Annotated in this window: 106 protein-coding genes, 2 tRNA genes, 1 pseudogene and 1 riboswitch (1 of these 110 running past the window's edge); of the genes and pseudogenes, 33 read left to right on the forward strand and 76 right to left on the reverse strand. The window is 64.0% G+C overall.

Features of this window, described 5'->3' with window-relative positions; genetic code table 11:
• The 30 genes and pseudogenes from M8997_RS14120 to M8997_RS14265 all read right to left on the reverse strand — a co-directional run.
• Window positions 1-1072 (reverse strand): annotated as a pseudogene (locus tag M8997_RS14120) (hypothetical protein); the annotation flags it as partial.
• A 194-nt stretch (window positions 1073-1266) separates the two neighbouring features.
• On the reverse strand, window positions 1267-3561 hold the full coding sequence (locus M8997_RS14125) for a hypothetical protein (protein ID WP_252597206.1): 2295 nt from the start codon (window positions 3559-3561) through the stop codon (window positions 1267-1269).
• Window positions 3562-4072: 511 nt separating this feature from the next.
• Complete coding sequence (locus tag M8997_RS14130) at window positions 4073-4582, reverse strand: cytochrome c-type biogenesis protein (RefSeq protein WP_250014606.1); 510 nt, start codon at window positions 4580-4582, stop codon at window positions 4073-4075.
• Between the two features lie 40 nt (window positions 4583-4622).
• Complete coding sequence (locus M8997_RS14135; RefSeq protein ID WP_250014608.1) at window positions 4623-6689, reverse strand: heme lyase CcmF/NrfE family subunit; 2067 nt, start codon at window positions 6687-6689, stop codon at window positions 4623-4625.
• Window positions 6686-7129, reverse strand: a complete 444-nt coding sequence (gene ccmE, locus M8997_RS14140; RefSeq protein WP_250014610.1) for a cytochrome c maturation protein CcmE — start codon at window positions 7127-7129, stop codon at window positions 6686-6688. Before ccmE ends, M8997_RS14135 begins: the two co-directional genes overlap by 4 nt.
• A 2-nt stretch (window positions 7130-7131) precedes the next feature.
• Entirely contained in the window at window positions 7132-8289 is a 1158-nt protein-coding gene (gene ccmI, locus M8997_RS14145; protein ID WP_250014612.1) for a c-type cytochrome biogenesis protein CcmI, read from the reverse strand.
• A gap of 117 nt (window positions 8290-8406) precedes the next feature.
• Entirely contained in the window at window positions 8407-8835 is a 429-nt protein-coding gene (locus tag M8997_RS14150) for a hypothetical protein (protein WP_250014615.1), read from the reverse strand.
• Window positions 8836-8924: 89 nt separating this feature from the next.
• On the reverse strand, window positions 8925-10226 hold the full coding sequence (locus M8997_RS14155) for a sensor histidine kinase (protein ID WP_250015412.1): 1302 nt from the start codon (window positions 10224-10226) through the stop codon (window positions 8925-8927).
• 124 nt (window positions 10227-10350) lie between these two features.
• Complete coding sequence (locus M8997_RS14160; protein WP_250014617.1) at window positions 10351-11022, reverse strand: response regulator transcription factor; 672 nt, start codon at window positions 11020-11022, stop codon at window positions 10351-10353.
• Between the two features lie 12 nt (window positions 11023-11034).
• Complete coding sequence (locus M8997_RS14165; protein ID WP_250014619.1) at window positions 11035-11286, reverse strand: hypothetical protein; 252 nt, start codon at window positions 11284-11286, stop codon at window positions 11035-11037.
• An 89-nt stretch (window positions 11287-11375) separates the two neighbouring features.
• On the reverse strand, window positions 11376-11594 hold the full coding sequence (locus M8997_RS14170) for a hypothetical protein (RefSeq protein WP_250014621.1): 219 nt from the start codon (window positions 11592-11594) through the stop codon (window positions 11376-11378).
• 15 nt (window positions 11595-11609) lie between these two features.
• Window positions 11610-15458 (reverse strand): glycoside hydrolase/phage tail family protein, encoded by a 3849-nt coding sequence (locus M8997_RS14175; protein ID WP_250014623.1) that lies wholly within the window; start codon window positions 15456-15458, stop codon window positions 11610-11612.
• A gap of 60 nt (window positions 15459-15518) precedes the next feature.
• Window positions 15519-15956, reverse strand: coding sequence for an NlpC/P60 family protein (locus tag M8997_RS14180; RefSeq protein WP_250015414.1), 438 nt, complete (start codon window positions 15954-15956; stop codon window positions 15519-15521).
• A 32-nt stretch (window positions 15957-15988) separates the two neighbouring features.
• A complete protein-coding gene (locus tag M8997_RS14185) occupies window positions 15989-16888 on the reverse strand; it encodes a DUF2163 domain-containing protein (protein ID WP_250014625.1) in 900 nt (299 codons plus the stop codon).
• The gene (locus M8997_RS14190; RefSeq protein ID WP_250014627.1) at window positions 16885-17514 is read right to left on the reverse strand and encodes a DUF2460 domain-containing protein; all 630 of its coding nucleotides are present in this window, start codon (window positions 17512-17514) and stop codon (window positions 16885-16887) included. Before M8997_RS14190 ends, M8997_RS14185 begins: the two co-directional genes overlap by 4 nt.
• A 35-nt stretch (window positions 17515-17549) precedes the next feature.
• The gene (locus M8997_RS14195; protein ID WP_250014630.1) at window positions 17550-18086 is read right to left on the reverse strand and encodes a phage tail tape measure protein; all 537 of its coding nucleotides are present in this window, start codon (window positions 18084-18086) and stop codon (window positions 17550-17552) included.
• Complete coding sequence (locus M8997_RS14200; protein ID WP_256473317.1) at window positions 18071-18304, reverse strand: rcc01693 family protein; 234 nt, start codon at window positions 18302-18304, stop codon at window positions 18071-18073. Before M8997_RS14200 ends, M8997_RS14195 begins: the two co-directional genes overlap by 16 nt.
• Window positions 18301-18642: a gene transfer agent family protein gene (locus M8997_RS14205; protein WP_250014632.1), complete on the reverse strand. Its 342-nt coding sequence runs from the start codon at window positions 18640-18642 to the stop codon at window positions 18301-18303. Before M8997_RS14205 ends, M8997_RS14200 begins: the two co-directional genes overlap by 4 nt.
• On the reverse strand, window positions 18639-19052 hold the full coding sequence (locus M8997_RS14210; protein ID WP_250014634.1) for a phage major tail protein, TP901-1 family: 414 nt from the start codon (window positions 19050-19052) through the stop codon (window positions 18639-18641). The genes M8997_RS14205 and M8997_RS14210 overlap by 4 nt, the downstream gene beginning before the upstream one ends.
• A 58-nt stretch (window positions 19053-19110) precedes the next feature.
• Complete coding sequence (locus M8997_RS14215; protein WP_250014637.1) at window positions 19111-19515, reverse strand: DUF3168 domain-containing protein; 405 nt, start codon at window positions 19513-19515, stop codon at window positions 19111-19113.
• Window positions 19512-19658 (reverse strand): hypothetical protein, encoded by a 147-nt coding sequence (locus tag M8997_RS14220; RefSeq protein WP_250014639.1) that lies wholly within the window; start codon window positions 19656-19658, stop codon window positions 19512-19514. Before M8997_RS14220 ends, M8997_RS14215 begins: the two co-directional genes overlap by 4 nt.
• The gene (locus tag M8997_RS14225; RefSeq protein ID WP_250014640.1) at window positions 19655-19990 is read right to left on the reverse strand and encodes a phage head closure protein; all 336 of its coding nucleotides are present in this window, start codon (window positions 19988-19990) and stop codon (window positions 19655-19657) included. The genes M8997_RS14220 and M8997_RS14225 overlap by 4 nt, the downstream gene beginning before the upstream one ends.
• Window positions 19990-20568 (reverse strand): phage head-tail connector protein, encoded by a 579-nt coding sequence (locus M8997_RS14230; RefSeq protein ID WP_250014641.1) that lies wholly within the window; start codon window positions 20566-20568, stop codon window positions 19990-19992. Before M8997_RS14230 ends, M8997_RS14225 begins: the two co-directional genes overlap by 1 nt.
• Window positions 20569-20839: 271 nt before the next feature.
• Window positions 20840-22081, reverse strand: coding sequence for a phage major capsid protein (locus M8997_RS14235; protein WP_250014642.1), 1242 nt, complete (start codon window positions 22079-22081; stop codon window positions 20840-20842).
• Entirely contained in the window at window positions 22081-22665 is a 585-nt protein-coding gene (locus M8997_RS14240) for an HK97 family phage prohead protease (RefSeq protein WP_250014643.1), read from the reverse strand. The genes M8997_RS14235 and M8997_RS14240 overlap by 1 nt, the downstream gene beginning before the upstream one ends.
• Window positions 22655-23023, reverse strand: a complete 369-nt coding sequence (locus M8997_RS14245) for a DUF6107 family protein (RefSeq protein WP_250014644.1) — start codon at window positions 23021-23023, stop codon at window positions 22655-22657. The genes M8997_RS14240 and M8997_RS14245 overlap by 11 nt, the downstream gene beginning before the upstream one ends.
• Window positions 23023-24204 (reverse strand): phage portal protein, encoded by a 1182-nt coding sequence (locus M8997_RS14250; RefSeq protein ID WP_250014645.1) that lies wholly within the window; start codon window positions 24202-24204, stop codon window positions 23023-23025. Before M8997_RS14250 ends, M8997_RS14245 begins: the two co-directional genes overlap by 1 nt.
• 45 nt (window positions 24205-24249) lie before the next feature.
• The gene (locus M8997_RS14255; RefSeq protein ID WP_256473335.1) at window positions 24250-25491 is read right to left on the reverse strand and encodes a DNA-packaging protein; all 1242 of its coding nucleotides are present in this window, start codon (window positions 25489-25491) and stop codon (window positions 24250-24252) included.
• Complete coding sequence (locus M8997_RS14260) at window positions 25421-25951, reverse strand: hypothetical protein (protein ID WP_250014646.1); 531 nt, start codon at window positions 25949-25951, stop codon at window positions 25421-25423. The genes M8997_RS14255 and M8997_RS14260 overlap by 71 nt, the downstream gene beginning before the upstream one ends.
• A gap of 240 nt (window positions 25952-26191) precedes the next feature.
• Window positions 26192-26821: a LysE family translocator gene (locus M8997_RS14265; protein ID WP_250014648.1), complete on the reverse strand. Its 630-nt coding sequence runs from the start codon at window positions 26819-26821 to the stop codon at window positions 26192-26194.
• Window positions 26822-27047: 226 nt separating this feature from the next.
• On the opposite strand from M8997_RS14265, the gene M8997_RS14270 reads away from it, so the two are divergent.
• The 3 genes from M8997_RS14270 to M8997_RS14280 are packed head-to-tail and all read left to right on the forward strand — an operon-like array spanning window position 27048 to window position 30368.
• The gene (locus M8997_RS14270; protein WP_371929585.1) at window positions 27048-29225 is read left to right on the forward strand and encodes a transglycosylase domain-containing protein; all 2178 of its coding nucleotides are present in this window, start codon (window positions 27048-27050) and stop codon (window positions 29223-29225) included.
• Window positions 29226-29245: 20 nt separating this feature from the next.
• Window positions 29246-29830, forward strand: a complete 585-nt coding sequence (locus tag M8997_RS14275) for a DUF1214 domain-containing protein (protein ID WP_250014651.1) — start codon at window positions 29246-29248, stop codon at window positions 29828-29830.
• The gene (locus M8997_RS14280) at window positions 29823-30368 is read left to right on the forward strand and encodes a DUF1254 domain-containing protein (RefSeq protein ID WP_250014652.1); all 546 of its coding nucleotides are present in this window, start codon (window positions 29823-29825) and stop codon (window positions 30366-30368) included. Before M8997_RS14275 ends, M8997_RS14280 begins: the two co-directional genes overlap by 8 nt.
• A gap of 20 nt (window positions 30369-30388) precedes the next feature.
• Here M8997_RS14280 and M8997_RS14285 read toward each other — a convergent pair whose 3' ends face one another.
• Complete coding sequence (locus tag M8997_RS14285; protein WP_250014653.1) at window positions 30389-31339, reverse strand: cyclase family protein; 951 nt, start codon at window positions 31337-31339, stop codon at window positions 30389-30391.
• A gap of 136 nt (window positions 31340-31475) precedes the next feature.
• On the opposite strand from M8997_RS14285, the gene M8997_RS14290 reads away from it, so the two are divergent.
• From M8997_RS14290 to M8997_RS14300, 3 genes are all read left to right on the forward strand, one after another.
• The gene (locus tag M8997_RS14290) at window positions 31476-32522 is read left to right on the forward strand and encodes an ABC transporter ATP-binding protein (protein WP_250014654.1); all 1047 of its coding nucleotides are present in this window, start codon (window positions 31476-31478) and stop codon (window positions 32520-32522) included.
• Between the two features lie 112 nt (window positions 32523-32634).
• A complete protein-coding gene (locus tag M8997_RS14295; RefSeq protein WP_250014655.1) occupies window positions 32635-33657 on the forward strand; it encodes a Fe(3+) ABC transporter substrate-binding protein in 1023 nt (340 codons plus the stop codon).
• A 28-nt stretch (window positions 33658-33685) separates the two neighbouring features.
• Complete coding sequence (locus tag M8997_RS14300) at window positions 33686-35392, forward strand: ABC transporter permease (protein WP_371929586.1); 1707 nt, start codon at window positions 33686-33688, stop codon at window positions 35390-35392.
• 34 nt (window positions 35393-35426) lie between these two features.
• Here M8997_RS14300 and M8997_RS14305 read toward each other — a convergent pair whose 3' ends face one another.
• On the reverse strand, window positions 35427-36110 hold the full coding sequence (locus M8997_RS14305; RefSeq protein ID WP_250014656.1) for a helix-turn-helix domain-containing protein: 684 nt from the start codon (window positions 36108-36110) through the stop codon (window positions 35427-35429).
• A 135-nt stretch (window positions 36111-36245) separates the two neighbouring features.
• Here M8997_RS14305 and M8997_RS14310 point away from each other — a divergent pair, with 135 nt between their 5' ends.
• Window positions 36246-36866 carry a glutathione S-transferase family protein gene (locus M8997_RS14310; protein ID WP_250014657.1) on the forward strand — a complete coding sequence of 207 codons (621 nt, stop codon included), beginning with the start codon at window positions 36246-36248 and terminating at the stop codon, window positions 36864-36866.
• Window positions 36867-36946: 80 nt separating this feature from the next.
• Here the strand turns inward: M8997_RS14310 and M8997_RS14315 are convergent, their stop codons facing one another.
• Window positions 36947-37105, reverse strand: coding sequence for a hypothetical protein (locus M8997_RS14315; RefSeq protein WP_250014658.1), 159 nt, complete (start codon window positions 37103-37105; stop codon window positions 36947-36949).
• A gap of 214 nt (window positions 37106-37319) precedes the next feature.
• Between M8997_RS14315 and M8997_RS14320 the strand changes: the two genes are divergently transcribed.
• Entirely contained in the window at window positions 37320-38258 is a 939-nt protein-coding gene (locus M8997_RS14320; protein WP_250014659.1) for a DUF2336 domain-containing protein, read from the forward strand.
• On the opposite strand, the gene M8997_RS14325 is transcribed toward M8997_RS14320, so the two are convergent.
• The 3 genes from M8997_RS14325 to M8997_RS14335 are packed head-to-tail and all read right to left on the reverse strand — an operon-like array spanning window position 38259 to window position 41368.
• Window positions 38259-38612 carry a DUF1491 family protein gene (locus M8997_RS14325; protein WP_250014660.1) on the reverse strand — a complete coding sequence of 118 codons (354 nt, stop codon included), beginning with the start codon at window positions 38610-38612 and terminating at the stop codon, window positions 38259-38261.
• 13 nt (window positions 38613-38625) lie between these two features.
• On the reverse strand, window positions 38626-39516 hold the full coding sequence (locus M8997_RS14330) for a peptidoglycan-binding protein (protein ID WP_250014661.1): 891 nt from the start codon (window positions 39514-39516) through the stop codon (window positions 38626-38628).
• On the reverse strand, window positions 39491-41368 hold the full coding sequence (locus tag M8997_RS14335; RefSeq protein WP_250014662.1) for an ATP-binding protein: 1878 nt from the start codon (window positions 41366-41368) through the stop codon (window positions 39491-39493). The genes M8997_RS14330 and M8997_RS14335 overlap by 26 nt, the downstream gene beginning before the upstream one ends.
• A 371-nt stretch (window positions 41369-41739) precedes the next feature.
• Between M8997_RS14335 and M8997_RS14340 the strand changes: the two genes are divergently transcribed.
• The gene (locus M8997_RS14340) at window positions 41740-42246 is read left to right on the forward strand and encodes a DUF5330 domain-containing protein (protein WP_250014663.1); all 507 of its coding nucleotides are present in this window, start codon (window positions 41740-41742) and stop codon (window positions 42244-42246) included.
• Between the two features lie 71 nt (window positions 42247-42317).
• The gene (locus M8997_RS14345) at window positions 42318-42761 is read left to right on the forward strand and encodes a SufE family protein (RefSeq protein ID WP_250014664.1); all 444 of its coding nucleotides are present in this window, start codon (window positions 42318-42320) and stop codon (window positions 42759-42761) included.
• 7 nt (window positions 42762-42768) lie between these two features.
• On the opposite strand, the gene M8997_RS14350 is transcribed toward M8997_RS14345, so the two are convergent.
• Together M8997_RS14350 and M8997_RS14355 are read right to left on the reverse strand one after the other, a co-directional pair.
• Window positions 42769-43572, reverse strand: a complete 804-nt coding sequence (locus M8997_RS14350; protein ID WP_250014665.1) for a DUF6456 domain-containing protein — start codon at window positions 43570-43572, stop codon at window positions 42769-42771.
• Complete coding sequence (locus tag M8997_RS14355) at window positions 43572-44021, reverse strand: helix-turn-helix domain-containing protein (protein WP_250014667.1); 450 nt, start codon at window positions 44019-44021, stop codon at window positions 43572-43574. The genes M8997_RS14350 and M8997_RS14355 overlap by 1 nt, the downstream gene beginning before the upstream one ends.
• A gap of 195 nt (window positions 44022-44216) precedes the next feature.
• Here M8997_RS14355 and M8997_RS14360 point away from each other — a divergent pair, with 195 nt between their 5' ends.
• Window positions 44217-44507: a cytoplasmic protein gene (locus M8997_RS14360; protein ID WP_250014669.1), complete on the forward strand. Its 291-nt coding sequence runs from the start codon at window positions 44217-44219 to the stop codon at window positions 44505-44507.
• A 72-nt stretch (window positions 44508-44579) separates the two neighbouring features.
• Here the strand turns inward: M8997_RS14360 and M8997_RS14365 are convergent, their stop codons facing one another.
• Entirely contained in the window at window positions 44580-45017 is a 438-nt protein-coding gene (locus M8997_RS14365) for a MucR family transcriptional regulator (RefSeq protein WP_250014671.1), read from the reverse strand.
• A 393-nt stretch (window positions 45018-45410) separates the two neighbouring features.
• Between M8997_RS14365 and msrB the strand changes: the two genes are divergently transcribed.
• The 3 genes from msrB to M8997_RS14380 all read left to right on the forward strand — a co-directional run bounded on the left by msrB (window position 45411) and on the right by M8997_RS14380 (window position 48521).
• Window positions 45411-45815, forward strand: a complete 405-nt coding sequence (gene msrB / locus M8997_RS14370; protein ID WP_250014673.1) for a peptide-methionine (R)-S-oxide reductase MsrB — start codon at window positions 45411-45413, stop codon at window positions 45813-45815.
• A gap of 176 nt (window positions 45816-45991) precedes the next feature.
• The gene (locus M8997_RS14375; protein WP_250014675.1) at window positions 45992-48094 is read left to right on the forward strand and encodes a S9 family peptidase; all 2103 of its coding nucleotides are present in this window, start codon (window positions 45992-45994) and stop codon (window positions 48092-48094) included.
• Between the two features lie 88 nt (window positions 48095-48182).
• Window positions 48183-48521, forward strand: a complete 339-nt coding sequence (locus M8997_RS14380; RefSeq protein WP_250014677.1) for a metallophosphoesterase — start codon at window positions 48183-48185, stop codon at window positions 48519-48521.
• Window positions 48522-48531: 10 nt separating this feature from the next.
• On the opposite strand, the gene M8997_RS14385 is transcribed toward M8997_RS14380, so the two are convergent.
• The 5 genes from M8997_RS14385 to M8997_RS14405 all read right to left on the reverse strand — a co-directional run bounded on the left by M8997_RS14385 (window position 48532) and on the right by M8997_RS14405 (window position 52336).
• Window positions 48532-49455 (reverse strand): cytochrome c, encoded by a 924-nt coding sequence (locus M8997_RS14385; protein WP_250014680.1) that lies wholly within the window; start codon window positions 49453-49455, stop codon window positions 48532-48534.
• Between the two features lie 11 nt (window positions 49456-49466).
• Window positions 49467-49919 carry a cytochrome c gene (locus M8997_RS14390; RefSeq protein ID WP_250014682.1) on the reverse strand — a complete coding sequence of 151 codons (453 nt, stop codon included), beginning with the start codon at window positions 49917-49919 and terminating at the stop codon, window positions 49467-49469.
• A gap of 196 nt (window positions 49920-50115) precedes the next feature.
• A complete protein-coding gene (locus M8997_RS14395; protein ID WP_250014684.1) occupies window positions 50116-50478 on the reverse strand; it encodes a hypothetical protein in 363 nt (120 codons plus the stop codon).
• 226 nt (window positions 50479-50704) lie between these two features.
• On the reverse strand, window positions 50705-51304 hold the full coding sequence (locus M8997_RS14400; protein WP_250014687.1) for a superoxide dismutase: 600 nt from the start codon (window positions 51302-51304) through the stop codon (window positions 50705-50707).
• A 153-nt stretch (window positions 51305-51457) separates the two neighbouring features.
• Entirely contained in the window at window positions 51458-52336 is an 879-nt protein-coding gene (locus tag M8997_RS14405; RefSeq protein ID WP_250014689.1) for a branched-chain amino acid aminotransferase, read from the reverse strand.
• Between the two features lie 330 nt (window positions 52337-52666).
• Between M8997_RS14405 and M8997_RS14410 the strand changes: the two genes are divergently transcribed.
• Entirely contained in the window at window positions 52667-53377 is a 711-nt protein-coding gene (locus tag M8997_RS14410) for a L,D-transpeptidase (RefSeq protein WP_250014691.1), read from the forward strand.
• 34 nt (window positions 53378-53411) lie between these two features.
• Here the strand turns inward: M8997_RS14410 and rfbD are convergent, their stop codons facing one another.
• From rfbD to rfbA, 4 genes are read right to left on the reverse strand one after another with little or no spacing between them, the layout of a single operon-like run.
• A complete protein-coding gene (gene rfbD / locus M8997_RS14415; RefSeq protein ID WP_250014693.1) occupies window positions 53412-54311 on the reverse strand; it encodes a dTDP-4-dehydrorhamnose reductase in 900 nt (299 codons plus the stop codon).
• Window positions 54308-55390, reverse strand: coding sequence for a dTDP-glucose 4,6-dehydratase (rfbB, locus tag M8997_RS14420; protein WP_250014696.1), 1083 nt, complete (start codon window positions 55388-55390; stop codon window positions 54308-54310). Before rfbB ends, rfbD begins: the two co-directional genes overlap by 4 nt.
• 10 nt (window positions 55391-55400) lie before the next feature.
• A complete protein-coding gene (rfbC, locus tag M8997_RS14425) occupies window positions 55401-55952 on the reverse strand; it encodes a dTDP-4-dehydrorhamnose 3,5-epimerase (protein ID WP_250014698.1) in 552 nt (183 codons plus the stop codon).
• 2 nt (window positions 55953-55954) lie between these two features.
• Entirely contained in the window at window positions 55955-56833 is an 879-nt protein-coding gene (rfbA, locus tag M8997_RS14430; protein ID WP_250014701.1) for a glucose-1-phosphate thymidylyltransferase RfbA, read from the reverse strand.
• Between the two features lie 178 nt (window positions 56834-57011).
• Here rfbA and M8997_RS14435 point away from each other — a divergent pair, with 178 nt between their 5' ends.
• On the forward strand, window positions 57012-57836 hold the full coding sequence (locus tag M8997_RS14435) for a glycosyltransferase family 2 protein (protein ID WP_250014703.1): 825 nt from the start codon (window positions 57012-57014) through the stop codon (window positions 57834-57836).
• Between the two features lie 12 nt (window positions 57837-57848).
• Here M8997_RS14435 and M8997_RS14440 read toward each other — a convergent pair whose 3' ends face one another.
• From M8997_RS14440 to M8997_RS14455, 4 genes are all read right to left on the reverse strand, one after another.
• Entirely contained in the window at window positions 57849-59528 is a 1680-nt protein-coding gene (locus M8997_RS14440; protein ID WP_250014705.1) for a methyltransferase type 11, read from the reverse strand.
• A gap of 12 nt (window positions 59529-59540) precedes the next feature.
• Window positions 59541-60281: an ABC transporter ATP-binding protein gene (locus tag M8997_RS14445; RefSeq protein WP_250014707.1), complete on the reverse strand. Its 741-nt coding sequence runs from the start codon at window positions 60279-60281 to the stop codon at window positions 59541-59543.
• A 1-nt stretch (window position 60282) separates the two neighbouring features.
• Window positions 60283-61134 (reverse strand): ABC transporter permease, encoded by an 852-nt coding sequence (locus M8997_RS14450; protein WP_250014709.1) that lies wholly within the window; start codon window positions 61132-61134, stop codon window positions 60283-60285.
• Window positions 61135-61326: 192 nt separating this feature from the next.
• Window positions 61327-62844 (reverse strand): helicase HerA-like C-terminal domain-containing protein, encoded by a 1518-nt coding sequence (locus M8997_RS14455; protein WP_250014710.1) that lies wholly within the window; start codon window positions 62842-62844, stop codon window positions 61327-61329.
• A 333-nt stretch (window positions 62845-63177) separates the two neighbouring features.
• Between M8997_RS14455 and M8997_RS14460 the strand changes: the two genes are divergently transcribed.
• Window positions 63178-63543, forward strand: a complete 366-nt coding sequence (locus tag M8997_RS14460) for a DUF2267 domain-containing protein (protein WP_250014711.1) — start codon at window positions 63178-63180, stop codon at window positions 63541-63543.
• A gap of 70 nt (window positions 63544-63613) precedes the next feature.
• Here M8997_RS14460 and M8997_RS14465 read toward each other — a convergent pair whose 3' ends face one another.
• Window positions 63614-64378 (reverse strand): SDR family oxidoreductase, encoded by a 765-nt coding sequence (locus M8997_RS14465; RefSeq protein WP_250014712.1) that lies wholly within the window; start codon window positions 64376-64378, stop codon window positions 63614-63616.
• 204 nt (window positions 64379-64582) lie between these two features.
• On the opposite strand from M8997_RS14465, the gene M8997_RS14470 reads away from it, so the two are divergent.
• The 3 genes from M8997_RS14470 to M8997_RS14480 are packed head-to-tail and all read left to right on the forward strand — an operon-like array spanning window position 64583 to window position 69147.
• On the forward strand, window positions 64583-66022 hold the full coding sequence (locus M8997_RS14470; RefSeq protein WP_250014713.1) for a methylmalonyl-CoA mutase subunit beta: 1440 nt from the start codon (window positions 64583-64585) through the stop codon (window positions 66020-66022).
• Window positions 66022-68154, forward strand: a complete 2133-nt coding sequence (gene scpA, locus M8997_RS14475) for a methylmalonyl-CoA mutase (RefSeq protein ID WP_250014714.1) — start codon at window positions 66022-66024, stop codon at window positions 68152-68154. The genes M8997_RS14470 and scpA overlap by 1 nt, the downstream gene beginning before the upstream one ends.
• Complete coding sequence (locus M8997_RS14480; protein ID WP_250014715.1) at window positions 68155-69147, forward strand: magnesium transporter CorA family protein; 993 nt, start codon at window positions 68155-68157, stop codon at window positions 69145-69147.
• Between the two features lie 15 nt (window positions 69148-69162).
• Here M8997_RS14480 and M8997_RS14485 read toward each other — a convergent pair whose 3' ends face one another.
• From M8997_RS14485 to M8997_RS14500, 4 genes are all read right to left on the reverse strand, one after another.
• Complete coding sequence (locus tag M8997_RS14485; RefSeq protein ID WP_250014717.1) at window positions 69163-69633, reverse strand: GreA/GreB family elongation factor; 471 nt, start codon at window positions 69631-69633, stop codon at window positions 69163-69165.
• Between the two features lie 62 nt (window positions 69634-69695).
• A complete protein-coding gene (locus tag M8997_RS14490) occupies window positions 69696-70718 on the reverse strand; it encodes an asparaginase (protein ID WP_250015422.1) in 1023 nt (340 codons plus the stop codon).
• Window positions 70719-70821: 103 nt separating this feature from the next.
• Window positions 70822-71538, reverse strand: coding sequence for a class I SAM-dependent methyltransferase (locus M8997_RS14495; protein ID WP_250014719.1), 717 nt, complete (start codon window positions 71536-71538; stop codon window positions 70822-70824).
• Window positions 71539-71541: 3 nt separating this feature from the next.
• Window positions 71542-72708 (reverse strand): acetyl-CoA acetyltransferase, encoded by a 1167-nt coding sequence (locus tag M8997_RS14500; protein ID WP_250014721.1) that lies wholly within the window; start codon window positions 72706-72708, stop codon window positions 71542-71544.
• 150 nt (window positions 72709-72858) lie between these two features.
• Between M8997_RS14500 and betI the strand changes: the two genes are divergently transcribed.
• The 4 genes from betI (at window position 72859) to betB (ending at window position 78149) form a co-directional block, all read left to right on the forward strand.
• Window positions 72859-73449, forward strand: a complete 591-nt coding sequence (betI, locus tag M8997_RS14505) for a transcriptional regulator BetI (protein WP_250014723.1) — start codon at window positions 72859-72861, stop codon at window positions 73447-73449.
• On the forward strand, window positions 73446-74966 hold the full coding sequence (gene betC / locus M8997_RS14510; RefSeq protein WP_250014725.1) for a choline-sulfatase: 1521 nt from the start codon (window positions 73446-73448) through the stop codon (window positions 74964-74966). The genes betI and betC overlap by 4 nt, the downstream gene beginning before the upstream one ends.
• A gap of 7 nt (window positions 74967-74973) precedes the next feature.
• On the forward strand, window positions 74974-76623 hold the full coding sequence (gene betA / locus M8997_RS14515) for a choline dehydrogenase (RefSeq protein ID WP_250014727.1): 1650 nt from the start codon (window positions 74974-74976) through the stop codon (window positions 76621-76623).
• 62 nt (window positions 76624-76685) lie between these two features.
• The gene (betB, locus tag M8997_RS14520; RefSeq protein ID WP_250014729.1) at window positions 76686-78149 is read left to right on the forward strand and encodes a betaine-aldehyde dehydrogenase; all 1464 of its coding nucleotides are present in this window, start codon (window positions 76686-76688) and stop codon (window positions 78147-78149) included.
• Window positions 78150-78166: 17 nt separating this feature from the next.
• Here the strand turns inward: betB and M8997_RS14525 are convergent, their stop codons facing one another.
• Complete coding sequence (locus M8997_RS14525; RefSeq protein ID WP_250014731.1) at window positions 78167-80407, reverse strand: AGE family epimerase/isomerase; 2241 nt, start codon at window positions 80405-80407, stop codon at window positions 78167-78169.
• A 190-nt stretch (window positions 80408-80597) separates the two neighbouring features.
• On the opposite strand from M8997_RS14525, the gene M8997_RS14530 reads away from it, so the two are divergent.
• The 3 genes from M8997_RS14530 (at window position 80598) to M8997_RS14540 (ending at window position 82981) form a co-directional block, all read left to right on the forward strand.
• A tRNA-Pro gene (locus M8997_RS14530) sits at window positions 80598-80674 on the forward strand.
• A gap of 810 nt (window positions 80675-81484) precedes the next feature.
• Complete coding sequence (locus tag M8997_RS14535; protein WP_250014733.1) at window positions 81485-82558, forward strand: HPP family protein; 1074 nt, start codon at window positions 81485-81487, stop codon at window positions 82556-82558.
• A 54-nt stretch (window positions 82559-82612) separates the two neighbouring features.
• Window positions 82613-82981, forward strand: coding sequence for a DUF427 domain-containing protein (locus tag M8997_RS14540; protein ID WP_250014735.1), 369 nt, complete (start codon window positions 82613-82615; stop codon window positions 82979-82981).
• Here M8997_RS14540 and M8997_RS14545 read toward each other — a convergent pair.
• From M8997_RS14545 to M8997_RS14585, 9 genes are all read right to left on the reverse strand, one after another.
• The gene (locus tag M8997_RS14545; RefSeq protein ID WP_250014737.1) at window positions 82978-83763 is read right to left on the reverse strand and encodes an ABC transporter ATP-binding protein; all 786 of its coding nucleotides are present in this window, start codon (window positions 83761-83763) and stop codon (window positions 82978-82980) included. The two genes, M8997_RS14540 and M8997_RS14545, sit on opposite strands and share 4 nt — an antisense overlap.
• The gene (locus M8997_RS14550; protein ID WP_250014740.1) at window positions 83760-84563 is read right to left on the reverse strand and encodes an ABC transporter ATP-binding protein; all 804 of its coding nucleotides are present in this window, start codon (window positions 84561-84563) and stop codon (window positions 83760-83762) included. The genes M8997_RS14545 and M8997_RS14550 overlap by 4 nt, the downstream gene beginning before the upstream one ends.
• Complete coding sequence (locus tag M8997_RS14555; protein ID WP_250014742.1) at window positions 84560-85393, reverse strand: ABC transporter permease; 834 nt, start codon at window positions 85391-85393, stop codon at window positions 84560-84562. The genes M8997_RS14550 and M8997_RS14555 overlap by 4 nt, the downstream gene beginning before the upstream one ends.
• The gene (locus M8997_RS14560; protein WP_250014744.1) at window positions 85390-86370 is read right to left on the reverse strand and encodes an ABC transporter permease; all 981 of its coding nucleotides are present in this window, start codon (window positions 86368-86370) and stop codon (window positions 85390-85392) included. The genes M8997_RS14555 and M8997_RS14560 overlap by 4 nt, the downstream gene beginning before the upstream one ends.
• A 66-nt stretch (window positions 86371-86436) precedes the next feature.
• Window positions 86437-88080, reverse strand: coding sequence for an ABC transporter substrate-binding protein (locus M8997_RS14565; protein WP_250014746.1), 1644 nt, complete (start codon window positions 88078-88080; stop codon window positions 86437-86439).
• A gap of 2 nt (window positions 88081-88082) precedes the next feature.
• Window positions 88083-89171: an alanine--glyoxylate aminotransferase family protein gene (locus M8997_RS14570; protein ID WP_250014748.1), complete on the reverse strand. Its 1089-nt coding sequence runs from the start codon at window positions 89169-89171 to the stop codon at window positions 88083-88085.
• A gap of 155 nt (window positions 89172-89326) precedes the next feature.
• Window positions 89327-90214 carry a transglutaminase family protein gene (locus tag M8997_RS14575; protein WP_250014750.1) on the reverse strand — a complete coding sequence of 296 codons (888 nt, stop codon included), beginning with the start codon at window positions 90212-90214 and terminating at the stop codon, window positions 89327-89329.
• A 10-nt stretch (window positions 90215-90224) separates the two neighbouring features.
• The gene (locus M8997_RS14580; RefSeq protein ID WP_371929587.1) at window positions 90225-92624 is read right to left on the reverse strand and encodes a circularly permuted type 2 ATP-grasp protein; all 2400 of its coding nucleotides are present in this window, start codon (window positions 92622-92624) and stop codon (window positions 90225-90227) included.
• Window positions 92625-92693: 69 nt separating this feature from the next.
• Window positions 92694-96062 (reverse strand): DUF2126 domain-containing protein, encoded by a 3369-nt coding sequence (locus M8997_RS14585; protein WP_250014752.1) that lies wholly within the window; start codon window positions 96060-96062, stop codon window positions 92694-92696.
• A gap of 167 nt (window positions 96063-96229) precedes the next feature.
• Window positions 96230-96439: riboswitch (cobalamin riboswitch) on the forward strand.
• 295 nt (window positions 96440-96734) lie between these two features.
• On the opposite strand from M8997_RS14585, the gene M8997_RS14590 reads away from it, so the two are divergent.
• The 4 genes from M8997_RS14590 (at window position 96735) to M8997_RS22270 (ending at window position 100638) form a co-directional block, all read left to right on the forward strand.
• A complete protein-coding gene (locus tag M8997_RS14590; protein ID WP_250014754.1) occupies window positions 96735-97544 on the forward strand; it encodes an ABC transporter ATP-binding protein in 810 nt (269 codons plus the stop codon).
• Window positions 97541-98497, forward strand: a complete 957-nt coding sequence (locus tag M8997_RS14595; protein ID WP_250014755.1) for an ABC transporter substrate-binding protein — start codon at window positions 97541-97543, stop codon at window positions 98495-98497. Before M8997_RS14590 ends, M8997_RS14595 begins: the two co-directional genes overlap by 4 nt.
• Window positions 98498-99520 carry an iron chelate uptake ABC transporter family permease subunit gene (locus tag M8997_RS14600; protein ID WP_250014756.1) on the forward strand — a complete coding sequence of 341 codons (1023 nt, stop codon included), beginning with the start codon at window positions 98498-98500 and terminating at the stop codon, window positions 99518-99520.
• A 149-nt stretch (window positions 99521-99669) separates the two neighbouring features.
• Window positions 99670-100638, forward strand: coding sequence for a glycosyl transferase family 90 (locus tag M8997_RS22270; RefSeq protein WP_250014757.1), 969 nt, complete (start codon window positions 99670-99672; stop codon window positions 100636-100638).
• Here the strand turns inward: M8997_RS22270 and cysQ are convergent.
• From cysQ to M8997_RS14625, 4 genes are all read right to left on the reverse strand, one after another.
• On the reverse strand, window positions 100635-101450 hold the full coding sequence (gene cysQ / locus M8997_RS14610; protein WP_250014758.1) for a 3'(2'),5'-bisphosphate nucleotidase CysQ: 816 nt from the start codon (window positions 101448-101450) through the stop codon (window positions 100635-100637). The two genes, M8997_RS22270 and cysQ, sit on opposite strands and share 4 nt — an antisense overlap.
• An 89-nt stretch (window positions 101451-101539) precedes the next feature.
• Window positions 101540-103492 carry a sulfate adenylyltransferase subunit CysN gene (cysN, locus tag M8997_RS14615; RefSeq protein WP_250014759.1) on the reverse strand — a complete coding sequence of 651 codons (1953 nt, stop codon included), beginning with the start codon at window positions 103490-103492 and terminating at the stop codon, window positions 101540-101542.
• Entirely contained in the window at window positions 103492-104397 is a 906-nt protein-coding gene (gene cysD / locus M8997_RS14620) for a sulfate adenylyltransferase subunit CysD (RefSeq protein ID WP_250014760.1), read from the reverse strand. The genes cysN and cysD overlap by 1 nt, the downstream gene beginning before the upstream one ends.
• Window positions 104398-104715: 318 nt before the next feature.
• Window positions 104716-104790: transfer RNA gene (locus tag M8997_RS14625), tRNA-Gln, on the reverse strand.
• A gap of 154 nt (window positions 104791-104944) precedes the next feature.
• On the opposite strand from M8997_RS14625, the gene M8997_RS14630 reads away from it, so the two are divergent.
• A complete protein-coding gene (locus M8997_RS14630; RefSeq protein ID WP_250014762.1) occupies window positions 104945-105949 on the forward strand; it encodes a glycoside hydrolase in 1005 nt (334 codons plus the stop codon).
• Here the strand turns inward: M8997_RS14630 and M8997_RS14635 are convergent.
• Entirely contained in the window at window positions 105946-107781 is a 1836-nt protein-coding gene (locus tag M8997_RS14635; protein WP_250015427.1) for a nucleoside-diphosphate sugar epimerase/dehydratase, read from the reverse strand. The two genes, M8997_RS14630 and M8997_RS14635, sit on opposite strands and share 4 nt — an antisense overlap.
• Before the next feature lie 194 nt (window positions 107782-107975).
• On the opposite strand from M8997_RS14635, the gene M8997_RS14640 reads away from it, so the two are divergent.
• Window positions 107976-109136, forward strand: coding sequence for a DUF2793 domain-containing protein (locus M8997_RS14640; RefSeq protein WP_250014764.1), 1161 nt, complete (start codon window positions 107976-107978; stop codon window positions 109134-109136).
• A gap of 8 nt (window positions 109137-109144) precedes the next feature.
• Here the strand turns inward: M8997_RS14640 and uraH are convergent, their stop codons facing one another.
• The 4 genes in view from uraH to xdhA are tightly spaced (each overlapping or abutting the next) and all read right to left on the reverse strand, a layout consistent with a single transcriptional unit that may run on beyond the window.
• Complete coding sequence (gene uraH, locus M8997_RS14645; protein WP_250014766.1) at window positions 109145-109501, reverse strand: hydroxyisourate hydrolase; 357 nt, start codon at window positions 109499-109501, stop codon at window positions 109145-109147.
• Window positions 109501-110013: a 2-oxo-4-hydroxy-4-carboxy-5-ureidoimidazoline decarboxylase gene (gene uraD / locus M8997_RS14650; RefSeq protein ID WP_250014769.1), complete on the reverse strand. Its 513-nt coding sequence runs from the start codon at window positions 110011-110013 to the stop codon at window positions 109501-109503. The genes uraH and uraD overlap by 1 nt, the downstream gene beginning before the upstream one ends.
• Window positions 110010-112343, reverse strand: a complete 2334-nt coding sequence (gene xdhB / locus M8997_RS14655; RefSeq protein WP_250014771.1) for a xanthine dehydrogenase molybdopterin binding subunit — start codon at window positions 112341-112343, stop codon at window positions 110010-110012. The genes uraD and xdhB overlap by 4 nt, the downstream gene beginning before the upstream one ends.
• A protein-coding gene (gene xdhA / locus M8997_RS14660; RefSeq protein ID WP_250014773.1) for a xanthine dehydrogenase small subunit crosses the window boundary here: on the reverse strand, window positions 112340-112955 show its final stretch. The gene runs 797 nt beyond the window's last position; the window shows 616 of its 1413 coding nt (coding positions 798-1413); its start codon lies off the right edge, out of view — the gene reads right to left on this strand; it ends in the stop codon at window positions 112340-112342. Before xdhA ends, xdhB begins: the two co-directional genes overlap by 4 nt.

Genomic DNA, 112955 nt, shown 5'->3' on the forward strand with positions numbered 1-112955 from the left:
CTATCGTCGCCTGCACCGTGGCCCCGCTGAGATCCACCAGCTTGCCATTGGCCTCACTGGCCTTCGTATCCACCGCGTCCAACTGCTTCATATTGACGGCATCGGTGTCGGCCTTGCCCGCGGCGACCTTCGAGATGACGGTATCCTTCAGCACCAGCTTTGCGCCGTGCTTGTCCGTCTCGTCTATCTTGCCGTCGTTGTTGGTGTCCGTCGGCGTGTATTGCACGGAGGTCCTGCCGAGGTCGTTTATGCCCTCATAAGCCGCATGGAGCTGATCGCCATTGACGGCATCCGTGCTGCCTGCCTTCACCCGGCCCGGCGCGAGATTGACGATCTGGCGGGTCTCGGCAGGGGAAATTATCTTTACCACCTCGCCCTTTTCGTTCGACCTGTTGGTTTCCGAATACGTCCTGCCTATACTGACCACGCCAACCGGCGCAGGATTGCTCAGCGTATAGTCCTTGCCGTTCAGCGGGAACGTCGCCGGGGGCGATATCGCAGCTTCCGTGGTGGCGTTGGAACCAAGCGCCACGCTGTACGCGTTCGCGGCCTTCGCGTTCCAGCCGATGGCGATTGCGGCATCACGCTCTGCAGTTGCCTTATAACCGATAGCCTGGCTCACTGTAGCCTTCGCATTTGCATCCCTACCAAGTGCTACAGCACTAACGCCATCGGCCTGTGCATCCACACCAATGGCGTTCGCGCCCTCACCTGTTGCCTTCGCATCCCAGCCAATGGCGATTGCGGAGACACCGCTTGCAGTTGCCTGAAAGCCGAGAGCCTGGCTGGCGTAAGCCTTCGCCTTTGCTTCCCAACCAAGTGCTACAGCACTAACGCCATCGGTCTGTGCTCTCCCACCAAGTGCTACAGCACCAACGCCATCGGCCTTTGCTTCCCAACCAAGTGCTACAGCGCCACCGCCAATAGCCTGTGCATCTTTACCAATAGCGCTCGAGTACTGACCTGTTGCCTTCGCATTCCAGCCGATGGCGGTTGCTGCTTCATTCCAGGCGTTCGCCTGCCTGCCGATAGCGACCGCCCCTTTGACGGTAGCATTGGCTTCAAAGCCCATGGCAACGCCGTCATCGATCGCCTTTGTTCCCTCGCCGATCGCGATGGCCGCGCGGTGGATTATCTCCGTCGCGCTTGCGCCCTCACCTGTTGCCTTCGCTTCATTCAGCGCCTTCGCTCCCTCGCCGATCGCGATGGCCGCGGGGGGGGGTGTCACCGTCGCGCTTGCGCCCTCACCTGTTGCCTTCGCTTCATTCAGCGCCTTCGCTCCCTCGCCGATCGCGATGGCCGCGGGGGGGGTGTCGCCGTCGCGCTTGCGCCCTCACCTGTTGCCTTCGCTTCATTCAGCGCCTTCGCTCCCTCGCCGATCGCGATGGCCGCGGGGGGGGGTGTCGCCGTCGCGCTTGCGCCCTCACCTGTTGCCTTCGCTTCATTCAGCGCCTTCGCTCCCTCGCCGATCGCGATGGCCGCGGGGGGGGGTGTCGCCGTCGCGCTTGCGCCCGAGCCAATCGCTATTCCGTTTTCTGCGCTGGCTTCCGCTCCCGCTCGAATCAATGTTTCTCCGGCCACACTCACTGTCGTAGCACCGCCGATCGCGACGGCACCGCGAACAGAGGCCTTTGCCTCGCTGCCGACAGCAGTCGCCGCGTCACCGCTGGCCTGTGCATTCTCACCAAGGCCGATTGCCTTCGCACCTCCGGCGGCGGAACCCAGCCCCAGAGCCAAGCTCGCCCCCCCAGTAACCTCATCGAGCCTGGTCTTCACACCATCCGCCGTGGTCTTCACAGTATTGAGCTGGCTGAGATTGACCGCATCACTATCCGCAGTGCCGGCGGCAAGGTTGCTGATGCGCTTCGACTTGGCATCATAGACCGTCCCGTTGAAAAGCAGCGCATTGTTGTTCAGATTTTCAAGCACGCGATCCAATGCCTGGATGCCGCCGAGAAAGGTCGTCGGCTGAACGACATTCTTGTCAAGCCCATCCTTGCCGAGACTGGTCAGGCCGAATGCCGGGACGTCAAACTTGCCATTGGTGAAGCCGACGCCAAGCGCGGCGCCGAGCGTCTGCGACGCCGTGCCGAGGTCCTTTATGCCCTCATAAGCCGCATTGAGCTGATCGCCATTGACGGCATCCGTGCTGCCGGCCTTCACCCGGCCCGGCGCGAGGTAGATCATCTGGCGGGTCTCCGCTGGTCGTTCCTCCATTTGCGGATTTCCGCTTGCGTCCAGTATCCGCTCGCCTTTAGTGCCCAATTTCGGCGCTTTATATGCTGCCGTACCAAGGGAGACTACGCCGACCGTTTTTGGATATTGAAGCGTATAGTCCTTGCCGTTCAGCGGGACGGTTGCTGCAGGCTCGGCTACGGGCTCGGTGGCAGCGAAGGAACCAAGCGCCACGCTGTACGCGTTCGCGGCCTTTGCGTTCCAGCCCACAGCGGTCGCGGCCTCACCGCCTGCCTTGGCAAATCGACCGACAGCGGTCGCGTTCATGGCGGCGGCAGCTTCATAGCCCATGGCAACGCCGGAATCGATCGCCGTCGCTCCCTCGCCGATCGCGATGGCCGCGCGTTCGATTATCCCCTTCGCGCTTGCGCCCGAGCCAATTGTTATTGCGCCTTGTGTAGCGGCGTCCGCTCCCGCTCGAGTCACTGTTTTTCCGGCCACACTGACTGTCGTAGCACCGCCGATGGCGATGGCTCCGCCAGCAGAGGCCTTTGCGTCCTTGCCCATGGCGGTCGCAGCTTCGCCGCTTGCATTGGCAGAGTCACCGACAGCAGTTGCAGTCTTGGCAGAGGCCTTTGCGTTCCAGCCCACAGCGGTCGCGGCCACACCGCTTGCATTGGCAGACTCACCTACAGCAGTTGCAGTCTTGGCAGCAGCAGAGTCAGCGCCCATGGCAACGCCGGAATCGATCGCCTTTGCTCCCTCGCCGATCGCGATGGCCGCGCGCTCGGTTGTCGTCGCCGCGCTTGCGCCCGAGCCAATTGCTATTGCGTTTTGTGCGCTGGCTTCCGCTCCCGCTCGAGTCACTGTTTTTCCGTCCACACTGACTGTCGTAGCACCGCCGATGGCGATGGCACCGCCAGCAGAGGCCTTTGCGTCCTTGCCCATGGCGGTCGCAGCCGCTTCGCTTGCCTTTGCACCTGCGCCGAGAGCCAGGCTGTTTTCTGCCACCGCATTTGCTTCCCAACCAAGTGCCGTAGTCCTGGCCCCCCTGGCCACTGTAGTCCGGCCGATTGCGATAGAATCTTCACCATCAGACTCTGTTCTCTGGTACTCAACCGGAGTACACGCGCCTATCGCGATTGAATGAATTTGCTTGGCTATGGGGGAACGGTCATGGGAAGCACATTTGCCAGATCCGATGGAGAGCCGATCCCACAGATTCGGCGTTGCTGAAGTAATTTCCGCGTCACCGACAGTATGATCTGCCCTTGCTCCACCCGTTGCGATGGCGATGCCCCCCAGCGCCAGGCCGACAATCGCCAGCATGCCGAGGCCTTTTGCGCGCTTCGGGCCGAGGCTGCGGCAGGCAAGGCGCAGCAGCACATTGAGCCGGCGGCGGGCCGAGCGGCTGTCGGCCGCGGCGGCCAGCCAGTTGCCGGCGCGGCGCACCGCGCGCAGGGTCGAACGGGAAACGCAGGCAGGGCTCAGGCTAGCAAACATGAAACAACTTTCGTACTGAAAAGATCGACTAACAATAAAAACAGCGAATGGTATTACTTATATGGTATTACTTATATGGTATTTCTTATGCGATATTACTTGAAATGCCCGGTCTTCACTGTTCGGCGCGCCTGCCACCTGAGACAGGGGCAAGCAACACAGCTTCCGGGAAAAAACCGGGGAAATAATTCGTTGCCGCCGCGCGAGCATCCGATGCGTGTGCGGCTTTGCACCCGCGAATCATGATAGGCCCACCTTAACAGAGTTGCTCTTAAGAGCAGGTCTTGCGAAAGACAACCGGCAATATTGCAACTTGCGTTTAGAATCGCACAAAACTGTAATATTACAATTATACTTTAGTATGAATACTTTGACGAAAGGCCGATGCCGTCGGTCACGACCGGGGGATATCGCCATCATACGGGCGATCTGCTGCGGGCGGCGTCGCATCGCGCAGCAAATGGTCTATCCGCCGCAGTTCATCCTTCGTCAGCGCCGGCACGGGGCTGCTCCTGCGGCGGCGCAGGGCGACGATCATGGCGGCGATGCCGGCAAGCAGCGCGGCGATGGGGAAGCCCCAGAGCAGCACGGTCCTCGCCGACAGGCGCGGCTTCAGCAAGACGAACTCGCCATAGCGCGCAACGAGGAACTCGATCACCTCGCCATCCGTATCGCCTGCAGCCAGCCTTTCGCGCACCAGCCGGCGCAGGTCGCGCGCGAGATCGGCATTGGAATCGTCGATCGACTCGTTCTGGCAGACGAGGCAGCGTATCTGCGCCGATATCACCCGCGCCCGCTGCTCCAGCGCCGGATCCCGCAGCATCTCATCCGGCGAAAGCGCCGCCGCCGCACCGGACAGGACCAGCGCCAGCACGAGAACGATTCCCCGCAGCATCCGTATCATGGGCGGCCCTTCGGCACGCGCGGGACGAGGAAGGCGGACGTCATGACTGCACCGAGCGGGATGCCTGGGCGGTCTTTGCAGCGCCGGTCTTTGCAACAGCGGTCTTTGCCGGCAAGCTGCCGGAGGAAAGGGAACGCCGCGCCGGGGCGCCCACGCGCAGCCGCCGGTCGAGCAGCGAGCAGATGCCGCCGAGCATCATCGCCACCGCGCCGAGCCAGATCAGCGTCACCAGCGGCTTGTACCAGATGCGCACGACGACGCCCGCATCGGGTGCGCCGTCCGGAGCCGGCGTATCGCCAAGGGCCACATAGACCTGGCTGAACAGGAAAGTGGTGATGCCCGCCTCCGTCGTCTGCATCTCGCGCACGGGGAAATAGCGCTTGGCGGCGATGAAGCGCGAGCGCGGCGCGCCCGCGTCGTCCAGCAGGGTGAAATGCCCCTGCTCCTCGGTGAAGTTCGGTCCCTTGACCGGCTCGATCTTCTCGAAGCGCAGCGTGTGCCCGCCTGCCCTGATGCTCTCGCCGGGGCGCATGACGAGCACGCTCTCGGTCGAAAAGGCGGTGGTGGCGACAATGCCGAGCAGCGTGATGCCGAGGCCGAAATGCGCCAGCGCGGTGCCGAACACCGAGCGCGGCAGGCCGGCAAGACGCTGCAGCATCACGCCCGCCCCGGTCTTTCCCCGGCCGATCCCGGCTTTCAGAGCGAGATCGGTGAGCGCGCCGAGCATGAGCCAGGCCGCGAGGCCGATGCCGAGGGCGGCAAGGACGGCGCTGGCGGACGTCTGGTAGAGCACGGCCCCGGTCACCAGCAATGCGATGAGGAAGGCGGTCATCAGGCGCTGGCCGACGGCGAGAAGATCGCCGCGCTTCCAGGCCAGCAGCGGGCCGAAGGGCACGGCGGCCAGCAGCGGCAGCATCAGCGGGCCGAAGGTCAGGTTGAAGAAGGGCGCGCCGACGGAAATCTTCTCGCCGGTCAGGGCTTCGAGCAGCAGCGGATAGAGCGTGCCGACGAGAACGGTGGCCGTCGCCGTCGTCAGGAACAGGTTGTTCAACACCAGCGCGCCCTCGCGGGAGATCGGCTGGAACAGGCCGCCGGGCGCCAGCGTGCCGGCGCGCCAGGCAAAGAGCGCCAGCGAACCGCCGATGAAGATGACGAGGATCGCCAGGATGAAGAGGCCGCGGCCGGGATCGGTGGCGAAGGTGTGGACCGATGTGAGCACGCCCGAACGCACGAGAAACGTGCCGAGCAGCGACAGCGAGAAGGTGAGCAGCGCCAGAAGCACGGTCCAGATTTTCAGCGCCGAGCGCTTTTCCATGACCAGGGCGGAATGCAGCAGCGCCGTGCCGGCCAGCCAGGGCATGAAGGAGGCGTTCTCGACGGGATCCCAGAACCACCAGCCGCCCCAGCCGAGTTCGTAATAGGCCCAATAGGAACCCATGGCGATGCCGCCGGTGAGGAATATCCAGGCCGTCAGCGTCCATGGCCGCACCCAGCGCGCCCAGGCGGCATCGATGCGCCCGTCGACCAGCGCGGCAATGGCAAAGGAGAAGCAGACGGAAAAGCCGACATAGCCGAGATAGAGCAGCGGCGGATGGATGGCGAGGCCGATATCCTGCAGGATCGGGTTGAGGTCCCTGCCCTCGATCGGCGCCGGCTCGAGCCGGGCAAAGGGGTTGGAGGTCGCAACGATGAAGAGGAGAAAGGCAGTGCCGATCCACGCCTGGACGCCAAGCACATTGGCCTTCAGCGTTTGCGGCAGATTATTGCCGAACAGGCCGACCAGCGCGGTGAAGAAGCTGAGGATCAGCACCCATAGCAGCATCGAGCCCTCATGATTGCCCCAGACGCCGGTGAACTTGTAGAGCAGCGGCTTCTGCGAATGGGAGTTCTCGAACACGGTCTTCACCGAGAAATCGGAAAGCACATTGGCCATGGTCAAGGCGGCGAAGGCCAGCGCCACCAGCGCGAGGACGGTCAGCGCGGCAGGCGTGCCGACAGCCATCAGCCGCTCGTCGTTGCGGCGCGCGCCCAGCATCGGCAGCACCGACTGGGCCAGCGACAGCACGAGAGCGAGGATCAGCGCGAAATGCCCGAGTTCAACCATCATGGCTTCGGTTCCTCCCGCCAGACGCCCTTGGCCTTCAGGCCATCGGCCACGTCCTTCGGCATGTAGTTTTCGTCGTGCTTGGCAAGGACGCTGTCGGCGACGAAGGCCCCGCCCTCGGCAAAGCTGCCTTCCACCACCACACCCTGCTCCTCGCGGAAGAGATCGGGCAGAATGCCGTCATAGGTCACGGCGATGCTCTTTGCCGTATCGGTCACCGCGAAGCTGATGCGGCTGCCCGGCCCGCGGCTCACGGACCCCTTCTCGACCAGCCCGCCAAGGCGGAAGCGCGAGCCGGAGCTGACATCCGCCGCCTGGATATCGGACGGCATGCGGAAGAAGGCGATCCTTTGCTGGAGCGCGAACAGCACCAGCCCGGCGGCAATAGCCAGCACGAAAAGCCCGCCGCCGATCACCGTCAGCCGTTTCTGCTTGCGCGTCATCCTCATTCCTCCGGTGCATCGACGAGGCCAAGTTCGGCCGCGACCGAATCCAGCCTCGCCGCGTCTTCGGCAGCAAGCGCCTGCTTCGCCCGGCCCAGCGCCGCCAGGGCGTCGTTCGGGCGGTTCAGCACCACATAGGAACGGACGAGCCGCTCCCAGCCTTCGACGTCGTCGGGAGACTTTTCCAGTTTTTGTGCCAGGCTGACAACCATGCCTTCGATCATTTCCGCGCGATCCTGGCCGCTCATGCCGGCTGCCGCCTCGATCTCGGCGCTGCTCGGCCCCGTCCGCTCCACGTCGCTGACATCGGGCGCGTCGCCGTCGATCTGGTCGTCGAGCCGCGTCAGCGCAGCCTGCGCCTGCTCGCGCCAGGGCACGTCGGCCGGCGCCTTGGCGAGAAGCTCGCGGATCATGTCGCGCGCCTCGGTCAGGCGGCCCTGCTGCATCCAGCCGTCGATGATGAAGAATTGCGGCCGCATGTCCTGCGGGTCGAGCTCCAGAGCCCGCCGGAACACCGCTTCGGCCTCCGGCGTCACCTTGCCGCCCGCCGCCTGCGTCATCGCCTGGCCAAGGCCGAGCTGCCGCGCCGCGCTGTCGCCCCGGATGCGGATGGTGTTGCGATAGGCGGTGACGGCATCGGCCGGGCGCCCCATGCGCAGATAGATCGGCGCCAGCACTTCCCAGCCCTCGCCATCATCCGGATTGAGCTTGAGATGCGCCTCGGCCCGCGCCACGAGCTCGGCCGGCGTCGCCTGGTCCGCCGGCTTGGACAGGCGTTCCGCCAGCGGCTGCGCCGGAAGCTCCGGCGAACCGAGATTGGTATAAAGCGCCCAGGACAGCGCCGGGATGGCGATCACCGTGACCAGCGTCACCCATTCGCGCGTCGCGCTCTTCACCGGGCGCACCACCGCTTCCTCGGCCGCGGCCATGCGCGCAGCCTCGATCAGCCGCCGGCCGATCTCGGCGCGCGCCTGCTCGGCACTCGTCGCATCGATCAGGCCGCGCCTCTCGTCGGCATTCACTTCCACGAGCTGGTCGCGATAGACTTCGACGTCATGCTGGCTGTCCACCGCCGGCGGGGCGATGCGGCGAGTCAATGGAAGCAACACCATCAGCGTTGCGCCGACAGTCAGCAGGGCAGCGACAATCCAGAAAATCATGAAGGAGACATAGCCCCAACTAAAGCCGTAAGCCAAACGGATTTGAACGATAGGGCAATTCGCCGCAAAGCCCGGCGGGTCGCCAGCGTGGCGGAATCGAACGCCAGATTCGGGTCGTCAGGTCAGGGGTGTCCAGCTGCCGTCTTCATTGCGGCAGGCGGTGCCTCTTGCCGATTGCGGCGCACCGTCGATCCGCACCGTATGGGTGTATTGGCGGCAGTTCTGCGAGCCGACCTGATAGGGCTGGGCGGCCACGACCTCGCCGACGCGATTGCCGCTCTTGTTCTTCCATTCGATGCTCTTGCCGGCAGCCGAATATTCGAGCGCCCTGTATTCCGCCTGCAGCGCCAGTTCGCGATCGTCGGCCGAAAGCGCGACCTTGCTGCCGATCAGGCCATTGCCGAGCGCGGCAACGACGCTCGTATCGGAGCGACCGCTGCCGGTGAGCCTGCTCAAGGGCCCGCCGCCCGATTTGCCCGCGGAAGTCGTCGAGCATCCACTCACGCCGGCAACGGCAAGCAAGGCGACAGCAATCTTCAATTTCATAATTCGTCCGTCCAATCATTCGTCATTGCTTTATGGCGCGAGGCGCGAGGCCTTGCAAGCTGCTATTCGGCGGCTGGCCAGCGTCTTGATCAACCGGCCGCCGCCGGCAGCACCAGCCGCGCCCTGAGGCCGCCCAGCGCCTCGCTTCGCTCCAGCTGCAGCCTGCCGCCATATTCCCGCACCGTATCGTTGACGATGGCAAGGCCGAGGCCGGTGCCGGGCTTGCTCTCGTCCAGCCGCTTGCCGCGCGCCAGCGCATCCTGGATCTGGCCCGGCTCCAGCCCCGGACCGTCATCCTCGACGCTGATCTCGAAGCCATGTTCATTGTCGGCGAGCGTGAGGCGGATGACCTGATTGCCCCATTTGCCCGAATTTTCGAGGAGATTGCCGACGATCTCCTCCAGATCCTCGCGCTCGCCGGCGAATATGGCGTGATCCATGTAATTGTTGAACTGCACGTCCTTGTCGGGATTGAGCTTGGCCGTCACGCGCACCAGCCGCTCCAGTATCGGCGTCACCGGCGCGCGGAAGACGACGCTGTCGCGCTGGGCGGCGACGCGGGCCCGCTGCAGGTAGTGCTGCACCTGCATCTGCATGGCGGCGCTCTGTTCGGCGATCAGCTTGCCCTCGGCGCCGCCAATGGCGCGGCTCTCGTTGACGAGCACCGAAAGCGGCGTTTTCAGCGAATGGGCGAGATTGCCGACCTGGGTGCGCGAACGGTCCATGATGCGGCGATTATTGTCGATGAGCGCGTTCATCTCGCGCGCCAGCGGCGCGATCTCGTCCGGAAGGTTCTCGTCGAGCCGCGACACCTTGCCCTCGCGTATGTCGCCGAGCGTGCGGCGGACCCGGTCGAGCGGGCGCAGGCCGAAGAGGATGACGGCGGCATTGATGAGCGTGCCGCCAAGGCCGAATATGCCGAGATAGAAATAGAGCGTATGGCGGAAATCGGCGATCTCGCCCTCGATCTCGCCAAGATTGCCCATGACGCGAAACCGCGCGACGCGATTTTCCGCATCGAGCACGACTTCGGTCTCGACGACGGAAAGCTGCTGGCCGTTCGGCCCGGTCTCGATATAGCGGCGCTGGAAGGAGGTGTCGAAGGGAACGTTCAGGGTCGACGGGGAATCGATGTTCCTTTCGCCGAGCGATACGGAACGGAGCGAGCCCTTGAGATTGTCGGCCGCCGGCTCGACCGACCAGTACCAGCCGGAGAGCGGGCTGGAATAGCGCACTTCGCCGGGGTCGGGGCGTCCCGCCAGGTTGCCGTCATTGACGCTGACCGAGGCGATGACGCTGAAGAGATGGGCCGACAGCAGTTCCTCGAAGCTCTTCAGCCGGGCCTCGCCATAGAGCGCCGAGATGATCGTGGCGATGGCGACGAAGGAGATGATCGTCCACAGCGTAGAGAGCGTGATGACCCGCAGCGACAGCGATCGAATACTGGGAAGATAGTTGGTCAACCGGATTGCCACGCGTTGCCCCGCTTTGCACGACCGGTGCCCTCAGCCGGGCTCAGGCCTTGCCGCCCTGTGATTTCATTCGATAGCCCATGCCGCGGATGGTCTCGATCATATCCAGGCCCATCTTCTTGCGAAGACGGCCGACAAATACCTCGATCGTATTGGAATCCCTGTCGAAATCCTGATCGTAGAGATGTTCCACCAGCTCGGTGCGCGAAACGACCTCATCCATGTGGTGCATGAGATAGGAGAGCAGCCGGAACTCGTGCGAGGTCAGCTTGAGCGCGGTGCCATTGACGGTCGCCTTCGAGGTCTTGGTGTCGAGCCGCAGCGGCCCGCAGGAGATTTCCGCCGAGGCATGGCCGGCGGCGCGGCGGATCAGGGCCCGCAGGCGCGCCAGCACCTCCTCGATGTGGAAGGGCTTGGCGACATAATCATCGGCGCCGGCATCGATGCCGGCAACCTTGTCGCTCCACCGATCGCGCGCGGTCAGCAGGAGGACCGGCATTGCGCGGCCTTCGCGGCGCCATTTCTCGAGCACGGTCAGCCCGTCCATCTGCGGCAGGCCGATATCCAGTACCACCGCATCATAGGGTTCGGTATCGCCGAGGAAGTGCCCCTCCTCGCCGTCAAAAGCCTTGTCGACGACATAGCCGGCATCGGTCAGGGCTTCCACCAGCTGCCGGTTCAGATCGCGATCGTCCTCAACGACTAATATTCTCATATGGGCTGTGACCTACTTCGCCGGTACCGCCACTTCGACCCGGCGGGGCCGCTCGCCGTCCCTGCCCGGAATGAGCACAACCACCACGCAGACCTCTTTGCCGTTCTGGACGACCGAGGTCGCGCGGGCAAGGGTGCCACCTTGCGATTGCGCAACCTGTTCACCCACCGCCGAACAATCCGCAGCCAATGCAGGGCTGGCGAATGCGACGCCAGCGACTGAGATCAAACCCGCTAAGGGGAAGGAGAAAAATACGTGTTTCATGGCGTCATTACTATCGGATGCTGTCTGAACGATGAATGAACAGTTGGGTTGCGTTGATCAGAAATGCCATAAGCGCACGCTTTTTAACATCATATTTCTTTTCGTGAAATGCGTGTTGTCGCACTTATTCTGCCGAAAAGCGAAATGACGCCGCAGATCGCGGTGAGAAAACCAATGCTGATATCGACAAGCGCGGCAGTATCGGGAATCTCCGGCGAGGCATCGAGAAACCGCGTCGACGACAGGGCGATGGTGCCGATGGCGCCCCAGACGGTCCTCGACCGGTGCCATGATTTTTCATTGGTCATTGTAAAATACTCCTCTTAAATGATTGATATCAAGCCATTATTGCCAGGTACCAGCCGGCGCCGCAGCGCGATGCCGGGGCCGACGGCCGCCGAAATCATCGCGATGGAAATCTCGAACGGCGCCGTCAGGCTTCCAAGGTCGGCGCGGCGGCTCCCCGCCGGGTAGAGCCAATGCGCGGCCGCGACTTCCTCGACGCGCGTTGCGATGCCGCCGAGCCCGACCTCGATCCGGTAGGCTTCGCCTGCCTCGCCGAGCGGGATATCGGCGGCGATCCAGTCATCCGCATCGAGCCGGCCGCGCCGCACCCATGTCAGCCGCAGATCCCCATTCGGCTCGGCCATGGCGCGCAGATGCACCGGTGCGAGCGGCAGCAGCGCCCGCATGCCGCCGGTCGCCGCCTCCGTGGCATAATACTGGTCGCTGAACACCTCGCCCGACGCACCGACACGCCAGTTGATCGCCAGCCCCTTCTCCCGGCCTTTCAGCCCGGCCGGCGCAACGGCATCGTCGAGCAGGATGAACGTGGCACCCGCATCGCGCGCCTGCGCCGCCTCGTTCTCGGTGCCGCATTGCCCCCTGAGAAGTCCCTTGAGCAGCCATTCGTCGGGCGCGACTTCCTCGGCGGCGAGAAACTGGAACAGCTCCCAGCCGCCATCCGCCGTCCCGAGCAAGGCCGTGTTCGCGCCAATGAAAAGATGGGCGGACGAGACCGAGGCGAGTTCGCCGTGGAAGAGCCTGACCCGCGCCTCCATGCCCGGCAGCATGCGCCCGCTCGTACCGGGCGGCAGCGGTGCCGTCAGCTCGCCCATCGTCGCGCAAAGGTCGAGCCGGCTGCGCAGTTCGAATCCGGTCCCGGTCGGCGAAGCGAATATATCCGCCCCGCCCCACGGCCGCGCCAGGGCCGCGATGCGGAATTGCCCGGCGCTGTCCTCGACGCCCGGCCACATGGGCAGGTCCGCCATCCGGTAGAAGGGCCGCCCGCGCATGCCCGTGCTGCTCCGTGCCGTCACTGCCGGCAAGGCGGCATGAACCGCATGGCGCACATGCTGCGGCAGCGCCCGCGCCTCGATGCGCCGGGCAGCGCCATCCTCGATGCTGGTCACCACATAGTCGCGCGGCACCACGGAACCTGCCAGCCGCACCTTGTCGCCCACCCGCAGCCGCGCCTGTTTCCACGGCACGGCGAAACGGGCGCTGTGCCGGCCCGCCCTTCGCCGCTGCATCCATTCTTCGGCCAGCATGCGCGCCGCCGCCGGTTCCAGCATGGCCGGCACGGACAGGCTGTTGATGCCGCGCCCGTCCTGTCTTTCGGCAAAGGCGAGACAGGTCTGGTAATCCAGCATCGGGTCGCGATAGCCGATCTCGACCCGCGCCGGCTGATCGAACATCTCCTCGATGCGGCGGCTCGGGCCGGAATCGTCATCCTCCTCCACGAACTCGTCGAGGAGGGTTATCCGCCTTGCGGTGCGGGCTTCGCTGCGAAAGACCAGATCGCCCGCGCTTTCGAAGGCATTGACGCCATGAAGCTGCAACAGCGGTTCCAGCGCGGCGCGCACGCTCGAAGGTCCGTCGATGACATAGCCGCCGACGAAGCCGTCCGCCCCCTGCGTATCGAAATTCCTGATGCCGAAATCGGAAAGGATGGCGCCAAGCAGTTCATCGAGGGCTGCGCCGGACAATCTTCCGTTCAGCCAATGGCCGGTCATCCAGTTGTTCCCGTCCGCCCACAGGCTGCGGTTGAGCGGAAATTCCGGGAATGGCCGCGTGTCCCAGGCCCAGACATAGATCCGCTCCCGGTCCACCATGTCGCGATAATGATAGGTGAGATGCGCGCGCAGATAGCGGTTCTGCGCGAGATCGCTGCGCGTCGCATCGGAGTGCCAGGGCAGGCTGCCTTCCGAGGAGACGGCATCCGGGAAGACGTTCGGCTGGTTCGGCCCCTTGTCGACGGCGGGACAGCCGAGCTCCGTGAACCAGATCATCTTCGATCGCGGCCGCCAGGGCGAACGGCTTTCGATGCCGCCGATATGGTTCATGTGCGGCCGGCTCCACCAGGAGGCCATGTCCTTGAAGCGATAGACCCAGCCGCGCCCCTCGCCATCGCCGATCGGCGTGCGCCGCCGCGCCTGCCTGTCCCCGGTCGAAGCGTAGTACCAGTCGAACCCCTCGCCGGCCTCGATCTGGCCCGACAGCGCCTCGAGATCGTAGGGCGCCGCAAACCCGTCCGGATTGGCGCTGCCGTGATCCTCGTCGCGCCAGTCGCTCAGCGGCATGTAATTGTCGATGCCGACGGCATCGATCGCCGGATGCGCCCAGAGAGCGTCGAGATTGTAGAACACGTCCCCCGACCCGTCCTGCGGATGATGACCGAAATATTCGGACCAGTCGGCGCCATAGGTCAGCTTGCAGGCGGGACCGAGGATCGCCCGCACCTCCCCGGCCAGCCGGCACAGGCCCCTGACGAAGGGAAAATCCCCGGCCGCGTCGCGGATCATGGTCAGGCCGCGCAGTTCCGAGCCGAGCAGGAATGCTTCGACGCCGCCGGCATATTGGGCGAGATAGGCGAGATGCAGGACGAAGCGGCGATAGCCCCAGTCGGCGCTGCCGCCCCGGAAGGTGACGCCGTCATCCTCCACCCGGAACGCGCCTGCCTCCGCCGTGCCGAGGAAAGCCGACACCTGGCCGGCCGCGGCATCGGTCCGATTGCTGCTGCCCGGACGATAGGGCGCCGGATGGCAGGTGATGCGCCCGCGCCACGGATTGACCGGCTGGCGCGCCCCGCCATGGGGATCGGGCAAAGCATTGTCCGCCGGCACGTCGAGCATGATAAAGGGGTAGAGCGTGACCGAAAGCCCCCGCGCCGCCGCATCCCTGATGGCGCCGATGATGCTGGCATCGGACGGCGTGCCGCCATAGACGGCGCTGCCGTTGATCCGCGACAGGAGATGCGCCTGCCCACGGCCGACGCCGCCGGCCTTCCATTCCATGCTTTCGCCATGGCCATGCCTGTCCATGACAGCGGGCCTGATGCGGCATTCCCCCGCCCGCAGATCATTGCCGAACCAGGGCACGATGATTGCCACATGCCGGAGGTTGGGGCTCAGCGCCTGCAGTTCGTCCATGGACGCCTGCCAGTCGGTCGCCGCGCAGAGCGAGGCCCGGTTGAGGCTCCGCGTTTCGCCTTTGGAAGGCTCGTCCACCACCGCCCGCGGCGACAGTCCGAATTCGGTGGCGCCCGGGATGAGCGCGACTGCCGTCAGCCCCTGCGCCACATCGCCCACCGCCCGGATCACCTCGAACTGGAATTGCGGGATCCGCCCGCCGAATTCATCGAGCGGAATGCGATCGAAGACCACATAGGCGGTGCCGCGATAGGCGGGTGCGTTGTCGGCGCCCTGCTTGGCCTCGATCAACGGATCGGGCAATTGGCGCTCGCTGCCACGGTAGACGCGGATGGCGGCGCGCGTCTGGTCATATTCCTTGCCATCGGCCCAGATGCGGCGGATATGGCTGATCTCGCCTTGCGCCACCGCCATGGCGAAATTGCCGAAATAGCTGTATTCGGTCAGTTTCGGGCCGCCTTTCGCGCCACGGCGCTTGCTGGTGCGGACCTCTTCATGACGCGTTGCCCAGATGAGGACGCCGGAGACGCGAGCCGTGCCGTAGATGCGCGGCAGCGGCGCGCCTTCCTCCGCGATCGTCGGACGCATCGGCGCCAGGCGCTGGCCTTCCATGTCCCGCCCGAACAATCGCTGGTCGATCATATAGCCGGCGACGGATGCGGCAGCCGTGCCGAGCGCGGCGGCAAGGGTGCCGGAGCCGAAGGCGTAACCCGCCAGCGTCGTCAATACGAGCGTTGCCATGGATGACGTGCTTTCTGCGTTGGAGATAATGCAAGGATCAGTTGCGCCGGTCCTGTTCGTTCAACTGCCGATCCGATCCGGAAAGGCAAAGACCGCGGCGATGCGGCGGCGCCATTGCGGCGCGAGCGTGGACAGCATGACGCTGTGGCCCTCATAGGCATGGATGAAGCGCGTCTCGTCCGCGAGCAGCCCGAGATGCTTGGCCGCGACGCCGTCACGCCAGCGGAAGACGAGCATGTCGCCCGGCGCAGCAGCGGCGAGCGGACGCTGCTCCATGTGGCGGCGCGCCGCGTCCAGCAGGGGTTCGCCCTTGCCGGCTTCCGCCCAGTCGGCGCTATAGGGGGCGATGGCCTGCGGCTCCGCGCCATAGAGCTGCCGCCAGATGCCGCGCACGAGGCCGAGGCAATCGCTGCCGACGCCGCAGGTCGAGGCGCCATGCCGATAGGGCGTACCCAGCCAGCGCCGCGCCTCGCACAGCGCCTCCTGCGCCCGGCTCATGTCCCGGCTCGGGGCGAGGCTCATGTCCCGGCTCATGGCACCAGCGCCCCGCCGTCGAAATTGTCGCGGCCATTGGCAAAGCTGTAGATCGCATCATTGCCGGGAAGATGCGGAAAGCCCCTGAAATTGATGCCATTGCCGAATTTCGCCCGGCATTGGGCAAAGCTCTTGTCGCAGCCCGGCATGAGGACGATCGCATCCCCCGGCTTCAGCCCGGGCGCTGGCGTGTCGCGCAGGCCGAGACGCAGCTGCGCTCCCCATGCCAGCTGGTTGACGACGACCGTGCCGCCGCCGCCCGGCAGGCGAACCGCGCCATTGACGAACCAGCCATTGGGCGCAGCGACGCCGGAAACGATGATTTCGCGGTCGGAGAGGATTTCGGCGACGATGCCATTCTGGCTGCCGCCCTGGCCGCTACGGGCATAGCCGCAGCGCGCATCGCCAAGCTGCGCATCGCACAGCCGCTTGACGCAACGCCCGTCGACCTTGTCGAGATCGACGGCGCTGCTCTTCATTTCCGCCACGAAGCGCCCGCCGGCGCGGCTGATCGTGCCAATGCGCGACGTGCGCAGCAGCATGTTCTGTTCGGGCGCCATCCAGTTGACGAGATGGGTCTCGACCGTCGCCCCGTCGAAAAGCCCGTTCTCGATGTCGACCTCCGCAATGCCCGGCGCCGACAATGCGCCCTCGATCTCGGCGCTGTCGACGCTGAGCCCGAGTGCGCTGGTCGCCTCGCTGGCGCTGAGCCCCGTCTGCGGTTCGCAGTCCACCCGGGCGATCCGAATCGTGCGATCATGATCGGTGAAGCCGAAGACGCGCCCGTCGCGGCGGCGCATGATCCAGCAGAAACAATGGCTTGTCACATCGCCTGCAAGATTTGATTCAAGCTCCCCGGCCGCCCTCGTCGCCCTGGTCTCGGTCTTCCTGTTCATGATTTCACCTCGATGATCGGTATTGACGGGATATTGCCGGCCCGGAAGGATTTGATGCAGGCACTGAGCTGGTCCGTATCGAAGCGCACCGGCACGTCGAAGGCGAAGCCGGCGGTGATGCGGGCCGATGCCTGCGGGATGGCATGGGCCTGGAACAGCACCCGCCCCGTCGCGCCGTCGACGCTGAAATGCAGCCCTGCCCGCTGCTCGATCCCGCCGACGGTCACGCGCACCGTCTCCACCCTCGGCCTGGCGATGTGGCGCGCATAATCGCCATAGCGCTTGACCAGCTGGAACTCCGCGCGCTTGCCATCGCCTTCGCCGAGCAGCTGGTCCAGCGGCGTCGGCAGCTTGCCGCTGGCGCAGGAGAGATGATCGAACGGGTCCTGGAAGCGAAACGCGTGCAGGGAGCCGCGGCGCGCCTCGAAGAAGGCCATCACCGCTTCGAGGTCGGCCAGCGAGCGCAGGCCGGTGCCGACATCGTAGCGCCGGCGCGACTGGGCCCAGCGGGCGTTCCGCTGTTCGCGGCCCGAGGTCAGCTGCACGATCTCATTGCGCCATTCGGGACCGCCGCTCGCGCCAAAGGAGACGGCGGCCGGAAACCGGACATCGTGGAAAGGTGTCATCGTCAGCCCCTGTCAAACGGAGTTCGCCCAATGAATCAGAGCGTCAGCGCGCCGCGCCGTGCCGCGCGGGCGAGCATGCCCGTCAGCTGCGCTTCCGATTTGCGGAAGGATGCGGCGTCGGGCGTGCTGACATTGAAGGTCACATGCACGGCAACCCCTCCGCCCGCGCCTGCGACGCCGAGACGGCCATCGGCGCCGCGCGCCAGCGGCATGATCGCCTCCGGCCCCGCCTCGCCCATCAACCCCAGCCCGCCGCCGAACAGGGTCGGGCTGTCGACCACGCCGCCCTTGGCGAAGGCCTTGACCGGCGCCTTCATGCTGCCGAACATGCCGGCGAGCAGGCCGCTCATCTCGTTCTGGATCGGCTTCAGCCCGGAACTGAGCGCCATGCTTGCAAGGTTCAGTCCGAGCTGGCGCAGCACGTCGCCAAAACTCTGGCCGCTCGTCGCCGCACTCTTGAAGGAGGTCGTGATGGTGCGGCCGAAGAGATCGGCCTTGCGCTGCAGATCGTCCAGCGCGCCGTCGAAGCCGCTGGTATCGACCTTCATTCTCACATTCATATCGTCGGACATTCCGAAACATCCTCATCCGGGAAATCGCGCATCAGGCGCAGGAGATCGGTTCGGGCGGGCGGCGCCGAATTGGCAGCGCCCGGCCGGTGGCAGGCGGCGTTGAGCTCGCGCGGGGTCATCGCCCAGAACGCGCGCGGCGGCAGCCGCAGCAGTCCGAGCCCGGTCGACATGATGCGCCGCCAGGGGAAGGGCTCGGTTGTTTCCGCTGCGGAATTCAAGGGTTTGGCGGTGCTTCCTGCGGATCTGATTCACCAAAGGTGGCATGGAGCAAATCGGCGACGATGCGGGCAAAGCCAGTCGCGCCGCCCTCCGTGCGCATCGCGGCGACCGCCTCCGGCTCGACCTGCATGCCGCCGCCGCGCAAGCCGGCCGTTATGATCCGGATCATGTCGCCGGAGGAGAGCGCGCTTTCCGAGAAGCGCTTGAGGAGAACCGCGAGATCGCCTGCCGCGAAAGCGGCTTCCAGCTCCGCCAGCGCGCCGAGGGTCAGGCAAAGCACGCGGCGCTCGCCGTCCAGAACCGCGTCGATCTCGCCCCTGTGCCGGTTCGCCATCATGCCACCTCGGTGAATTGCAGCGGCCCGGCGGATTCGAGCGCGATCTCGAAGGTCATCTCGGCATTGTGCGCGCCGCCATATTCCAGCGCGGTGATCTGGAACAGGCCCTGCAGCAGGCCGAAGCCCGGCAGGATGATCTGCCACAGCGGAATATCGCCCTGGAAGAAGGCCTGACGGAACAACGCATCGGACTGCGCATCCTTGAACAGGCCCGAACCGCCGATCGCCGCGCGCTGCACGGCGCTGCCGGCGAGCAGCTCCCGCCAACGGCCGGCGGAATCCGCATCGGTGATATCGACGGTCTCGGTGTTGAACGCCAGGCGCTTGGACCGCAGCCCCGCACAGGTGACGAAGGCGCCATTGCCATCGGCAATCTTCAACAGGATATCCTTGCCTCTCTGGGCGCTCATTGTCGTTCCTTTCAGATTGATGGGTGGCTTTGGCGGGGGAGAAATGGGCGGCGCCCGCTCAGGCCCCGTCCTCGGTGACGGCGCGGTAGCGCATCGTGCCGCCATAGCCGTCGCGGCCATCCTCGGCGCGCGCCTGCAGCTGCTGCAGGTCGAGCGTGACGAGCCGGTATCGGCCAAGATCGAGCCGCGCCGGGGCCAGCGCCGCCTCGATGGCCGCCATGATCTCATAGGTGGATCTGCGGCCCAGCGCCCGCTGCCAGACATTGATGGTGAAGAGATGCTCCCAGCCGCGCTCCGTCCCGGTGCTGCAATCGTAGATGGCAGCGGGGCCGAGAGCGACATGCGGAAAGGCGGCGCCGGGCGGCACCCGGTCGAATATGCGCCCGCCGACGAGCGCGGCCAGCGCCGGCTCCCCGCCAAGCCGGGCAAGCAGCGCCGCCTGCAGCGCGAGCCCGGCGCTCATCTCGGTTTCCCGGCTTCTGCCGGCGGCGCAGCTTCAACCGTTGGCGCCTGCGGCCGACGCGGCTGCTGCTCCATGGCGGAGACGGAGCGCCAGCGCAGCGCCGTGATCAGGCCGGCAAGCGTCATTTCCATCGTGATCTTCATGCTGTTTCCTCGCGAAGCTGGCAGACAAGATGGCGGCCGGTCTCGTCGAGCTCCTGCACTGACAGGATCTCGTAGATACGGCCGCGCCGGCGCAGGCGCATGCCACGGACGATGCCCCGCCGCATGCGCAGCGTCACCCGGTGCGTCGCCTCGGAAAGTTCGCTTTGCCCGAGCAGGCGCACCGCCGCCGCCAGCGGTTCGACCAGCCCCCAGAAGCGCGCCACCGGCGTCCATCGCAGTTCGATCGCGCCGGTCGCATCGCCGATGGCGGCATAGTTTTCGAGGACAAGCTCATGGCGCAGGCTGCCGGGATCGACGATCGCGGCGGCCATCAGAGCCGCACCATGCGCCAGGCATCCAGCGCGCGCTCGAACGCCGGCGGAAACACCTGCGCAGTAGCCCCATTTTGGCCCGTCCCCTGGCCATGACGGAATTCGTACCACTGCGCCGCAAGGGCCGTGATCGCATGTTTCATCATTTCCGGCACGCCGGCACTGCCGCCGCCGAAGCCGGCGACGAATTCGACATCGACGGCTCTGACCCGCTTCTGCGGCCGGTTGCGCGCGGCAAGATAGACCCGCGCCGGGCGGCGTTCGCGCGCGAGGTGCAACGCATGTTCGGTGATGCTCCCCGGCGTGCCCTCTTCGTCATAGAATGTGACCGAGAGGATGGAGGCAACCGGGTAGCGCGCAATGCGGATGACGCCATGCTGCGGCCAGCAATCGGTATGCAGCCGCCACGTCTGCTTCATCATGGCAATGCCGGTATGATGTTCGAACGTCTCGCGCGCCGCCCGCAGCAGCCGCCCGAGCAATTCGTCCTCGGCATTGCCGTCGAGCCGCAAATATTGCCGCAATTCGTCAAGCGTCACCGGTTCATCGGCCGGTGGCGTTACAATGGTCATGGTCATTTCAAAATATCCTGTCGTCGGAAACGCGCCAATCATGGCCGGCGGCCGTGTCATGCGGGCCGCTGCGGCCGGACCGTACCGGATCATCCAGGACGGGAAATTATGAACCGGCACGGCAATGGTCAATTCGACAATGGTATGAGGTGGGGCATGAGGTGGGCTATGATGTGGGGCATGAGATGGGCCATGAGGCCGAACCGCCCGATGGCGGGACCGGGGCTGCCTGCATGAGTCAGCCCCGGCCGCCAAGCCATTGCTTTCGCAGGAAGAATCAGCCCGCGAAGACCAGAAGCTTGATGGCATCGAAATCCTGCACCCCGCCGCCGACGCGCTTGGTCGTATAGAACAGCACATAGGGCTTGGCGGAATAGGGATCGCGCAGGACGCGCACGCCGACCCTGTCGACGACGAGATAGCCGCGGGCGAAATCGCCGAAGGCTATCGCCGCAATTCCCGGCCCGATGTCGGGCATGTCCTCCGCCTCGGTCACGCCGAAGCCGAGCAGCGATGCCTGTTCGCCCGGCGCGGCCGGCGGCGACCAGAGATAATTGCCGTCGGCATCCTTGAGCTTGCGGATGGCCGCCTGGGTGCGCCGGTTCATGACCCAGTTGGCGTTCTTGCGATAGCCCGCCTTCAACGTATAGATCGTGTCGAACAGGACGTCGGATTCCCCGGTCTTGATGAAGGCTCCCTCGGCGCCGGTCAGGACCGTTCCGATCTTGCCCCATTCCCAGCTCTTCTCCTCCGCCGTGTTGTAGTTGAGGAAGCCGCGCGGCTTGTTGACGCCGTCGCCGGTGACGAAGGCACGGCCTTCCTGCTCGGCAAAGGCGGTCTCGACCTCCGTCGAAATCCATTGCTCGACATCGACCGCGCCATCGTCGAGAAGCGAGGACGTGGCCGCCGGCATGGCATAGAGTTCCATGGTCGGGAACTGCATCTCGGCCAGCACGGAGGTCTCCGTCTGCGGCCGGGCTTCGGTTTCGCCGACCCAGCCCACCGCCGGCCCCTTGATCGAGAACGGCTTCTTCAGCACCATGGAAGAGACCTGCCGTACGCTGGCAAGGGCGCGGATCGGCGATATCTGCGCCAGTCGCCGGCCGATCTCCGTCTCGAGTTCGGCGGGAACGAGATAGCCGCCATCGGGTGCGGAATTGACCGAATGCGCCTTGGCTTCGATGCCGCGCAGGCCGCTTTCATCGCCGCGGCGCACATAATCGTTGAAGGCGCCCTTGTGCTCGAGCGACACGAAGGCCGGCTGCCCCGCATGCAATGGCGGCCGCTCCCGCTTCAGGATCACGCTGTCGAGCGCCCGCTTCTGCTCGTCGAGCGCGGCATTGATGCGGTCCAGCCGCTCCGTCGCAAGAATGTCGAGCCCGGTGCCCTTCTTCAGCTGGGCGATGTTGTCGTCGTTCTGGCGCTTGTATTCGTCGAAGGAGCGCATGAAATCGCCGAACGACTGCGCGACATCGTCGATGTTCTTCGTTTCCGGCGCTATCTGGTTGGTATCGGTCATCATTTTCCCTTTTGGTCGTTGCAGCGGGTTGAATGTTTGAGGCTCATGGCGGCCAGCCGCAGCTGGCGCGCGAGGGCGGCGTCCGAGGCCGCCGCGCCGGTGACATATTTGACCTGGCCGATCCGTGCGGAGGGCAGCATCGGAAAGGTCACGATCGAGATTTCCCAGAGGTCGGCCTCGAATATGCGCCGGGTGCCACGGCCGCCGGGTCCGGACTTTGCCGTGCGGAAGCCGATGGAGAGCCCGTCCACGGCGCCTTGCCGCAGGAGTTCGAGCACATCGCGCGCCTTGGCGGCGCCGGTCGCAAGCCTGCCCTCGACATAGAGGCCGCGGGCATCCTCGCGGATCAGCGTCCAGGCGCCGATGGGCTGGGCCGGGTCGTGCTGCCACAGCATGCGGATGCCGGCGGCGCCGCGCTCGCGCAGCGATTTGCGGAACGCGCCGGGTTCGATCGCATCCTTGCCGAGATCGACCTCGCCGAAGAGGCTGGCATAGCCGGAAAAGCTGCCGTCGGGCGTGACCGTCTCGACCGTCAGCCCGGCATATTTCTTTTCGAGCCTGAGCGCGATCGCCTTAGCCGGCATGGGTGATATCCTTTTCCGTAGAAGGGCTTGCGCCGCCATTCGCAGATTTCGATTCACCGATGCGGGCGGCGAGCCGGGTGAAGATGCCGAGCGCGGTCCAGGCGGCGAGGCTTGCCGCCGCCGCGCCCATCAGCATCAGTTCGCCATCGCCGAGTTCGCCGCGAATGTTGAGTTCCGCCGCGATCTTCACGCCTGCCGCGCCGCCGAAGGCGAGCCCGCAGACGATGCCGACGATGAGCCGTATCGCCGCCTCGCTCTTCTGCTTGGGCAGCATATAGGCCAGTGAAACGGCGGAACCCGCAATCGCGCCCGCCGCCTTTGCCGCCAGCACCCAGGCGGCATCGCTCCAGTTTGTCATCATGGTCTCCTGTCGTTCGGCTTGGCGCGCGGCGAATAGCCGACCGCCTCGCGTTTTTCGTCCTCGTCGAGGAAATCTGCCGCCGCCATGCGCTGCCACAGGGCCTCGCGCTCCTGGGACAGGCCCTCGACCCGGTCGAGGTCGGGCTCCAGCCGCACCGCCGCGCCGAAGCTGCGGCCGAGCCACTGGCTGAAAGCCTTGCTGGTGCGTGTCACCAGCGGGATGACGGAAAGCCGGTAGAACGCGCGGTTCGCCTCGGCATAATTGGCGTAGGTATTGTCGCCGGGAATGCCGAGCAGCATTGGCGGCACGCCGAAGGCGAGCGCGATTTCGCGGCTGGCGGTATTCTTGGCGGCGATGAAATCCATGTCGAGCGGCGAAAGGCCCATCGACTTCCAGTCGAGCCCGCCTTCGAGCAGCAGCGGCCGCCCGGCCTTCGCCGCGCCGGAATAGCCCTCCTCCAGCTCGGTCTTCAGGCGGTCGAACTGGTCCTCGCTCAAGGACCGGCCCTCGCCCGGCGCATAGACCAGCGCGCCGGAAGGACGCGCCGAATTGTCCAGCAGCGCCTTGTTCCAGCTGCCGGCGGCATTGTGGATGTCCAGCGCCATCAGCGCCGCCTCGAGCGGGGCAAAGCCGTAATGATCGTCGAGCGGGTGAAACAGCCGCAGGTGCAGCCCCCGCCCCTCGTCGAGCGGAATAGAACGCTTGCGCGCGCCGGCCTGGTAGTCCAGCGCCGCCGGCCAGCCATTCTCGTCGGCGACGATGCGCACGCGGTCCGGCCGCAGCACATGCAGTTCACCCGCGCCGCCTGCCGCCTGCAGCCGCTCCACATAGGCATTGCCGGAAATCAGCATATGGCCGTAGAGCGTCTCGAAGAAGCTCGACCTGTCGACGCCGCGATGCGGCCGCTCCAGCAGTTCGGCAAGCGGATGGCGCGTCATCTCCCGGTCGTCCTCATAGACGAGCCAGGGAATGGCCGCCGCGGCCTCCGCGAGCTGGCGCACGCAGCGATAGGCGACGGGATTGCGCATGAAGCCCTGCCGCGACAGGCCGGCATAGCCGCCTTGCGACCAGCGCGCCTGGCTGTCGAACTGCAGCGCGACGAGCCCTTGCGCCGTCTTCTGTTGAAGTTGCGGGTTCGCATTCGCGGCGCCCCAGCGCCACGGCCAATGAAGTGCCATCGAATATCCTCGTGAAATGGGTTCAGCCGGTGCGGGCCCGGCGTGTCAGACGACCCTGATCCTCGGCCCGTCGCCGCGCCGCGCGAACAATTCGCTCAAGGCCCAGACCAGCGCATCCACCCGGTCGGGCGAACGGCCGGCGGAAAGCCCGTCATGGGCGAAATCGCACATCTCGTCTTCGAGCGCCGGAAAGCGCGCCGCGTGGCGCACCCTGCCCTGCTCGTAGAGCGCCGCCACGGGCTCGGCCCGCAGCAGCTTGCCGCGGTTGGCGCGCACCGAGCGGACCGGCACGGCATCGTCCTGCGCGGCGATGACCGAAGCCACCATGTCGCCGCCCTGGTTGACCTCGGCGACGATCAGGTCGGCTTCCAGCCGATGATAGAGCGCGATCGCCCGCCGCGCCCATTCATGCGGCTTGGCCGGGGCGAAGGTCTCGTCGGCCAGCACCCAGCCGGTGCCGGTCTCGTCGATGCCCGCCGCGACGATGCCGCAGGCGTCCGAGCGATGCGTCGAACTTGCCGGCGGATCGAGTGCGACGACGATGCGGCGCAGTTCGGGCACGGCGCTGGAAAAGGCCTGTTCCATGGCGAGGCGCGACCACAGCGCGCCCGGCCGGTCCTCCAGCATCTCCGCATCGAGTTCCTGGCGGCCGAGCCGCGTATTGCCGTAGAGGCCGCGAATATGGCCGAGAAAGCCCGGAGCCAGGAATTCGCGATTGTCCTCGGTCCGCATGCGCCGCACCGCGACGGACCCGTCCGCCAGCAGTTTCTTCAGAAGCGGCAGCGGACGCGGCGTCGTGGTGATCATCTGGCGCGGCCGCCGGCCGAGGCGCAGGCCGAATTGCAGCATGTCCCAGGTCGCCTCGGCATGTTTCCATTTCGCCAGCTCGTCGCACCAGGCGGCATCGAATTGCGGGCCGCGCAGGCTGTCCGGGTCTTCCGAGGAGAACAGCGAGGCCGTCGCGCCATTCTGCCAGAGCAGCCGGCGCCGGGTGGCCTCGAAGCGCGGCCTTTCGCAGCGGGCGGCGGCCATGATGCCGGAGGGGCCGTCCACCATCACCTCGCGGGCATCGGCGAATGTCTCGCCGATGAGGGCAATGTGGCGATAGTGGCCCTGGCCGACGATGGCGAGCCCGTTGGCGATGCCGTTGACCCATTCGGCGCCCATGCGCGTCTTGCCGGAACCGCGCCCGCCAAGGACGAGCCAGGTATGCCAGTCATGCCCCGGCGGCAGCTGGCCCGGCCGCGCCCTCAGCGGCCATTCCCGCTCCACCTGCTGTATCTGCAGCGGGCTGAGATTGGCGGCGGACCAGCTCTTCGGCTCGAATATTTGCAAGATCGTCGATCCTTTCATCGATCCGGACCAGCGCGGCGCGCAGTTCCTCCGGGGCAAGCCCTTCGGCCGGCCGCGCCTGTTCGACAAACCTGTCCTTGAGGTCGTGCACCCGGTCTATGGTGCGGGCGAGCGATGCCAGCGCATCGAGCCGAGCCTTGCTGGACAGGCCGTCGCTGATCGTCGCCAGCCGGGAGAGCTCGTCATGCAGAAGCGCCATGATGCGCCCCGCCGCCTGCAACGGCCCATCGCGCGCCGCCTTTTCGAGCGGCAGGCCCTCGCGGGCCAGACCACGGCGGAACGTCTCCTCGCTCTGCCCGAGGATCAGCGCCACGCGCCGCGCCGTAATGTCATGGGAACAATAGAGATCATAGGCACTGCGTCGCCGCAGCCGCATGGGAATGGAATTTTTCATGTGACGAACCCGTGGATTGAGCCAGCGCGACGCGCTGGTTGTGGGTTGAGCCAGCGCGGCGCGCTGGCAGGGATGGTGGTCTGGCTTGTATTTCGCGGGGTGGTTCGTGGGCTTGCAGGACTGTCGCCCTGCCCCATCGAGAGGCAGCAAGATCATCAGCTACAATTCCGACGATGACCAATATCTACCGGAGGACCGTTACGCAGTCAAGGACTATTTTCCTACTATCCGAAATAATTCTTAAGCTGCGCGTTTGAATCCGGCGGCGAGAATGCCGGCGCCGATCATCAGCGAGCCGCCCGTGCGGTTGACGATGCGCTGGATGCGCGGCTTGCGGATCGTCTGGCGCGCCATCGAGGCCATGAGCGCGTAGAGCCCGGCATTGAGCGTTGCGAGCACCAGGAACGTCGCCTCGAAAATGGCCATCTGGGCGAAGATCGGCCGAGTGGTGTCGAGAAATTGCGGCAGGAAGGCAACGAAGAAGATGATGCTCTTCGGATTGAGCGCCGTCACCACATAGGTGTGGAGGAAGATGCGCGATGCCTTTTCGTTCCGCGCCTGCCCCTCCTCTACCTGTGGTTGCCCCACCGGCGCGCGCCACAGTTTGACGCCGAGATAGACGAGATAGGCCGCGCCGATCCATTTCAGCGCCGTGAACACCGCCGCGGAGGTTGCAAGCAGCGCCCCGAGCCCCAGCATCGAGGCCGTCATTGCGGTGAAATCGCCGAGCGCGACACCCGCGACGGTTGCGGCCGCAAAGCGCTTGCCATGGCCGAGCGCATAGGAGATGACAAGGAGAATGGTCGGTCCCGGTATCGCCAGAAGGACAGCGGATGCGGCGACGAATGCCAGCCAGTGCTCGATCGACATGAAATCTCTCCCTGTTCCCTGATCCGAGCAATCCACCGGAAAATCGCGATTGCAAGCGGAAAATCGCGCCGGGCGTCTATTTCGGCGGCCGTGGCGCATCCCCATATCTCACTTGTCCCCCGCGATGAAAAAGCGTTAAACTTCAGCAGGGACGAAACGGCAGGCCAGCGCTGGAACAATCATATAAGAAGCTGTTAAGCGTGAATGGCTATTCTACCGCGAGTTGATGCAGGGCGGGCATAGAGTTTCGATGCAAGAGACCGAGCCAGATAAGAAGAACAAACGATTCAAGGTCTCGCCGCTGCTCGGGCTTGATGCCTGGATCGATTCATCGCTTTACGAGCTGCGCTTTCGCCTTGCCGAAATCTGGGAAGACCTGACGATCTTCTTCCGGCGTTTCCACGTCACCGGCTGGCGGCGCGCCATTGTCGAGCTTCTGGGCGAGACCTTCACATGGGGCACCGTCGGCGCGGTGCTGATGCTGACGCTGGCCCTGCCCGCCTTCCACGAAACCGAGAAGAACTGGCGCACCCGCGACGATTTCGCCGTGACCTTTCTCGACCGCTACGGCAACGAGATCGGCCAGCGCGGCATTCTCCACCGCAGCGCCGTGCCGATCGACGAATTGCCCGACCATGTGATCAAGGCGGTGCTGGCGACCGAGGATCGGCGCTTCTTCGACCATTTCGGCATTGATTTCCTTGGCCTTTCGCGTGCGATGACGGAAAACCTGCGGGCGAATTCTGTGGTTCAGGGCGGCTCGACCATCACCCAGCAATTGGCGAAGAACCTGTTCCTCACCAATGAACGCAGCCTCGACCGCAAGATCAAGGAGGCCTTTCTGGCGCTGTGGCTGGAGGCCAATCTGAGCAAGAAGGAGATCCTGCAGACCTATCTCGACCGCGCCTATATGGGCGGCGGCACCTTCGGCATCGCGGCGGCCTCGCAATTCTATTTCAACAAGAGCGTCAAGGACGTGAACCTTGCCGAGGCGGCGATGCTCGCCGGCCTGTTCAAGGCGCCGGCCAAATATGCGCCGCACGTCAACCTGCCGGCCGCCCGCGCCCGGGCGAACGTGGTGCTGACCAACATGGTCCAGGGCGCGCTGATGACCGAGGGCCAGGTGGTCGGCGCGCGGCGCAACCCGGCCACTGTCGTCGATCGCGGCAGGCTGGACAGCCCCGACTATTTCCTCGACTGGGCTTTCGACGAGGTGCGCAAGGTGGCGCAGGCCCTGCCGACGCATACGCTCGTCGTGCGCACCACGCTCGATACCGGCATCCAGAAGGCGGCGGAGGAATCGGCCGAATATCACCTGCGCCAGCATGGCAAGGAATATCACGTCGCGCAGGCGGCCATCGTCGTGCTCGAAAACAATGGCGCGGTGCGCGCCATCGTCGGCGGACGCGACTACGGCCTCAGCCAGTTCAACCGCGCCACGGCGGCGCAGCGCCAGGCGGGTTCCTCCTTCAAGCCCTATGTCTATGCGGCGGCGATGGAAAAGGGCCTGACGCCGAAGACGCTGGTTTCGGGCGGCGCGGTCTCCTGGGGCAACTGGTCGCCGCAGAATTATTCGCGGCAATATCTCGGCCGCATCGACCTGACGACAGCGCTGGTCAAATCGATCAACACCGTGCCGGTGCGCCTCGCCAAGGACTATCTGACCACGGCGCCGATCGTGGCGCTGGCGAAGGCGATGGGCGTCGAATCGCCCATCAGCTCGCACAAGACCATGGTGCTCGGCACCTCGGGCATGACAGTCATGGACCAGGCGACCGGCTATAATGTCTTTGCCACCGGCGGCCTTGCCGGCATGCGGCACGGCTTCACCCAGATCACCAGCCAGAATGGCGAGGTGCTGTGGGACTGGCGCCGCGATGGCCCCAAGCCGCGCCGCGTGCTCAGCGAAACGGCGGCCACTAACATGAATTTCATGCTGGCGCAGGTGCCCGAATGGGGCACGGGCCGGCGGGCGGCGCTGCCGATGACGCGGGTCGCCGGCAAGACGGGAACGACGCAGAGCTACCGCGATGCCTGGTTTGTCGGCTTCACCGGCAATTTCACCGCGGCGGTCTGGTTCGGCAACGATAATTTCACCCCCACCAAGGAATTGACGGGCGGCGTGCTGCCGGCGATGACCTGGCAGCGCTTCATGAATTATGCGCACCAGAACATCGACCTGAAGGCGATACCCGGCATCGATCCCACCCTGCCGAAGCAGGAAAAAGTGGCCACAGCGGCCAAGGAGAAAGGCGAGGAAGGCGAAGACGTCCTGAAAGCCGAGGAACGGCCGCGCCTCCTCTCCAACGCCACCGCCCAGGTGCTTCGCGAAATCGACCAGGCATTGAAAAAGGCGCCGAAATTGAAGCTCCCCATCACGCCCGCCAAAGTTTCGGCCCTTTGAAGCCAGTGCAGTTCCATTTCATGCTCCGCAACATCGCCCTTGCCCTCCTCGCCGTCGTGATCGCCCTTGGCGGCGGCATGGCCAGCGCCTGGTATGCCGTCAACCGCTTCGAGGGCTTCGGCGCGCTGACGGTCGGGCAATGGACCGCGCATCCGGATGCCGGAACGCCGATGTCCGATCCCTATGCCAAGGCCCGGGCCGCGCGCGAGGGCGCCTTCCCGCTCGGGTCGGCGGAAGGGCTCATCTTCTACGCCCGCGCCGACGATCAGGGCGCGCCGCTCGAACGCCGTTGCACCTACAAGATCAGCGGCCACAGCCCGAATTCGCGCTTCTGGACGCTACATGCCGCCGATCGCGGGCTGATCCCGATCGAGCCGGGGCGCGGCCGGCTGCCGGCGCTGCATTCCCGCCAGATCCTGCGCGATGCGGACGGCACGTTCACCGTCGAGGTGTCGCCGCTGGCGCAGCCCGGCAACTGGCTGCCGGTGGCGGGCGATGGGCGCATGGTGCTGGTGATGACGCTGTACGATACGCCCGTCGGCAGCAATTCCGGCCTGGTCGAGATGACCTTCCCGGCCGTGGCGAGGGTCGGCTGCGATGGGTAGACTGATGCGCGCCATCCTGTTCGGCCTCGTCGGCGCCGGCATCGTCCATATCGCCGTGGTGCTGCTCATCCCGCATTTCTCGGACCGCAATGCCTGGTCGCGCATCTCGGCCTATGGCGGAGACTGGACGTTCCACCGCATCCTGCGCAACGGCCAGAAGGGGCACCTGCCGCTGGCCATGGACCCGCTGATCGAGGCGAGCGCCTGCCGCTTCGACATCAGCGACCTGCCGGCCCATGTCACCGGCGTCGGTACGCTGCCCTACTGGTCGATCTCGGTCTATGACCGCAAGGGCGAGAACATCTATTCGATCAACGACCGCACCGCCATCGCCGACCAGCTCGACCTCGTGGTGGCGACGCCGCTGCAGGCCATCGAATTGCGCAAGTCGCAGCCGGTCTCGGCCGAAAACTCGGTCGTCATCGAGGCCGACATGGATGAGGGCTTCGTCGTGGTGCGCAGCTTCGTGCCGGACGAATCCTGGAAGGGCCAGGTCGATGCCTTCCTCGACAGCGCGCGCTGCACCCCGCTATTATAGGGACTGGCTCCTTCTCCCCGTCACGGCGTTGGCCGGAACACGCCGTTGGCGTCGCGTTTCAGCGGCGCGCTCTGCTGCGGCAGCGGTGCGCCCGGCGCGTCCTCGATAGTGACGCCTTCCGCCGAGCCGGCGGGCGCGATGGCGACGTAGCGGGCATAGCCGCCCGAGCCGCCGAGCGGCTTGGCATAGCCGATGGTGACGAGGGCGCCGGCCTCCGGCACCTTGTCGAGATTGGCGACGCCCTCGGCCTGCGCGAAATTATTGTGCATCAGCCAATGTTCGCCTTCGAGTGTCGGCGTCGTATCGGTGTCCAGCGGCTCATGGCCGTGGAACAGGATCTTGCGCTGCAGATGCAGGAATTTCAGCGCGTCGAGGCTGACGCCCGGGAACGGCTTGGCGTTGAAACGTTCCGCATCGGCCCATTTCTTGTACCAGTCGGACCGGACGAAGACGACCGATCCTTCCGGAATGGTGCCATGCTTCTGCTCCCAGGCCTCGATGTCCGCAACTTGCAGATGATAGCCATTGTCGCTGGCAACCTTGCCGCTAATGTCGATGACGACGAGCGGCCGCACGGCAAAGGTCGGCGGCAGGTCGCTGATCGTCGCGCCGCGCGGGTTCCAATGGGAGGGCGGATCGAGCTGGGTGCCGTACTGGTCCGTCGTCAATTCGTAGGAGGAGGCGACGAAACCGTGCTTCTCATAGGTGAATTCGTCCCCGGCCTTCACATAGCCCTCGATGTCCTTGCCGGCGACGGCCGGCTTGAACTTCGCATTGCCGAAGCCCGGCCAGACCGGCTGCACCGGCTCGAAAGCATGGGTGAGATCGATATATTTCGCCGATTTCAGCGCGCTGTCATAAAGCGGCCAGAGCGATTGTTCTTCCGCAAGGGACGAGACAGGCGACACGAGAAGCGCTATGGCAAGAAACCCTGCCCCGGCTTTGATTGCCCTGGCTGTATTCGAATACATGCTATCAACCCCCGATTGTCCAAGCTGCGAGATTTGCGAATTTTGAACGATGCGACAAGTAGAATCCTTTCGAATGTGGCCGGCGCGGCGCAAATAATTTGCCGGCATGCGCAAAGACATGGATGAAAGGCGACAGATGAAATCCTCAGTGCCGGAAACCGCGCTCGAACTCGTGGCGGTCAGCCGCAGCTTCGGGCGCAACGAAGCGGTGAAGGACGTATCGCTCGCGGTCATGCCGGGCGAGATCGTCTGCCTCGTCGGCCATTCCGGCTGCGGCAAGTCCTCGCTGCTGCGCATCATCTCGGGCATCGATCGCCAGGATCGCGGCGTGGTGCGCCTGCGCGGCAGGGAAGTGGCCGGGCCGGACGTGTTCGTCGAGCCCGAATTGCGCAATATCGGCTTCATGTTCCAGGATTATGCGCTCTTCCCGCATCTGAACGTCGAGGAAAACCTGCGCTTCGGCCTGCGCGGCATGGCGCGCAAGGAAATGGACCAGCGGGTGGCGATGATCCTCGATCTCGTCGGCCTCGGCGCGCTCACCGGGCGCTATCCGCACATGCTTTCCGGCGGCGAGCAGCAGCGCGTCGCGCTGGCCCGGGCGCTGGCGCCGGAGCCGGACCTGCTGCTCATGGACGAGCCCTTTTCCAATCTCGACCGCGGCCTGCGGGAGAAACTGCGCCACGACACGCTTTCCTTGCTGAAATCGCTCGGCACAACCGTCGTCATGGTCACCCATGATCCGGAAGAGGCGCTGTCGGCGGGCAACAAGGTGGTGCTGATGCGCGCCGGCGCCGTGGTCCAGTCGGGCAGCGCCTATGATATCTATGACCGGCCCGCCAGCGCCTATGCGGCGGATTTCTTCACCGCGTTCAACAAGTTACCCGGCACGGTGCGCCATGGGCGCATCGAAACGCCGATCGGCGCCTTCGCCACCGCCCTGCCCGAAGGCAGCAGCGCGACCGCCTATATAAGGCCGCATGAAATCGCCCTCGAAGCCGATGCCAACGGCGCGGGCACCATCCGCGAACGGCTGATGATGGGGGAGATTGAGCAACTCACAGTTGAGGTGCCTGGCCTCGCCGAACCCTTGCGTGTACGGCTGATGCAACGGCCGCCGCTCGATGTCGCCCGGGTCGCCATCAGGGTGCGAAACGAGGCGGTGCTGAGCTTCCCCCGCGACTGACCGCCGCGCCCGGTAACAGTTTCGTGATCGAACCACGGGTTCGCGAATTTAAGTTGACTGTAACCCTCATGTCTGATGGTCATCGGCGACCACAAACGGGAAACACACGACCATGATCAGACATACCATCCTTGCCGGTTTCGCCGCCGGTGTTTCCATTGCCTGCGCGGCGACGGCGGCCGGCGCTGCGGAAGTCAACATCTATACGACCCGCGAGCCCGGCCTTATCCAGCCATTGCTGGATGCCTTCACCAAATCCAGCGGCGTCGAGGTCAAGACCGTTTTCCTCAAGGATGGCCTGGCCGAGCGCGTCGCCGCCGAGGGTGCAAGCTCGCCCGCCGACCTGTTGATGGCGGTCGATGCCGGCAATCTGGTCGATCTCGTCGACAAGGGCGTCACCCAGCCGATCCAGTCCGAGGCGCTGACCGCCGCCGTGCCGGAGCAATTGCGCGATGCCGGTGGCCAGTGGTTCGCCCTTTCGGTGCGCGCCCGCGTGCTCTACGCCGCCAAGGATCTCGATCTTGCCGCCTTCAGCTACGAGGATCTGGCCGATCCGAAATGGAAGGGCAAGGTCTGCATCCGCTCGGGCCAGCATCCCTATAATACCGCGCTCTTCGCCGATTACATCGCCCATCACGGCGCCGCCGAGACCGAGAAATACCTCGCCGGCGTCAAGGCCAATCTCGCCCGCAAGGCAGGCGGCGGCGATCGCGACGTCGCCAAGGACATTCTCGGCGGCATCTGCGATATCGGCATCGCCAATTCCTATTATGTCGGCCTGATGCGCTCCGGCAAGGGCGGCGAGGAACAGGTGGCCTGGGGCAATGCGATCAAGGTCGTCCTGCCGACGTTCAAGGATGGCGGCACGCAGGTCAATATCAGCGGTGCGGCGCTGGCCAAGCACGCGCCGAACAAGGAAGCAGCGGTCAAGCTGCTGGAATACCTCGTTTCCGAGGAAGCCCAGAAGATCTATGCCGAGGCCAATTTCGAATATCCGGTGCGGGCGGGCGTTGCTGCCGATCCCATCATCGCCGGGCTGGGCGAACTGAAGATCGACAAGACGCCGCTCAGCGAGATCGTCAGCCACCGCAAGGAGGCCAGCGAGCTGGTCGACAAGGTCGGCTTCGACAATTGAGCTGGAATTGTCGGAACCGCAACGCATCATGAAAACGGTTTCGACAAACAGCGCCGCCGGGATCACCGCCGCCGGAATCACCCCGCCAGCCATGGCGAAAATCCGCGCCTTTCGCGGTTCCGGCAGCGGATGGCTCGCTGCCGGCGCCATCATCGCCCTAGCCGCGATCCTGCCCTTTGTGGCGCTCGCCCTGCAGGCGGTGCAAGGCTCGGCCGGGCTCTGGCCGCACCTGCTGTCGAGCATATTGCCGGTCGCGCTCCGCGATACGCTCATCCTGCTCGGCAGCGTCGCGGTCCTGACCGCGCTTCTCGGCACCACCCTCGCCTGGCTGGTGACGGCCTATGATTTTCGCGGGCGGCGCCTGCTCGAATGGGCGCTGCTGCTGCCGCTGGCGGTGCCGACCTATATCATCGCCTATGCCTATCTCGACCTGCTGCATCCGATAGGGCCGCTGCAAGGAGCGATCCGCTGGCTCCTCGGCTATGCCAGCCCGCGCGAATTCCGCCTGCCGGATATCCGCTCGACAGCCGGTTGCATCCTGCTGCTCAGCCTCGTGCTCTACCCCTATGTCTACATGCCGGTGCGGGCGATGTTCCTGATGCAGTCGTCGACGCTGCTCGAAGCCTCGCGCACGCTCGGCGTCTCGCGGCGCGGCATGTTCTGGCGGGTCGCCCTGCCGCTCGCCCGGCCCGCCGTCGCCGTTGGCGTCAGCCTCGCCCTGATGGAGGCGCTCAACGATGTCGGCGCCGCCGAATTCCTCGGCGTGCGCACCTTGACCGTCTCGATCTATACGACATGGATTACCCGCTCCGACCTGCCGGGCGCGGCGCAGATCGCTCTGCTCCTGCTGCTGCTCGTGGTGGCGCTGGTCTCGCTGGAGCGCTGGGCCCGCCGCCGCCAGCGCTATACGACGGGGATGCAGCGCTCGCGCCCGCTGGAGCCGCGCCGCCTGCCGGCGCTGGCCGGGTTCGGGCTGCTGCTGGCCGGGCTGCTGCCGGTGCTTCTCGGCTTTGCCGTGCCGGTCAGCCATCTTGCGGCCGAGGCCTTCGCGCGCTGGCAGTTTGCCGGGATTTCGCCGCGCATTTTCAGCGAGGCGCGCAATACGATCGTGCTGTCCTGCCTCGCGACGCTGCTGACGGTTGGCTGCGGGCTCGCCGTCGCCTATGCCTGCCGGGTCCGGCCGGGCCGGCTTGCCGCCACCGCGCTGCGCCTCGCCTCTTCCGGCTATGCGGCGCCGGGCACCGTCATCGCCATCGGCGTCCTGATCATCGCCGCCGGCACCGACCAGTTCGTCGACCGCATGGCGCAGGCCTGGCTCGGCGTCTCGACCGGTCTGGTGCTGATCGGATCGGGCGCGGCGCTGGTCTTCGCCTATGCGACGCGCTTCCTTGCAATTTCCGCCGGCAGCATCGATGCCGGGCTCGCGCGGGTCAATCCATCGCTCGACCATGCGGCGCGCAGCCTCGGCCGCACCGCGAACAATACGCTGTTCAGCGTGCACCTGCCGCTGACCAGGCCCGCCATCGCCGCCGGGGCGCTGCTGGTCTTCGTCGATTGCGTCAAGGAACTGCCGGCGACCCTGCTGCTGCGGCCGCTGAATTTCGAGACCTTCGCCACCCATCTCTATGGCGAGGCCGCGCGCGGCACCTATGAGGAAGCATCGATCGCCGCCCTCGCCATCGTCGCGGTCGGCATCCTCCCGGTCATCGTGCTGTCGCGCATCGGCAGGCGGTAGCCCCCTGAATGCCGATGTTCACACAACCCCATTCTCACGAGGGTGGATTGGCGGCGTGGATCATCGGGCAAAGGTCGAGCAATCTGCGCACCGCATCGCCATCGCCATCATCGTCGCAGGTGATGCTCGCCCGGCCTGTCTCGATGGCCTCAGCCAGCGAAATCCGCCCGGCGCGGATAGCATCGAATGTCGGCACGTCACAGGCGAGACGGGTCGCGCCCACAGGGATTTCGGCAACGCGTTCCGCATCGAGCGCGCCATCCGCCACGGCAATGCGGAAGATGACGCTGCCGAAATCCAGCGCGACAAGCAGCCTCGTATCGCCGGCGCGCCGCGCATCGAACAGCGCCCGCAGCGCCAGGATCAGCGAATTGGCGCTCATCGGCAGGCCGGACGGCATGGCGGGCGAGCGCGCCGCCCAGAGGCCGAGACTGCTGATCACCGGCCCGAGATCATAGCCCCAGGGCGTCAGTTCGTAGATCCATGATGCAGCCGGCGGCGGCAGCTTGCGCCGCACCACAATGCCGCTCGCCTCCATCTCCTCAAGCCGGTGCGTCAGCACATTGGCGCTGATCGTGCGCAGGTCCGCCCGCAGATCGGTGAAGCGCTTGGGGCCGAGCAGCAACTCGCGCGCAATCAGCAGAGCCCATCTTTCCCCAATGAGTTCAAGTGCATGCGCCGTGCCGCAGCCATCCTCATAGCTTCTCTTTCCCGACATTGGTCCTCTTTACATATTTTCTAGTTGCTATTTAGGACTAAATGGTATTCGAATTACACTATAGCGCAGATGGCCTACGCTGCAAACGTTGGGCCAGCAAACTTTGGGCGCTGCACATCTTGGGAGGAGCATGACGTGAAGCTTTATTATGCCGAGACGATCAATTCCGTGAAGACCTGCGCGGTGGCGCGCTATCTTCCGCTCGAAATCGAATATGCCCATGTCGATCTGGCGAAGGGCGAGCAATATTCGCCGCAATATCTCGCCATCAACCCCAATGGCAAGGCGCCCGCGCTGGTCGACGGCGACCTGCAATTATGGGAATCCAACGCCATCATGTGCCATCTCGCCATGAAGGCCGGCTCGGACCTCTGGCCGCAGGGCCATGACCAGGTGGAGATCCTGCGCTGGTTCAACTGGAATTCGGAACATTTCAGCCGCTATACCGGGACGATCTATTTCGAGAACCTGATCAAGCCGAAACTCGGCTTCGGCGAGCCCGACACGGCCATCGTCGCGGAGGCGAGCGGCTTTGTGCAGAAATATGGCGCCGTGCTCAACGAACATTTGAAGAGCCGCGACTATCTGGTGGCCGACCGGCTGACGCTGGCGGATTTTGCCGTGGCGACGACGCTGCCCTTTGCAACCGAAGCGCGTATTCCCATCGAGGCGTTCGACGCCATCAACCGCTGGTATGGGCGGCTGATGGAAATACCCGCATGGCGCGAGCCATTCCCGGCGCGGCAGGTCAATTAACGCTTGAAGCGGCAGGGCTGGCTGGCGCCCGAGATCGAGCGCCACGCAATAGTGCGGCCGAGGTTCGGATTTGCGCCGTCTCAGCTTGGCTGAGGCAATTTGTCGAAAAAGCCGTTGCGCAAATCCGGCTTGCTGCGGTTCGGCTTGCCGGCGGAAAGGCGCTCATAGCGCACGCCGGGGAAGATCGTGATCTCAGCCGTGACCTTGCCTTTGGGGGAAGGCCTGTTCCTGCGTCTCATGGCACTGACTGGAAATGCTATGACAAATCCCATCTTGCTGATCCGTGTGTGGTTGATCTCCTGAACTCTGCTGCTACGCGGATTCGTACCTTATGCCCTCTGCGCGATTTGCGCGATAATTTTATTACACACGCCGATGGTTAACGGCTTGCTAACGCTTCGGCGCTAATTTCAGCTACGGAAGCGTTGTTTTGCGTCGAGTTGGAGTGTGTTCGTGAAGTATCCTGAGTTTCGGGCGCTTGAAGACCGCAATGGCGGCAGCAAGGCTGACGATCTCCTGACCGCGTCCATCACCGCCTTTTCGAGCGTCGCGCGCCCGACCAGAAGCGACGCGCAGCAACTCGAGGATCTTGCCGTTCCGCTGCTCGCGCTCGTTTCCCCGCGCGTCCGCCGCCACGCCGCCGCCATCCTTTCCGAGCTTCCGCATGCGCCAAGGCGGCTGATCCAGACGCTGGCCCGCGAGGATGTCGATATCTCCGCGCCGCTCCTGCTGCGCTCCGCCGCCCTGTCGACCGGCGACCTCATTGAAATCATTCACGAAAAGGGCATTGCCCATGCCCGCGCCGTGGCGCGCCGCTCGGCGCTCGAGCCGGAGCTGGTCGAGATCCTCAGCGCCATGCGGGACAGCGCCATCGACAGGAGCCTTGCGCTTGCCGCCGAAGCCGAGCCCCACGAGGAAGCGGATACCGGCAGCGGCGAATCGGAGCGCCTGCGCCAGGCCCGCGCCGCCTTGAAGGCACTGGTACAGGCCGGCCAGCCAGCTGGATCAGGCGCGGCGAGCCTCGCCGACCGTCTCATCGATGCCGCGCTGCTCGACCAGACCGACCGCTTCCACAGGGAATTCGCCGAGGCGCTGGATCTCGATGCGGAAAGTGTCACCGGCATTGTCGGCCATGGGCTCAATGCCGAACTGACCATCGCCCTTGCCGCGCTCGGGCTGAGCGCCGAGGCGGCGCATCTGGTGCTTACGGGGCTGTTCGGGCTGGTGCACGAGGATCTGAACTCGCTGCGCCTCTTCGTGCATTCCTATCGCCAGATCGACCGGGAGAAGGCGCAATCCACCGTCCTGCGCTGGAAAACGCGCGAGCATTCGCGCAAATTGCGGCAGAAGCTCCAGGAAATGGCTGCCGCCGACGAGCGCCGCATATCCTGATCAATACTCCAGGTCGGTGACCGGGAAGAGATCGTCCCGCGCGGCGCGATAATCCTCGATCTCGACGATCCACAGATCGCGATCCCACCGCATCTGCCGCTGCAATTCGTCATCGACCTCCATTTCCGCCACGCCGGTCTTGACGAGCACGAAGATGCGCTCGTCCGGCTTGCGCTCGTCATAGGCGAGTTGCGGCGCGGGCCCGAAAAGGTCGTAGCTGCCATCCTTGTTGCGGAACTTGATGAAGATGGCGCCGGCTTCCGCCGCGCCCTTGTTGCCGAGCGCGGCAAAGGCACCGCTGTCATTGACGCGGCGCACAAGGGCGGCGACCCAGAATTCCGATGTCAGGCGCATCCCGGCCGTCCCGTCAATTGATCAGCCCGATTTCCTGCATCTTCGCCAGCAGCTTCGCATCCGGATCGCCGGTGACGGGCAGCCGGAACAGTTTCTGGAACTCGCTGACCGCCTCGCGCGTCGAATTGCCGACCTTGCCGTCTATCTCGACCTTGTCATTGCCGAAGGCGCGAAGGCCGGCCTGGACACGGACGATATCGGCGGGAGCAAGCCCGCCGCCGGCCGTGCCCGTGGCATCGTCGGCCTTGGCAGACACCTTCTGCACCGTCGCGCCGCCATCACCGGCGGGCGCGGCATCGGGCTTGCGCGCCGGAATGGCGATGCTCGCGGTCGTATCTTCCGGGCTGCCGACGGCGGGCTCCGCCTCGATGCCGAGTTCGGCGCTCGCCTTGCGGTAGGCTTCCATGGCGGCGCGGGTGCCCTTGCCGGAAATGCCGTCGACGGTACCGTGGTAGAAGCCGAGCTCGAGCAGCTTCTGCTGCAACTTCGCCACTTCCGGATCGCCGCCGGGGCCAAGCACGGGATCGCCGCCCGCATCGCCCCCATCGCCATTGATGGCGGCCGCGATCGCATCCTGGCTCTTCGGGATCGGCACCGAATTCACCTTGCGCACCGGCGCATCGACGGAGGATTGCCGCTTGTCGCCCTGCAGCGTCACCGGCTCCTGTTTCACCGGCTTGAATACGAGTTCCGGCCGGGTGCGGAAGAACACGCCCTCATGCACCTGCGGCTGATACCAGAGCGCATTGGCCGAAACGAAGCCGAGCGTAACGAGAAACGCCGTCGTACCGCCGGCAATGCCGGGATTGCTGGCGATAAGGCTTCCCGTTGCGATAAATGCCCTCGCCGCGCGGCCGCGCTTCGGGGCGCGCCGCTTGCTAGGCCGTTTTGCGGGCTTCCCCATGGGAACCTCCCTTCACATCGCTATCTACTTTGAATTCCACGATATTGCCGCCGGTTTGCCCCAAGGCGGCATTGCCGCCGGTATGCTCGATGACGGCGTCGTCCATGACGGCGGGGCAGGCCTGGCCGTCCAGCGGCAGGCGCACTTCCACCACGGTGCCACGGCCGGGCAGGCTGTCGATCTTCATCTCGCCGCCATGGAGATGCACGAGGCCCTTTACCGTCGCGAGGCCGAGGCCGGTGCCTTCCTGCTGGCGGGTATAGTCGTTCTGCACCTGGCGGAAGGGCTGGCAGAGCGTCGCAAGGTCGGCGGCGTCGATGCCGATGCCGGTATCGCTGACGACGAAGACCAGCGTGCCGTCCTCCACCTGCGCGTCGATGGTGACGACGCCGCCGGCCTCGGTGAACTTCACGCCATTGCAGACGAGATTGATCAGCACCTGCTGGATGGCGCGGCGATCGGCGACGACAGTGCCGATGCGCGGGCTGACCCGGTCGCACAGCGTGACATTCTTCTGCTGCGCCTGGTGGCCGAGCATGTCGCTGACCATGACGACCGCCTCCTTGAAGGCGAAGGGCTCGGCGGTGATCGGATAGGCGCCGGCCTCGATCCGCGAAATGTCGAGTATCGAATTGACCACCGACAGGAGATGATTGCCGGAGCGATGCACCAGTTCGACATATTCGCGCTGGCGGCTGTCCGGCAGCTTGCCGCATATTTCCTGCAGCAGGATATCGGAGAAGCCGATGATGGAATTCAGCGGCGTGCGCAATTCATGGCTGACCGTCGAAAGAAAGCGGCTCTTGGCGCTTTCCGCCGTCTCCACCTTGCTGCGCGCCACGGCCAGCGCATTGCGGTCAGCGACGGCCTGCGAAATGTCGCTGGCAACGACGAGGAACCCGCCTCCCCGGCTGCGCTGGACGGCGCAGAGCCGATAGGTGGCAAAGCGCACCCGGTGGGCATGCTCGCCCGTATCCGCCGGCGCGACACAGCGAAGCCGGACTTCGGCCGTCGCGCGCCCGGCACCATCCTTCAAATCGGCGAGGAAGCTCAGGTAATGCACGCGGTCGCCGACATGGACCCGCTCGAAAAGCGGCGTGCCGATGAGAAGATTGCGCGCAACGCCGAAATGTTCCTGCGCCGAGGCAGAGAGCGATTTCAACAGCCCGTCGGCGCCGAGGACGAGGCTGACGCCTTCCAGCGCCCGCTCCATGTCGGCGGCCTCGTCGGCGCGGCTGGCGGCGCTGGCGGCATCTTCGGCGATGGAGCGCGACAGCCGCGCGAGCACGAAGCCGCCATAGGCAAAGGTGCCGAGCAGCGCCGGGGCGGACAGGCCGACTTCGCCGCCATTGCCCGAGGCAACGGCAAGGAGCACGGCGGTCACCGCGCCGGCGGCCAGCAAAGACGGCAGCAGCATGCGCCGGCTGCGCTCGATGAAGCGGACTTCGAGCGGAATGGCGGCGGCCATGGTCCAGAGCATCAGATTGGCCGATGAAGCGCCGAGCGCTATTGCCGCCAGCGCCAGAGCATAGGTGGCAAGCGCGCCGAGCCCGACCGGACGATGGTCGCGGCAGGTCAGCAGCAGGCCGCAGAAGATCATAGGCAGCGCCAGGACGCCGAGCGCCAGCGTAACGACCTCCTCCGCGCCGATGGGCAGGCTGGAACCCAATGCAGCTGCCAATGCAGCGGCAAGCGCGCCGGCGAGCGCGACCGGCATGGCAAGGAACGCGCCGAACAGCCGCTGCCTCTGCGCGCGGATGGCGGCAGTGGCAGCCGATGCCCCGGCCCAGCGCCCGCAAAGACGCTGGTAGGAAGCGGCAATTTCGGATCGGTTGACGGAACTGAACGGCACTAATTTCTTCCTGCTTACCCGCCAATCCCGATCGATGAACCGGGGCTGGCGGTCATGTCCCGAATGTCGTCGCCAACATTCTCTTCGCCGTTAACCTTTGCAGACGAGGCTTTAAGGAAAGGATAAAACGCGGGTGCGGAACGGGGTTTCGGGCAATTGTGACGGGCATGGTAAATGAAGGGTTGCGCGCTTTGCCGCGTGCGGCGGCGAATCGCCCCGATCGCCGTTTTCGACCTCAGCGATTGTTAATCCTTGGTTTCTATCATGGCCCAAAAGCACTGAAAGCGCTCAACCGGTTCTTGCCGCCTTCCGTGCCAATATCCGCCGATGTCCGCAGCTATGGGCATTCTGTTTCAAGCCGTGGGGCCGACATGTTCTTCTTGATCAGGTTTGCGATCAAATTCTGCTTCTGGATGTGGCTCGTATCGCTGTTCATGCCGAATCTCGCCGGTGACGACAGCAAGGGGCCGGGAGCGATCGAAGCGCTGATCGCGGCGCAGGAGACGATCAGCGATCTCTCCGGCTTCTGCGAGCGCAAGCCCGACGCCTGCGCCACGGGCAAGGCGGCGCTTGCCGATGCGGGGCTGCGCGCCGGCGAGGCGGCGAAGGCGGGCTTCGACTATCTCGGCACGCAGCTTGCCGATACGCCGCCCGATCCGGATGCCGCCGTCGCCGCCGCCCATCAGGGCAGCGAAACGGCGCTGGACGGCGAAAGCCTGAAGGCCAGGCTGCGCGATGCGGCCATGCGCGAGATCATCTCATCCGCCAAACGGCAATATAATGCGGGCGCCGAGCATACGGGTTCTGTCAAGCCCACTCCCAGGCCCAGCCCCACACCCACTCCCAACCCCGGCCCAAAGCCCGTATCGGCCGAGTGATCGCCTGTTGCGATTTGAGGGGTGACCTTTGCGCTCGGCGTCACTATATGTGACGCAACAGGACGGATATAATGGCACAGACGATCGACGACATCATTGCGGATTTCGACTTCCTCGACGATTGGGAAGACCGCTATCGCTATGTCATCGACCTTGGCCGCGACCTCAAGCCCTATCCCGATGCGGCGCGCGACGCGCAGCACAAGGTCAATGGCTGCGTCAGCCAGGTCTGGCTGAAAAGCACCGTCGGCGATGGTCCCGACCCGACGATCGAACTGCTCGGCGATTCCGACGCCCATATCGTGCGCGGTCTCGTGGCGATCATGATGGCGCTCTATTCCGGGCGGCGGGCTTCCGAAATCCTCGCCATCGACCCCGAAGCCATCCTGCGCAAGCTCGGGCTCGACGAGAACCTGACGCCGCAGCGGTCCAACGGGCTGCGGGCCATGGTCGGCCGCATCCGGCGCGAGGCCGAAATGGTGCTGGGCGCGCAGCAAGGCGCCACCCAGCACTAGATCATCGTCAGCTGCGCGGCATTTGCGGCCGGTAATCGGCGGCACCCCAATGCAGCAGGGTTTTCGAGCGCCGCCCCGGTGCGGCCGGATGATAATGCCGGTCGAGCACGGCGAGCGCCGTCTTCAACACCACTTTCGCCGAACGCACCGGCCAGCTGCGTTCGCGCTCCACCATTTCCAGCCCTTTCAGGAAGCAGCAGATGTCGATCAGCACATCCGCCAGTTCCGGCCCCACCGCTTCCAGCGCCTGCTCGACCCGCTGGCGCGCGGCCAGCGCCGCATCCGTCGCTTCGAGCATGCCGTTGCGGCGCGTGCCGGAACCCGACGCGCTCCAGTCGACACCGATGGAAGGCAGCATCTGGCCAAGGGTGAAATCCTGCCGCAGCCGCTCGCCCGCCTTGAAGGCCTCCTCGCTGATCAGCGGCTGTCCGGTGGCATCCTTGCGGCTGCGAAGCAGGGTCAGCGGCGATTCCGCATCATTGGCGAGCACGAAGCTCGCGCCATCGTCGCGGGTCACGAACCTCTCCGCGCGGTGCTGGGCCGCGAAGGGATCCATGACGGCGGCGTAGCGGCGCAGCCATGCGCGCCCGGCCTTATTGGGCAGGATGGCATTGCCGGCGCGGGCAACCAGCCCACGGCTCAGCGCCGCCGCCAGGATGGCGGCATCGACGGCAAGGACGCCGTGATCCGCGCTCTCCAGCACCAGCCTGCCCGCCTGCGCCGTCGCCGCCGGCAATGCCCGGCCCTTGGCGATAAAGCTCAGCAGGCGCAACATCTTTCGCCGGTCGCCGGCGGGAACGGGACGCACCATCAAAATACCCTCCCCGTAGGGCTGAAGGCGACGCGGATGATGGCCTCGACGCGGCTGATGACGCGGTCGAAATCATCGTGCGAGCGCAGGTCCTCGATAAGATGGCAGGCATAGGAGACGGTGGTCTTGTCGCGTCCGAAAGCCAGCCCGACGCGCGGCATCGGCGTGGAGAGCGTGACATGCATCACATACATGGCGATCTGCCGCACGCGGGCTACGGGCAGGTCGCAGCGGCGGTTCGAGCGCAATTCGCGCCCGCTGACGTTGAAGAAGGCCGCCAATATGTCCATGAGGTAGTCGCATGCCTCGAACATCCTGTCGTCCGATTCGTCAATCCTGCCTCTGAGGGGCGATAGCGGCGCCTCCAGCGGAGGCAGGCCGATGCTCAATGCTACCCCGGGATCCGGCAGGGTTTCCGTGGGACAGGCGCGGCGCGATTTCGAAGACATTTCCACTCTCCTTCATAATAGGAATATCTTCTTATAAATCACCCCGCAACAGGAGGGATAAGTTTTTAGGCCTCTTCGCGGTAAGCTATTGGTATCGCTTCGATAAAATATTTATTTGTGCCAAATATGCGGAATTTTATCCTACCACTTCTGCCAGCGCGCATATTCATTGCATCGACATCAGGAGCAATTGGAATGAACGAAAGCAGCTTGAGCAGGGAACGCGACGCCTTCAGCGCAGCGAGGCGGAGACTGGCGGACGAGGCGCGCCAGCGCCTGGCGCTACGGATATTGTTCAATGGCGATCTGGACGAGATGATCGGCGAGGATGCGCAAAGCAAGGCGCGCACCTGTTGCCGGCTGAAGCGGCTGATCGAACGGGAACGGCTGAAAGGCCAGCGCGGCCATTGGAGCTACGACCTCAACCGCCATATCGGCCTGAAACAGGCATTGGACCGGCTGAAGGCAACGATGCAGCAGGGGTGACGGCCGGACAAAGAAAAACGGCGCCGCGAGGCGCCGTTCCAGATGCGGTGAATGCGGTCGGGGGCGTGTTGCTTACGCCGCCTTCTTGCGCTTGCGACCGAGGCCCATATTCTTGGCCAGGCGCGAACGGGCCGCGGCATAGTTCGGAGCAACCATCGGATAGGACGGATCCAGATCCCACTTCTCGCGATACTGTTCCGGCGTCAGGCTGTAATGGGTCATCAAATGGCGCTTGAGCGATTTGAATTTCTTGCCGTCCTCGAGGCAGACGATGTAATCGTCGGCGACGGACTTTTTCGGGTTTACCGCAGGCTTCGGCTTCTCCTGGACGGTGGCGACGGTTTCCGTCACGCCATTGACGCGGCCGAGCGCGGCATGGACATCCGCGATCAAACTCGGAAGATCACCCGCCGGAACCGAATTATTGCTGACATAAGCAGCCACCAGTTCCGCTGTGAGTTCGAGAAGAACATCGTTGGCGCTATTGTTCGAATTGTCAAACGTGGTCATTAAAGTCCAATTCCTTCGTCTAATCTGAAAAATTCGGAAGCGAGTTAAAAAACCCAATATAAAGATTGAGACACTTGCATTCTCAGCTACCGTTGGGCACACTCTTTTTCGGATTTTGCATAATTTGTCAAATCAATACTTCATTTTAGAAAGAAATATTTCGAACATTCGTTATTCTAGAGTTTAACAGAAAGGCACCATGCAACCGCGTAATAAACAGCGCTCTCTTGCCCGGCATACACACGCAATCACCGAAATAGAATTCTTAAATCACCACTAAGACAAAAAATGGCAAAAATGAGGAAATACAGGTCTTATCCCAAGCATTCTATAATAAAGGGATGTTGCGGATTTTAGTCTTGGCGCCTACATCTGCATCGAAAGGATGTCAAAATGAATACTAGAACATTCAAAGTCGTCAAGTCGGATGCGCAGTGGCGCGAACAGCTTACGCCGGAACAGTACCAGATTACACGCAATCATGGCACTGAACGCGCATTTTCCAGCCCTAATTTCAACAGCAAGGCCAAGGGCGTCTACAAATGCGTCTGCTGCGGGCGGCCGCTCTACCGTTCCGAGACCAAGTACGATTCCGGCACCGGCTGGCCAAGCTTCACCGGCCCGATCGAACCCGACGCCGTGTTCGCCGTCGAGGACCGTTCCTACGGCATGGTGCGCACGGAAATCAAGTGCTCGGACTGCGATGCGCATCTCGGCCACGTCTTCCCCGATGGCCCGCCGCCGGTCGGCCTGCGCTATTGCATGAACGGCAATGCGCTGGTGTTCGAGCCGGAATGACGCGCCGGCTGCGACAGCCAGCCGAAACTGTTTCCCGAACTGTTTCCCGAACTGTTAGTTGACGGCGTCGGCGGTTTCGTCCACTCCCTATCGGATATTTCATCCTTGCCGGGCGGCTTCGGCCGCCCTCCCGCCTTGCCGGGCAGCCTTGGCTGCCCTTCCGTCGAGAGTACCAGATGAACAAGACCGTTTTCCCAGTCCATCCCGCGCCGGCAGCCGCCCGGCACCCCGTCAGCGATACGAGGCACGGCATCACCCGCACGGATGATTATGCCTGGCTGCGCGCCGACAACTGGCAGGACGTCTTCCGCGATCCTGCCACGCTCGATCCGGCGATCCGGGCGCATCTGGACGCCGAAAACGCCTACCAGACCGCGCTGATGGCCGACACCAGGGCCTTGCAGGGCCAGCTGTTCAACGAGATGAAGGGCCGCATCAAGGAGGATGATTCCTCCGTGCCGGCCAAGGATGGTCCCTTCGCCTATGGCACCTCCTACAAGACGGGCGGCCAGCACCCGCGCTATTTCCGCACGCCGCGCGACGGCGGGGCGGAGACCATGCTGATCGACGGCGATCTCGAAGCGACAGGCAAGGCCTATTTCAGCCTCGGCTCGGCCGATCATTCGCCCGATCACAGCAAGATGATCTGGGGCTTCGACGACAAGGGCTCCGAATACTACACGTTGAAGATACGCGACCTCGGCACGCTGGCCGATGCTGCCGAGACGATCGGCGATACTGCGGGCGGCGGCGTGTGGAATGCCCGCTCGGACGGCTTCTACTATACGCGGGTCGATGCCAACCATCGTCCGTCGCGCCTGTTCTACCATGAGCTCGGCCGGCCGGAGAGCGAGGATCGGCTGATCCATGAGGAGAAGGATCCGGGCTTCTTCCTCGGCGTTTCCGGCAGCAGCCTGCACGATTTCATCTTCATCGACATCCACGACCACGAAACGTCGGAAGTCTGGCTATTGCCGGCCAATGATGCCGGCGCCGCGCCGAAACTCGTCATGGAGCGCCAGACCGGCGTCGAATACAGCCTCGCCGAGGGCGGCGCCGTGTTCTACATCCTGACCAATGCCGACGGCGCCAAGGATTTCAAGATCATGAGCGCGCCGGTCGATGCGCCCGAAAAGGCGAACTGGCAGGAGGTGGTGAGCCACAAGCCCGGCCGCCTGCTGCTCGCCCATTCGGCCTATCGCAACCATCTCGTCTGGCTGGAGCGCGAGGACGGCCTGCCCCGCATCATGATCCGCGATCGTCACAGCGGCGAGGAACACGCCATCGCCTTCGAGGAAGAGGCGTTCTCGCTCGGCCTGCATGGCAGCGCCGAATATGATACGGACGTCATCCGCTTCTCCTATTCCTCGATGACGACGCCGACGCAGCTCTTCGACTATGACATGCGCACCCGCGAGCGCCGGCTCTTGAAGACGCAGATCGTGCCCTCGGGCCACAATGCGGATGATTATGTGACGCGCCGCCTGCTCGCCCCCGCCGAGGATGGCGCGCTGGTGCCGGTTTCCATCGTCTACCACAAGGATACGCCGCTCGACGGCACGGCGCCCTGCCTGCTCTATGGCTATGGCTCCTATGGCATCACCATTCCGGCGAGCTTCAGCACGAACTGCCTGTCGCTGGTCGATCGCGGCTTCGTCTATGCCATCGCCCATGTGCGCGGCGGCAAGGACAAGGGCTATGACTGGTACGAGAACGGCAAGCGCCTCAACAAGCGCAACACGTTCACGGATTTCATCGCGGCTTCCAACCATCTCGTGGCCAATGGCTTCACCAGCCATGACAGGACGATTGCCCAGGGCGGTTCCGCTGGCGGCATGCTGATGGGCGCCATCGCCAACATGGCGCCGGGCAATTTCGGCGGCATCGTCGCGGAAGTGCCCTTCGTCGACGTCATCAATACCATGCTCGACGACACGCTGCCGCTCACGCCGCCCGAATGGACGGAATGGGGCAATCCGATCACTTCCGCCGCCGATTATGCCTATATGTCATCCTATTCGCCCTATGATAATGTAACGGCGCAGGCCTATCCGCCGATTTTGGCGGTTGCCGGCCTCACCGATCCGCGCGTCACCTATTGGGAGCCGGCAAAATGGGTGGCGAAGCTGCGCGAAGTGAAGACCGACGACAATCCCGTTCTGTTCCGCATCAACATGGATGCCGGCCATGCGGGCGCCTCGGGCCGGTTCTCGCGGCTGGAAGAGATCGCCTATGTCTATGCCTTCGCGCTGAAACTGGTTGGCAAGGCCGGCGCATGAAAATGATCGGGAGCGGCGAACCAACCGGCGCTCCCCGGGTTGCTTGGGCTACCTGGGCTACCTGGGTTGCCTGGAACGGGAGACGATGATGCGAAAGGCTGTTTTTGCTGTGTTGATCGCGTCCGGCGCGCTGGTCAATCCGGCCATACCGACCATAGGCCTCGACCAGGCCGATGCTGCCGTGCGCAAGAATGTCAGCGAATATGCGGGGCGCCGCTGCAATCCGCCGCGGCGTGGCTCGGGAATCGTCATCGGCCGCTATACGGGCACGACCGACAACCCGATCCTGTCCTTCGGCGGCGATACCGCAACGATCTCGCGCTATCGCTGCTTCGAGACCCTGGCCGAATGCCGCGGCTGGCTTTATACGATGCGCAGCAAATATGTGGACGGCAATTCGGTGCTGATCGGCTGCGAGCGGCGCTGATCAATTCGCGCTAGCGCGTGGCGGGATAGCCGTTCGGATGCGCCGGAATGGCCTTGAGATAGGCGGCTATCGCCTCCCTGTCGGCGGCCGAGACATGCGACATGTTCTGCACCACGTCGGCCATCGACCCGCCGAGCGAATCGAAATCCGGCGTGAAGCCGCTTTCCAGCGCATAGGCGATATCCTGCGCCGACCAGCTGTCGATGCCGCCCTCGCCGCCGGTAATGTTCGGAATGACGCCCTTGCCCTCCGGCGACGGCGCGCCCGCCATCCAGCGCGACGTGTCGAGCCCGCCGAAACCGTCGCGCGGCGTGTGGCACTCGCCGCAATGTCCCGGACCCTCGACCAGATACTGGCCGCGTTTGACGGCCTCGTCGGCGCCGGCAAGGGTGACGGCCGGTTGGCTCGAGAGATAGAGCCGCTTCCACAGGCCGATGCCGCGGCGCAGCGTATAGGGGAATTTCAGCCGGTGCGGCTCCGCGACGTGATCTGAGGGCGGCAGGGTCTGCAGGAAAGCGTGGAGATCGGCGATATCCTGCACCTGCATGCGGGCATAGGACGCATAGGGAAAGGCCGGATAGAAATGCCGGCCATCCGGCGCGACGCCCTTCATCATGGCATTGGCAAGGTCCTCGAACGACCAGCCGCCGATGCCCTGCGGCGATGGCGAGATATTGGGCGCGACGAAAGTGCCGAAATCGGTCACCAGCTGCACGCCGCCCGCAAGGACGCGCCTTGCATCGCCGCTCGCGCCCGGCGCCGCATGGCAGGAGGCGCAGCCGCCCTGCCAGAACACCGCCTCGCCGCGCGTCGCATCGCCCGGCTGGGCGGCGGCAAGAAGCTGCGGCTCGAGCCGTGTCGGCGCCGAGAGCAGCCAGAAGCCACCTCCGGCGACGAGGAGAAGCACGATCAGGAGCATTGCGAGCTTGCGCATGCGGCCTCAGCTCAGTCCTTCTTGATGCGGTAGGTCTGGTGGCAGGTGCCGCAATTCTTGGAGACCTGGCTGAACGCGGTCTTGAAGCTTTCGAGATCCTTCGGGTCGGCGGCGACGGCTGCTGCCGTATCGGCCTTGTACTTTTCGATCGCGGCGACGAAACCGGCATTGTCCTCCCAGATCTTCGGCGAGGCGGTGGTATCGCCCTTGTCGGTGCCGGCGGGGAAAAGCGTGGCGGCGTCGATCTTCTGCGCATCGTCGTTCAGCTTTTTCAACGCGCTCTGGACAATGGCGGCGTCGAACGGCTTCTCGCCCTTCATGATGGGCGTCACTGTGCCGACGGCGCGGCCCTGGTCCTTCATCAGCGCCTGGCGCTCGGTTATCGGATCGGCAGTGGCGGCCGACGCGGCCGACAGGGCAAGTGCAAGCGCGGGAATGAGGGCGATCAGGCGGGAAGACTGCATGGTGGGGAACTCCGACTCTTGTGGCTGTAACAATGGCTTCAAGGGCATCGGCGGCAGTTTAATTGAAAGATTGCCGTTTGCACGTTGGAGAAAATCACATTTTCGTTGCCGTTCAAAGCAAGCGTCACCGGTCGGTCCACGGCAATGGCATCAATGTCCGGCAAAAAAATAGCCCCGCTGCAACGGGGCTATTTCATCAGAGCTCGAGAATGATTCTCGATCCGGTGTGGCGATAGGGCCGGTCGTAGTAACGGCGGTCCCAGCGATGGTGGCGGCCGTAATAGCGACGGTCATGCCTGTCCCACCGGCGATGGTGGTGGCGGCGCGACCACCGGCGGTCGTCCCAATGGCGGCGGCGATGCCAGCGGCGATCGTCCCAATGACGGCGGTGATGCCAGCGCCGATGATCTACTTTCTGAACCTGGCTGGTGCCCTCATTGGCCGATATTTCCACCGGCTTTTGCAGCGCTGCGGGGGCGGCGCCTGCCGCGCCAGCTCCAAGGCCGAGAGTTCCAACCGATATCAAGACAGCACAAATTGCTGAAATCAGCTTTCTCATCTTTCCTCCAGTGACTGCCCGCTTGCGTAGGCACTCGACTCGTTAGTCCCTAAGAACACAACTTTAGTCGCATCCTCTGAACCTGGGATGAACGAGCAATATGGCAAGCCGAGGGCGATGACCACTTTGGGGGAAACAGCCGGGAAAAAAACCCATTGAACAGGTGCCGAAAGCAAAAAAGGCCCCTGCCGGGCAGGAGCCTTTTCTTGAAGCGATCGGCCGGAGCTTACTTCGCCTTTTCGTACTGTTCGAGCACGTAATCCCAGTTGATGAGATTGTCGACGAAGGCCTCGAGATATTTCGGGCGGGCGTTGCGATAGTCGATATAGTAGGAATGTTCCCACACATCGACACCGAGGATCGGCGTCGCGCCATGAACCAGCGGGCTCTCGCCGTTCGGTGTCTTGGAGATTTCCAGCTTGCCGTCCTTGACTGCGAGCCAGGCCCAGCCGGAGCCGAACTGGGTGGTGCCGGCATTGATGAAGTCCGCGCGGAACTTGTCGTAGCCGCCGAGATCGGATTCCACTGCCTTTTCGAGGGCGCCGGGAAGCTTGTTGCCGCCGCCGCCCTTCTTCAGCCAGTTCCAGAAATGCAGATGATTGTAGTGCTGGCCGGCATTGTTGAACAGGCCGGCATTCTTGCCATAGGACTGCTTGACGACCTCTTCGAGAGAAAGATTGTCGAGACCGGCTTCGGCGGCCAGTTTGTTGCCGTTGTCAACATACGCCTTGTGGTGCTTGTCGTGGTGAAATTCGAGCGTCTCGCGCGACATGTAGGGTGCGAGCGCATCATAATCATACGGCAGTGCGGGCAATTCGAAAGCCATGGAAGTCTCCTCTTCGATTCAATCTGTGACAGCATGGGAAGGCCACAGGCAACAGGTCCCCATCCTGACAAAACCTGCCTTCGTTACATAGGTCCCAAATTCCACGGGAGCAATGCGGGGCGGATCAATATTTCGTCTCTATCGGCCTGTTGGTTAAATTTTCGGGGTCGAGTGGGCGAATTCCCAATAAAGCTCCCTCGCCTTCCGCGTGATCGGCCCCAATGCGAGTTCGCGGTCCTCGATGCGGGAAACGGGAACGACCTTGGAATGGTTCCCGGTCGAGAAGATTTCATCGGCATCAAGGAAGTCCTGCACCGTCAGGGTCGTCTGCGTGGTGCGGAAGCCATAATCGGCCAGCACGTCGATGACCCGGGAGCGCGTTATGCCGGAAAGGAAGGTCCCATTCGGCGCGGGCGTGAAGATGTGCCCGTCCTTGACGAGGAAGATATTCGATGTCCCGGTCTCGGCGACATTGCCCAGCATGTCGAGCACCAGCGCATTGTCGAAACCGCGCGAGCGGGCCTCCAGGATGGCGCGGCCATTATTGGGGTAGAGACAGCCGGCCTTGGCATTGGTCGGCATGGTTTCGAGCGTCGGACGGCGGAAAGGCGACACCGTCAGCGAGAAACCCGTCGGCTCCAGCATCGGCGCCTCGTAGATCGAAAGGCAGAAACGGGTGGATTCCGGATCGGCCGGCACGCCCATATAGCCGCCATGTTCGCCCCAGTACATCGGCCTGATGTAGACGGCGGTCTTGCCGTCGAACTTCTTCAGCCCCTCATGGGTAAGGCCGACGATCTCGTCCACGCCCATTGTCGGCTTGAGCCCGAGCGCGGTCGCCGAATTGTTGACGCGCGCGCAGTGGCGGTCGAGATCCGGCGCGACGCCTTCGAACCAGCGCGCGCCGTCGAACACCGTCGAAGCGAGCCACATGGCATGGCTGCGCGGACCGATGAGCGGCACATTGCCCTCGAACCAATCGCCATCGACATAGGTCCAGGTCAGGGTTTGCGCTGCGGTATTGATTGCCATGATATTGATTCCATTCATGCTGTTGGTTCGCCCATCGAAATCGCATTTGCGCCGAAGGTCAATGCTTCTCAGCCACGGACAGGCCGAATCAGATGCAAGGGCGGCTAAGGCCATGACAGGCCGAGGCATGTTACAAGCTTACGTCTCACGAAGTATTTATCGGCTTTGTCCCGGCCAGGGCCGCCCACCCTCGCCTTTTTGTTGCACATGGGCAACAGGTTCAACCCCGCCTTGTTTGCGCCCTATTGTCAACGGCGCTCTGCCATATTCATTGTGCGTTTAGGGCGCGGTTCGATCCAATCCCTATCCCGCCACCAATCTGGTTGTAAGATGCAAAACACACTTTCCCGCCGCGGCTTCCTCACCGCACTGACTGCAACAGCTGCAGCCGGTCTCGCAGGTTGCGCGCAGATCCGCAGCGATATGCCGGTCATCCGCGTCGACGATTATGGCAATCCCCTCACGCCGCAGACGGATGTCGATCCGGCTCTTGGCTCCTACGAGGCGATGTATGCCGCCCGCGAGGATGGCGGCTTCCTCCTGCCGGCGATCCCGATCAGCAAGATGGACAAGCGTTACCTGCGCCAGATCGTCAGGGACCCCACCGGCGAGCAGCCGGGCACCATCGTCGTCGATACGCAGAACAAGTTCTGCTATCTCGTGCGCGAGAATGGCGAGGCCATCCGCTATGGCGTCGGTATCGGCCGCGACGGCTTTGCCTGGTCGGGCCGGGCCGTGATCCAGTGGAAGCGCCACTGGCCGAAATGGACGCCGCCGGACGAGATGGTCGCCCGCCAGCCGGAACTCGCGCAATACAGCGCCGCAAATGGCGGCATGCAGCCCGGGCTCAACAATCCGCTCGGCTCGCGCGCGCTTTATATTTTCCAGAATGGCGAGGATACGCTCTATCGCCTGCACGGATCGCCGGAATGGTGGTCGATCGGCAAGGCGGTTTCGTCCGGCTGCGTACGCTTCCTCAACCAGGATATCATCGATCTCTACGACCGCGTCCCGAACAAGACGCCGATCGTCGTCATCTGATGCCGCAATGGGGGGCCGAGTTGCCCCCTTTTTCCTACGCCTTTACCAGTCTTTCGACCACATCGGCGAGCGAAGCGCGCCAGTCCGGCATGGTGAAGCCGAAGCGCTTTTGCAGCTTTGCCGTCGAAAGGCGGGAATTTGCCGGGCGGGCCGCCTTGGTCGGATAATCGGCGGTGGCGATATCGGCCACATCGGCCACCGGACCGCCTCTTTCGGCGCTTTCTTCGAAGATGGCGCGGGCAAAACCGCTCCAGTTGACATCGCCGCTGCCCGCCAGATGGTAAATGCCATAATCGGCGAAGCCCGGCTCATTGCCGAGACGATCGACGACATGGATGATCGCATCGGCAATATCGAGCGCGCTGGTCGGATTGCCCCATTGGTCGCAAACGACCGACAGCCCGTCGCGCGTTTCAGCCAGTTTCAGCATCGTCTTGACGAAATTCCTGCCGAAAGGGCTGAAAATCCACGCCGTGCGCAGGATGATGTGGCGCGCATTGGCCGCCGCGACGAGGCGCTCGCCTTCAAGCTTGGAGCGCCCATAGGAACTTTTCGGCGCCACGGCATCGGTTTCGGCATAGGCCGAGGGCGCATCGCCGGAGAACACGTAATCCGTCGACAGGTGAATGACGGGCGCGCCGCAGGCCTGCGCCGCGGCAGCAACCGCTCCGGCACCTGTGGCATTGACCGCGAAGGCGAGTTCCGGCTCGTCCTCCGCCTGGTCGACGGCCGTATAGGCCGCCGCCGAGACCACGATGTCGGGCCTTGCGGCCTCGATCGCCGCCCTGACGCTATCGGGGCGAGACAGATCGAGTTCTGGCCGACCGACCGCTATCACCTGCAGGTCGGGCACCTGCAGGTCGGGGCGGGCTGCCGACCGCTCCAGAAGGCTTTGGACAACCTGCCCTTCCTTGCCGGTGACCAGTATCTTCATGCGGCCCCGGCTTTGGCCTTCGCATCTGCGCCGCCGAGACGCTCTCCGGCGTAGCGGCCGCTGCGGATCGGCTGCCACCACCATTCATTGTCGAGATACCATTGCACCGTCTTGTCGAGGCCGGTCTCGAACGTCTCCTGCGGGGTCCAGCCCAGTTCGCGCTCGATCTTCGAGGCATCGATGGCGTAGCGGCGATCATGGCCGGGGCGATCGGTGACGAAATTGATCAGATCGGCATAGGGCTTGCCATTGGCGCGCGGGCGCTTGCGATCGAGAACCGCGCAGATCGTCTTGACCACGTCGAGATTGGTGCGCTCCGAGCGGCCGCCAATATTATAGCTCTCGCCGAGCTTGCCCTGTGTCGCCACCAGTTCCAGCGCCCGGGCATGATCCTCGACGAACAGCCAGTCGCGGACATTGGCCCCGGCCCCATAGACCGGCAGGGGCTTTTCATCCAGCGCATTGAGGATCACCAGCGGAATGAGCTTTTCCGGGAAATGGAAGGGCCCGTAATTGTTGGAGCAATTGGACAGGACCACCGGCAGACCGTAGGTTTCGTGCCATGCCCGCACCAGATGGTCGGAAGCTGCCTTGGAGGCCGAATAGGGCGAAGACGGATTGTAGGGCGTCTCCTCGGTGAAGATACCGCTGTCGAAGGGCAGATCGCCGAAAACCTCGTCGGTCGAGATATGGTGGAAGCGGAAGCGGGATTTGCGCTCGTCCGGCAATTCGCGCCAATAGGTCAGCGCCGCGTTGAGCAGGCGGAACGTGCCGACGATATTGGTTTCGATGAAGGCCGCCGGCCCGTCGATGGAACGATCGACATGGCTCTCCGCCGCCAGATGCATGATCACATCGATCTGGTTGTTGCGCAGAATGTCGAGAACGGAAACATCGTCGCAAATGTCGCCTTCGGCGAACTGGTAGTTCGGATGGTTTTCGATCTGCCGCAGCGATGCGAGATTGCCGGCATAGGTAAGCTTGTCGAGATTCACCACATTGATCGCGCGATTGGCGGCAAGATGCCGGCAAACCGCCGATCCGATGAAACCAGCACCACCAGTGACAAGAATGTTCATTTCATGATCCTCAAGCGAAAACTTCAGCGGCGCCGAGCAGCGGAGCGTTGCGATCCTTGTCCGAGAGCGCAAACTCCGATGCCGGAAGCGGCCAGTCGATGCCGATCGCGGCATCACTGAACAAGATCGACCGATCATGCTCGGGCGAATAATAATCAGTCACCTTATAGACGACCTCGGTATGTTCGACGAGCGTGACGAAACCATGGGCGAAGCCCGCCGGCACCAGGATCTGGTTCCACTTCTCGGCCGACACTTCGAGCGAAACCCATTTGCCGAAGGTGGGCGAGCTTTTGCGGATGTCGACGACGACGTCCAATATGGAGCCGCGGACGACACGGACGAGCTTGTTCTGCGCCCGTGGCGGCAATTGATAGTGCAAGCCGCGCAGGACGCCCTTCGCCGCGGAATGGGAATGATTGTCCTGGACGAATTGCAGGTTGATGCCGGCCTCGGCGAACGACTTCTCATTATAGGTTTCCGACAAGAACCCGCGATGATCGCCGAATTTGCGCGGTGTTATTTCGAGGACTCCCTCGAGCCCGAGCGACCGTACTTGCATTGTCACATCCCTAATTCATCGACACGCCGGCGTAGATAGGCTGCATATTCGGTTTTTCCAAGCTTGGCCGCTCGCTCCAGCACGGCTTCACCGTTCAGCCAGCCCTTTTCCAGGCCGATCTCCTCCGGACAGGCGATCTTGATGCCCTGGCGCTTCTCGATGGTACGCACGAATGACGAGGCTTCATGCAGGCTGTCATGGGTGCCGGTGTCCAGCCAGGCATAGCCCCGGCCGAGTTGTCGCACGCTCAATTCGCCGCGTTCGAGATAGATATTGTTGACGGTGGTAATCTCCAGCTCGCCCCGGGCCGAAGGCTCGATCGAATGGGCGATGTCCACCACCTGGTTGTCGTAGAAATAAAGCCCGGTGACCGCCCAATGGGATTTCGGCTTTTCCGGCTTCTCCTCGATGGAGATGGCCTTTCCGGTCTTGCTCTCGAATTCGACGACGCCATAGCGATGGGGATCGTCGACATGATAGGCGAACACGGAGCCGCCTTTCTTCACCGCGGCGGATGTCTGGCAAAGTTTCGACAGGCCGTCGCCGAAATAGATATTGTCGCCGAGGATCATCGCCACGCTGTCATTGCCGATGAATTCGCGGCCGATGATGAAGGCTTCCGCAAGGCCATTGGGTTGCGGCTGTTCGGCATATGCGAAATTGACGCCGAATTCGCTGCCATCGCCCAGCAGCTTCTGGAACAGCGGCAGGTCGTGCGGCGTGGAGATGATCAATATGTCCTGGATGCCCGCAAGCATGAGCACGCTCAGTGGATAATAGATCATGGGTTTGTCGTAGATCGGAAGTATCTGCTTCGACACTGCTATCGTCAGGGGGTAGAGCCTCGTGCCGCTGCCGCCTGCCAGAATAATACCCTTCATCTAGATTCCCTTGTCCAATTCAGCTAAACGGCACCTCCTTAGCACCGCATTCACGTTTTGGCGACAGAGCGGAATACATATTCGGGCCGGACTCCCGGAACATTCTGTTAAAGTTGGTGACACCTTCATCATTGCCATCAGCAGAGATTGCCGAGGCGCGGCCGAACAAGGACAGGGAATGACAGACAGCACCGAAGCGGTTGCCGACAGACTTGAGCTGACGATTTCCATCGTCACGTTCGATCCCGATCCAACGCAACTGCGCACGACGCTGGAAAGCCTTGCCGAAGCACTCGTTCCGCTGGCGCCGGATGCGGTCCTCGTCACCCTCATCGACAATTCGCCCAAGGACGAAGTGTCGGCGCTGCTTCGGTCCATCGAATTCGGCGCACCGCTTCGGCTTCGGCATGGGCACGGCAATATAGGCTTCGGCCGCGGCCATAATCTGGCGCTGGACAGGCTGGGCGAGTTCCATCTCATTCTCAATCCGGATGTCCAATTGCGATCCGACGCGCTGACCACGGCCTTGAGCTTCATGCGCGACAATCCGCAATGCGGCCTTGTCACTCCCCATGCCGAATGGCCGGGCGGCCGGAAGCAATATTTGTGCAAGCGCTTTCCGCCGGCCTTCGATCTCTTGCTCAGGGGCTTTGCGCCGGCGCCAATCCGGTCGCTATTCCATGACCGCCTGTCGCGCTACGAAATGCGGGACGAGACACAAGACGAAACATTCTGGAACCCGCCGATCGTGAGCGGCTGCTTCATGTTCTTCCGCAGCGAGGTCCTGCGCCGGCTTGGCGGCTTCGACGAAGATTATTTCCTCTATTTCGAGGATTTCGACCTGTCGATCCGCTCCGCGCAAATCGCCAAGACCGCCTATGTGCCGATGGTACGGATCGTGCATGAGGGCGGCCATGCCGGACGAAAAGGCTGGTGGCATATCCGCCAGTTCCTGATTTCGGCCGCGCGCTTCTACCGGTCCCACGGCTTCAGGCTGTATTGAGACCGGGGCGATTTACCGGTTGGCGGCGCGCCATTTCTCGGCCAGAACCTTGATCTTGTTCTCAGCCTCCGCGATCATCGGCGCATAGCGGTCATTGTCGATCCCCCAGAGCGTGGATGCGACATCCTCCCGGTGCCCCGCGATGAAGGGCAGCGCCACGACAACCTTCAGGTCGTCCTGCCGTTCCATGTAGCGATCGACCGTATTGGTGCTGGCGTCCGTGTCCATGGGGTTCCATGCCGACAGTCGTTTCAGCGCGCGTTCACTGTAGATATTGAAAACATTGCTCATCATCTTGTCGATGGTCACATAGGTGCGGCCATCAACGTCATCGACAGACAGAACGCGTGCCGAGGTGTGAAGATCAGCCATGACGCCGGAAAAAATGTCCCAGTTTCCCTCGCATGTGTCGAGATAGGCCATCACCTCCCCGAGTATCCGGCCAAAATCAGGGGGGAGGAGTATGTCGTCCTCGATGACGATCAATCTTTTCATGCCATTGTCGAGCGCATAGCGCGACAAGGCGGTGAAGCTGCTGCCGCAGCCGACCCAGCCGAGACTGTTTCTTATTCCGTCGAAGATGACGCAGCCCTCGGGCAGAGCCTCGGTGATCGCCTGCCGGCGCTCGACCGTCTCCGGAAGGGAGAGCGCCAGGAAACTGCTTTTCTCGCGAAGGTAGATCGGTGTTTCCAGCACGACATTCGCCGGCAGCATGCCCAGGGCGCCAAGGAAGCGGTCGAACATGAAGTTGAAACGGCTGGCGCTGGCGGCAACGACGCCGCCGATGGTCGCATTGACGGTGTCGATATCGTCGAGCATGGCTTGCGCCGCGCTCATCATCGCTTCTATCGAGCCTTCCTCGAAGAACCTCACCGCCCCCGCCAGCTCCGGATAATCGTGGCGGTCGCGCGAACTCTCGGAAAGGATTGGTACGCCGAGCGAGATACATTCGCTTATGCGCGGCATCTCCAGCAGCGCGCCCTCGTAATAGTGGATGTTGATGACCGCCCTTGCCGAACGGATGATTTCATACATCTCCTCGCCAAAGACCTCGTTGCAGATCTTCACCGAATAGCGCGACTGGAGTTGCTTCAGGAACGCCCGACGCCGCTCGGAGCTCAGGCTGTCGCCATAGAACACGAAATCATACTTCTTGGCCGTGTCCATACCCGTCGCGCCGCCGGTCACCGCCCCGATCGGCAGATAATGCACGGTCGGATATTTCACCTTGTGCTGGGCGAGGAACGCAATATTGGACAGCGAATAGTCGAGAACGCCCAACGATTCCCGCAATATCCTGAAATATTCCGGCGTGAACCAGCGCGAACTCACATGCTGTTCCAGCTGGAACACCACCCGCTTGTCCGCCGGCGGCAGGCTTTTGAACATTTGCGGGCAAAGGACGATGTAGAAGGCATGGTCGAAACGGTCGAGCTGGCCAATTATGACCTCGCTGCCCATGCCATGGGCTGCGAGCCGCGCGGAGATCGCATTGGCGATGAATTCCGTGTGCGGCGTGCAGAGGATGCCCCAGGTCGAACCGCCATCGCCCGCCAGGCGCTTGCGCACCTTCACCACCGCATGTTCGCGCCGATACCAGTCCAGGCGCTTCAGCAGGCCGGAAAAATCACCACGCCCGACATAGCGCAGGGCATTGACGATCTGCGTCAGACGATTGTTCAGTTTCCCCATCGAACTGCTTTCTCAGCCGAAATAGGCCGGCAGCACCTCATCCGGAGTGCCATCCACCTTGATGCGGCCATGTTCGAGCCAGATCACCCTGTTGCAGTTCTTCAGCATCAGTTCCTTGGAATGGCTGGCAAGGACGAGGATCTTGGTCGAATCGACCAGTTCCCGCATGCGCTGATTGGCCCGTTCCTTGAAATCCTCGTCGCCCGTCGACAGCCACTCATCCATGATGAGTATTTCCGGCCGCACGGCCGTGGAGGTGGCGAAGGCGAGGCGCAGCTGCATGCCCGAGGAGTAGGTTCTGAACGGCACGTCGAGAAACTCTCCCAGGCCGGAGAATTCCGCGATCTGCTCGAATTTCTCCGCGATTTCCTTCGGCTCCATCCCCATCATGGCCGAGCGAAGGCGGATGTTCTCGCGACCCGTCGCGTCGGGGTCGATGCCGAGATTGATATTGATCAGCGACACCGCATGGCCGCGGATGAGCGCGCTGCCCCGCGTCGGCGTGTAGATGCCGGAGAGCACGCGGAGCAATGTCGTCTTGCCCGAGCCATTATGGCCGATGAGGCCGACGCGATCGCCGTCGTTGAATTGCAGGGACACGTCGTCCAGACCGCGCACGATGATCAACCCATCGCTGCGCCGTTCGATCTTTCCGCCGGTGGCGATGCTCAGGACACGATTCTTGAGCGAGCGGCTTGAGGAATTGTAGATCGGGAATTCGACACTGACATTCTGAAGTCGGATGGAGCTCATTTTACAACCAATACGCTACGCGCCAACGATACTTGCCGAAGAATGCGATGGCGGCCAGCCAGCCGATGATCGCAATTCCGCCGGCGACGCCCCAGTTGAGCAGGGTGGGCGACGTGCCGAGCAGTGGCGCCCTGACCAGCTCGATGAAGTGGGCGAAAGGGTTCCATTCGATGAATGCCCGCGAAACATGGTCCGGCAATATCTTCACCATCCACATGATAGGCGTGGCGTAGAACAGGACCTGCAGCACGTTGGTGACCACCTGCGTCATGTCGCGGAACCGGGCGCAGACTATGGCCAGGACCAGCATGATCCAGGCGAGGTTGACGCAGAGCAGCAGGAAGCCCGGTATCGACCAGAGCACGCTGAAAGTGACGCCTTTTCCCATGATCAGAAGGAGGACGGGAAAGATCACGATGTTATGGCCGAAGATGATCATGTTGCGCCAGAGTGCGCGCAATATATGGGTGAACAGCGGCATGCGGACCTGCAATATGATGCCTTCGGAGGAGCTGAAAGCCCCGCATCCTTCGGAAAGGCAGGACGTAATAAAGCCCCATGTGATGACGCCCGCGCAAAGATAGGGCAGGAATTCGTGCATCTCCGACTGGAACAGCGTGCCGAAGATGAGACCGAGCGCGCCGATGAACACGGCCATGTTCAGCGTCAGCCAGAAGGCGCCGACGCGCGAACGCCGGTAGCGCTGCGCCACATCCTGCCAGCCGAAGATCAGCGCCAGGCGGTATTTGACGAATGCCTCGACAATATCGCGCCAGGCGACGGCAATACCCGTCGTCGGCAGCGTCAAGTCTTCGCGATCGCTTTCTCGTTCCCGATAGGTTTCGACACTCATGCCTGGCCCTGGTGGTGTATGCTGGTCTCGATCAAATCCGGACGCCTTCTATACCAAAACGAGATGGATCGCCGTACCTGAAGAAATAAATCCCACAAGTCAACAGCGCACCTCTTCCTTGGCACCTCTTCCCTGAATGAGGCGCATTTACGACGCCGGGCCAAATAGGCCCGGATTGACGATGAACTGCGGCTAGCGCCGGCTCAGGCTGCCCAATATACCGCGGACCAGCGCCCGTCCGAGCGAGCTGCCGACCGATCGGACAACGGATTTCATCGCAGCTTCGGCCACAGTCTGCCGGCCGCGCGGCTGGCCGCCCCTGGGGCCCCTTTGCGGTTCCCCGCCGAGGAAATCCGGCAGTTTCCAGCCGCCGGTGCTGTCTGCGCTGGCTTCCTCCGGCTCCTTGGCCTCGACCGCCTTCTTCTGCAGCAGTTCATAGGCGGATTCGCGGTCCACCATCTCGTCATAGATGCCGACAACCGGACTGCTGTTGATCAGCGTGCGGCGCTCGTCCGGGGTGACCGGGCCGATACGGCCCGCCGGCGGGCGCATCAATGTGCGCTGCACGATCGACGGAACGCCCTTTTCGGCGAGGGCCGAGACCAGCGCTTCGCCGGTGCTCAGATTGGTGATCGCCTCGAACGTGTTGAAGTCCGGGTTCGGGCGGAACGTGTCTGCCGCGGTCTTGACCGCATTCTGCTCGCGCGGCGTATAGGCGCGGAGCGCGTGCTGGATGCGGTTGCCGAGCTGCGCCAATACGGTTTCCGGCACGTCCAGCGGGTTCTGCGAGATGAAGAAGACGCCGACGCCCTTGGACCGGATCAGCCGCACCACCTGCTCCACCCGGTCGAGCAGCGCCTTCGGCGCCTCGTTGAACAAAAGGTGGGCTTCGTCGAAGAAGAAGACGAGGCGAGGCTTTTCCGGATCGCCGACCTCGGGCAGTTCCTCGAAGAGCTCGGACAGGAGCCAGAGCAGAAAGGTCGAATAAAGCCGCGGGTTCATCATCAGCTTGTCGGCCGCGAGCACGCTGACGACGCCACGGCCATTGGTGTCGGTGCGCATGATGTCCGAGATCTTGAGCGCCGGTTCGCCGAAGAATTTGGTGCCGCCCTGCTGTTCGAGAACCAGCAGCGAGCGCTGGATGGCGCCGACCGACGGCTTGGTGACATTGCCGTAGCGCGCCGATATCTCTTCCGACCGCTCGGCAATATTGACCAGCAGCGCTTGCAGATCCTTCATGTCGAGGAGCAGCAGCCCCTCTTCGTCGGCGATCTTGAAGGCGATGTTCAGAACGCCCTCCTGCGCATCGGTCAGGTTCATGAGGCGCGACAGGAGCAAGGGCCCCATCTCCGAGATCGTCGCCCGGACAGGATGGCCCTGCTCGCCGAAAATGTCCCAGAAGATGACCGGCGACGCGCTGAATTCATAAGGCTCGAGCTTCACCTCGCCGGCGCGCTTCAGCAGGAAATCCTTGGCCTCGCCCTTCTCCGCTATGCCCGAAAGATCGCCCTTGATGTCGGCGCAGAAAACCGGCACGCCGACAGCCGAGAACCCCTCGGCGAGCACCTGCAGGCTCACCGTCTTGCCGGTACCGGTGGCGCCGGTGATGAGGCCGTGCCGGTTGCCGTATTTCAGGAGGAGTTCCACCGCCCCCTGGTAGCTGTCATCGGGCTTCCGGCTGGCACCAAGGAAAATGCTGTTCTCGGCCATGTCGTTCGTTCCTCGTCCTGCTGTGTTCGAATTCCATCGCAAATCAGGGCGCCCCCATCGGCCAGGACATCCCCATCGACATGAATCCGGTATAAACAGCCCTGGCCGTTGCGACAATGGGGCGCCTGTGATTCAAGTTTCCGGCGATTCAAATTATTGGCAATTGAATTTCGAGCGGGATCGGCAGGCGCGACGATGGGCGAACCAATGTCATTCTGCCGCGTTCTTCCCGGAATGGAGTTAAAAACGACCGGAAATGCCAGAAGCGGACTTGTGCGGCGGGCAATTCCTACATATTACGTAAACGTAATTTGAATAGACGGGAGATCGAACATGGAAGAACTCATCGCGCGCATCACTGCCAATGTCGGCACCAGCCCCGATACGGCCCGCAAGGCTGTCGGGCTCATTCTTGCGTTCCTGCAGAAGGAAGCGCCCGCCGACAAGGTGGACCAGCTCATCGCGGGCGTACCGGGCAGCGAGGCCGCCATTGCGGAAGCAAAAGGCAGCGGCGGGTTCCTTTCGGGGATGATGCCCGGCGTGATGGGCCTTGGCTCGCAGCTCATGGGCATGGGCCTCGGCATGGGCGAAATCAGTGGCATCTCCAAGGAAACCATTGCCTTTGCCCGCGAAAAGGCCGGCGACGGTCCTGTCGACGAGGTGGTGAACTCCATTCCCGGCCTCAGCCAGTTCGTCTGAGTCCAGCCTGGTTCAATGATCAGGCAAGTGCGCGCCCGCCATGGACGCGCACTTCTTTTTTGCCCTGCCGTCACGTCCTGTTGATGGAAACGCCGCCATCGACCAGCATGGCCGAGCCGGTCATGAAGCTTGCCGCATCCGATGCCAGGAACAGCACCGAGCGGGCGATCTCCTCCGGTTCGGCCCGTCGTTTGAGCGCGTGCAGGTTCTCGACGAAAGCCAGCTTTTCCGGCGTGTCCACCCAGGCTTCCGCCATGGACGTCGCCGTTCCGCCGGGCAATATCGCGTTGACGCGGATGCCTTCGCTGCCGAGTTCCACCGCCAGCGTCTTCATCAGGCCAATGATTCCCGCCTTGCTTGCCGCATAGGCGGCAGTCCCCGGCATGCCAGCCGTATGGCCGACGAAAGTCGAGGTGAACAGCAGCGAACCGCCGCCGCGGCGCCGCAACGCGGGTATCTGGTATTTGGCGCCGAGAAAGGCGCCGGTCAGGTTGACGTCGAGCGTCGCTTTCCAGCCCTCCAGCGATATGTCGGCGCTGGGGCCCATCTCGCCATTGGTGCCGGCATTGTTGAAACCGATATCGAGCCCGCCGAATTCGCTTTCGGCCAGCGCCACGAGCGAGCGGGCATAGGCTTCGTCGGCGGCGTCGCCGGCAAGGAACAGCGCAGCCGCGCCGCGTGAGCGCAACGATGCCGCAACTTCGCCGAGTTCCCTTTCCCTGCGGGCGGCGAGCACCAGATTGGCGCCCTCTTCCGCAAAGAGCAGCGCCGTCGCCCGGCCTATGCCGGAGCTCGCCCCGGTGATGATCGCCGTCTTTCCACGCAATATTCCCATGATACTCCCTTTCAGCTTCCGGAACCTGCCGCTATCTCGATGGGCGCATCCTCCTGTGCCCGGCGGCGCTTCGCCACCCGAAAGCTGCGCGGCTTCGGAGCACATATTTTTCAAAAGCTTAGACCGGGTGACACTTTGCTTTATTGCGAAGCAGCATGGTTGCCCCTAAAGTCGCGCCAACAAATCGTGCAGCCGGGAGAAAGCATGGACGCGTCACTGCTCAAGGAAACGGAATTTGCCGCGATGGACCGGGACAAATGGGTCCAGCTCGCGCAAAAAGCCCTGAAGGGCGCTGATTTCGACAGCACCCTGGTCTCCAGGACGGATGATGATGTTCTCATTCAGCCGCTCTACGACCGGCGGCGCAATGCACAGCTCGTTCCACGGCGGCGTGCGGCGCGTCCCTGGCATATCGTGCAGCGCATCGACGATCCGGATCCCGTTCGCGCCAACAGGCAATTGCTCGAGGATCTCGACAATGGCGCCACCGGCATAGCGCTGGTGTTCGAAGGCGCGCCGAATGCTTTCGGCTATGGCCTGCCGGCGACGAAGGAAGCCGTCGACAAGGTGCTCTACGGCGTTCATCTCGACATGATCCATCTTCGCATGGACGTACACCCGAAGAGCCGCGCCTGTGCCGACTGGTTCGTCGATTACATGCGGCCGCGCGACGTCAACACCAAGACCCTGAGCTTTTCGATGGGCATCGACCCGGCTGCGACGCTGGCCGGCACCGGGCGGCTGCGCATGACGATCGCGGCGCTCAAGGCCTCGCTGCCGCAATCCCTTTCCGGCTTCTTCTCGCCCGATCTGCCGGGCATCGTGCTGGAGGCGGATGGACGCGTCTATCACAATGCCGGCGCGACCGAGGCCCAGGAGCTCGGCGCCATGCTGTCGATCGCGGCCGGGCATTTCCGCCTGTTCGAAGAGGCGCGCCAGCCCATCGTCTTCGCGGCGCCGCATATCGGCTTCGCCCTTTCCGTCGACCAGGACCAGTTCCTGTCGATCGCCAAGATTCGCGCCCTGCGCAAGCTCTGGGCCCGCCTGCAGGAGGCCTGCAATGTCCGCCCTGCGCCGACCATGATCCATGCGGAAACCTCGATGCGCATGATGACGAAGCGCGACCCGGAGACCAATATATTGCGCACGACCATCGCCGCCTTTGCCGCGGCGGTCGGCGGGGCGGACACCATCGCCGTGCTGCCGCATACGATCGCGCACGGGCTTCCCGATGCAGCCGCAAGACGCCTCGCCCGCAATACGCAGCTCGTCCTCGCCGATGAAAGCAACCTTGCCTTCGTCGCCGACCCCGCCTGCGGCTCCGGCGCGGTGGAAACATTGACGGACGGGCTGTGCGAGGCCGCCTGGAAGGAATTCCAGCAGCTCGAAAGGGATGGCGGCATCCTGCAGAGCCTGGTGGACGGCAAGCTGCAGGCGCGCATCGTCGCCGCCCGGAACGAGCGCGCACGCGCCTTCGCCGACGGCAAGCGCTCGATCGTCGGCACGACGGTGTTTCCCGCCGGCAACGAGCGGCCCGTTCGGGTGCTCGAGGCGCCGCGGATGCCGCTTCCGACCGATGGCGTCGTCCACTGCCAGCCGCTCACCTTCCCGCGCATCGACGAAACATTGCAGGCATCCGCATAATGAGAGTTCCCGATTTCAGCACCATCGAGTGGTCCAGCCCGAAGAATTCGGCGGAGAAGCCGGATGCAGCGGTGTGGAAGACGCCGGAAGGCATCAAGGTCAAGCGGTCCTATGGCGAGACCAGCCTGCGCGGCGTGCCCCATCTCGACAGCTATCCCGGCGCCGCCCCCTTCATCCGCGGCCCCTACCCGACGATGTATGTGCAGCAGCCATGGACGATCCGGCAATATGCGGGTTTTTCCACGGCAGAGGAATCCAATGCCTTCTACCGGCGCAATCTCGCCGCGGGCCAGAAGGGATTGTCGGTGGCCTTCGATCTCGCCACCCATCGCGGCTATGACAGCGACCATCCGCGCGTGGCGGGCGATGTCGGCATGGCTGGCGTGGCCATCGATTCCATCCTCGACATGCAGCAATTGTTCGATGGCATACCGCTCGGCGAGATGACGGTTTCCATGACGATGAATGGCGCGGTCCTGCCGATCCTCGCGCTTTATATCGTCGCGGCCGAAGAACAGGGCGTGAAGCAGAGCCAGCTTGCCGGCACCATCCAGAACGACATCCTCAAGGAGTTCATGGTCCGCAACACCTATATCTACCCGCCGCAGCCCTCGATGCGGATCATCTCGGACATCTTCTCCTATACTTCGCAGCATATGCCGAAGTTCAACTCGATCTCGATTTCCGGCTATCACATGCAGGAAGCGGGTGCGACCGCCGATCTCGAACTGGCCTATACGATCGCCGACGGCATCGAATATGTGCGCGCGGGAGTGGCGGCGGGCCTCGACATAGACAGTTTCGCGCCGCGTCTGTCGTTCTTCTGGGCCATCGGCATGAATTTCTTCATGGAGGTGGCGAAGCTGCGCGCGGCGCGGCTGTTGTGGTCCGTGCTGATGAAGAAGAACTTCAATCCGAAGGACGAACGGTCGCTATCCCTTCGGACCCACTCGCAGACGTCCGGCTGGTCGCTGACGGCGCAGGACCCGCACAACAACATCATGCGCACGATGGTCGAGGCGATGGCCTCGACGCAGGGCCACACCCAATCGCTGCACACGAATTCCTTCGACGAGGCGCTGGCGCTGCCGACGGATCATTCGGCGCGGATCGCCCGCAACACGCAGCTCGTGCTGCAGAAGGAATCCGGCACGACCCGCATCATCGATCCATGGGGCGGCTCGGCCTATGTCGAGCGGCTGACCCATGATCTCGCCCGCCGCGCCCTCACCCATATCGAGGAGATCGAGGCGCTGGGCGGCATGGCCGCGGCCATCGAGAAAGGCATTCCGAAACTGCGCATCGAGGCAGCCGCAGCCCGCACCCAGGCGCGCATCGACAGCGGCCAGCAGCCGGTGATCGGCGTCAATTCCTACCGCCCGTCGGAAGAGACCGAAGTCGATGTGCTGAAGGTGGACAATGCCGAGGTTCGTGCCCGGCAATTGTCGAAGCTGCAGCAGTTGAAGGGGACGCGCGACGTCGCCGAGGTCGACAGCGCCTTGACGGCGCTGACCGATGCGGCGCGCAGCGGCAAGGGCAATCTGCTCGAATTCGCCATCAAGGCGGCCCGCGCCCGCGCCACGGTCGGCGAAATCTCGCTGGCGCTGGAAAAGGCGTTCGGCCGGCATGTCGCCACGATCCGCACCATCTCCGGCGTCTACCGCAAGGAGGCCGGCAAGAGCGCGATCATGGACCGGGTGCAATCCAAGGCTGCGGCCTATGAGAAGCGCACGGGTGAAAAGCCGCGCATCCTGGTGGCGAAGATGGGCCAGGACGGGCATGATCGCGGCCAGAAGGTCATCGCCACGGCTTTTGGCGATCTGGGCTTCGACGTCGTCGTCGGCGCCATGTTCCAGACGCCGGACGAGGTGGCCGAACTCGCCGCCGAGAGCAATGTGAACATCATCGGCGTTTCCTCGCTTGCGGCCGGGCATCTGACGCTGGTGCCGGAATTGAAGGAGGCGCTGCAACGCCGCGGCCGAAGCGACATCCTTATCATCGTCGGCGGCGTGATCCCGCCACAGGATTACGAGGCGGTGCTGCAGGCCGGCGCGACGGCCATCTTCCCGCCGGGAACGGTCATCGGCGAAGCGGCCGAATCCCTGATCGACAAACTGATGGGTTCGCTCTGAATGATCACGATCTACACGCTCGACAAGGATCGGCTCGTCGCCCAGGCGGCAAAGGCCAGAGACCCGCTTCCGGACGGCACCGTCTGGATCGACCTGCTCCACCCGACGCGCGAGGAGGACCTGCAGACCGAGGAATGGACGAAAGCCGCCATCCCGACTCATGAGGACATGGTGGAGATCGAGGAATCGAGCCGCTTCTATTCCGAGGCGGGTTCGCAATATCTGACCGCGTCGATCCTCTATGCGGGCGAGAACAATCATCACTCCATCGCGCCGATTTCCTTCATCCTCGCCGGAAAGTTCCTCGTCACGGTGCGCTACAGCGAGCCGAGGGCCTTCACGCTCTATACGAGCCGGGCGACCAAGAGCGGCAATGGCCTCGTCAGCGAGAATTGCAGCGGCGTGACCATACTCCTCGGCATCATCGAAGCGGTGACGGACCGTATTGCCGATATCCTCGAAGGCGTGGCCAGCGAGATCGACCATAATTCCGCGATGATCTTCCGGCGCTCCGAAAAGGACCGGCCGATGACCACCAAGAATTTCCGCGACAGCCTCACCCGCATCGGCGGACAAGGCGCCTTCCTGTCGAAGATCAGGGAGAGCACCGCCGGCGTCAGCCGCCTGCTCGTCTACATGACGGCGATCACCGACCAGAACAGCTACAAGAAGGAGACCCGCGCCTGGATCAAGTCGCTGGAGCGCGATACCCAGTCGCTGAGCACCTATGTGGATTTCCTGTCGAACAAGATCACCTTCCTGCTCGATACGGTGGTGGGACTGATCTCGATCGAGCAGAACGCGATCATCAAGATCTTTTCCGTCGCGGCGGTGGCCTTCATGCCGCCGACGCTGGTCGCCTCGATCTATGGCATGAACTTCCAGTTCATGCCGGAACTCAGCCAGGTCTGGGGCTATCCGATGGCACTCGGCCTGATGGTCGCCTCCGCGGTCATCCCGCTGCTGATCTTCAAGAAAAAGGGCTGGCTATAGCCGGGACAATGCGGCTCAGCGGACGGACAGGCTGAGGATTTCCCACTCGCGCTCGTTCAGCACGAAGGATTCGCCCACCGCCTTGCCGAACATCTGCACCGCCAGCGGCGAGACATGCGATATCTTGCCCTGCGCCGCATCGGCCTCGTCCTCGCCGACAATGGCCCAGCTCTGGCTGCGATCGTCCTCGTCGACGATCTCGACGGTCATGCCGAAGCGCACGACATCGCTATGCGGGTCCGGCTGCGATAGTTCCGCCGTCTCGCGGCGCGCCTTCCAGTAGCGAAGATCGCGGGACGCGCGGGCGATCAGCTCGCGGTCGGCCTCCGAATTTCCCTTCGCCAGGGCATCATGCGCGGCGGCGAGCTCCGCCTCGATCATGGCAAGCCCATTGGGCGTCACCAGATTGCGGTGGCTGCTGACCGGACGCTCGCCGACATCGATGGAGGCGTTGCTGTCGTCCTCTTTGGTAAAAGCTCTGCTCATGGATATCAGGTAGGTATTGCGGCGCCGCAGGGCAAGTGCAAGCCTGTGCAGGCGGCGCCGGCCTAGCCGATGAGCGCCTCGGTCAGGACTTCCGTCGGGCTGACGACGCCATAGGTGATGCCGTTCCAATTGCGCATTTCGCGATCGGCGAAACGGTCGAGCTTCGATTCGAGCTCGTCCTCGGCGCGGAAGATCCGCCCCAGCACGGTGGCGATGATCGCTTCGGCGGCGCGCGTCGCGCCATCGTCGCATTTGACGGCAATGCCGAGGCCCAGTTCCGGCAAGGCGCCGGTGAATACGCCCTCGGCGCCCGTCTTGACGAATATCCGCCCCGGCGCCATCTCCATCAGCCGCGTGCAGGCGCGGCCGGTGCCCGCCACGTAGAACGGCGCCGCCATCGCCGCATCGACGAGCCGCCGCGCGGCCTTGCGGCGTTCCGCTTCGAGCCCGACGCCGCTCGCCATGCGGGCAAAGCCGTGGGCGAGATTGCGCAGCGGAATGGCATAGGTCGGGATCGAACAGCCATCGGTGCCGCATTGATCGAGCGCGTGCGGCGCGCCGGTCACGCCCTCCATCGCGTCGCGCACCAGATCCTGCTCGGGCGAGCCGAGGGCAGAATAGCCCTTCTTTTCGAGGCCGAGATGCTGGCAGGTGCACAGGAAGCCGGCATGTTTGCCGGAGCAATTATTGTGCAGCGGCGTCGGCTGCCCGCCGCTTCTCGCAAGCTCGATCGTCACCGCCTGTTCGAAAGGCCAATGGGTACCGCACGCCAGCGCCGAGGCATCGAGGCCGGCTTGGCGCAGCATCTGCTCGGCCTTGGCGACGTGCAGGGGCTCGCCCGAATGCGAGGCGCAGGCCATTGCCAGCTCTTCATTGCCGAAACCATAGGCATCCGCCGCGCCGCTTTCGACCAGCGGCAGCGCCTGGATCGCCTTTATGGCCGAACGCGGGAAAACAGGGCGCTCAATATCGCCGAGCGAGAACACCAGCCGCCCATCGCCATCGACGACGGCAACGGCGCCGCGATGGAGGCTCTCCACCGTTTCACCGCGAAATACTTCCACCAGAACCGGGTTGCTCATGATTTGCGCTGTCCTTCGATCAGACCGAACCGGCCGAAACTCCTGACCTTATAGAATGGTCGCGCGCGCAAATCCATTGCAGATGCAGCGGGTGGACGAACCGGCCTCACAGCGCCGGCTTCTGCCAGTCCATGACAAGGAAATGCGGCACGCGGCGGTGGCGCTCGATCTTGAGCGGGTCGCCGCCATAGGGCGCCGGCTCGTCGAAATAGCGCAGTTGCAGCCCATGGCCGAGCAGGATGCGCATATAGAGGCTGAGGGGCCGGTGCCAGTTGCGCACCCTTATTCCCAGCCATTCATACCATTCCGGCCGTTCCTCGAGGTAATTGTCGATGTAGAAGCGCGGATTGCCGTCGGCATCCTTCATCCAGCCGCGCGGCGGCCCGGCCGTGTTGAAGCTGTTGAGGTTGGCGATCAGCAGCGTGCCGCCGGGTTTCAGCACCCTGACCATTTCGGCGAGGGCATTATGAATGTCGGGAATATCCACCAATGTCAGGTAGCTGACCACGAGATCGAAGCTCTCATCGGCGAATTCGAGCCGTTCCGCGCGGCCATCGCGATAATCGCCGGCCGGGTCCTTCTCGCGGGCCCGGCAGAGCAGCCTTTCCGTCGGGTCGATGCCGATCGTCCTGATGCCCTCCGCCGCCAGCATCCGGCAGAACCGCCCCTCGCCGCAGCCGACATCCAGCGCGCTGGCGAAGCCCCGGCCCCGGATGCGCGACATCATCGGCGCATCGAGAACGAAGCGGCGGCCGAAATCCCCGTCTTCCCCCTGAACGTCGATCCAGGCCGAAGCAGATTCCGTCCACCCGTTTTCGATCATGCTTTATTTTATCCGCTCAAGAACCGATACGTAATTGGCGACTGCCGCCCCACCCATATTGAATATGCCGGCAAGCCTGGCGTCTGCAACCTGTATTCCGCCGGCCTCACCCATAAGTTGCATCGACGACAGGACGTGCATGGAAACGCCGCTGGCGCCGATCGGGTGGCCCTTGGCCTTCAGCCCGCCGGATGGATTGACCGGCAGGCGCCCGCCCATGGCCGTCTGGCCCTCCAGCGCCACCTTGGCGCCCTCGCCCGGCCGCGCCAGGCCCATCGCCTCATATTCGATCAGTTCGGCGATGGTGAAGCAATCATGGGTCTCGACGAAGGAAAGATCGTCGATGGTCACGCCGGCCTCGCCGAGAGCGCGTTTCCAGCCTTCCGCGCAGCCCTCGAAGCGCAGAATGTCGCGCCTGGATATGGGCAGGAAGTCCTGCACGTGCTGCGCGGCGCGAAACGCCACCGCCCGGCGCATGCGCAGCGCCGTCTGCGTGTCGGTCAGCACCAGCGCCGCCGCGCCATCGGAAACGAGCGAGCAATCGGTGCGCTTGAGCGGACCGGCGACAAAGGGGTTCTTCTCGCTTTCATGGCGGCAGAATTCATAGCCGAGATCCTTGCGCATCTGCGCATAGGGATTGTTGACGCCGTTCTTGTGGTTCTTGGCGGCAATCGTCGCCAGCGCATCGGACTGGTCGCCATATTTCTGGAAATAGGCGGCGGCGATCTGGCCGAACACACCGGCGAACCCGGCGGGCGTATCGCCCTCTTCCGGCAGATAGGAAGCCTTGAGCAGGTTCTTGCCGATCTCGGGTCCGGGCGTCGAGGTCATCTTTTCGACGCCGACGACGAGCACCACCCGCGCCGCGCCGGCCCGGATCGTCTTTATGCCCTGATGAACCGCCGCCGAGCCCGTGGCGCAGGCGTTTTCGACGCGCGTCGCCGGCTTGAAGCGGAATGCGTCGCTCGCCTGCAATACGAGGCTCGCGGTGAAATCCTGCGGCGAGAACCCGGCATTGAAATGGCCGAGCACGATTTCATCGACATCTTCGGGTCCAATACCGGCATGATCGAGCGCCGCAACGGCTGCCTTGACGATCAGCGTCTCGACCGTCTCTTCCTCCAGTTTGCCAAAGGGCAAATGGGACCATCCCACGATGCAGGCTGTCATAACTTCCTCCAAAAACCGTCTCCTCAACGTAAAGATGCGCCCGCGCCCGTGCAAGGTAAAGCAGCATAATCACTACATTCCTGCGCATAGTTTTTTATTGATTGAGCAGTCAATCAAGAATAGGATCATGCGGAATCCAGGACCCCGCTCATGCCCAAGATTGGAATGGAACCCCTGCGCAAGCGCGCATTGATCGATGCCGCCATCCGGGCCATCGGCGACCGCGGCTCGCTCGACGTGACCGTCGCGCAGATCGCCCAGGAAGCCGGCGTTTCGGCGGCCCTCGCCCATCATTATTTCGGCGGCAAGGAGCAGCTCTTCCTTGCCACCATGCGGCATCTTTTGACCGAGCTCGGGCAGGACCTGCGCTCCGCCCTGCACCAGGCAACGACCCCCGCGGCAAGGGTTGCCGCCGTCATCGCGGTCAATTTCTCCGCATCGCAGTTCGCGCCGCAGACCGTCGCCGCCTGGCTGACCTTCTATATTCACGCGCAGCAATCGGAAGAAACGCGCCGGCTGTTGCGGGTCTATGCGCGGCGGCTGCATTCGAACCTTGCCCATGCGCTGTGCCAGCTGACCGACCGGGCAAGCGCGGTCGCGATCGCCGAGGGCGCGGGCGCGCTGATCGACGGCCTCTATATCCGCCATGCCCTGCGCAACGGCGCGCCGGATGCGGTCGCGGCCATCGCCCTCGTCGAAGATTACGTAGCCACCAAACTCGCCTGCGGAAGAAAAGCATGAAGCCCAATATCCTCATCCTGATGGTCGACCAGCTCAACGGAACCTTCTTTCCGGACGGCCCCGCCGATTTTCTGCATGCGCCGCACCTGAAGGCGCTGGCGGCGCGCTCGGCCCGCTTCGTCAATACCTATACGGCCTCGCCGCTCTGCGCCCCGGCGCGGGCCTCGTTCATGTCGGGGCAGCTGCCTTCCCGCACGCGCGTCTACGACAATGCCGCCGAATTCGCCTCCGACATCCCGACCTATGCGCATCATCTGCGGCGGGCGGGCTATTACACCGGCCTTTCCGGCAAGATGCACTTTGTCGGTCCCGACCAGTTGCACGGTTTCGAGGAGCGGCTGACCACGGATATCTATCCGGCCGATTTCGGCTGGACGCCGGATTACCGCAAGCCGGGGGAGAGGATCGACTGGTGGTATCACAATCTCGGCTCGGTGACCGGCGCGGGCGTCGCCGAGATAACCAACCAGATGGAATATGATGACGAGGTGGCGTTCCACGCCCGGCAGAAGCTCTACCAATTGGCGCGCCGCCCGGCCGACGCGGACCGCCGTCCCTGGTGCCTGACCGTATCCTTCACCCATCCGCACGATCCCTATGTGGCGCGGCGCCGATATTGGGACCTCTACGAGGATTGCCCGGCGCTCGACCCGGAGGTGGGCGCAATCGATTTCGCCCGGCAGGACCCGCATTCGCAGCGGCTGCTGGAGGCCTGCGACCATGGCGCCTTCGAAATCACGCGCGATGAGGTCAGGCGGGCGCGGCGCGGCTACTTCGCCAATATCTCCTATGTCGACGACAAGATCGGCGAGTTGATCGAGACGTTGCAAACGACGCGTATGCTCGACGATACGATCATCCTCTTCACCTCCGATCATGGCGACATGCTCGGCGAGCGCGGCTTGTGGTTCAAGATGAACTTCTTCGAAGGTTCGGCCCGCGTGCCGCTGATGATAGCGGCGCACGGCATCGACCCGGCCGCCATCACCCGGCCGGTCTCGACGCTCGACATCAATCCCACCCTTGCCGCCCTCGCCGGCATCGAGATCGCCGACGTCATGCCCTGGACCGATGGCTGCGATCTGACGCCGCTGCTGCAAGGCGGCGAGCGGACGGAACCGGTGCTGATGGAATATGCCGCCGAAGGTTCGAACGCCCCGCTCGTCTCCATCCGCGAGGGGCGCTACAAGTTCATCCACTGCGAGATCGATCCGCCGCAACTGTTTGATCTGGAATCCGATCCCCTGGAAAAGGTCAACCTCGCCGCCGATCCGGCCCATGCGGCGACGCTGGCCGGCTTCCAGGAGAAGGCGCGCCAGCGCTGGGACATGGAAGCTTTCGATGCGGCGGTGCGGGAAAGCCAGGCACGGCGGTGGGTGGTCTACGAGGCGCTACGCAACGGTTCCTATTATCCATGGGACTACCAGCCGCTGCAGCGGGCGTCGGAGCGCTACATGCGCAACCATATGGATCTGAACGTTCTGGAAGAGAACGCCCGCTTTCCGCGCGGCGAGTGAGGCGAATGTGGAAGCAGATTTCGTCATTATCGGCTCCGGCTCGGCGGGTTCTGCCATGGCCTACCGGCTATCGGAGGATGGCCGGCATTCGGTGATCGTCATCGAATATGGCGGCACGGATATCGGCCCCTTCATCCAGATGCCGGCGGCGCTGTCGTTTCCGATGAACATGAGCACCTATGATTGGGGCTTCTCCTCCGAGCCCGAGCCGCATCTCGGCGGCCGCCGTCTGGTGACGCCGCGCGGCAAGGTCATCGGCGGATCGTCCTCGATCAACGGCATGGTCTATGTGCGCGGCCATGCGCGGGATTTCGACCATTGGGCGGAGAGCGGCGCGGCCGGTTGGTCCTATGCCGACGTGCTTCCCTATTTCAAGCGCATGGAGAACTCTAAGAGCGGCGAGGCCGGGTGGCGCGGCACGGATGGGCCGCTCCATGTGCAGCGCGGCAAGCGCGACAATCCACTGTTCCACGCCTTTGTCGCGGCGGGACAGCAGGCGGGATTCGAAGTCACCGAGGATTATAACGGCTCGAAGCAGGAAGGTTTCGGGCCGATGGAGCAGACCATCTACAAGGGGCGGCGCTGGTCGGCGGCCAATGCCTATCTGCGCCCTGCCCTCAAGCGGCAGAATGTCAGGCTCGTCAATGGCTTGGCGCGAAAAGTGCTGATCGAGAATCAAAAGGCGGTCGGCGTCGAGATTGCACGGCGCGGCCGGACCGAGACCGTGCGGGCGCGGCGCGAAGTCATCATCGCCGCCTCGTCGATCAATTCGCCCAAGCTGCTGATGCTTTCGGGCATCGGCCCGGCGGCGCAGCTGCGCGCATTGGGGATCGAGGTCGTCGCGGACCGGCCGGGCGTCGGCGCCAATCTGCAGGACCATCTCGAGGTCTATATCCAGCAGGAGAGCCTGAAGCCGATCACCCTGAACTCGCGCCTCGGCCTGTTCTCCAAGGCGATGATCGGCGCGCAATGGCTGTTCTTCAAGACCGGCCATGGCGCGACCAACCATTTCGAATCCGCCGCCTTCGTGCGTTCGAAGGCCGGCGTCGATTATCCCGACATCCAATATCATTTCCTGCCGGCGGCCATCCGCTATGACGGCAAGGCCGCGGCCAAGGGCCATGGTTTCCAGGCGCATGTCGGGCCAATGCGCTCGCGCTCGCGCGGCAGCGTCACCCTCCGCTCGGCCGATCCGTTCGACAAGCCGAAGATCCAGTTCAACTACATGTCGCATCCCGAGGATTGGGCCGACTTCCGCCACGCGGTAAGACTGACGCGCGAGATATTCGGCCAGGAGGCGCTGACGCCCTATCGGGGCCGGGAAATATCGCCGGGTTCCGCCGTACAATCGGACGAGGAGATCGACGATTTCCTGCGCGAGCATGTGGAAAGCGCGTTCCACCCCTGCGGGACGTGCAGGATGGGCGCGGCCTCGGACCCGATGGCAGTGGTCGACCCGCTCTGCCGCGTCATCGGCGTTGCCGGGCTGCGCGTCGCCGATTCCTCGATCTTCCCGCGCGTGACCAATGGCAATCTCAACGGCCCTTCCATCATGACCGGCGAAAAGGCGTCCGACCATATTCTCGGCCGCGATCCGCTGCCGCGCTCGAACCAGGAACCGTGGATCAATCCGCGCTGGGAAGTGAGCGACCGCTGACGTAACATCAATCTGCCATCGGCGCGATGAGCGGCCGGTGATCAACATTCCAGGAGAGTTTCATGCGCGCACAGCCCAAGGCATCGCATTTCATCAATGGGCGCTTTGTCGAGGACGAGGCGGGCAAGCCTCTCGACGTGATCTATCCGGCGACCGGCGAGATCATTGCCAGGCTGCACGGCGCGACGCCGGCGCTGGTGGAGCAAGCGGTGCGCGCCGCCGCCGCGGCACAGCCGGCCTGGGCAGCGCTGAAGCCTGTCGAGCGCGGCCGCATATTGCGCCGGGCGGCAGACCTGCTGCGTGAGCGAAATGCCGAGATCGCCCGCCTCGAGACGCTCGATACGGGCAAGGCCATCCAGGAAACGCTGGTTGCCGATCCGGCTTCCGCCGCCGACGCGCTCGAATTCTATGGCGGGATCATCGCCGGGTTCAATGGCGAGATGATCGAGCTTGGCGGCGCCTATGCCTATACGCGGCGCGAACCGCTCGGCATCTGCGTCGGTATCGGCGCCTGGAACTATCCGATCCAGGGCGCCGGCTGGAAGTCGGCGCCGGCGCTCGCGGCCGGCAATGCCATGATCTTCAAGCCTTCGGAGAACACGCCGCTCTCGGCGCTGGCGCTTGCGGAAATCTACAAGGAGGCCGGGCTGCCGGACGGGTTGTTCAATGTCCTGCAGGGCTATGGCGATGTCGGCTCGCTGCTCGTCGATCATCCGCTCGTCGCCAAGGTCTCGCTGACCGGCTCGGTGCCGACCGGCAGGAAGGTACTGGCGCAGGCCGGATCGCATATGAAACATGCGACGATGGAACTCGGCGGCAAGTCGCCTCTCATCATTTTCGACGATGCCGACGTGGAGAACGCCGTCGGCGGCGCGCTGCTCGGCAATTTCTATTCCACCGGCCAGGTCTGCTCCAACGGCACGCGCGTCTTCGTCCAGCGCGGCATCAAGGACAGGTTCCTGCAGCGGCTGACCGAGCGCACGAAGGCGATCAGGCTCGGCGATCCGCTCGATCCCGAAATCCATCTCGGCCCGCTCGTCAATGCGGCGCAGCGCGACAAGGTCGTCTCCTATATCGAAAAGGGCAAGGCCGAGGGTGCGACGCTCCATCATGGCGGCGGCGTGCCGCAGATGCAGGGCTTCGAGGGCGGCTGCTTCGTCGAGCCGACCATCTTCACCAATGTCACCGACGACATGGTGATCGCCCGCGAGGAAATATTCGGCCCGGTCATGGCCGTTCTCGATTTCGACGGCGAGGAGGAAGCGGTGCGCCGCGCCAACGACACGGAATTCGGCCTGTCGGCGGGCGTCTTCACGAAGGATCTGGCCCGGGCGCACCGCGTCATCGGGCAATTGAAGGCCGGCACCTGCTGGATCAACACCTATAATCTAGCGCCGGTGGAAATGCCGTTCGGCGGTTTCAAGCAGTCCGGCATCGGCCGCGAGAACGGCCTTGCCGCGCTCTATCACTACAGCCAGGTCAAGTCCGTCTATGTGGAGACAGGCAACGTCGACAGCCCCTATTGAGGCCGCCGGCGCTTCAGTCAGGCCTTGCCGACATAATGGACATATTGGGTCAGCGCGCTGACGAGATGATAGAAGATCGAGGCCGGCACGTCCTCGGCGCGGGCGCGGCCCTTGTCGTCGATAAGATCGATCCACAGCCCCTTCGGCGCCGGCTCGATATGCCAGCGGAACAGCCGGCCGACGCGCGCCTCGACCTCCGGCTTGAGGTCGGGCCCGCCATTGCCGTCGAGCGCGATGGCGGCCTTGACCGCCTCGGTCTGCGGCCAGCTGCGCGAATTCGTATCGAGCGGCAGGCCGAAGCGCGACACCGCGCCATAGGCGAGCTCGGTCGAGCGGTTGAGGCCATTGGCGACGGCGGAGGCATAGAGCTTGCGCCCATAGCGCACCGCATCCTTCTGGCCTGAAGCGGCGGCGAAGGCGGCCAGCAGGTGCGCCCATTCGAAGTGATGGCCGGGCTCGGTCCACTCGCCCTGCTCGCCCGGCGCACGCTCCCATTCCTGCGTGAAATATTCGCCCAGCGTCCAGGTTTCCGCATCGAACATGTGATGGCGGAACAGATCGACCATGCGCGCGGCGCGCTGCAGATAGTCGCGATTGCCGGTCACGTCATACCAGGCAAGGAAGGTTTCGAGCATGTGCATATGCGGGTTCGAGCGGCGCAGGCCGGTATCGCCCGGCATTTCCAGGAAGCCGGTCAGGCGCGAATCCGCCAGATGCTCGTCGATGAAGGCGAATGTCTCCGTCGCCAGCGTCAGGGCCTGCTGGTGGCCGGCCTTGTAGGCATGGGCGAGCGCGAGCAGCACGAAGGAATGGTCGTAAGTGTCCTCGGAGGCATCGAGAATGCTGCCATCGGGATTGAAGCTCTTGACCCAGCCGCCCTTGTCGGTGCGCCCGCGGGTGATGAAATCCAGCCCGTGGGCGATCAGGTCCTGCGCCGGTCCCTCCCAGCCCATTTCCTTGGCCACGGCGAAGGCGTAGATCTGGCGCGCCATGGTGCGCATGCGCTTGGTCTTGACGACCGGCGTCGCCTCGAAGGACAGCGCCTCGTGGAAGCCGCCATGGCGCGTATCGACGCCGACGGTCGACCATAGCGGCAGGGTTTCGCTGAAGAGCCAATGCCTGACGCGGTTGCCATAGGCGCCGACCTTCGGCAGCCGGTCCTGCGCCGGGGTGAAGCTCGTCTCCAGCCGCCCGGTCTTTTCCAGCTGCTCCACGATCTTGCGCACGTTCTGGCTCTCGCGCACCGGCGCGACGAAGGTCGCATCCGCCGTCACCACCACGGCCGTGTCCTTGAGGCCGACGGCGGAGAGCAGCTTGCCCTCGCTGCGCAGGTAGCTGTGCTCGCAGTCGATCGCCACAACATCGCCGACGAGGACATTGCCATTGCCGTCGACCGAGCCGACTTCGAGCAGCGATTGCCACGAGCCGAGATCGTTCCAGCGGAATTTTGCCGGCACGAGCGCGATATCCGTCGCATGTTCCATGATCGCGTAGTCGACCGAGATCGACGGCACCGCCGCATAGAGATCGTGCGGCAGGTAGGTGCCGGAGATATTGGTGTTCGCCTCGTCGAGCGCGGCGACGGCCTTCTGCCAGATGTCGGCGGCATGGGTCTTGAAGGCATCGCGCATGACGCTGGCGCGGAAGAGGAAAATACCGGCATTCCAGAGGAAATTGCCGGAGTTCAGATATTCGATCGCCTTTTCCTCGTTGGGCTTTTCGACGAAGCGGATGACATTGCGCGTCTCGGCCTCCTCCGGCGTCACTTCGATATAGCCGAAGCCGGTTTCCGGCCTGTCCGGCTTGATGCCGAAGACGACGATGCGCCCGGCCTCGGCCGCCGCCACGCCCGCCTCGACCGACGACCAGAAGTCGCGGTCGGTTGTAATCTCATGGTCCGACGGCACCACCAGCACCAGTTGATCGCCATGTTCGCGCAGGGTCACTTCGGTGGCGAGCACGACCGCCGCCGCCGTGTTGCGGCCCATGGGTTCGAGGATCGGGCGCCCGCCGGCAAGGTCGATGCCGGCAAGGTCGTGGCCGATGCGGTCCGAATGGCGCTCCGAGGCGAGAAGATAGACCGGGACCGCGGTGCCCGCCCGCGCAGCCATGCGCTTGACCGTGCGCAGCAGCATCGAGCCCTGGCCGGAAAGATTATGAAATTGCTTCGGAAAATCCTCGCGCGATAGCGGCCAGAGCCTTGAGCCCACGCCGCCGCTCATGACGAAGCTGATAATCGCTGCCTTTTCAGATGTCATCGATTCCCCACAACCCGGTACGATATTCCACAACTTGCCGCAGAAGGGATACTAGACTTTCGGCGACGTTCACAGGTGGAAAACCGTCAATCTGGCCGACAAGGTAAATTCTGCCGTCACAATCGTGAAAACTCGCGCGGAAACGCTTGCAGCGCGCCAAATCGGACGTTATATACCGCGCCACTGGTCACGGAGTGTAGCGCAGCCTGGTAGCGCACATCGTTCGGGACGATGGGGTCGGAGGTTCGAATCCTCTCACTCCGACCAGTTTTCCCGATTTTCCCGTATCGTTGCCCACCTTGCCTCCAATGAGCTCGATTGCTCATGGTGACCTCAGCGTTTTTCAGGCTGAGCCAACCTCCCTCATGCTGAGGAGATTGGTGTTTGGCAGGGGGATAATTCTGCGAGGTTTCAAACCTGGGCTCCCTAGTTTTCTGCAATCAAATCAATCACCCTCATGCTGAGCCTGTGGAAAGACCCCGCAACGGCGATCCCACCCGCGCATGGTCCGGTGGGATAAATGGAAACTTATCCCACCACTTTGAAACCGGGTTATTGTGATTCGGTCCTTCCCAGGGGAGCAGCTTCCGGAGCTGTTCGCAGGTTGGGGAAGGATGGCGTTGCCGGACAGTCGGGAGTGACAAACCCGACTATCCGGCAAACTGCAGAAGGAAACGGAGGTAGCGCTCCGGTTTCCGGGTTGTTGCGCCTGACAAACGCAACAACAGCAGGGCAAAGACGCCATGGGCGGTCTTCGGACCTCGACCCTGATACTATAGACGCGCGAAGACCGCCCGTCTCCCCCCTTTCAATGACCAGACGCGATTTTGCGGGCGTGGTGACGATTTTCTGTATCCAGCGGTTCTGCTGCCGCCGATCCGAGACGTTTGCAGGAGCCAATCCGGGCCATCCGGCCCACAAAACTGCATTCCAGGAACAATTAATCCCGAAATTCCATCCATCTAGGCGAATATTCTCAAAAAAGCGGTGGTGGGGAACGAAATGGCCTTCCGCAACCGCCGATATGAAAATACACGTGGGGCGCTCCCGATTTCCGCCCTCCGGTCCGGCGTCCGCATGAACATGAACAGATCCAGTTTTCGTATTTTCCAGCCCATTCTTGCTGGCGCGACCCTGCGCGACCGAATCATCGGCTGCGTCGGCGCGCTGGTCGGCATCGGCCTCACCGGCTATCTCTGCGGCCTGTCGATGGGCGATGGCTTCACGCCGATGATCGTGGCGCCCATCGGCGCCTCCGCCGTGCTGCTGTTCGCGGTTCCCGCCAGCCCGCTCGCCCAGCCCTGGCCGATCATCGGCGGCAATACGATCTCGGCGCTGGTCGGCGTCACCGTCTCGCACTTCGTCGCCGAGCCCGCCATTGCCATTGCGCTCGCGGTGGCGCTGGCGATCGCCGCCATGTCGGTCACCCGCAGCCTGCATCCGCCCGGCGGCGCGGCGGCATTGACCGCAGTGATCGGCGGCAGCGCCGTCACCTCCGCCGGCTTCTATTTCCCCTTCTTCCCCGTGGCCGTGAACTCCGTCCTGCTCGTCGGGCTCGGCATCCTGTTCCATCGCCTGTCGCGGCGCTCCTATCCCCATGTGGCGCCGGCGCCGGTCAATATCCATGGCACCGCGGACGAGCCGCCGATCCTACGCGCCGGTTTCCGCAGCGAGGACGTGGATGCCGCGCTCGAGACGATGCACGAGACCTTCGACATCGACCGCAAGGATATCGAGGAACTGCTGCGCCAGGTCCAGCGCCGCGCGCTCGCCCGCGGCTACCGGCCGCTGACCTGCAAGGACATCATGTCCCGCGACGTGATCCGGCTCGAAACGGGCGAAAGCGCCGGCAAGGCGCGGCAGCTGCTGATCGACCACAATATCCGCACGCTGCCGCTCGTCGACGATGGCGACCGTCTCGCCGGCACCGTCGGCCTGCGCGAACTCATCGATGCGACGGGAAGCGTCGCCGACGTCATGGCTCCGCCGCAGACGGCCTCGCCCGACAGTCCGGCGCTCGATCTTCTCGACATATTGACCAGCGGGCGCGTCCACGCGGTTGTCGTCATCGACGAGGAGCGCCATATAAAGGGCCTGGTGACCCAGACCGACCTTCTGGCGGCGCTGGCGGCACGACCCAGCGGCCGCTAGGCGGAACAAAGTCGGCGGCCGATGCTTTATCTGAATGAGCATAAGGAGACGATCATGGACGACGGCGGCATTACCATTCGACCCTATCCGGAATCGGTGACTGTCCGATTCAGGGATGTGGTCATCGCTTCATCCGACAAGGCGCTCGAATTGCGGGAGCCGGGGCACGATCCGGTGCTCTATATCCCCTTCGACGACATTTATTTCACCCATCTGGAAAAGACCTCGACCGAGACGAAGTGCCCGTGGAAGGGCACGGCCACCTATTGGCGCATCAATGGCCAGGGAGAATCGGCCGACGATGCCATGTGGGCCTATGAGGAGCCGAAGGCGGAAGTGGCGCAGATCGCCGGGCACGGCGCCTTCGATCCGAAGCATGTCGTGTTCGAGGGCGTCATCGACGCGGAACAGGTGCTGCGCTAGCCCGGCCCTCCTGGCGGCAGGCGCGGAACCGCGGCGATCAGCGCGCGGGTGGCCTCGGCCTGCGGGGCGGCCAGTACAGCGGCCGTAGCGCCCTCCTCCACCAGCCGGCCCTCGTCGAGCACGATCAGCCTGTCCGCCACCGCATTGATGACCGCAAGATCGTGGGAGATGAAGAGATAGGCGATGCCGGTCTCCTCCTGCAGGTCGAGCAGCAGATTGAGTATCTGGGCGCGGATGGAAAGATCGAGCGCCGATACCGGCTCGTCGAGCACCAGCAGCTGCGGCTGGGTGAGCATGGCGCGGGCGATGGCGACGCGCTGGCGCTGGCCGCCGGAGAGCGAGCGCGGCAGGCGGTCGAGATGTTCCGCCCCGAGCCCGACCTTTTCCAGCATGCGGATGATGATGGGCTCGCAGGCGCCCTTGGCCGCCAGCTTGTGGATGCGCAGCGGCGCCTCGAGGATGCGGCGGACGGAGGCGCGCGGATTGAACGCGGCCATGCTGTCCTGGAACACCATCTGAAACCGTGGCCGCATGCGCCGCAGCGCCTCGCCGCCAAGCCGGGTTATGTCCTGGCCGAGCAGCTGGATCGTGCCGTGGTCCGGCTCCTGCAGGCGCAGCACGAGCTGCGCCAGCGTCGTCTTGCCCGAGCCGGACGCACCGGCAATGGCCAGCGTCTCGCCGCGCGACAGCGAGAAGCCGATATCGCGCAGGCCGGCCGGACCCGCCTTGCCGAAGCGTTTCGACAGGCCGCTGACCTGCAGCAGGGGAGCGCCACGGGTCATGACGGCACATCCTCCACGATTTCCGGCAGCCGGCGCGGCCGCGCCGTGCCGAGCGGCAGATGCAGGGCGACGAGCGCCCGGCTATAGGGATGGGCGGGGCTTGAAAGCAGCGCGGCGGTGGCAGCGGTCTCGACGATCCTTCCATGGCGCAGGACGGCGATACGGTCGGCGCGCTCGGCCGCCAGCGCTACATCGTGGGTGACGAAAACCAGCGTCAGCGCCGCCTCGCGCACCAGTTCGTCCAGCAGGTCGACGATGTGCCGCTGCGTCACCGTATCGAGCGCGCTGGTCGGCTCGTCGGCGATGAGCAGCTGCGGCTCGCCCGCCAGCGCGGCGGCGAGCGCGATGCGCTGCTTCTGGCCGCCGGAGAACTGGTGCGGATAGTCGTCGAGCCGCGCCAGCGCCTTCGGTATGCGGACGCGGTCCAGCAATTGCGCCGCCTCCACCCGCGCCGCGATCCAGCCCATGCCGCGATGCGACACCATGATCTCGGCGATCTGGTCGCCGATCTTCATCATGGGATCAAGACTGCCCGAGGCATCCTGGAACAGAAAGCCGATATCGGCGCCGGGCCTTGCCGCCTGCTCCAGACCCGGAAAATCAATCGCGCCGGACTGCACGGCATCGCCCGGCAGCAGGCCTGCAATGGCGAGCGCCAGCGTGGATTTGCCGGAGCCGCTTTCGCCGATGATCGCCAGCCTTTCGCCGCGCCCGAGCTCCAGCGATACATCGTCGAGCGCCGTCTGCGCACCATAGGCGACGCTGCAATTCTTCACGGCCAGAAACGGCAATTCGCTCATTGCGCCACCCTTTCCCGCCGGGACACCCCTTCCCGCAGAGCTAGGCCGCGCCCGGCAAAATGGACGCCGAGCACCGTGGCGACGAGCGCGATGCCCGGCACGACCGACAGATAGGGCGCGGCGCGCAGGACAGTGCGGCCTTCGGCGATCATGCTGCCCCAGGTGACGCGGTTCGGATCGCCGAAGCCGAGGAACGACAGCGCCGCCTCGATCAGGATCGCCGAAGCCACCGAGATCGCGGCGAGCGAAACCAGCGGGCCGAAAGCGTTCGGCAGGATCTCCCGGAAAGCGATTTCGAGCGGCCGCATGCCGAGGACGCGCGCGGCGGCAACGAAATCGCGCTCGCGCAGGGAAAGCACCTCCGCCCGCGTCACCCGCGCCGCCTGCGTCCAGTTGCCGAGGCTTATGGCGAAGACCAGCGTCGGGATGCCGGGGCCGCTCATGCTGATGGCGGCGAGCGCCAGCAGGAAGGCCGGCACGGTCTGGAACGCCTCGGTGAGACGCATCAGCGCCAGATCGACGATGCCGCCGAGAAAGCCGGAAAGCGTGCCGATGAGGCTGCCGAACATCAGCGCCGCCGCCGCGGAAAACAGCGCGATCATGAGGGTCGTGCGGCTGCCATGCACGATACCGGCCAGCACGTCGCGGCCAAGGCGATCGGTGCCGAGCGGATGGGCGGCATCGAGGAACGGCCGCAACAGCGGCGGCCCGGAAAGCGCCAGCGGATCGCCCGGCGCGATGAGCGGCGCCGCCAGCGCCATCAGCCCGAGCGCGGCAAGGAGCAGCAGGCCGAACCGCGCCTGCCAGCCGATATTGCCCCAGCCGGTCATGTCCTGATCCTCACCCGCGGATCGAGCTTGCCATAGGCGAGGTCGACCAGCAGATTGGCGAGGATGACGATGAGCGCGCTGCACAGGATGACGCCGAGGAGCAGCGGCGTGTCGCGCCGCGAAACCGCCTCGGCGGCAAGCCGGCCGAAGCCCGGTATGGCGAAGACGCTCTCGATCACGACGCTGCCGCCGAGCATCGCCGCCGCCTGCAGCCCCAGCATCGTCACGGCCGGCACGATGGCATTGCGGGCGATGTGGCGCCAGACGATGCGCGTCCGGCTCAATCCGCGCGCCTTGAGCGCAAGCGCGAAGGGCTCGTTCCATATTGCCGCCATGCGGTCGCGCATCAGCCGAAGGTAGAGGCCGAGATAGATCATCGACAGCGAGGCGACCGGCAGGACCATGTGCGCGGCGATATCGCCGATGCGGGCAAGGCCTGTCCTGCCCGACGCCACAGCCTCGATGCCGCCGATCGGCAGCCAGTGCAAATGGACGCTGAAGACGACGATCAGCACGAGCCCGAGCCAGAAGCCCGGCACCGCATAGAGCGCCAGCGAGGCCGTGGACAGGAAGCGGTCGCGCCACGAGCCGGGCCGGGCGCCGGCGACGACGCCGAGCAGCGAGCCGAGCAGGAAGGCCAGCGCCGTCGAGACGCCCATCAGCAGCAGCGTTACCGGCAGGCGCTCGGCCACCACCGAGGCAACCGGCCGCTCGAAGGCCGAGGACCAGCCCAGATCGCCCCGGGCAAGCGCGGAGACATAGGCGGCAAGCCGGTTGGCCGGCCCCTCATCCAGCCGCAATTCCCGCCGCAGCGCCTCAATCTGCCCGGCATCGAGCGCGCCGGACCGGCCGATATAGGCATCCACCGCATCGCCGGGCGCGGCTTCGAGCAGGGCAAAGCTTCCAAGGAGCACGATGGCGAGAACCGGGAGAGCTGCCGCGAGGCGTTTGAGAAGAAAAGTGGCAAGAGGCGGCAAGAACAGCTCCGGCAGTCATGAGGATGCGAGCCTAGAGGCAATTGCCGCGCCTGACAATGTGGCCGCTCAGCCGGCGATCCAGACATTCGACCAGTTCGATACCGCCCATCGCGGATTGTCCGAGACGTTTCTTACCGTATCGCGGGCGACCGTGATGAAGGAGAAATCGGCGACATTGATCAAAGGCAGCTTCTGCGCCACCTCTTTCTGCAATTGCCGGTAGAGCCCGGCCCGCCTGGCTCCGTCGATCTCCGCTGCCGCCTGGTCGATGAGCGCATCGATCGGCTGGTCGGCGAAACCATATTGGTTGGAGAACGGCACGCCCGCCGGCAGGCCGCTCTGGAACAGGATCGTCGTCGAGATGGCTGGGTCGGAGCGGTAGACCGGCGTTGCGACCGCGATGTCGAAATCATGATCCGTATAGACCGCCTTCAGATGGGCCGGCGTATCGTTGCCGACGATCTGCGCGTCGATGCCGATCTTCGCCAGCGCCTGCCGCAGATAATCGCCGAATTGCTTCGTCTCGTTGAAGAACGGCGCCGGGAGGAGCCTGAGCGCGAACCGGGTTCCGCCATCGCCCCGCTTGTAGCCCGCCTCGTCGAGCAGCGCTTCCGCCCGGGCGGGATCGAACGCGGCGCGCGGCAGGTCGGGTTCGAAAAAAGTGGGGTCCGTCGCCGGAATGGGACCGAAGGCCGGCTTGGCATAGCCGAGGAAGATGGTCTTGACGACGAAATCACGGTCGATGGCATGGGCGATGGCCTGGCGCACCTTCAGATCCGCCAGTTCCTTGCGCCGATGGTTGATTTCGACGACCAACTGGTAGGTCAGGCCCTCATAGCCATTGGCATGGACCTTGAGGCCCGGCACCTGCGAAATACGGTCGAGATCGGCGAGCGGCACGGCGGAGAAGGCGGCGAGATGGATTTCCTCCGCTTCGAGCGCATTGCCGGCGGCGGCGCGATCGGGAAGAAACTGGTAGACGATCTCGTCCAGCAGCGGCTCGCCCTTCTTCCAGTAATTCTCGTTGCGCCTGAGCAGGAAATATTCGCCCGGCCGGTGCTCGGCGAAGACGAAGGGCCCGGTGCCGACCAGCTTCTGGTTCGCCGGGTTGCGGGCAATGTCGGTGTCGCGGTAGAGATGCGCCGGCAGCACCGACGTCACCACCGGCAAGGCATTGCGGATCAGCTGGAACGGCGTCGGGGCGGAGAATTTGAAGATGGCGGTGTGATCGTCCGGCGTTTCCACCGTTTCGAGGTTCCTGAAGACGACACGACCGAGATTCTGCAGCTTTTTCCAGACTTCCAGCGCCGAAAACGCCACATCCGCCGCGGTGAAGGGCTTGCCGTCGTGCCAGCTGACGCCCTCGCGCAGCCTGAAGGTGACGGAGAGCCCGTCTTCCGATCCCTCCCAGGACGTGGCGAGCCGCGGCTCCAATCCGTCGGTGCCGCCATAGGATTGCTCGGCGAGCGGTTCGATGACCTTGCTGGCGACGAAGAACACGCCGTTGGATGCGACGATGGCGGGATTGAGATTGGTCGGCTCGCTGTCGCCCGCCACCACCAGCCTGCCGCCCCGGACGGGTTCCTGCGCCCATGCACGGCCCGATTGCGTACCGCCCAATGGCACACCGCCCAATGGCAGCACCGTCAGGGCCGCGGCGCTGGCACTGGCGGCAAGAAACCGGCGCCGGGTCGGGAAAAAGGCTGACATGTTCATACTCCCTGTCGTGAAAGCACTGATTCGAGCGCGGCCAGGAACTTCGTTGCATTTTCGGGCCGGGCGGCGGGGCCCATATGCCCGACCCGCAGCACCTTGCCGGCTGTCGCCCCTCGCCCGAGCGAGATCAGGATATTATGTTCGCGGACAAGCCGGTTCCTGAGTTCGGTCGCATCGCAGCCTTCCGGCACGCGGAAGACCGTCGCTGTCGGCGAGCACCATTCGGGCCTGCGCGGCCAAAGCTCGTAGCCGAGGTCGAGCAGGCCGCGCCGGGTCGCCGCCGCCGTCGCCGCATGGCGGGCCCAGACATTCTCGGCGCCCTCGGCCTCGTGCAGGTCCAGCGCGGCATCGAGCGCGTGTATCTCGGCGATGGAAGGCGTCACCGGAAAGGCGGCGCCAGGCCGCGAGGCGCCGCGCCAGTCGGCGAGGCTCAGGAAGGAAGCGCGCGGCGCAGCCGGATTGGCCTCGATCTTGCGCCAGCCACGCTCGCTGACGGCGACGAGGCTGAGACCCGGGGCGCTGCCGAGGCATTTCGACGGCGAGGTGACGAAGACGGCCGCCGCGCATGAATGCGGAAAGATGTCCATGCCGCCGAAGGAGGAAACCGCATCGACGATCAGATAGGCGCCATGTTCGGCGACGATGGCGCCGATCTCCTCGACCGGGTTGATCGTGCCCGACGGCGTGTCGTGATGGCAGATCGAGACGATGCTTATGTCGGGCCTCTGCCGCAGCGCCGCGCGCACCGCCTGCGGGTCCACCACCTCGTCGAACGGCACGGCGATCTCGACCACCTCGCGGCCATGGCGCCGCGCCCATGTCTCGAAGCCCTTGCCATAGACGCCGGACACGATGTTGAGAACGACGTCGCCATCGCCGATGAGGGCGGCGGCCGCAGCCTCTATGCCGAGAATGGCCTCGCCCTGCATGATGACCGGATCGTCATCCATGCGCAGGACCCGGCGCAACCTGGCGACGACGCCGGCATAATAATCCTGATAGGCCGGAAGATAATCATATTGCATCGGCCGGCCAAGCGCGGCGAGCACCTGCGGATAGGCCTCCACGGGACCGGTCGTCAACATCAGCGGCGAATGCGATTGTCGGGGATTCACGGCGGCTTTACCCGGGGTCGAATTGGCAGGATGCGCCAATCTATTCCGCCCGCCGCCCGAAACCAAGAAAAACAGTTCCAACCGTCCCTGCCGGGCCAAACTATCTTGTCATGGTGGCAAATGCCCTACCCTGCCAACTCCAGCGGAACGACATCGACCGACTGCTTGCCCTCCTGCGCGCCGCTGGTCTTCAGGACGCCGACAATGGGCGAAACATCGGCATAATCGCGGCCATGGCCGACGATGATATGGTCGTTGCCGGCCATCATGTCGTTGGTCGGGTCGAATTCGAGCCAGCCCGTCTCCCGCCCGCACCAGGCGCGCACCCAGGCGTGCATCGCATCGGCGCCTTCCAGCCGCTCCTTCCCGGGTGCGGGGATCGTCCTCAGGAAACCGCTGACATAGCCGGCGGGAATGCCGAGGCCGCGCAGGCCGGCGATCATCACATGGGCGAAATCCTGGCAGACGCCGGCCCGCAGGCGGAAGGCCTCGCCCGCCGTGGTGCGGACATTGGTGGCGCCGCCATCATAGGCGAAATCCGCATGGATGCGCCTGTTGAGATCGGCCACCGTCTCGATGATGGTGCGGCCGGCGCGGATGCTCGTCCCGGCATAGGCGGTGATCTCCGGCGTGATTTCGGCGTGTATCCCCGATGTCAGGAAATGATGCGGCGCCTCCGCGTCGACCGCCCAGAGCGAGCGGATTTCCCGGCGCAGCCCGGCAAGATCCGGCGAGACGTCGAGCATCATCGGCGGGCGCGAGACGTTGACCCGCGCCGTCATGCCGATGTCGAGCGTCTCATGCGGATTGCGATAGACGATGGCGGTGACGATATTGGAGAAGAAATCCTTGAACTCCGAGCGCTCGGCCGGCGACGGCTCGAACGACAGGCTGGAGGCAACGACGCGCTGGATGCCCGGCAGCGTCTGCGGCATGACCCGCACGTGATGACGCCCGCCGGCAGCGGATCTCTCATAGTCATAATGGAGGCGCAGGCGAATATCGTAGAGCATGTTCCGCCTCCTATGCCAGGTAAGTCGCTGAAATCGTATTGGAGAGGTCCGCGATATCGTGACCGATGCCGCGCAACGCCTCCGGCGTCAGTTCGCCCGCCTCGGCCACCGCCAGTTCCGTATGCAGCCTCAGGACGTCCTTGGAGAAAGGCAGCATGCCGGCGCTGCCATCGGGGCGCGGCAACAGGCCGAACTCCGTCTTCAGCGCATCGACCTGGAACATGATGGAGCGCGGATTGAGCGGATCGAGCGCCAGCAGGTCGAGCACGCTGATGCGGCCGGAATAGACGCTGTACTGGCGGCGGTGGGTCATGACGCTGTCGCCGATCTCGAGCAGCATGTCCAGCGAACCCTCGGCGGCATCGTGGCGGCCTAGCCGCGACAGGATGTTCGCCATCTGGATGCCGCGCTCCAGCCGCCGGCCGATCTCGAGGAAGCGCCAGCCGGTGAACCGGTACATGTTTTCGTGGACGAGGCCGGAAAAGCCGACAAGCTTGCGCAGGATGATGGTCATGGCGCGGGTGGCGTCGTCGCCCGGCGTCACCACGCCGGCAAATCGGCGCACGGTCTTCGAAAGGTCGTGCAGCGCCAGCCAGCCATCGGAGGAGAAGCGGTCGCGAATGCGCCCGGCGCTCAGCACGGCGCCGTCGATCGAGCGCTGCAGGCCCATCGGCACCGCCTCGTCGAGGTCGATGCCGAGCGGTTCCAGATAATCGCGCATCTCGGCCAGCAGCGGCAATTCGCGGTTGGGCGTCTCGGCATAGCGCGCGTGGCAGGCGCGAAGCATGCGCGCCGTTCCCTCGGCCCGCTCGATATAGCGGCCCATCCACATCAGGTTTTCCGCCGCCCTGCTCGGCAGCGTGCCGGGCACGTTGCGGCGGAAGCCGGCATCCTCGCGCGGCAGCAGCGTGTTCTGCTCCACCGGCGTGCTGCTGGTCACCCACACATCCGCCGCCTGTCCGCCGCGCTGCATGGCGATGGCGGCCGTATCCTCGCTGGTGCCGACGCGGGCGAACCCGCCGGGCATGAAGCTCCAGCCGCCCTTGTGCCTGGCGGCAAAGACCCGCAGCACGAAGGGCCGGGGTTCGAGCCGGCCGTCGACATAGACCGGCGTCGTCGACAGTTTCACCGCCTCCTGCCCGACCAGCGACCGTCCATCCTGCCTCAGCCGTTCGACAAGCCCGGCCTTCGCGGCAGGGTTCAGCGATGCGCCAAGCTGAGTCGCCTCCGTGTCCTCGAATGGCAGCCGCGTCGAAAGCGCCGGGCCGACCATCATCCGGTCGATGCGATCGATGACCTGTTCGCGCTCGGCCTCCTGGCCGCACCACCAGGTGGCGATGCTCGGCAGTTCGAGTTCGCGGCCCTGCAGGGCGCGCGAGACGGCCGGAAGGAAGGCGAGCAGCGCGCGCGTCTCGAGGATGCCCGAGCCCAGCGCATTGACCATGGAGACGGATTTGCGCCGCAGGGCGCCGACCATGCCGGGCGTGCCGATCCACGAATCCGGCTTCAGTTCCAGCGGATCGACATAGGCGGCATCGAGGCGGCGCCACAGCACGTCGACAGGCTTCAGGCCGGAAACGGTGCGCACCATCACCCGGCCATTGCTGACGGTCAGGTCCTCGCCCTCCAGCAGCATGAAGCCGAGATAGCGGGCAATATAGGCATGTTCGAAATAGGTCTCGTTATTGGGTCCCGGCGTCAGGATGGCGGCCCTGCCCTGCGGATCGCGGATCAGCGCCTGGAGCGAGTCGCGGAAATGCCTGAAGAACCCGGCGAGGCGATGGACATTCATCGAGCTTGCGATGTCCGAGAGCGCGCGCGTCGTCGCCACGCGGTTCTCCAGCGCAAAGCCGGCGCCGGAGGGCGCCTGCGTCCTGTCGCCCAGCACCCACCATTGCCCGTCCGGCGCGCGGCCAAGCTCGAAGGCGCAGAATTGCAGGAAATGGCCGCTGGCCGGCGCCACGCCCGCAAGCGGATGCAGGAATTCGGGGCTGTGGGCGATGAGGTCCGGCGGCAGCACCCCGTCCCGCACCAGCCGCGCCTCGCCATAGATATCGGCGACCATCGCCTCCAGGAGATCGGCTCTTTGCGTCAGGCCGGACGTGATGAGGCTCCAGTCGTTCTCGTTGATCAGGATCGGTATGTGCGCCAGCGGCCACTGCCGCTCCTGCGTGCCGGTCTCGTCATAGATGCGGTAGAAGACCCCGGCGTCGAGCAGATACTGGCTGGCCCTGGCGAAGCGCGTGGCAAGCTTTTCCGGGCCGATCCCGTCCAGCGCGCTCAGCAGCTGCTCCCAGCCGGGGCGCACATTGCCATCATGGTCGATCATCTCGTCGGAAGTGGCCGGCAAGGGTCGATATCCGGCCAGCAGGCTGGAGAGCGATTGCGCCTTTTCTGGTTGCATCATCATCGTATGTCGCGGTTTCCAGCGTTCGGGTCGGTCGGGGCATCGCCATTCATGCGGCAATGCCCGTAACGCTTATAGTCTCGTTCGCCTGAGGTCCAATGTCATCGGGAATTCCGGCGATGGCTGTTCCTTGCGCAGTTCGTAATTGCCGGCCGTATGGCCGCGCGGTTCGAAACGGGCGAGCCGGCGCGCTTCGGCTTCGTTGCCATTGACCGGAAAGCTCTCATAATTGCGCCCGCCGGGATGTGCAACGTGGTAGGTGCAACCGCCGATCGCCCGGCCGGACCATCGATCGTAAACATCGAAGACCAGCGGCACGTTCACCGGCAGCATCGGATGCAGGCCGGAGCGCGGCTGCCACGCCTTGAAGCGGACGCCAGCGGCGGCGGTGCCATTGACCGCCGTCGGCGCAAGCGGCACCTCGCGGCCATTGCAGGCCACGCCATAGCGCCCGGCATTGGCGCCTTCGAGCCGGACCTGCAGCCTCTCGACCGAACTATCGACAAAGCGGACGGTTCCGCCGATGGCGCCCTGCTCGCCCATGACATGCCATGGTTCCAGCGCCTGGCGCAGTTCGAGCTTGACGCCTTCCAGCGCCAGTTCGCCGCAGAAGGGGAAGCGGAATTCGAGCTGGGCCTCGAACCATTCGGGCCTGAGGTCGAAACCATGCTGGCGCAGATCGGCGAGGACTTCGAGGAAATCCTCCCAGACGAAGGCCGGCAGCATGAAACGGTCGTGCAAGGTCGTGCCCCAGCGCACGAAACTGCCCTCGATCGGCTCGGTCCAGAACCGCGCGATCAGGGCGCGTATCAGCAATTGCTGGGCAAGGCTCATCCGCGCATCGGGCGGCATTTCGAAGCCGCGGAACTCGACGAGGCCGAGCCGGCCCGTCGGGCCATCGGGCGAGAACAGCTTGTCGATGCAGATTTCGGAGCGATGGGTATTGCCGGTCACGTCCACGAGCAGGTTGCGGAACAGCCTGTCCACCAGCCATGGCAGCGGCGGCGCGCCCTTGCCCGGCATCGGCACCTGCGCAAGCGCGATCTCCAATTCGTAGAGACTGTCATGCCGCGCCTCGTCGATGCGCGGCGCCTGGCTCGTCGGGCCGATGAACAGCCCGGAAAACAGGTAGGACAGGGCCGGATGGCGCTGCCAGTAGAGCACGAGGCTCTTCAACAGGTCCGGCCGGCGCAGGAACGGGCTGTCATTGGGCGTTTCGCCGCCCACCACCACATGATTGCCGCCACCCGTGCCGGTATGGCGGCCGTCGATCATGAACTTGTCGGCGCCGAGCCGGGTCTGGCGCGCCTCCTCATAGACCGCCGTGGTGATGTCGACGCATTCGCGCCAATTGGCCGCCGGATGGACATTGACCTCGATGACGCCGGGATCGGGCGCCACGCGAATGACATTGATGCGCGGGTCCTGCGGCGGGGCATAGCCTTCGATGTGGACGGGTATGCCGAGCCGGGCCGCCGCGCTCTCCGCCGCCGCGACCAGCTCCAGATAATCCTCCAGCGCCTCGACCGGCGGCATGAACACACTCAGGCGTCCCTCGCGCGGCTCGACCGAGATCGCGGTGCGCACGGCGCCGCCGATCTCGCCGAGTTCCTGCTCGATCCGCTGCTGCTGGTTTCCCTCTGCCGCCGTGAAGGATGCCACCGCCTGCGGCGGGCTATCAGTCGCCGTGGAAGATGCCACCGCCTGCGGCGGAGTGGCCGGGGCGGCAGCCGGATGGGGCGCGGGCAATGGCCCCCGGTCCACCGAAGGGTCCACCGGCACGATATAGGGATATTCGGCAGGCGGCACCCGCGGCAGCGCGCCGAGAGGCAGGCGATAGCCGACGGGCGAATCGCCCGGGACCAGGAAGAGCTTGCCGCGCCGCGTCGTCCATTTCTCGCTGCGCCAGCGCCGGTCCGGAACCGCCTGGCTGTTCCAGCGCTGCACCGGCAGGACGAAGCCCGTCGGCTCGGTCAGGCCGCGCTCGAAGACGCGGATCATGCGGCTGCGCTCTTCGGGGTCCTTGAGCTCGGGATTGGTCGGATCGACATTCTCCGGCAGATTGCCCTCCTTGAGCAGCCATTCGCCCGGGTCCTCATAGGCCGCGGCCACCATGCCGGTTTCGACGCCGAGTTCGTCCGCAATGGCGGTGAGCAGCTTTCCGGCATCTTCCGTCGAGATTTCGGCACTGCTGGTTTCGGCGGCGACGAGCGCGGGATCGGTCCAGATCGGCTTGCCGTCCCTGCGCCAATAGAGCGAGAAGGTCCAGCGCGGCAGGCTTTCGCCGGGATACCATTTGCCCTGGCCATAATGCAGGAAGCCGCCCGGCGCGAAACGCTGGCGCAACCGGCGGATGAGCTTGTCGGCGAGTTCCCGCTTCGTCGGGCCGACCGCATCGGTATTCCATTCGCCCGCCTCGAAATCGTCGATGGAAACGAAGGTCGGTTCGCCGCCCATCGTCAGCCGCACATCCCTTTCCTTGAGGATCGCGTCCACCCGGTCGCCGAGCGCATCGAGCGCCTGCCAGGATTCGTCCGAGAACGGCCTGGTGATGCGCGGATGTTCGGCGATGCGCGTCACCCGCATGTCGAAGCCGAATTCGACATTGGCGGGTTCGGCCATGCCCGATATCGGCGCGGCATTGCGATAGTGCGGTGTCGCGGCAAGCGGAATATGGCTTTCGCCGGTCAGGAGCCCGGAAGTCGGATCGAGGCCGATCCAGCCCGCACCGGGCAGGTAGACCTCGCACCAGGCGTGGAGGTCGGTGAAATCGACGCTGGTGCCGGCCGGGCCGTCGAGCGCCACGAGGTCCGGCTTGAGCTGGATGAGATAGCCGGACACGAACCGCGCCGCCAGCCCGAGATTCCGCAGCACCTGGACGAGAAGCCAGCTCGTATCGCGGCACGAGCCGGTTCCGGCGCGCAGCGTATCCTCCGGCTCCTGCACCCCGGGCTCGAGGCGGATGACATAGCCGATCTCGCGCTGCAGGCGGGCATTGAGCGCGACGACGAAATCGACCGTATTGACCGGCGTCCTCTCGATGGAGGCGAGGAAATCGGCCACCAGCGGCCCGCATGGCTCCGGCTCCGTATAGATCGACAGGTCCCGGTGCAGATCCTGCGGATATTCGAACGGCCAGGTCTCCGCTTCCGGCTCGACGAAGAAATCGAACGGATTGTAGACGGTCATGTCGGCAACGAGATCGACTTCGATCTTCAATTCGCTCACCGGTTCCGGAAAGACGAAACGCGCGAGGAAATTGCCGTATGGGTCCTGCTGCAGATTGACGAAATGATTGGCCGGGCTGACCTTCAGCGAATGGCTTGGAACCTTGGTGCGGGAATGGGGTGCAGGCTGGAGCCGGATGATCTGCGGCCCGAGACGGATGGGCCGATCATATTTATAGTGCGTCAGATGGTAGAGCGCAGCTTGTATTGCCATGTGGCCTCATATCCAGACAGAGATCCCTCGGGTGCGAAGCCCACCCTTAAGCTAACCTACTGCGGGGCCTTGTCACGCTCAAAATTTGATCACGCCCAAAATTTGTTCCCTGCCGCTTTTTATCGCCCGCCGGCCAGTGCGGGCTGTTCCCTTTGCCTGCGCTTTGGGTTACAGATTCGAGTGATGGTTTCTCCGGTTCGACAAAGCCGGAGATGAAAAGGGAACACGGTAAGGCGTACCCAAACGGGACCGATGCCGTGGCTGCCCCCGCAACTGTAGGCGGTGAGTGAAGCCCGATATGCCACTGGGAAACCGGGAAGGCAGGGCGGAATGACGACCCGCAAGCCAGGAGACCTGCCATCAAACGGATAACTCGAACCGGACGGGGTGTGCCGGCGGCGATACAGTGCCGGTAGATTCGCGTCTACTTTTCCGGTCCATTCGAAGGCCCGGTCCGTTTCGGAGGCATAATCGTCCCTGCTGACCCCTTCCAGAACAGCCGGACATGCCAACGCCGAAAGCAAGTATCTCCGCCCTCTTCGCATCGTCTCCCGCCGCTCCGTGGGTGAGCGTCGCCCTGCGGCCCGGCAAGTTTAAATGCCTCGCCGACACTTGCGCATGTTATAACATATCATTATGGCTTGCCCATCATGCAGCATCGAGGATATGTCAATGAGTGAGCCCGCCCTGTCGATGGATGCGCTCGGCTACCGCGCCGGCAATGGCCGCATGCTGGTCGAGCCGACGAGCCTCGAGATCGGCGCCGAACAGCGGCTGGCGATCATCGGTCCGAATGGCGCGGGCAAATCGACATTGCTGCGCATGATGGCCGGGCTGCTGAAGCCCTCCTCCGGCAGCGTCCGCATCCATGGCGACGACATTGCGGCGCTTCGGCCGCTCGACCGTGCCCGGCTGATCGCCGTCGTCGGCCAGACCGATTCCCCCGCCGGGCAATTGCTCGTGCAGGATTATGTCGCGCTCGGCCGCATCCCGCACAGCGGCGCCTTCAGGCGCGACGAGGACGCGGCGATCGTCGAGGAGGCGCTTGTCCGCGTCGATCTGGCGGCATTCGCGCGCCGGCCGGTCGCCTCGCTGTCGGGCGGGGAGCGCCAGCGCATGCAGCTCGCCCGCGCCCTCTGCCAGAAGCCGAAAGTGCTCTTCCTCGACGAGCCGACCAATCATCTCGATCCGCGGGCGCGAAGCGAGCTGCTGGCGCTGGTCGGCGGCCTCGGCGTCACCACGATCGCCGTGCTGCACGACCTGCCGCTCGTCGCCCCCTTCGCCACGCGCATCGCCGTCATGCAGCAGGGTCGGGTCGTCGCGACCGGCACGCCGGACGAATGCCTGACGCCGCGCATCGTCAGCGACGTCTTCGCCCTCGACGTGCTGAGGATGCGCCATCCCTCGCAGGACCGCGACCTGATGGTCTTCGAGGCCAGCCTCCCCCATTCCGCATCCCAGCCCATACGGAGCAAATCATGAAGAAGTTCGCGCTATCCCTCGCTCAGATGCTTGCGCTGCTGGTGCCGCTGCCGGCGCTTGCCTTCCCAGTCACCGTCGAAAGCTGCGGCCGCTCCGTCACCTTCGACAGCGCGCCGAAGCGGGCGGTGATCCAGGACATCAATATGAGCGAGATGGCCTTCGCGCTCGGCCTGCAGCCGTCGATCGTCGGCGTCAGCGGCATTACCGGCTGGTACAAGCTGGATGATGCGTTCAAGCAGCAGCTCGGCGACATTCCGGAACTCGCGCCGAAATATGCGAGCGTGGAAAACCTCGTGGCGGCAAGCCCGGATTTCTTCTTCGCCGGCTGGTATTACGGCATGAAGCCCGGCGGCGACGTGACGCCCGATACGCTGGCGCCCTATGGCATCAAGACGCTGGAGCTGACGGAAAGCTGCATCCATCTCGACAGGAACAGGCCGGCGGCGACCATGGAACTGCTCTATGGCGACATGAAGAAGCTCGGCATCATCTTCGGCAAGGAGGCCGAGGCCGACAGGCTGATCGCCGGCTGGAAAGAGCGCCTGGCCGAGATAAGGTCGAAGATCGGCAGCGACAGCGGCACCCGCGTCTTCCTCTATGATTCAGGCGACGACAAGCCTTTCACCGCCGGCAAGTTCGCCATCCCGACCGCGATGATCGCCGAAGCCGGCGGCACCAATATCATGGCCGACATGGAAACGAGCTGGGGCACGACATCCTGGGAAACCGTGGCGGCGCGCAACCCGCAATTCCTCGTGCTGCTCGATTACCAGGACAATGCGGGCTATGCCAAGCTGCTCGACTTCCTGAAATCGCACCCGGCGATGAAGGAGACCGACGCGGTGAGAAACGAGCGCTTCGTCGCCCTGCGCTATGCGGAACTGACGCCCGGGCCGGCCAATGTCGAGGCAATCGCCAAGATCGCCAAGGCGATGCACCCGGAAGCATTCTGAGTGCAGATACCGGGCCGCACGATCTTCGGACTGGGCGCGGGCGTGGTGCTGATCGCGACGCTTGCCGTGCTGTCCGTCGCCTATGGATCGACCTTCATCGCGCCGGGAGAGGTCATTCGCTCCCTTGCCGCCAGCCTTGGCCTTGGCGGCTCGGACACGCCGCTGCCGATCCAGCGCATCGTCGTCGATCTGCGGCTGCCGCGGGCGGTGCTGGCGATAGCCGTCGGCGCGGGTCTGGGCGTCATCGGCGCCATGCTGCAGACGGTGACGCGCAACGACCTCGCCGATCCCTTCCTGTTCGGCCTTTCCTCGGGCGCGGCGGCCGGTGCCGTCTCGGTCATCACCGTTCTTGGCGACAGGTTCGGCGTCTGGACGCTGCCCCTTGCCGCCTTCAGCGGCGGCATGCTCGCGGCAATCATCGTGCTGCTCCTGACGCGGCGGGTGCATGGCCAGGGCCCGGAGCGCCTCATCCTCGCCGGCCTCGCCGTCTCCTTCATCTTCGCCGCCCTGACGAACTATCTCGTCTTCGCCGGGGACCAGCGCGCGGCGCATTCCATCCTGTTCTGGACGCTGGGCGGGCTCGGCCTCGCGCGCTGGGACAATCTGCCCCTCGCCCTGGTCGGCTTCGCCGCCATCATGATCTTTGCGCTGCTGTTTCACCGCAGGCTCGACGCGTTCCTTGCCGGCGAGAGCACCGCCGAAAGCCTCGGCATCGAGACGCACCGGATGCGCAGCACGGTCTTCATCGTCTGCGCCTTTTCGACGGCGATCTTCGTTTCCTCGGCCGGGGTGATCGGTTTTGTCGGGCTGATGATACCGCATGTGGCGCGCATGCTGGCGGGGCCGCTGCATGCGGGTCTCGTGCTGACCTGCGCCATCCTCGGCGCGCTGCTGGTGCTGCTCAGCGACCTCGCCGCGCGGCTGATCCTCGCGCCGCAGGAACTTCCCATCGGCATCGTCACCAGCTCCATCGGCGCATTCTTCGTCGTCTGGCTGCTCCTGCGCAGCAAGGCCAGCAGCTAGTGACCCGAATCTAGGTTCTATCTCGGCTGTTGCGGCGCATTGCGCCCAGCGCTGCTTCTGCCTATCATCCAGCGCATATTCATCCGGCCCTGCCGGGACCGGCTTTTTCAGTATTTGTAATTCCATTCATATTTCAAGGAACGCATTGCGTGTTACGGAAAGCATTGGACAGAGCTACCTATTATTCGTCGCACTTCATCAAGGACAACATGCCGGCGGTGCTGTTCCGCCGAAGCATCGACAGTATCCTCGGTTCGCACCTGCACGACGCCATTATCGATAGAGTCAATTATTACAACAAGTTGGACGCCGGCTTCAAAGTCGACCCCGGCCGCAATATCGGCAATATCGAGAAATCCAGCAGCATGTATTATTACGACCTGAAGGAATATTGCCGGTACTTTGCCGACGATCTCGGCCTTTCCTACCGGTTCGGCGACATCACCGACATTCCCGCCACGCCGTCGATCGTCAAGAGCAGGCCGGCGGGCGGCGAGAACGGCAATTCCGTCATCATGAACCTCGACCGCTTGCGGCACTTCGCCAAGGTGAGAGACAGCCACGCCTTTGCGCAGAAGCTGCCTCAGGCGGTGTGGAGAGGGCGAAACAACAACGCCAAAAGGCTGGTGCTGGCCGGGAATTATTCCAGTCACCGCCTGTGCAATGTCGGGCTCGTCGATCGGTCCGATGGTTCTTTCAAGCCCTGGCTGCCGGTGAAACAGCAGCTGCGCTACAGATATATCATATCGGTCGAAGGCATCGACGTTGCGACCAATCTCAAATGGATCATGTCGAGCAATTCGCTGTGCTTGATGCCGCGCTGCCGCTATGAGACGTGGTTCATGGAGGGGCGGCTCAGGCCCGGCGTTCATTTCGTCCTGCTGAAGGATGATTTTTCTGATCTCGAAGACAAGATCATCTTCTACAATGGCAATCCGTCACTGGCCGAAGCGATCATCCGCAACGCCAATGCCCATCATGCCGTCTTTGCCGACCGCAAGTCCGAAACACTGATATCGCTGCTCGTCCTGCTGAAATATTTTTACCTCAGCGGTCAATTGCAGCTGCCGGAGTGTACGAAGGCCTGGTTTTCGACGCAGCCGGCGGAGAATGCCTAGAGCCGGCCGCGCGCGACAAAACCCGGATTGGCGAAATCCGCATCGTTGGCCTGGTTGCGGCGGCCATAGGTCAGCAACTGGCCATCGAGGGTGAGCGTCGCTCCGCCAGCGGCGCGCAAGACCGCATCGCCCGCCGCCGTATCCCATTCCATGGTGCGGCCGAGGCGCGGATAGATATCCGCCTCGCCCCGCGCCAGCAGTCCGAACTTGATGGACGAGCCGACGGAAACGCATTCGCCGACGGTGAAACCCTCGAGATAGCTGTTGGTCTCGGGCGTGCGATGCGAGCGGCTGGCGACGGCAATCAATTGCGCCGGTGCCTTGCGGCAGGAAATGGCGCGGCGGCCCGTCACTTTGCCGCCTTCGCCGATGCCTGCTTCCTCCGCGCCGTCCGGGCCACCGAGGAAAAGCCAGCCCCGCACCGGCGCATAGACGACGCCGAGGACGGGCGCGCCATGTTCGATGAGGGCGATATTGACCGTGAAATCGCCGTTCCGGTTGACGAATTCGCGCGTTCCATCCAGCGGGTCGACCAGATAGAAGCGCGAACCGAGTTCGCCCGGCACATGGCCGCCGGAAATTTCCTCCTCGGCGACGATCGGGATATCGGGCGTCGCCCGGCGCAGCGCTTGGAGGATGATCGCCTCCGCCGCATGGTCGGCAGCGGTCACCGGCGACTTGTCTTCCTTGAGCAGGACGTCGCAGCCTTCCTCATAGATGCGCAATATCTCCTGTCCGGCATCTATCGCCATGCGTTCGAAAGCCCTGAGCAAGGCCGCATGGTCGATGGTGGCAGTCGCGATATCGGTCATCTATTCGCCTATGAAACATGAGGGCCCAGACTTTGCCGGGCACATTATACGAGGTTGGACGCGCGCGCCTAGTGGAACGAACCAGACCACTAGATCGACCAGGAACTCTGGTCGTAATTGAACAGGATGCCGCGTTCGATGAGGAGCTTTTCGACCTCCGAGGCGAGTTCCTCGGTGCTTCTGCCGACTGTCTCCAGATGAAGCTCCGGGTGTTCCGGCCGCTCATAGGGAGAATCGACGCCGGTGAAATTCTTGATCTCGCCGCGCAGCGCCTTGGCGTAGAGGCCTTTCGGATCGCGCCGCGCGCATTCCTCGAAGGGCGTATCGACGAAGATCTCCATGAACTCGCCATCGGACAGCAATTCGCGCACCATCCGGCGCTCGGAGGCGAAGGGCGAAATGAACGAGACGAGCACGATCAGGCCGGCATCGACCATCAGCTTTGCCACCTCGCCGACGCGCCTGATATTCTCGACGCGATCCTCCTCGGTGAAGCCCAGGTCCCGGTTCAGCCCATGGCGCACATTGTCGCCATCGAGGATGTAAGTGTGCTTGCCGAGCGCGGCGAGCCGTTTTTCGACGAGGTTGGCCACCGTCGATTTGCCGGAGCCCGACAGGCCGGTGAACCATAGAACCGCCGGCTTCTGGTCCTTGCGCGCCGCGCGCGAGGCCTTGTCGACGTCGAGCGCCTGCCAATGGACATTGGAGGCGCGCCGCAGGGCGAAATCGATCATGCCGGCGCCGACGGTCGCGTTGGTCAGCCGGTCGATGAGGATGAACGAACCCGTGGACCGGTTGGAACCATAGGCGTCGAAGACGACCGCTTCCTGCGTCGAGACATTGACGACGCCGACTTCGTTGAGGTCAAGCGACTTGGCCGCTTCCTGGGCGAAGCTGTTGATATCGATTCGGTATTTGAGGTCGGTGATGGTCGCCGTCACCTGGTCCGTCTCGGTGCGCAGTATATAGGAACGCCCCGGTATGAGCGCCTGCTCGGCGAACCAGACGAGATGGGCGGCGAACTGGTCGGCGACATCCGGGCGGGCATCGGGCGCAACGAGCATATTGCCGCGCGAGAGCTCGACTTCATCCTCGAGCACCAGCGTCACCGCCTCGCCCTCGCGGGCCAGTTCCAGATCGCCATCCATGGAGACGATGCGCTTCACCCGCGACGATTTCCCCGATTTCGCCACGACGACTTCATCGCCCGGCGCGACAGAACCCGAAGCGATGGTGCCGGCAAAGCCGCGGAAGTCGAGATTGGGCCGGTTGACATATTGCACGGGGAAGCGGAAGGGCTTCGCCTCGTCGGCATTGTCCAGCGGCACATCCTCCAGATATTGGAGCAGCGCCGGGCCGTCATACCATGTCATGTTCTGCGAAGGGGCGATCACATTGTCGCCGAAGCGGGCCGAAAGCGGGATGGCCCTTACGGATTTGAATCCGAGACTGCCGGCAAATTCCTGATATTCCTCGACGATCCGCTCGAACACATCCTGCGAATAATCGACGAGGTCGATCTTGTTGACCGCCAGCACGATATTGCGGATGCCGAGCAGCGAGGCGATGAAACTGTGGCGCCGCGTCTGCCGCAGCACGCCCTGGCGCGCATCGACGAGCACGATGGCAAGGTCCGCCGTCGAAGCGCCCGTCGCCATGTTGCGGGTATATTGCTCGTGTCCGGGCGTATCGGCGACGATGAACTTGCGCTTCGGCGTCGAAAAGAAGCGATAGGCGACATCGATGGTGATGCCCTGCTCGCGCTCCGCCTCCAGCCCGTCGACCAGGAGGGCGAAGTCGATATCTTCGCCATTGGTGCCATGCTTGCGGCTGTCGCGGTGCAGTGCGGCAAGCTGGTCCTCGAAGATCAGCTTCGTGTCGTAGAGAAGCCGGCCGATCAGCGTCGATTTTCCATCGTCGACGGAGCCGCAGGTGAGGAAGCGCAGCAGCGATTTCTTCTCCTGCTCCGCCATGTAGGCATTGATATCGAGCGCGGCGCCTTCGGCTTCCTGTGCCTGGTCGATCTGGGCAAGACTGTTCATCAGAAATAGCCCTCGCGCTTCTTCTTTTCCATCGATCCGGCCTCGTCCCTGTCGATCATGCGCCCCTGCCGCTCGGAGGTGCGCGCCACCAGCATCTCGCTGACGATCTCCGGCAGCGTCGTTGCGGTCGATTCCACCGCGCCGGTCAGAGGATAGCAGCCAAGCGTGCGGAATCGCACCATTTTCTGCTGCAGCACCTCGCCCGGCAAGAGGTCCATCCGCTCGTCGTCGCGCATGATCAGCATGCCGTCGCGCTCGACCACCGGCCGCATCGCCGCATAATAGAGCGGGACGATCGGTATCTTCTCCTGCAGGATATATTGCCAGATATCGAGTTCGGTCCAGTTGGAGATCGGAAAGACGCGGATCGATTCGCCCTTGGCGACGCGCGTATTGTAGATCTTCCACATTTCGGGGCGCTGGTTCTTCGGGTCCCAGGAATGCTGCGCATTGCGGAACGAGAATACGCGTTCCTTGGCGCGCGCCTTTTCCTCATCCCGGCGCGCACCGCCAAAGGCGGCATCGAAACCGTATTTGTCGAGCGCCTGGCGCAGGGCCACCGTCTTCATGATGTGGGTATGGGTGTTGGAACCATGGATGAAGGGGCTGATGCCCTGCTCCACGCCTTCCTGGTTGCTGTGCACCAGGAGGTCGAACCCGAGCCGCTGCGCTTCTGAATCACGAAACGCGATCATCTCCTTGAATTTCCAGCGACTGTCGATGTGCAGGAACGGAAATGGCGGCTTGCCCGGATAGAAGGCCTTCATGGCCAGATGCAGCATGACGGAGGAATCCTTGCCGATCGAATACATCATGACCGGATTGGCGAAGGTCGCCGCGACCTCACGAAAGATATGGATGGCCTCGGCTTCGAGACGCTGAAGATGCGTCAGATTCTTGCCCATGAATTCCCTGTCCAATTACAACAGGACCCTCGCGCGATGTTGCACGATGGCCCGAAACCTATTTGCCGAATTCAGCACATATCCGGCGTGGCGGCAAACATAGGGGAAGACTATTCCATAGTGAAAGGATGGAATATCCGGCGAATGGAATAATGCGCCAATTCTTTTCCCAATGGACGCGGTTTGCAGAACGTCATTCTCGCCGGCGCCGGAGCGGGAATTCGAGTTTTTCAAGACTTGCCGCGCGTAGAAAAATGATCCGGCCGAAAACCGGGCCATGGACCGTGCCGCAGAACTGGATATCGGAGGGGGAGGATCTGGCTGGGGCGGGAGGGTTCGAACCTCCGAATGGCGGTACCAAAAACCGCTGCCTTACCACTTGGCTACGCCCCAATCGGGTCAAGATGATTGGTTTGACAGCGCGGCTTATAGCTGCTGGCCTCGGCTTGTGCAACGTGAATGATCGGCCAGTTTGTCGCTTCTCACAATTGTTTCGGCGTTATTTTCATGACAAGGGTTCAGCATCATTCGCTTATGAGGTCTCGACGTGTCGGCAATCACCCTTCCCTTCCTGGCGGCGGCCCTGGCAAGCGTGGCGCTGCTCGCCGCGCTGCGGCGGTTCCTGCCGCGGGGCTTTCTCGTCGCGGCCGTCAATGAGCGCTCCAACCACTCGCAGCCGGCGCGGCAGATCGGCGGCCTCGCGCTGGTGCCGGTCATCCTCGTCGGCCTCGTGCTGTTTGGCGGCGCCGCCGGCCTGTCGGCGCATTTCCTCTTCCATGTCTGCCTCGCGGCGCTGCTGCTCTGGATCATAGGCTTTCTCGACGATCGCCATCACCTGCCGGAATATGTCAGGCTGACGGCGCAGGCGGTCGCATCCATTCTCGCCATCCACGGCCTCGGCGCGGATTTCCAGCTGCTGCCCGAGGTTCTGCCTCTGCTCGCCGAGCGGGTCCTGCTGGTGATCGCGCTGATCTATTTCATCAACCTGACCAATTTCATGGACGGCCTCGACCTCATGGTGGTGTCGGGACTCGGCATCCCGCTCCTCGCCGCCGCTGGCCTTGCCGCCGTCGGCCTTGCAGCCATGGGGGGCGGGCTGATCGCGGCGCTGGCGGCGGGCGCGCTGGCGGGGTTTGCCTTCTTCAACCGGCCAAGGGCGCTGATATTCCTCGGCGATTCCGGCAGCCTTCCGCTCGGCCTCCTGAGCGGGCTCGTATTCTTCCTGCTGGCGCGCGATATCTCGATCTGGATCGGCCTCGTCCTGCCGCTGTTCTTCATCTGCGACGCGACATCGACATTGATCCTGCGGCTTCTGGCGGGCGAGAACATCTTCGCGGCACATTCGAAACATGCCTATCAGCTCGCGAGGCGGGCCGGCTGGCCCGTCTGGCGCATCATCGGCAGCGTCGCCGTCCTGAACCTGCTATTGATCGTCTGCGCCGTGGCAATGGCCGATGGCGGCCTCTACCGGCCGGCCATCTTCGTTGGGGCACTCGTCCTCACCGGCATTGTCCTGCGCGCATTGCGAACCCGCAAGCCGCGCGCGCCCTAAAGCCCGGCGTGCTCGAACAGCAGCTTGCGGACGCCTTCCGCATCCTGCGCCGCGATCAGTTCCCGCAGCCCTGCAATCGCCGGCGAGAGGTGATCGAGCGAGTTCACGCGGCGCTTGGCCTGCATGATCTTCGGGTGCCGCGTCGCCGAAACGCCCTGCGGATCGTAAAACAGTTCCTCATGCAGCTTTTCGCCGTCGCGGATGCCGACCGTGACGATCTCGATGTCGCCATCCGGATGCTGCGCATCCTTGACCGTCAGCCCCGCGAGGAGAATCATGTTCTCGGCGAGATCGCGGATACGCACCGCCTCGCCCATTTCGAGCAGCAATATATCGCCGCCATGGGACAGGGCGCCGGCCTGGATGATCAGTTCCGCCGCCTCGCGCACCGACATGAAATAGCGCGTCATCTCGTCATGGGTGACGGTGAGCGGCCCGCCATTGGCGATCTGTTCGCGAAAGAGCGGAACGACCGAACCGCTCGAACCGATGACATTGCCGAAGCGGACGGAGGCGAATATCTGCCCGGTGCCGGCGGCGCGCGCCATATCGCCCTGCTGGCGCACGAGCAGCTCGGCCCAGCGCTTGGTCGCGCCCATCACATTGCTCGGCCTGACGGCCTTGTCGGAGGAGATGAGCACGAAATTGCGCACGCCCGCCTCGCGCGAAAGCCGCGCCAGCACTTCCGTCCCGAGCACATTGTTGCGTGCGCCCTCGACGGCATTTTCCTCGACGAGGGGAACATGCTTGTAGGCCGCGCAATGATAGACGTTCTCGACCTCATGGCTGGAAAGCACCTTGCGGATCAGCGCTTCGTCGCTGATCGAACCGAGGACCGGCACCACTTCGCAATCGCTGATGACGTTGAGTTCGCGGTGCAGCTGGTAAATACCGTGCTCGTTGACGTCGAACACCACCAGCCGCGCCGGGGCGAGCTTGACGATGGTGCGGCAGAGCTCCGATCCGATGGAACCAGCGGCGCCGGTAACGAGGATGACGCGCCCCTCCACCGTCTTGTCGAGCAGCGCCGGATCGGCCGGAACGGGAGAGCGTCCGAGCAGGTCATCGATGTCGATGTCGCGCAGATTGCTGACGATGTACTTGCCGGCGGTGAGGTCCGAGATCGCCGGCAGGATGCGTACCTTCACGTCGCGGGATTTGAGCCTGCTGATCAGCCGGCGGCGCTCGGTGCCGCCAACGGCGGATGTCGTCACGATCATCTCGTTGATGCCGAGATTCTCGATCAGATCGTCAATCCTGTTTGTCGGATAGACCCGGATGCCGAGAATATCCATGCCCTGAAGGCTCGGATCATCATCGATGAACCCGGCAACGAAGACTTCGTTCTGCGACCTGAGGGCATTGGCCAATTGCCGCCCGGCATCGCCGGCCCCGAAGATCAGGCACTGGCGCTCCAGGCTACGGGCGCCCAGCGGGCTCCACAAGACCCAGCGCGCGGCGAACCGGCTGCCGCAGATGAAGGCGATGCTGATCACCCAGTAGAGAAACGGAACGGCGCGCGGCACGCCTTCGGCCCCGGTCATCTGCGTGATGAATGCGAGGCAGACCCAGAGAATGACGGAAATCGTCACCGTCTGGATCATGGTCCAGATCGCTTTATCCGGCAGGTAGCGGATGACGGCGCGGTAAAGGCCGAGGCGGATGAAAATGGGAAGCGCAATGATCGGCGCGGAAACGATGAGCAGGAACTGTTCGGTATTGGGAACGAAGATTCGCCCCAACCTCAGCGAATAGCTGAGCCAGACGGCAGCCGATAACCAGATCATGTCGAAAATGACAAGCAGGAGCTGCTTGTAGCGACGCGGCATCATCGCGATGCTTTGCCGGAGTTTTTCCAATTTTGTGTTTCCCTCAACGTCGGACAGGCCGGATCAGTAGCATAGGGCGGCATAAAAGCAATGCTTTCATCCCCCTGTCGGCCGCAGATGGAGGATAGATGGCAACTTATCCCACCGCTTCCGCGAGGGCTTAGAATGCGGGCGTAACCAACTGGAAAAGGTCCAACATGGAACAGACGCCCAACCTCAAGCTTCCCTATATCGCGCCGTCGCAGGCGCAGAAGCACGTCACCCACAATGAGGCGATCCGCGCGCTCGATGCGCTGGTGCAGCTCTGCGTGGCCAGCCGCGACCTGAGCGCACCGCCGGATGCGGCAGCGGAGGGAGAACGACACATCATCGCCGCGCCAGCGACGGGCGCATGGAAAGGCAGGGATGGCTGGCTCGCGGCCTGGCTCGATGGCGGCTGGTTCTGCTTTCCGCCACAGGAAGGCTGGCACGCCTGGGTGGCGGGTGAAGGACGCTCCGTCGTCTTCCACAAGTCCCGCTGGATGGAGGCAGGCGGGGATGCCAGGGCCTTGCCCCGCCTCGGCATCGGCGCCGATGCGGATGATTACAATCGGCTCGTGGTGCGCGGCAAGGCCAGCCTGTTCGACGATGGCGGCGATGGCCATGAATTGAAGCTCAACCGGGCGCAGGCGGGCGGCAAGGCCTCGATCCTGTTTCAGACCGGCTATAGCGGCAGGGCCGAAATGGGCACGATCTTCGGGCCCGACTTCTCGATCAAGACCAGCGCGGACAATGCCACATGGCACGAAGCCATGATCGCCGATACCGCAACCGGCGCGGTGCGCTTCCCCTCCGGCGTCGTCCATGCCCGGACCGGCAAGACTCTCTCCGGCCTCATATTCCTGCCGGAGCCGGAGCTGGTATTCGTCCCCGCCATCCCGGCAAGCGCGACGGTGGAACATGTCGCCCCTGACGCGATAGGCATCGCGGAACAGGCGGGTTTCTTCCCGGCCGGATTGCGCACGTCGATCCTGCTGCGGCTATGGAATGTCTCGCTGTCGCCCGCCATTCCCGCCTGGTTCGGCTCTGATCCCGCCACCGGCGCGCTGCGACCGATCGAACCCGCGCAGATCGCCGACTGGCGCAGAGGCCATCTGTTGCACCTCGCCGGGCCGGACGGGACGATCGCGCTCGACATTTCGCCGGTGATGCAACGCGCTGTCGGCACGGTCTTCGCGCAGGCGGGCGTGCTGCTTGCCGCGGAGACGGGCGATATTTCGCTTCCCTGCGCGGAAAAATCGCCGGTTTCGGCCAGCAATCTGGTCCCTATAAGGGCGGATGAGCGCCGCAGCCTGCGCCTGCGGGGTCTTTATGGCTGAACAGCGGATCAGCTGCCGCGATAGGTGGAATAGGACCAGGGCGTAACGAGCAGCGGGACGTGATAATTCGCGCCCGCATCACCTATGGCGAAGCGCACGGGAACGTCGTCGAGGAACGGCACGGCGTCCGCCGGCGCTCGCTTCGCGCCGAAATACTCGCCGACATGGAACGTGAGTTCATATTGGCCGGGGATCAGACCAGCCGCCGCAAGCAGCGGCTGGTCCGTCCGTCCGTCGCTGTTGGTGACGGCGGTGACGAGCAGATGGCGCACGCCTTCCGGATCGAGGCGATGCAGGGTTATCCTGATGCCTTCGGCAGGAATGCCGGCACTCGTATCGAGAACATGGGTCGACAGTTTTCCCATTATTGCTGTTCCTCCAGCAGGTCGCGCAGACGGAAGCCGGCAATGCGGCCGATCTGGCTCAAGGCCTCTTCTGTCTCCGCTTCGATATCATTCGCCAGCCGCTGGCGGAACGAAGCAAGGATCGAATGCTTGTCGTGGCCGCGCACCGCCAGGATGAACGGAAAGCCGAACCTGCCGCGATATTCGTCGTTGAGCCGATGAAACTCGGCAAACTCGGCTTCGGTCAGCCGATCGAGGCCCGCGCCGCGCTGTTCGCCCGTCGATTCAGCGGTCAGCGCGCCGGCCAGCGCCGCCTTGCCGGCAAGGTCCGGATGGGCGCGGATGAGGTCGAGCTGCGCCTTGCGTCCGGCACGGGCGACAGCGCCGTTCATCGCCTCATGCAGGGCATCGACGGAGGCGAAAGGACGTGCATCGGCAACGGCCTCGGCCACCCAGGGCGAATGTTCGTAGATGCCGGCCAGCGCAGCGACGAATGCGTCGCGTTCCGCCGAATTCAGGCTTTCGAGCTTCACAGCAGCGCTCCTTGTTTTCGGGATTTGGCAATGCCGACAGCGCGCAGCACCGCCTCCGGCGTTGCCGGTGCATCAAGGTCGGGCACATCGCCATCGATCGACGCTATGGCGTCGCGAATGGCCAGCCAGACCGATATGCCGAGCATCAGCGGCGGCTCGCCGATCGCCTTGGATCGATAGACCGTCTCCTCGCGATTGGGCAGATTGTCGAGAATACGCACGTTGAAGGCCGGCGGCACATCGCGCGAGCCGGGTATCTTGTAGGTGGATGGACCGACGGTGCGCAGCTTTCCGGCGCCGTCCCACCACAATTCCTCGCAGGTGACCCACCCCATGCCCTGGACGAAGGCGCCTTCGATCTGCCCAAGGTCGATGGCGGGATTGAGCGGCGATCCCACATCCTGCAATATGTCGGCGCGCAGGCAGCGCGTCTCGCCGGTCAATGTGTCGACAGCCACTTCCGCCACCGCCGCGCCATAGCTGAAATAGAAGAACGGCCGGCCCTTCATGGCCTTGCCGTCCCAGTGGATCTTGGGCGTCGCATAATGCCCCGCTTCGGAAAGCTGCACCCGCTTCGCCCATGCCAGTTTCGCCAGTTCGCCGAACGAGATCGATTCATTGCCGGCATGGACGCGGCCCTCGCGGAAGAGGATGAGTTCCTCCCCGACGCCGAAATGTTCCGCGGCCACCCTGGTCATGCGCGCCTTGATGGCCGTCGCCGCCTTATAGGCCGCCATGCCGTTGAGGTCCGATCCGGTGGAGGCCGCCGTGGCGCTGGTATTCGGCACTTTCCCCGTCGCCGTCGATGAAATGCGCACCATGTCGAGATCGACCTGGAACACCTCGGCCACGACCTGCGCCACCTTGACGAACAGGCCCTGCCCCATCTCGGTGCCGCCATGGTTGAGGAAGATGGAGCCGTCGAGATAGACATGCACCAGCGCACCGGCCTGGTTCAGCGATGTGAGGTTGAAGGAAATGCCGAACTTGACCGGCATCATCGCCAGACCCCGCCTGATCACGGGATCGGCGGAATTGTGCCGGTCGATCTCCGCGCGCCGCCGCTGCCATTCGGACGAGGCGAGAACCGCCTCGGTGACCTCGACGAGCCTGTTATCTTCGACCTTCTGCCCATAGGGCGTCATGTCGCCGGTGTCGCTGCCGTAATAATTGACCCCGCGCACCCTGTTCGGATCGAGCTTCAGCTTGCGGGCGATGGTGTCGATCACGGCCTCGATGGTGATGATCCCCTGCGGCCCGCCAAAGCCACGAAACGCCGTATTGGAGACGGTATTGGTCTTGCAGGCATGGCCGGCAAAGCGCGCATGGGCAATGTGATAGGCATTGTCGGTGTGGGTGAGCGCACGGGTGATGACGGGCCCGGTAAGGTCCGCGACATTGCCGGCGCGGGCCAGATATTCGGCTTCCAGCCCATGGATGCGGCCCGTTGCATCGGTGCCGACGCGCCAGTGCACCACGAAATCATGGCGCTTGCCCGTCGCCGCCATGTCGTCGCGGCGCTTCAGCCGCAATTTGCAGGGCCTGCCGGTTTTCACCGCCACCAGGGCCGCTGCACCGGCGATGATCGTCGGCTGGCTTTCCTTGCCTCCGAACCCGCCGCCCATGCGGCGCACCTGGCATTCGACCGCATTGGCGTGAATGCCGAGGATGCCGGCGACGTGATGCTGTACCTCCGTCGGATGCTGCGTGGACGAATGCACCAGCATTTCGCCATTCTCGCCCGGAATGGCATAGGCGATGTGGGTTTCGAGGTAGAAATGATCCTGCCCGCCCATGCGAAGCGTGCCGGAGAAGACGTGGGGGGCGGCATCGATGGCCGTCGCTGCATCTCCGTCCACCACTTCCTGCAGCGGCACCACATAATTCTTGCGGCGGTGCGCTTCTTCGATGTCGAGCACCGGATCGAGCTTTTCGATGTCGAGCCTGACGCGTTTCGCCGCCCGGTAGGCGGTTTCGAAATCACGCGCCGCGACGATGCCGATGACCTGGCCCTCATGTTCGAGGATGGTTTCGGCGAAAAGCGGCTCGCCCGTATGGATCGGGCCGACTTCATTATGGCCGGGCACATCGCCGGCGCTCCAGAAACCGGCGACGCCCTCCATGGCAAGCGCTTCGCTGGCATCGACGCCCTTCAGCCGGCCATGGGCCACCGGCGAAAGCACCAGCGCGCCATGCAGCGTTCCCGGCAGTTCGGGCATGTCGTCGATATAGGCGGCCTCGCCCGCCACGTGACGGGCAGCCGAATCATGGGCGATGCCCTTGCCGACGATCGAGCGCTGGACGATGCGCGCCGCGGTTTCGCTGCTCATAGCGCCATGACCTCCACGGTCTCGCCGCCGACGTCCCTGTGGAAGCGGCGGACGAGATTGGCGGCGACCTGAAGCCGGTAGGCCGCGGTGCCGCGCCAATCGGTCAGCGGCTCGAAGCCGGAAGATATGGCGGCGGCGCAGGCCTCGATCGCCCGTTCGTCGAAACTGCTGCCGACCAGGGCCGCCTCGCCGGCCACGGCGCGCATGGGAACGGCGGCCATGCCGCCAAAGGCGATACGGGCCTGGCGGACCTGCCCCATCTCGCGCTGGATCGAAAAGGCGCCGCAGACGGTCGATATGTCCTGGTCGTAGCGCTTGGATATCTTGTAGACGCGGAATTCCTGTCCCTCGCGCGGCTTTGGTATCGAGACGGAAGCAATGACCTCGCCCGCACGCAGGGCCGTCTTGCGATAGCCGGTGAAGAAATCCTCAAGCGCCATGAAGCGGTGGCCGGTGAGCGAGGCGAGCTCGATTTCGGCACCGAGCGCGATCAAGGCGGGCGGTCCATCGCCGATAGGGCTCGCCGTGCCGATATTGCCGCCGATCGTGCCCATGGAGCGTATCTGCGCCGAGCCGAAGCGGCGAATGAGCGTTGCCAGCGACGGGTAGAGC

Source organism: Phyllobacterium sp. 21LDTY02-6 (assembly GCF_023554255.2).
In the GTDB taxonomy this organism is placed as follows: Bacteria; Pseudomonadota; Alphaproteobacteria; order Rhizobiales; family Rhizobiaceae; genus Phyllobacterium.

Excerpts from the sequence above, each read along its gene's own strand:
- M8997_RS14290 (WP_250014654.1), top strand. The coding sequence starts at position 31,476 with ATGAAATCCTCAGTGCCGGAAACCGCGCTCGAACTCGTGGCGGTCAGC.
- betC (WP_250014725.1), top strand. The coding sequence starts at position 73,446 with ATGAAGCCCAATATCCTCATCCTGATGGTCGACCAGCTCAACGGAACC.
- M8997_RS14265 (WP_250014648.1), bottom strand. The coding sequence starts at position 26,821 with ATGTCGATCGAGCACTGGCTGGCATTCGTCGCCGCATCCGCTGTCCTT.
- betI (WP_250014723.1), top strand. The coding sequence starts at position 72,859 with ATGCCCAAGATTGGAATGGAACCCCTGCGCAAGCGCGCATTGATCGAT.
- M8997_RS14150 (WP_250014615.1), bottom strand. The coding sequence starts at position 8,835 with ATGAAATTGAAGATTGCTGTCGCCTTGCTTGCCGTTGCCGGCGTGAGT.
- M8997_RS14450 (WP_250014709.1), bottom strand. The coding sequence starts at position 61,134 with ATGAGTGTCGAAACCTATCGGGAACGAGAAAGCGATCGCGAAGACTTG.
- M8997_RS14575 (WP_250014750.1), bottom strand. The coding sequence starts at position 90,214 with ATGCTCTACGATATTCGCCTGCGCCTCCATTATGACTATGAGAGATCC.
- M8997_RS14220 (WP_250014639.1), bottom strand. The coding sequence starts at position 19,658 with ATGAAGATCACGATGGAAATGACGCTTGCCGGCCTGATCACGGCGCTG.
- M8997_RS14330 (WP_250014661.1), bottom strand. The coding sequence starts at position 39,516 with ATGGGGAAGCCCGCAAAACGGCCTAGCAAGCGGCGCGCCCCGAAGCGC.
- msrB (WP_250014673.1), top strand. The coding sequence starts at position 45,411 with ATGAATACTAGAACATTCAAAGTCGTCAAGTCGGATGCGCAGTGGCGC.
- ccmI (WP_250014612.1), bottom strand. The coding sequence starts at position 8,289 with ATGATTTTCTGGATTGTCGCTGCCCTGCTGACTGTCGGCGCAACGCTG.
- xdhB (WP_250014771.1), bottom strand. The coding sequence starts at position 112,343 with ATGAGCAGCGAAACCGCGGCGCGCATCGTCCAGCGCTCGATCGTCGGC.
- M8997_RS14500 (WP_250014721.1), bottom strand. The coding sequence starts at position 72,708 with ATGACAGCCTGCATCGTGGGATGGTCCCATTTGCCCTTTGGCAAACTG.
- M8997_RS14445 (WP_250014707.1), bottom strand. The coding sequence starts at position 60,281 with ATGAGCTCCATCCGACTTCAGAATGTCAGTGTCGAATTCCCGATCTAC.
- M8997_RS14195 (WP_250014630.1), bottom strand. The coding sequence starts at position 18,086 with ATGTCCGACGATATGAATGTGAGAATGAAGGTCGATACCAGCGGCTTC.
- M8997_RS14260 (WP_250014646.1), bottom strand. The coding sequence starts at position 25,951 with ATGAAAAATTCCATTCCCATGCGGCTGCGGCGACGCAGTGCCTATGAT.
- M8997_RS14580 (WP_371929587.1), bottom strand. The coding sequence starts at position 92,624 with ATGATGATGCAACCAGAAAAGGCGCAATCGCTCTCCAGCCTGCTGGCC.
- M8997_RS14215 (WP_250014637.1), bottom strand. The coding sequence starts at position 19,515 with ATGAGCGCCGGGCTCGCGCTGCAGGCGGCGCTGCTTGCCCGGCTTGGC.
- M8997_RS14185 (WP_250014625.1), bottom strand. The coding sequence starts at position 16,888 with ATGAACAGGAAGACCGAGACCAGGGCGACGAGGGCGGCCGGGGAGCTT.
- M8997_RS14635 (WP_250015427.1), bottom strand. The coding sequence starts at position 107,781 with ATGATGCCGCGTCGCTACAAGCAGCTCCTGCTTGTCATTTTCGACATG.
- M8997_RS14165 (WP_250014619.1), bottom strand. The coding sequence starts at position 11,286 with ATGAAACACGTATTTTTCTCCTTCCCCTTAGCGGGTTTGATCTCAGTC.
- M8997_RS14180 (WP_250015414.1), bottom strand. The coding sequence starts at position 15,956 with ATGAGCCGGGCGCAGGAGGCGCTGTGCGAGGCGCGGCGCTGGCTGGGT.
- M8997_RS14315 (WP_250014658.1), bottom strand. The coding sequence starts at position 37,105 with ATGAGACGCAGGAACAGGCCTTCCCCCAAAGGCAAGGTCACGGCTGAG.
- M8997_RS14385 (WP_250014680.1), bottom strand. The coding sequence starts at position 49,455 with ATGCGCAAGCTCGCAATGCTCCTGATCGTGCTTCTCCTCGTCGCCGGA.
- M8997_RS14295 (WP_250014655.1), top strand. The coding sequence starts at position 32,635 with ATGATCAGACATACCATCCTTGCCGGTTTCGCCGCCGGTGTTTCCATT.
- ccmE (WP_250014610.1), bottom strand. The coding sequence starts at position 7,129 with ATGACGCGCAAGCAGAAACGGCTGACGGTGATCGGCGGCGGGCTTTTC.
- M8997_RS14465 (WP_250014712.1), bottom strand. The coding sequence starts at position 64,378 with ATGGGAATATTGCGTGGAAAGACGGCGATCATCACCGGGGCGAGCTCC.
- M8997_RS14235 (WP_250014642.1), bottom strand. The coding sequence starts at position 22,081 with ATGACCGATACCAACCAGATAGCGCCGGAAACGAAGAACATCGACGAT.
- M8997_RS14205 (WP_250014632.1), bottom strand. The coding sequence starts at position 18,642 with ATGATGGCGAACCGGCACAGGGGCGAGATCGACGCGGTTCTGGACGGC.
- M8997_RS14160 (WP_250014617.1), bottom strand. The coding sequence starts at position 11,022 with ATGAGAATATTAGTCGTTGAGGACGATCGCGATCTGAACCGGCAGCTG.
- M8997_RS14245 (WP_250014644.1), bottom strand. The coding sequence starts at position 23,023 with ATGACAAACTGGAGCGATGCCGCCTGGGTGCTGGCGGCAAAGGCGGCG.
- M8997_RS14280 (WP_250014652.1), top strand. The coding sequence starts at position 29,823 with ATGGGTAGACTGATGCGCGCCATCCTGTTCGGCCTCGTCGGCGCCGGC.
- M8997_RS14300 (WP_371929586.1), top strand. The coding sequence starts at position 33,686 with ATGAAAACGGTTTCGACAAACAGCGCCGCCGGGATCACCGCCGCCGGA.
- M8997_RS14595 (WP_250014755.1), top strand. The coding sequence starts at position 97,541 with ATGAAGAAGTTCGCGCTATCCCTCGCTCAGATGCTTGCGCTGCTGGTG.
- M8997_RS14590 (WP_250014754.1), top strand. The coding sequence starts at position 96,735 with ATGAGTGAGCCCGCCCTGTCGATGGATGCGCTCGGCTACCGCGCCGGC.
- M8997_RS14175 (WP_250014623.1), bottom strand. The coding sequence starts at position 15,458 with ATGGCAACGCTCGTATTGACGACGCTGGCGGGTTACGCCTTCGGCTCC.
- M8997_RS14225 (WP_250014640.1), bottom strand. The coding sequence starts at position 19,990 with ATGGCCGCCGCGATCGTCGATCCCGGCAGCCTGCGCCATGAGCTTGTC.
- M8997_RS14405 (WP_250014689.1), bottom strand. The coding sequence starts at position 52,336 with ATGGCAATCAATACCGCAGCGCAAACCCTGACCTGGACCTATGTCGAT.
- M8997_RS14285 (WP_250014653.1), bottom strand. The coding sequence starts at position 31,339 with ATGTATTCGAATACAGCCAGGGCAATCAAAGCCGGGGCAGGGTTTCTT.
- M8997_RS14455 (WP_250014710.1), bottom strand. The coding sequence starts at position 62,844 with ATGGCCGAGAACAGCATTTTCCTTGGTGCCAGCCGGAAGCCCGATGAC.
- M8997_RS14340 (WP_250014663.1), top strand. The coding sequence starts at position 41,740 with ATGTTCTTCTTGATCAGGTTTGCGATCAAATTCTGCTTCTGGATGTGG.
- M8997_RS14480 (WP_250014715.1), top strand. The coding sequence starts at position 68,155 with ATGATCACGATCTACACGCTCGACAAGGATCGGCTCGTCGCCCAGGCG.
- M8997_RS14570 (WP_250014748.1), bottom strand. The coding sequence starts at position 89,171 with ATGTTGACGACCGGTCCCGTGGAGGCCTATCCGCAGGTGCTCGCCGCG.
- M8997_RS14305 (WP_250014656.1), bottom strand. The coding sequence starts at position 36,110 with ATGTCGGGAAAGAGAAGCTATGAGGATGGCTGCGGCACGGCGCATGCA.
- cysD (WP_250014760.1), bottom strand. The coding sequence starts at position 104,397 with ATGGGCAAGAATCTGACGCATCTTCAGCGTCTCGAAGCCGAGGCCATC.
- M8997_RS14550 (WP_250014740.1), bottom strand. The coding sequence starts at position 84,563 with ATGAGCGAATTGCCGTTTCTGGCCGTGAAGAATTGCAGCGTCGCCTAT.
- M8997_RS14460 (WP_250014711.1), top strand. The coding sequence starts at position 63,178 with ATGGAAGAACTCATCGCGCGCATCACTGCCAATGTCGGCACCAGCCCC.
- M8997_RS14130 (WP_250014606.1), bottom strand. The coding sequence starts at position 4,582 with ATGATACGGATGCTGCGGGGAATCGTTCTCGTGCTGGCGCTGGTCCTG.
- M8997_RS14250 (WP_250014645.1), bottom strand. The coding sequence starts at position 24,204 with ATGGCACTTCATTGGCCGTGGCGCTGGGGCGCCGCGAATGCGAACCCG.
- M8997_RS14375 (WP_250014675.1), top strand. The coding sequence starts at position 45,992 with ATGAACAAGACCGTTTTCCCAGTCCATCCCGCGCCGGCAGCCGCCCGG.
- M8997_RS14400 (WP_250014687.1), bottom strand. The coding sequence starts at position 51,304 with ATGGCTTTCGAATTGCCCGCACTGCCGTATGATTATGATGCGCTCGCA.
- rfbD (WP_250014693.1), bottom strand. The coding sequence starts at position 54,311 with ATGAAGATACTGGTCACCGGCAAGGAAGGGCAGGTTGTCCAAAGCCTT.
- betB (WP_250014729.1), top strand. The coding sequence starts at position 76,686 with ATGCGCGCACAGCCCAAGGCATCGCATTTCATCAATGGGCGCTTTGTC.
- M8997_RS14535 (WP_250014733.1), top strand. The coding sequence starts at position 81,485 with ATGAACATGAACAGATCCAGTTTTCGTATTTTCCAGCCCATTCTTGCT.
- M8997_RS14365 (WP_250014671.1), bottom strand. The coding sequence starts at position 45,017 with ATGACCACGTTTGACAATTCGAACAATAGCGCCAACGATGTTCTTCTC.
- scpA (WP_250014714.1), top strand. The coding sequence starts at position 66,022 with ATGAGAGTTCCCGATTTCAGCACCATCGAGTGGTCCAGCCCGAAGAAT.
- M8997_RS14540 (WP_250014735.1), top strand. The coding sequence starts at position 82,613 with ATGGACGACGGCGGCATTACCATTCGACCCTATCCGGAATCGGTGACT.
- M8997_RS14410 (WP_250014691.1), top strand. The coding sequence starts at position 52,667 with ATGCAAAACACACTTTCCCGCCGCGGCTTCCTCACCGCACTGACTGCA.
- M8997_RS14275 (WP_250014651.1), top strand. The coding sequence starts at position 29,246 with ATGCTCCGCAACATCGCCCTTGCCCTCCTCGCCGTCGTGATCGCCCTT.
- M8997_RS14170 (WP_250014621.1), bottom strand. The coding sequence starts at position 11,594 with ATGACCAATGAAAAATCATGGCACCGGTCGAGGACCGTCTGGGGCGCC.
- M8997_RS14230 (WP_250014641.1), bottom strand. The coding sequence starts at position 20,568 with ATGACCATGACCATTGTAACGCCACCGGCCGATGAACCGGTGACGCTT.
- rfbC (WP_250014698.1), bottom strand. The coding sequence starts at position 55,952 with ATGCAAGTACGGTCGCTCGGGCTCGAGGGAGTCCTCGAAATAACACCG.
- M8997_RS14270 (WP_371929585.1), top strand. The coding sequence starts at position 27,048 with ATGCAGGGCGGGCATAGAGTTTCGATGCAAGAGACCGAGCCAGATAAG.
- M8997_RS14585 (WP_250014752.1), bottom strand. The coding sequence starts at position 96,062 with ATGGCAATACAAGCTGCGCTCTACCATCTGACGCACTATAAATATGAT.
- M8997_RS14565 (WP_250014746.1), bottom strand. The coding sequence starts at position 88,080 with ATGTCAGCCTTTTTCCCGACCCGGCGCCGGTTTCTTGCCGCCAGTGCC.
- M8997_RS14395 (WP_250014684.1), bottom strand. The coding sequence starts at position 50,478 with ATGAGAAAGCTGATTTCAGCAATTTGTGCTGTCTTGATATCGGTTGGA.
- M8997_RS14210 (WP_250014634.1), bottom strand. The coding sequence starts at position 19,052 with ATGAGCGCCCAGAGAGGCAAGGATATCCTGTTGAAGATTGCCGATGGC.
- M8997_RS14440 (WP_250014705.1), bottom strand. The coding sequence starts at position 59,528 with ATGGGGAAACTGAACAATCGTCTGACGCAGATCGTCAATGCCCTGCGC.
- M8997_RS14135 (WP_250014608.1), bottom strand. The coding sequence starts at position 6,689 with ATGATGGTTGAACTCGGGCATTTCGCGCTGATCCTCGCTCTCGTGCTG.
- M8997_RS14495 (WP_250014719.1), bottom strand. The coding sequence starts at position 71,538 with ATGATCGAAAACGGGTGGACGGAATCTGCTTCGGCCTGGATCGACGTT.
- M8997_RS14380 (WP_250014677.1), top strand. The coding sequence starts at position 48,183 with ATGCGAAAGGCTGTTTTTGCTGTGTTGATCGCGTCCGGCGCGCTGGTC.
- M8997_RS14190 (WP_250014627.1), bottom strand. The coding sequence starts at position 17,514 with ATGACACCTTTCCACGATGTCCGGTTTCCGGCCGCCGTCTCCTTTGGC.
- M8997_RS14545 (WP_250014737.1), bottom strand. The coding sequence starts at position 83,763 with ATGACCCGTGGCGCTCCCCTGCTGCAGGTCAGCGGCCTGTCGAAACGC.
- rfbB (WP_250014696.1), bottom strand. The coding sequence starts at position 55,390 with ATGAACATTCTTGTCACTGGTGGTGCTGGTTTCATCGGATCGGCGGTT.
- M8997_RS14390 (WP_250014682.1), bottom strand. The coding sequence starts at position 49,919 with ATGCAGTCTTCCCGCCTGATCGCCCTCATTCCCGCGCTTGCACTTGCC.
- M8997_RS14555 (WP_250014742.1), bottom strand. The coding sequence starts at position 85,393 with ATGACCGGCTGGGGCAATATCGGCTGGCAGGCGCGGTTCGGCCTGCTG.
- M8997_RS14345 (WP_250014664.1), top strand. The coding sequence starts at position 42,318 with ATGGCACAGACGATCGACGACATCATTGCGGATTTCGACTTCCTCGAC.
- M8997_RS14350 (WP_250014665.1), bottom strand. The coding sequence starts at position 43,572 with ATGGTGCGTCCCGTTCCCGCCGGCGACCGGCGAAAGATGTTGCGCCTG.
- M8997_RS14325 (WP_250014660.1), bottom strand. The coding sequence starts at position 38,612 with ATGCGCCTGACATCGGAATTCTGGGTCGCCGCCCTTGTGCGCCGCGTC.
- uraH (WP_250014766.1), bottom strand. The coding sequence starts at position 109,501 with ATGGGAAAACTGTCGACCCATGTTCTCGATACGAGTGCCGGCATTCCT.
- M8997_RS14640 (WP_250014764.1), top strand. The coding sequence starts at position 107,976 with ATGGAACAGACGCCCAACCTCAAGCTTCCCTATATCGCGCCGTCGCAG.
- M8997_RS14435 (WP_250014703.1), top strand. The coding sequence starts at position 57,012 with ATGACAGACAGCACCGAAGCGGTTGCCGACAGACTTGAGCTGACGATT.
- M8997_RS14240 (WP_250014643.1), bottom strand. The coding sequence starts at position 22,665 with ATGCCGGCTAAGGCGATCGCGCTCAGGCTCGAAAAGAAATATGCCGGG.
- M8997_RS14485 (WP_250014717.1), bottom strand. The coding sequence starts at position 69,633 with ATGAGCAGAGCTTTTACCAAAGAGGACGACAGCAACGCCTCCATCGAT.
- M8997_RS14470 (WP_250014713.1), top strand. The coding sequence starts at position 64,583 with ATGGACGCGTCACTGCTCAAGGAAACGGAATTTGCCGCGATGGACCGG.
- M8997_RS14355 (WP_250014667.1), bottom strand. The coding sequence starts at position 44,021 with ATGTCTTCGAAATCGCGCCGCGCCTGTCCCACGGAAACCCTGCCGGAT.
- M8997_RS14360 (WP_250014669.1), top strand. The coding sequence starts at position 44,217 with ATGAACGAAAGCAGCTTGAGCAGGGAACGCGACGCCTTCAGCGCAGCG.
- cysQ (WP_250014758.1), bottom strand. The coding sequence starts at position 101,450 with ATGACCGATATCGCGACTGCCACCATCGACCATGCGGCCTTGCTCAGG.
- cysN (WP_250014759.1), bottom strand. The coding sequence starts at position 103,492 with ATGAACAGTCTTGCCCAGATCGACCAGGCACAGGAAGCCGAAGGCGCC.
- rfbA (WP_250014701.1), bottom strand. The coding sequence starts at position 56,833 with ATGAAGGGTATTATTCTGGCAGGCGGCAGCGGCACGAGGCTCTACCCC.
- M8997_RS14525 (WP_250014731.1), bottom strand. The coding sequence starts at position 80,407 with ATGACATCTGAAAAGGCAGCGATTATCAGCTTCGTCATGAGCGGCGGC.